General features: G+C 33.7%; 122 protein-coding genes and 1 pseudogene (2 of these 123 running past the window's edge). 61 read left to right on the top strand and 62 right to left on the bottom strand.

Translation table 11 applies throughout. The annotated features are described in order from the left end of the window. From BKH41_RS00565 to yedF, 11 genes are all read left to right on the top strand, one after another. A protein-coding gene (locus BKH41_RS00565; RefSeq protein WP_257875354.1) for a PQQ-like beta-propeller repeat protein crosses the window boundary here: on the top strand, positions 1 to 154 show its 3' portion. 872 nt of this gene lie to the left of the window's left edge; only the last 154 of its 1,026 coding nucleotides appear in the window; its start codon lies beyond the left edge, outside the window; it ends in the stop codon at positions 152 to 154. Beyond that, positions 154 to 795, top strand: a complete 642-nt coding sequence (locus BKH41_RS00570) for a type III pantothenate kinase (protein WP_095296476.1) — start codon at positions 154 to 156, stop codon at positions 793 to 795. The genes BKH41_RS00565 and BKH41_RS00570 overlap by 1 nt, the downstream gene beginning before the upstream one ends. Next, positions 792 to 1,403: an ATP phosphoribosyltransferase gene (gene hisG / locus BKH41_RS00575; RefSeq protein WP_095296477.1), complete on the top strand. Its 612-nt coding sequence runs from the start codon at positions 792 to 794 to the stop codon at positions 1,401 to 1,403. The genes BKH41_RS00570 and hisG overlap by 4 nt, the downstream gene beginning before the upstream one ends. Before the next feature lie 2 nt (positions 1,404 to 1,405). After that, entirely contained in the window at positions 1,406 to 1,705 is a 300-nt protein-coding gene (locus BKH41_RS00580; protein WP_095296478.1) for a hypothetical protein, read from the top strand. Continuing rightward, on the top strand, positions 1,705 to 2,493 hold the full coding sequence (locus BKH41_RS00585; protein WP_095296479.1) for a sulfite exporter TauE/SafE family protein: 789 nt from the start codon (positions 1,705 to 1,707) through the stop codon (positions 2,491 to 2,493). The genes BKH41_RS00580 and BKH41_RS00585 overlap by 1 nt, the downstream gene beginning before the upstream one ends. Then, the gene (locus tag BKH41_RS00590; protein ID WP_095296480.1) at positions 2,490 to 3,038 is read left to right on the top strand and encodes an HAD family hydrolase; all 549 of its coding nucleotides are present in this window, start codon (positions 2,490 to 2,492) and stop codon (positions 3,036 to 3,038) included. The genes BKH41_RS00585 and BKH41_RS00590 overlap by 4 nt, the downstream gene beginning before the upstream one ends. Continuing rightward, positions 3,025 to 4,023: an ADP-glyceromanno-heptose 6-epimerase gene (gene rfaD, locus BKH41_RS00595; RefSeq protein WP_095296481.1), complete on the top strand. Its 999-nt coding sequence runs from the start codon at positions 3,025 to 3,027 to the stop codon at positions 4,021 to 4,023. The genes BKH41_RS00590 and rfaD overlap by 14 nt, the downstream gene beginning before the upstream one ends. After that, on the top strand, positions 4,024 to 5,448 hold the full coding sequence (gene rfaE1, locus BKH41_RS00600; protein ID WP_095296482.1) for a D-glycero-beta-D-manno-heptose-7-phosphate kinase: 1,425 nt from the start codon (positions 4,024 to 4,026) through the stop codon (positions 5,446 to 5,448). A gap of 10 nt (positions 5,449 to 5,458) precedes the next feature. Further along, positions 5,459 to 6,025, top strand: coding sequence for a D-sedoheptulose 7-phosphate isomerase (gene gmhA, locus BKH41_RS00605; protein WP_095296483.1), 567 nt, complete (start codon positions 5,459 to 5,461; stop codon positions 6,023 to 6,025). 145 nt (positions 6,026 to 6,170) lie between these two features. Next, positions 6,171 to 7,394 carry a selenium metabolism membrane protein YedE/FdhT gene (gene yedE / locus BKH41_RS00610; RefSeq protein ID WP_095296484.1) on the top strand — a complete coding sequence of 408 codons (1,224 nt, stop codon included), beginning with the start codon at positions 6,171 to 6,173 and terminating at the stop codon, positions 7,392 to 7,394. A 15-nt stretch (positions 7,395 to 7,409) separates the two neighbouring features. After that, positions 7,410 to 7,634 carry a sulfurtransferase-like selenium metabolism protein YedF gene (gene yedF, locus BKH41_RS00615; protein ID WP_343286803.1) on the top strand — a complete coding sequence of 75 codons (225 nt, stop codon included), beginning with the start codon at positions 7,410 to 7,412 and terminating at the stop codon, positions 7,632 to 7,634. A gap of 7 nt (positions 7,635 to 7,641) precedes the next feature. On the opposite strand, the gene BKH41_RS00620 is transcribed toward yedF, so the two are convergent. From BKH41_RS00620 to purL, 6 genes are all read right to left on the bottom strand, one after another. Beyond that, the gene (locus tag BKH41_RS00620) at positions 7,642 to 7,851 is read right to left on the bottom strand and encodes a 4-oxalocrotonate tautomerase family protein (protein ID WP_095296486.1); all 210 of its coding nucleotides are present in this window, start codon (positions 7,849 to 7,851) and stop codon (positions 7,642 to 7,644) included. Between the two features lie 22 nt (positions 7,852 to 7,873). Further along, a complete protein-coding gene (locus tag BKH41_RS00625) occupies positions 7,874 to 8,836 on the bottom strand; it encodes an ABC transporter substrate-binding protein (protein WP_180762681.1) in 963 nt (320 codons plus the stop codon). Next, positions 8,811 to 10,976, bottom strand: a complete 2,166-nt coding sequence (locus BKH41_RS00630) for a TonB-dependent receptor (RefSeq protein ID WP_143428675.1) — start codon at positions 10,974 to 10,976, stop codon at positions 8,811 to 8,813. Before BKH41_RS00630 ends, BKH41_RS00625 begins: the two co-directional genes overlap by 26 nt. A gap of 95 nt (positions 10,977 to 11,071) precedes the next feature. Next, positions 11,072 to 11,572 (bottom strand): hypothetical protein, encoded by a 501-nt coding sequence (locus BKH41_RS00635; protein WP_180762682.1) that lies wholly within the window; start codon positions 11,570 to 11,572, stop codon positions 11,072 to 11,074. Beyond that, positions 11,550 to 12,560, bottom strand: coding sequence for a lipid A deacylase LpxR family protein (locus tag BKH41_RS00640; RefSeq protein ID WP_095296490.1), 1,011 nt, complete (start codon positions 12,558 to 12,560; stop codon positions 11,550 to 11,552). Before BKH41_RS00640 ends, BKH41_RS00635 begins: the two co-directional genes overlap by 23 nt. 9 nt (positions 12,561 to 12,569) lie before the next feature. Then, a complete protein-coding gene (purL, locus tag BKH41_RS00645) occupies positions 12,570 to 14,807 on the bottom strand; it encodes a phosphoribosylformylglycinamidine synthase subunit PurL (RefSeq protein WP_095296491.1) in 2,238 nt (745 codons plus the stop codon). A gap of 194 nt (positions 14,808 to 15,001) precedes the next feature. Here purL and ppsA point away from each other — a divergent pair, with 194 nt between their 5' ends. Genes ppsA through BKH41_RS00660 form a run of 3 tightly spaced genes read left to right on the top strand, consistent with a single transcriptional unit; the run spans position 15,002 to position 18,502 of the window. After that, on the top strand, positions 15,002 to 17,428 hold the full coding sequence (ppsA, locus tag BKH41_RS00650) for a pyruvate, water dikinase (RefSeq protein WP_095296492.1): 2,427 nt from the start codon (positions 15,002 to 15,004) through the stop codon (positions 17,426 to 17,428). Continuing rightward, entirely contained in the window at positions 17,425 to 17,961 is a 537-nt protein-coding gene (locus tag BKH41_RS00655) for a GNAT family N-acetyltransferase (protein WP_095296493.1), read from the top strand. Before ppsA ends, BKH41_RS00655 begins: the two co-directional genes overlap by 4 nt. Before the next feature lie 4 nt (positions 17,962 to 17,965). Beyond that, positions 17,966 to 18,502, top strand: coding sequence for a DUF308 domain-containing protein (locus BKH41_RS00660; protein WP_095296494.1), 537 nt, complete (start codon positions 17,966 to 17,968; stop codon positions 18,500 to 18,502). On the opposite strand, the gene BKH41_RS00665 is transcribed toward BKH41_RS00660, so the two are convergent. Further along, positions 18,499 to 19,569 carry a tyrosine-type recombinase/integrase gene (locus BKH41_RS00665; protein ID WP_095296495.1) on the bottom strand — a complete coding sequence of 357 codons (1,071 nt, stop codon included), beginning with the start codon at positions 19,567 to 19,569 and terminating at the stop codon, positions 18,499 to 18,501. The two genes, BKH41_RS00660 and BKH41_RS00665, sit on opposite strands and share 4 nt — an antisense overlap. 191 nt (positions 19,570 to 19,760) lie before the next feature. Between BKH41_RS00665 and BKH41_RS00670 the strand changes: the two genes are divergently transcribed. The 17 genes from BKH41_RS00670 to BKH41_RS00750 all read left to right on the top strand — a co-directional run bounded on the left by BKH41_RS00670 (position 19,761) and on the right by BKH41_RS00750 (position 30,114). Further along, positions 19,761 to 20,498, top strand: a complete 738-nt coding sequence (locus tag BKH41_RS00670) for a hypothetical protein (RefSeq protein ID WP_095296496.1) — start codon at positions 19,761 to 19,763, stop codon at positions 20,496 to 20,498. Between the two features lie 49 nt (positions 20,499 to 20,547). Continuing rightward, positions 20,548 to 20,826 carry a hypothetical protein gene (locus BKH41_RS00675; RefSeq protein WP_095296497.1) on the top strand — a complete coding sequence of 93 codons (279 nt, stop codon included), beginning with the start codon at positions 20,548 to 20,550 and terminating at the stop codon, positions 20,824 to 20,826. Continuing rightward, positions 20,810 to 21,289, top strand: coding sequence for a hypothetical protein (locus tag BKH41_RS00680; protein ID WP_095296498.1), 480 nt, complete (start codon positions 20,810 to 20,812; stop codon positions 21,287 to 21,289). The genes BKH41_RS00675 and BKH41_RS00680 overlap by 17 nt, the downstream gene beginning before the upstream one ends. 321 nt (positions 21,290 to 21,610) lie before the next feature. Beyond that, entirely contained in the window at positions 21,611 to 21,904 is a 294-nt protein-coding gene (locus tag BKH41_RS00685) for a hypothetical protein (RefSeq protein WP_095296499.1), read from the top strand. A gap of 1 nt (position 21,905) precedes the next feature. Further along, entirely contained in the window at positions 21,906 to 22,490 is a 585-nt protein-coding gene (locus BKH41_RS00690; protein ID WP_095296500.1) for a hypothetical protein, read from the top strand. Then, complete coding sequence (locus tag BKH41_RS00695; RefSeq protein WP_095296501.1) at positions 22,480 to 23,175, top strand: hypothetical protein; 696 nt, start codon at positions 22,480 to 22,482, stop codon at positions 23,173 to 23,175. The genes BKH41_RS00690 and BKH41_RS00695 overlap by 11 nt, the downstream gene beginning before the upstream one ends. Before the next feature lie 208 nt (positions 23,176 to 23,383). Continuing rightward, a complete protein-coding gene (locus BKH41_RS00700) occupies positions 23,384 to 24,358 on the top strand; it encodes a hypothetical protein (protein WP_095296502.1) in 975 nt (324 codons plus the stop codon). Position 24,359: 1 nt separating this feature from the next. Continuing rightward, a complete protein-coding gene (locus BKH41_RS00705) occupies positions 24,360 to 24,620 on the top strand; it encodes an LPXTG cell wall anchor domain-containing protein (RefSeq protein WP_095296503.1) in 261 nt (86 codons plus the stop codon). Between the two features lie 3 nt (positions 24,621 to 24,623). Beyond that, a complete protein-coding gene (locus BKH41_RS00710) occupies positions 24,624 to 25,067 on the top strand; it encodes a hypothetical protein (RefSeq protein WP_095296504.1) in 444 nt (147 codons plus the stop codon). A 4-nt stretch (positions 25,068 to 25,071) separates the two neighbouring features. After that, positions 25,072 to 25,398, top strand: a complete 327-nt coding sequence (locus tag BKH41_RS00715; RefSeq protein WP_095296505.1) for a hypothetical protein — start codon at positions 25,072 to 25,074, stop codon at positions 25,396 to 25,398. Beyond that, positions 25,398 to 26,489 (top strand): hypothetical protein, encoded by a 1,092-nt coding sequence (locus BKH41_RS00720; protein WP_095296506.1) that lies wholly within the window; start codon positions 25,398 to 25,400, stop codon positions 26,487 to 26,489. The genes BKH41_RS00715 and BKH41_RS00720 overlap by 1 nt, the downstream gene beginning before the upstream one ends. Further along, positions 26,486 to 27,022, top strand: a complete 537-nt coding sequence (locus tag BKH41_RS00725; RefSeq protein WP_095296507.1) for a hypothetical protein — start codon at positions 26,486 to 26,488, stop codon at positions 27,020 to 27,022. The genes BKH41_RS00720 and BKH41_RS00725 overlap by 4 nt, the downstream gene beginning before the upstream one ends. After that, positions 27,015 to 27,260 carry a hypothetical protein gene (locus tag BKH41_RS00730; protein WP_095296508.1) on the top strand — a complete coding sequence of 82 codons (246 nt, stop codon included), beginning with the start codon at positions 27,015 to 27,017 and terminating at the stop codon, positions 27,258 to 27,260. The genes BKH41_RS00725 and BKH41_RS00730 overlap by 8 nt, the downstream gene beginning before the upstream one ends. After that, positions 27,257 to 27,649 carry a hypothetical protein gene (locus BKH41_RS00735; protein ID WP_095296509.1) on the top strand — a complete coding sequence of 131 codons (393 nt, stop codon included), beginning with the start codon at positions 27,257 to 27,259 and terminating at the stop codon, positions 27,647 to 27,649. Before BKH41_RS00730 ends, BKH41_RS00735 begins: the two co-directional genes overlap by 4 nt. 112 nt (positions 27,650 to 27,761) lie before the next feature. Next, positions 27,762 to 28,142 carry a hypothetical protein gene (locus tag BKH41_RS00740; protein WP_095296510.1) on the top strand — a complete coding sequence of 127 codons (381 nt, stop codon included), beginning with the start codon at positions 27,762 to 27,764 and terminating at the stop codon, positions 28,140 to 28,142. Between the two features lie 1,012 nt (positions 28,143 to 29,154). After that, on the top strand, positions 29,155 to 29,349 hold the full coding sequence (locus BKH41_RS00745; RefSeq protein ID WP_095296511.1) for a hypothetical protein: 195 nt from the start codon (positions 29,155 to 29,157) through the stop codon (positions 29,347 to 29,349). Between the two features lie 474 nt (positions 29,350 to 29,823). Then, positions 29,824 to 30,114, top strand: coding sequence for a hypothetical protein (locus BKH41_RS00750; protein ID WP_095296512.1), 291 nt, complete (start codon positions 29,824 to 29,826; stop codon positions 30,112 to 30,114). 543 nt (positions 30,115 to 30,657) lie between these two features. Here BKH41_RS00750 and BKH41_RS00755 read toward each other — a convergent pair. The 8 genes from BKH41_RS00755 to BKH41_RS00790 all read right to left on the bottom strand — a co-directional run bounded on the left by BKH41_RS00755 (position 30,658) and on the right by BKH41_RS00790 (position 37,380). Next, positions 30,658 to 31,830 carry a pyridoxal phosphate-dependent aminotransferase gene (locus BKH41_RS00755; protein ID WP_095296661.1) on the bottom strand — a complete coding sequence of 391 codons (1,173 nt, stop codon included), beginning with the start codon at positions 31,828 to 31,830 and terminating at the stop codon, positions 30,658 to 30,660. Between the two features lie 102 nt (positions 31,831 to 31,932). After that, positions 31,933 to 32,931 carry a hypothetical protein gene (locus BKH41_RS00760; protein WP_095296513.1) on the bottom strand — a complete coding sequence of 333 codons (999 nt, stop codon included), beginning with the start codon at positions 32,929 to 32,931 and terminating at the stop codon, positions 31,933 to 31,935. Next, a complete protein-coding gene (folP, locus tag BKH41_RS00765; protein ID WP_095296514.1) occupies positions 32,931 to 34,079 on the bottom strand; it encodes a dihydropteroate synthase in 1,149 nt (382 codons plus the stop codon). Before folP ends, BKH41_RS00760 begins: the two co-directional genes overlap by 1 nt. A gap of 17 nt (positions 34,080 to 34,096) precedes the next feature. Then, a complete protein-coding gene (locus BKH41_RS00770; RefSeq protein ID WP_095296515.1) occupies positions 34,097 to 34,735 on the bottom strand; it encodes a DNA polymerase III subunit delta' in 639 nt (212 codons plus the stop codon). Continuing rightward, complete coding sequence (locus tag BKH41_RS00775; RefSeq protein WP_095296516.1) at positions 34,735 to 35,292, bottom strand: HobA family DNA replication regulator; 558 nt, start codon at positions 35,290 to 35,292, stop codon at positions 34,735 to 34,737. The genes BKH41_RS00770 and BKH41_RS00775 overlap by 1 nt, the downstream gene beginning before the upstream one ends. Then, entirely contained in the window at positions 35,289 to 36,494 is a 1,206-nt protein-coding gene (locus BKH41_RS00780) for an aspartate kinase (RefSeq protein WP_095296517.1), read from the bottom strand. Before BKH41_RS00780 ends, BKH41_RS00775 begins: the two co-directional genes overlap by 4 nt. Then, positions 36,494 to 36,964 carry an RNA pyrophosphohydrolase gene (locus tag BKH41_RS00785; protein WP_095296518.1) on the bottom strand — a complete coding sequence of 157 codons (471 nt, stop codon included), beginning with the start codon at positions 36,962 to 36,964 and terminating at the stop codon, positions 36,494 to 36,496. Before BKH41_RS00785 ends, BKH41_RS00780 begins: the two co-directional genes overlap by 1 nt. Positions 36,965 to 37,071: 107 nt before the next feature. Beyond that, positions 37,072 to 37,380, bottom strand: a complete 309-nt coding sequence (locus BKH41_RS00790; RefSeq protein WP_095296519.1) for a c-type cytochrome — start codon at positions 37,378 to 37,380, stop codon at positions 37,072 to 37,074. A 90-nt stretch (positions 37,381 to 37,470) separates the two neighbouring features. Between BKH41_RS00790 and hemW the strand changes: the two genes are divergently transcribed. Continuing rightward, positions 37,471 to 38,514, top strand: coding sequence for a radical SAM family heme chaperone HemW (hemW, locus tag BKH41_RS00795; protein ID WP_095296520.1), 1,044 nt, complete (start codon positions 37,471 to 37,473; stop codon positions 38,512 to 38,514). A gap of 2 nt (positions 38,515 to 38,516) precedes the next feature. Here hemW and tsf read toward each other — a convergent pair whose 3' ends face one another. From tsf to mnmG, 6 genes and pseudogenes are all read right to left on the bottom strand, one after another. Then, complete coding sequence (gene tsf, locus BKH41_RS00800; RefSeq protein ID WP_095296521.1) at positions 38,517 to 39,584, bottom strand: translation elongation factor Ts; 1,068 nt, start codon at positions 39,582 to 39,584, stop codon at positions 38,517 to 38,519. Then, complete coding sequence (gene rpsB / locus BKH41_RS00805) at positions 39,585 to 40,385, bottom strand: 30S ribosomal protein S2 (protein ID WP_095296522.1); 801 nt, start codon at positions 40,383 to 40,385, stop codon at positions 39,585 to 39,587. Positions 40,386 to 40,609: 224 nt separating this feature from the next. After that, positions 40,610 to 41,578, bottom strand: a pseudogene (gene selD / locus BKH41_RS00810) (selenide, water dikinase SelD); the annotation flags it as partial. A 69-nt stretch (positions 41,579 to 41,647) separates the two neighbouring features. After that, positions 41,648 to 42,001 (bottom strand): DsrE family protein, encoded by a 354-nt coding sequence (locus BKH41_RS00815; protein WP_095296524.1) that lies wholly within the window; start codon positions 41,999 to 42,001, stop codon positions 41,648 to 41,650. After that, positions 41,991 to 43,136, bottom strand: coding sequence for a succinyl-diaminopimelate desuccinylase (dapE, locus tag BKH41_RS00820; RefSeq protein WP_095296662.1), 1,146 nt, complete (start codon positions 43,134 to 43,136; stop codon positions 41,991 to 41,993). Before dapE ends, BKH41_RS00815 begins: the two co-directional genes overlap by 11 nt. An 11-nt stretch (positions 43,137 to 43,147) precedes the next feature. Continuing rightward, positions 43,148 to 45,040 (bottom strand): tRNA uridine-5-carboxymethylaminomethyl(34) synthesis enzyme MnmG, encoded by a 1,893-nt coding sequence (gene mnmG / locus BKH41_RS00825; protein ID WP_095296525.1) that lies wholly within the window; start codon positions 45,038 to 45,040, stop codon positions 43,148 to 43,150. 97 nt (positions 45,041 to 45,137) lie between these two features. Here mnmG and BKH41_RS00830 point away from each other — a divergent pair, with 97 nt between their 5' ends. Together BKH41_RS00830 and dxr are read left to right on the top strand one after the other, a co-directional pair. Then, the gene (locus tag BKH41_RS00830; RefSeq protein ID WP_095296526.1) at positions 45,138 to 45,941 is read left to right on the top strand and encodes a phosphatidate cytidylyltransferase; all 804 of its coding nucleotides are present in this window, start codon (positions 45,138 to 45,140) and stop codon (positions 45,939 to 45,941) included. A 10-nt stretch (positions 45,942 to 45,951) separates the two neighbouring features. Next, positions 45,952 to 47,043, top strand: a complete 1,092-nt coding sequence (dxr, locus tag BKH41_RS00835) for a 1-deoxy-D-xylulose-5-phosphate reductoisomerase (RefSeq protein WP_095296527.1) — start codon at positions 45,952 to 45,954, stop codon at positions 47,041 to 47,043. Between the two features lie 3 nt (positions 47,044 to 47,046). Here dxr and dnaJ read toward each other — a convergent pair whose 3' ends face one another. Then, positions 47,047 to 48,210, bottom strand: coding sequence for a molecular chaperone DnaJ (gene dnaJ, locus BKH41_RS00840; RefSeq protein WP_095296528.1), 1,164 nt, complete (start codon positions 48,208 to 48,210; stop codon positions 47,047 to 47,049). 96 nt (positions 48,211 to 48,306) lie between these two features. Between dnaJ and recR the strand changes: the two genes are divergently transcribed. The 6 genes from recR (at position 48,307) to folE (ending at position 52,990) form a co-directional block, all read left to right on the top strand. After that, positions 48,307 to 48,888 carry a recombination mediator RecR gene (gene recR, locus BKH41_RS00845; protein WP_095296663.1) on the top strand — a complete coding sequence of 194 codons (582 nt, stop codon included), beginning with the start codon at positions 48,307 to 48,309 and terminating at the stop codon, positions 48,886 to 48,888. A 103-nt stretch (positions 48,889 to 48,991) separates the two neighbouring features. Further along, positions 48,992 to 49,306 (top strand): c-type cytochrome, encoded by a 315-nt coding sequence (locus tag BKH41_RS00850; protein ID WP_095296529.1) that lies wholly within the window; start codon positions 48,992 to 48,994, stop codon positions 49,304 to 49,306. A gap of 27 nt (positions 49,307 to 49,333) precedes the next feature. Further along, positions 49,334 to 50,362 carry an alanine racemase gene (locus BKH41_RS00855; protein ID WP_095296530.1) on the top strand — a complete coding sequence of 343 codons (1,029 nt, stop codon included), beginning with the start codon at positions 49,334 to 49,336 and terminating at the stop codon, positions 50,360 to 50,362. Further along, the gene (truD, locus tag BKH41_RS00860; protein ID WP_095296531.1) at positions 50,362 to 51,468 is read left to right on the top strand and encodes a tRNA pseudouridine(13) synthase TruD; all 1,107 of its coding nucleotides are present in this window, start codon (positions 50,362 to 50,364) and stop codon (positions 51,466 to 51,468) included. Before BKH41_RS00855 ends, truD begins: the two co-directional genes overlap by 1 nt. 45 nt (positions 51,469 to 51,513) lie before the next feature. After that, positions 51,514 to 52,440: a zinc metalloprotease HtpX gene (htpX, locus tag BKH41_RS00865; protein WP_095296532.1), complete on the top strand. Its 927-nt coding sequence runs from the start codon at positions 51,514 to 51,516 to the stop codon at positions 52,438 to 52,440. A gap of 1 nt (position 52,441) precedes the next feature. Then, entirely contained in the window at positions 52,442 to 52,990 is a 549-nt protein-coding gene (gene folE / locus BKH41_RS00870; protein ID WP_095296533.1) for a GTP cyclohydrolase I FolE, read from the top strand. Between the two features lie 2 nt (positions 52,991 to 52,992). On the opposite strand, the gene ppa is transcribed toward folE, so the two are convergent. The 4 genes from ppa to BKH41_RS00890 are packed head-to-tail and all read right to left on the bottom strand — an operon-like array spanning position 52,993 to position 56,838. Then, the gene (gene ppa / locus BKH41_RS00875; protein WP_095296534.1) at positions 52,993 to 53,511 is read right to left on the bottom strand and encodes an inorganic diphosphatase; all 519 of its coding nucleotides are present in this window, start codon (positions 53,509 to 53,511) and stop codon (positions 52,993 to 52,995) included. Between the two features lie 2 nt (positions 53,512 to 53,513). Continuing rightward, a complete protein-coding gene (locus tag BKH41_RS00880) occupies positions 53,514 to 54,092 on the bottom strand; it encodes an adenylate kinase (RefSeq protein WP_095296535.1) in 579 nt (192 codons plus the stop codon). Then, positions 54,089 to 55,861: an aspartate--tRNA ligase gene (gene aspS / locus BKH41_RS00885; RefSeq protein WP_095296536.1), complete on the bottom strand. Its 1,773-nt coding sequence runs from the start codon at positions 55,859 to 55,861 to the stop codon at positions 54,089 to 54,091. The genes BKH41_RS00880 and aspS overlap by 4 nt, the downstream gene beginning before the upstream one ends. A 35-nt stretch (positions 55,862 to 55,896) precedes the next feature. Continuing rightward, a complete protein-coding gene (locus BKH41_RS00890; protein ID WP_095296537.1) occupies positions 55,897 to 56,838 on the bottom strand; it encodes a chemotaxis protein CheW in 942 nt (313 codons plus the stop codon). 113 nt (positions 56,839 to 56,951) lie between these two features. On the opposite strand from BKH41_RS00890, the gene ligA reads away from it, so the two are divergent. Further along, positions 56,952 to 58,925: an NAD-dependent DNA ligase LigA gene (gene ligA / locus BKH41_RS00895; RefSeq protein WP_095296538.1), complete on the top strand. Its 1,974-nt coding sequence runs from the start codon at positions 56,952 to 56,954 to the stop codon at positions 58,923 to 58,925. Positions 58,926 to 58,973: 48 nt separating this feature from the next. Here the strand turns inward: ligA and BKH41_RS00900 are convergent, their stop codons facing one another. The 23 genes from BKH41_RS00900 to BKH41_RS01010 form a co-directional block, all read right to left on the bottom strand. Then, positions 58,974 to 59,534: a peptidylprolyl isomerase gene (locus BKH41_RS00900; RefSeq protein WP_095296539.1), complete on the bottom strand. Its 561-nt coding sequence runs from the start codon at positions 59,532 to 59,534 to the stop codon at positions 58,974 to 58,976. Further along, positions 59,531 to 60,484 carry a hypothetical protein gene (locus BKH41_RS00905; RefSeq protein ID WP_257875355.1) on the bottom strand — a complete coding sequence of 318 codons (954 nt, stop codon included), beginning with the start codon at positions 60,482 to 60,484 and terminating at the stop codon, positions 59,531 to 59,533. Before BKH41_RS00905 ends, BKH41_RS00900 begins: the two co-directional genes overlap by 4 nt. An 8-nt stretch (positions 60,485 to 60,492) precedes the next feature. Further along, on the bottom strand, positions 60,493 to 61,011 hold the full coding sequence (locus BKH41_RS00910; protein ID WP_095296540.1) for an OmpA family protein: 519 nt from the start codon (positions 61,009 to 61,011) through the stop codon (positions 60,493 to 60,495). A 60-nt stretch (positions 61,012 to 61,071) separates the two neighbouring features. Next, a complete protein-coding gene (tolB, locus tag BKH41_RS00915) occupies positions 61,072 to 62,325 on the bottom strand; it encodes a Tol-Pal system protein TolB (protein WP_095296541.1) in 1,254 nt (417 codons plus the stop codon). Continuing rightward, positions 62,325 to 63,041 (bottom strand): energy transducer TonB, encoded by a 717-nt coding sequence (locus BKH41_RS00920; protein WP_095296542.1) that lies wholly within the window; start codon positions 63,039 to 63,041, stop codon positions 62,325 to 62,327. The genes tolB and BKH41_RS00920 overlap by 1 nt, the downstream gene beginning before the upstream one ends. Continuing rightward, positions 63,041 to 63,439 (bottom strand): ExbD/TolR family protein, encoded by a 399-nt coding sequence (locus BKH41_RS00925; RefSeq protein WP_095296543.1) that lies wholly within the window; start codon positions 63,437 to 63,439, stop codon positions 63,041 to 63,043. Before BKH41_RS00925 ends, BKH41_RS00920 begins: the two co-directional genes overlap by 1 nt. A 6-nt stretch (positions 63,440 to 63,445) precedes the next feature. Continuing rightward, positions 63,446 to 64,018 carry a MotA/TolQ/ExbB proton channel family protein gene (locus BKH41_RS00930; RefSeq protein ID WP_095296544.1) on the bottom strand — a complete coding sequence of 191 codons (573 nt, stop codon included), beginning with the start codon at positions 64,016 to 64,018 and terminating at the stop codon, positions 63,446 to 63,448. 2 nt (positions 64,019 to 64,020) lie between these two features. After that, positions 64,021 to 64,413, bottom strand: a complete 393-nt coding sequence (gene atpC, locus BKH41_RS00935; RefSeq protein ID WP_095296545.1) for an ATP synthase F1 subunit epsilon — start codon at positions 64,411 to 64,413, stop codon at positions 64,021 to 64,023. A gap of 11 nt (positions 64,414 to 64,424) precedes the next feature. Then, positions 64,425 to 65,825, bottom strand: a complete 1,401-nt coding sequence (atpD, locus tag BKH41_RS00940) for a F0F1 ATP synthase subunit beta (RefSeq protein ID WP_095296546.1) — start codon at positions 65,823 to 65,825, stop codon at positions 64,425 to 64,427. 15 nt (positions 65,826 to 65,840) lie between these two features. Continuing rightward, positions 65,841 to 66,737, bottom strand: coding sequence for an ATP synthase F1 subunit gamma (gene atpG, locus BKH41_RS00945; RefSeq protein WP_095296547.1), 897 nt, complete (start codon positions 66,735 to 66,737; stop codon positions 65,841 to 65,843). Between the two features lie 15 nt (positions 66,738 to 66,752). Next, positions 66,753 to 68,267 (bottom strand): F0F1 ATP synthase subunit alpha, encoded by a 1,515-nt coding sequence (gene atpA, locus BKH41_RS00950; RefSeq protein ID WP_095296548.1) that lies wholly within the window; start codon positions 68,265 to 68,267, stop codon positions 66,753 to 66,755. Positions 68,268 to 68,290: 23 nt separating this feature from the next. Then, positions 68,291 to 68,821: a F0F1 ATP synthase subunit delta gene (locus BKH41_RS00955; RefSeq protein WP_095296549.1), complete on the bottom strand. Its 531-nt coding sequence runs from the start codon at positions 68,819 to 68,821 to the stop codon at positions 68,291 to 68,293. Beyond that, positions 68,821 to 69,330, bottom strand: coding sequence for a F0F1 ATP synthase subunit B (locus tag BKH41_RS00960; protein WP_095296550.1), 510 nt, complete (start codon positions 69,328 to 69,330; stop codon positions 68,821 to 68,823). Before BKH41_RS00960 ends, BKH41_RS00955 begins: the two co-directional genes overlap by 1 nt. A gap of 10 nt (positions 69,331 to 69,340) precedes the next feature. After that, positions 69,341 to 69,766: a FoF1 ATP synthase subunit B' gene (locus tag BKH41_RS00965; protein WP_095296551.1), complete on the bottom strand. Its 426-nt coding sequence runs from the start codon at positions 69,764 to 69,766 to the stop codon at positions 69,341 to 69,343. Between the two features lie 86 nt (positions 69,767 to 69,852). Further along, positions 69,853 to 70,728, bottom strand: coding sequence for a ParB/RepB/Spo0J family partition protein (locus tag BKH41_RS00970; RefSeq protein WP_095296552.1), 876 nt, complete (start codon positions 70,726 to 70,728; stop codon positions 69,853 to 69,855). Position 70,729: 1 nt separating this feature from the next. Next, positions 70,730 to 71,518: an AAA family ATPase gene (locus tag BKH41_RS00975; protein WP_095296553.1), complete on the bottom strand. Its 789-nt coding sequence runs from the start codon at positions 71,516 to 71,518 to the stop codon at positions 70,730 to 70,732. A gap of 12 nt (positions 71,519 to 71,530) precedes the next feature. After that, entirely contained in the window at positions 71,531 to 72,163 is a 633-nt protein-coding gene (locus tag BKH41_RS00980) for a biotin--[acetyl-CoA-carboxylase] ligase (RefSeq protein WP_180762683.1), read from the bottom strand. Next, on the bottom strand, positions 72,160 to 73,071 hold the full coding sequence (gene fmt / locus BKH41_RS00985; protein ID WP_095296554.1) for a methionyl-tRNA formyltransferase: 912 nt from the start codon (positions 73,069 to 73,071) through the stop codon (positions 72,160 to 72,162). The genes BKH41_RS00980 and fmt overlap by 4 nt, the downstream gene beginning before the upstream one ends. Positions 73,072 to 73,121: 50 nt before the next feature. Then, the gene (gene obgE, locus BKH41_RS00990; protein ID WP_095296555.1) at positions 73,122 to 74,228 is read right to left on the bottom strand and encodes a GTPase ObgE; all 1,107 of its coding nucleotides are present in this window, start codon (positions 74,226 to 74,228) and stop codon (positions 73,122 to 73,124) included. Between the two features lie 20 nt (positions 74,229 to 74,248). Continuing rightward, on the bottom strand, positions 74,249 to 75,127 hold the full coding sequence (locus BKH41_RS00995) for a DUF535 family protein (protein WP_095296556.1): 879 nt from the start codon (positions 75,125 to 75,127) through the stop codon (positions 74,249 to 74,251). A 195-nt stretch (positions 75,128 to 75,322) separates the two neighbouring features. Continuing rightward, a complete protein-coding gene (gene rpmA / locus BKH41_RS01000) occupies positions 75,323 to 75,577 on the bottom strand; it encodes a 50S ribosomal protein L27 (RefSeq protein WP_095296557.1) in 255 nt (84 codons plus the stop codon). A gap of 10 nt (positions 75,578 to 75,587) precedes the next feature. Continuing rightward, entirely contained in the window at positions 75,588 to 75,899 is a 312-nt protein-coding gene (gene rplU / locus BKH41_RS01005; protein WP_095296558.1) for a 50S ribosomal protein L21, read from the bottom strand. A gap of 99 nt (positions 75,900 to 75,998) precedes the next feature. Continuing rightward, entirely contained in the window at positions 75,999 to 76,370 is a 372-nt protein-coding gene (locus BKH41_RS01010) for a RidA family protein (RefSeq protein ID WP_095296559.1), read from the bottom strand. Positions 76,371 to 76,452: 82 nt separating this feature from the next. Here BKH41_RS01010 and BKH41_RS01015 point away from each other — a divergent pair, with 82 nt between their 5' ends. The 3 genes from BKH41_RS01015 to hsrA all read left to right on the top strand — a co-directional run bounded on the left by BKH41_RS01015 (position 76,453) and on the right by hsrA (position 80,507). Then, a complete protein-coding gene (locus BKH41_RS01015) occupies positions 76,453 to 76,815 on the top strand; it encodes a hypothetical protein (protein ID WP_095296560.1) in 363 nt (120 codons plus the stop codon). 109 nt (positions 76,816 to 76,924) lie between these two features. Further along, on the top strand, positions 76,925 to 79,471 hold the full coding sequence (flgL, locus tag BKH41_RS01020; RefSeq protein ID WP_095296561.1) for a flagellar hook-associated protein FlgL: 2,547 nt from the start codon (positions 76,925 to 76,927) through the stop codon (positions 79,469 to 79,471). Between the two features lie 358 nt (positions 79,472 to 79,829). Continuing rightward, positions 79,830 to 80,507 carry a homeostatic response regulator transcription factor HsrA gene (gene hsrA, locus BKH41_RS01025; protein WP_095296562.1) on the top strand — a complete coding sequence of 226 codons (678 nt, stop codon included), beginning with the start codon at positions 79,830 to 79,832 and terminating at the stop codon, positions 80,505 to 80,507. Between the two features lies 1 nt (position 80,508). Here the strand turns inward: hsrA and BKH41_RS01030 are convergent, their stop codons facing one another. Both BKH41_RS01030 and BKH41_RS01035 read right to left on the bottom strand, forming a co-directional pair. Further along, on the bottom strand, positions 80,509 to 81,519 hold the full coding sequence (locus tag BKH41_RS01030; protein WP_095296563.1) for an SAM-dependent methyltransferase: 1,011 nt from the start codon (positions 81,517 to 81,519) through the stop codon (positions 80,509 to 80,511). After that, on the bottom strand, positions 81,516 to 82,721 hold the full coding sequence (locus BKH41_RS01035) for an aspartate aminotransferase family protein (RefSeq protein ID WP_257875356.1): 1,206 nt from the start codon (positions 82,719 to 82,721) through the stop codon (positions 81,516 to 81,518). Before BKH41_RS01035 ends, BKH41_RS01030 begins: the two co-directional genes overlap by 4 nt. A 146-nt stretch (positions 82,722 to 82,867) precedes the next feature. Between BKH41_RS01035 and BKH41_RS01040 the strand changes: the two genes are divergently transcribed. The 5 genes from BKH41_RS01040 (at position 82,868) to motB (ending at position 86,310) form a co-directional block, all read left to right on the top strand. Continuing rightward, on the top strand, positions 82,868 to 83,485 hold the full coding sequence (locus tag BKH41_RS01040; protein WP_095296564.1) for an MBL fold metallo-hydrolase: 618 nt from the start codon (positions 82,868 to 82,870) through the stop codon (positions 83,483 to 83,485). 10 nt (positions 83,486 to 83,495) lie between these two features. Continuing rightward, a complete protein-coding gene (locus BKH41_RS01045; protein ID WP_095296565.1) occupies positions 83,496 to 84,275 on the top strand; it encodes a HesA/MoeB/ThiF family protein in 780 nt (259 codons plus the stop codon). Next, positions 84,272 to 84,682 (top strand): M67 family metallopeptidase, encoded by a 411-nt coding sequence (locus tag BKH41_RS01050; protein ID WP_180762684.1) that lies wholly within the window; start codon positions 84,272 to 84,274, stop codon positions 84,680 to 84,682. Before BKH41_RS01045 ends, BKH41_RS01050 begins: the two co-directional genes overlap by 4 nt. 66 nt (positions 84,683 to 84,748) lie before the next feature. Next, complete coding sequence (gene motA, locus BKH41_RS01055) at positions 84,749 to 85,519, top strand: flagellar motor stator protein MotA (RefSeq protein ID WP_095296567.1); 771 nt, start codon at positions 84,749 to 84,751, stop codon at positions 85,517 to 85,519. An 8-nt stretch (positions 85,520 to 85,527) separates the two neighbouring features. Then, entirely contained in the window at positions 85,528 to 86,310 is a 783-nt protein-coding gene (gene motB / locus BKH41_RS01060; protein WP_095296568.1) for a flagellar motor protein MotB, read from the top strand. Between the two features lie 14 nt (positions 86,311 to 86,324). Here the strand turns inward: motB and BKH41_RS01065 are convergent, their stop codons facing one another. The 6 genes from BKH41_RS01065 to BKH41_RS01090 form a co-directional block, all read right to left on the bottom strand. Beyond that, positions 86,325 to 87,032, bottom strand: a complete 708-nt coding sequence (locus BKH41_RS01065; protein ID WP_180762685.1) for an MnmC family methyltransferase — start codon at positions 87,030 to 87,032, stop codon at positions 86,325 to 86,327. A 1-nt stretch (position 87,033) separates the two neighbouring features. Then, complete coding sequence (gene guaB, locus BKH41_RS01070) at positions 87,034 to 88,479, bottom strand: IMP dehydrogenase (RefSeq protein WP_095296570.1); 1,446 nt, start codon at positions 88,477 to 88,479, stop codon at positions 87,034 to 87,036. 9 nt (positions 88,480 to 88,488) lie between these two features. Then, entirely contained in the window at positions 88,489 to 89,847 is a 1,359-nt protein-coding gene (gatA, locus tag BKH41_RS01075) for an Asp-tRNA(Asn)/Glu-tRNA(Gln) amidotransferase subunit GatA (protein WP_095296571.1), read from the bottom strand. Between the two features lie 73 nt (positions 89,848 to 89,920). Further along, positions 89,921 to 90,514: a dephospho-CoA kinase gene (coaE, locus tag BKH41_RS01080; RefSeq protein WP_095296572.1), complete on the bottom strand. Its 594-nt coding sequence runs from the start codon at positions 90,512 to 90,514 to the stop codon at positions 89,921 to 89,923. A gap of 1 nt (position 90,515) precedes the next feature. Beyond that, entirely contained in the window at positions 90,516 to 91,310 is a 795-nt protein-coding gene (locus tag BKH41_RS01085; RefSeq protein WP_095296573.1) for a spermidine synthase, read from the bottom strand. Positions 91,311 to 91,388: 78 nt separating this feature from the next. Beyond that, positions 91,389 to 93,965 (bottom strand): DNA translocase FtsK, encoded by a 2,577-nt coding sequence (locus tag BKH41_RS01090; RefSeq protein WP_095296574.1) that lies wholly within the window; start codon positions 93,963 to 93,965, stop codon positions 91,389 to 91,391. A gap of 55 nt (positions 93,966 to 94,020) precedes the next feature. Between BKH41_RS01090 and BKH41_RS01095 the strand changes: the two genes are divergently transcribed. Further along, positions 94,021 to 95,484, top strand: coding sequence for a hypothetical protein (locus BKH41_RS01095; RefSeq protein ID WP_095296575.1), 1,464 nt, complete (start codon positions 94,021 to 94,023; stop codon positions 95,482 to 95,484). Here BKH41_RS01095 and BKH41_RS01100 read toward each other — a convergent pair. The 5 genes from BKH41_RS01100 to BKH41_RS01120 form a co-directional block, all read right to left on the bottom strand. Continuing rightward, on the bottom strand, positions 95,481 to 97,784 hold the full coding sequence (locus BKH41_RS01100; protein ID WP_095296576.1) for a PD-(D/E)XK nuclease family protein: 2,304 nt from the start codon (positions 97,782 to 97,784) through the stop codon (positions 95,481 to 95,483). The genes BKH41_RS01095 and BKH41_RS01100 overlap by 4 nt on opposite strands. A gap of 26 nt (positions 97,785 to 97,810) precedes the next feature. Further along, a complete protein-coding gene (gene tkt, locus BKH41_RS01105; protein WP_095296577.1) occupies positions 97,811 to 99,763 on the bottom strand; it encodes a transketolase in 1,953 nt (650 codons plus the stop codon). Between the two features lie 593 nt (positions 99,764 to 100,356). Beyond that, complete coding sequence (locus BKH41_RS01110; protein ID WP_095296578.1) at positions 100,357 to 101,199, bottom strand: bifunctional riboflavin kinase/FAD synthetase; 843 nt, start codon at positions 101,197 to 101,199, stop codon at positions 100,357 to 100,359. After that, positions 101,165 to 101,878: a TlyA family RNA methyltransferase gene (locus BKH41_RS01115; RefSeq protein WP_095296579.1), complete on the bottom strand. Its 714-nt coding sequence runs from the start codon at positions 101,876 to 101,878 to the stop codon at positions 101,165 to 101,167. Before BKH41_RS01115 ends, BKH41_RS01110 begins: the two co-directional genes overlap by 35 nt. 5 nt (positions 101,879 to 101,883) lie before the next feature. Further along, the gene (locus tag BKH41_RS01120; protein WP_095296580.1) at positions 101,884 to 102,375 is read right to left on the bottom strand and encodes a hypothetical protein; all 492 of its coding nucleotides are present in this window, start codon (positions 102,373 to 102,375) and stop codon (positions 101,884 to 101,886) included. 99 nt (positions 102,376 to 102,474) lie between these two features. Between BKH41_RS01120 and BKH41_RS01125 the strand changes: the two genes are divergently transcribed. The 11 genes from BKH41_RS01125 to BKH41_RS01175 form a co-directional block, all read left to right on the top strand. Next, entirely contained in the window at positions 102,475 to 103,347 is an 873-nt protein-coding gene (locus tag BKH41_RS01125) for an aspartate carbamoyltransferase catalytic subunit (RefSeq protein WP_095296581.1), read from the top strand. Positions 103,348 to 103,492: 145 nt separating this feature from the next. Further along, positions 103,493 to 104,860: an outer membrane family protein gene (locus tag BKH41_RS01130; protein ID WP_095296582.1), complete on the top strand. Its 1,368-nt coding sequence runs from the start codon at positions 103,493 to 103,495 to the stop codon at positions 104,858 to 104,860. Between the two features lie 201 nt (positions 104,861 to 105,061). Continuing rightward, on the top strand, positions 105,062 to 106,477 hold the full coding sequence (locus BKH41_RS01135; RefSeq protein ID WP_257875358.1) for an outer membrane family protein: 1,416 nt from the start codon (positions 105,062 to 105,064) through the stop codon (positions 106,475 to 106,477). A gap of 140 nt (positions 106,478 to 106,617) precedes the next feature. Next, positions 106,618 to 107,979 (top strand): outer membrane family protein, encoded by a 1,362-nt coding sequence (locus BKH41_RS01140; protein ID WP_095296583.1) that lies wholly within the window; start codon positions 106,618 to 106,620, stop codon positions 107,977 to 107,979. A 63-nt stretch (positions 107,980 to 108,042) separates the two neighbouring features. Beyond that, positions 108,043 to 109,407, top strand: a complete 1,365-nt coding sequence (locus tag BKH41_RS01145) for an outer membrane family protein (protein ID WP_095296584.1) — start codon at positions 108,043 to 108,045, stop codon at positions 109,405 to 109,407. Positions 109,408 to 109,450: 43 nt separating this feature from the next. Further along, entirely contained in the window at positions 109,451 to 110,728 is a 1,278-nt protein-coding gene (locus BKH41_RS01150) for an outer membrane family protein (protein ID WP_257875359.1), read from the top strand. 97 nt (positions 110,729 to 110,825) lie between these two features. Next, complete coding sequence (locus tag BKH41_RS01155) at positions 110,826 to 112,019, top strand: NAD(P)/FAD-dependent oxidoreductase (RefSeq protein WP_095296585.1); 1,194 nt, start codon at positions 110,826 to 110,828, stop codon at positions 112,017 to 112,019. Positions 112,020 to 112,209: 190 nt separating this feature from the next. Further along, on the top strand, positions 112,210 to 113,394 hold the full coding sequence (locus BKH41_RS01160; protein WP_095296586.1) for an acetyl-CoA C-acetyltransferase: 1,185 nt from the start codon (positions 112,210 to 112,212) through the stop codon (positions 113,392 to 113,394). A 27-nt stretch (positions 113,395 to 113,421) separates the two neighbouring features. Further along, positions 113,422 to 114,117 (top strand): CoA transferase subunit A, encoded by a 696-nt coding sequence (locus tag BKH41_RS01165; RefSeq protein ID WP_095296587.1) that lies wholly within the window; start codon positions 113,422 to 113,424, stop codon positions 114,115 to 114,117. Further along, entirely contained in the window at positions 114,118 to 114,753 is a 636-nt protein-coding gene (locus BKH41_RS01170) for a 3-oxoacid CoA-transferase subunit B (RefSeq protein ID WP_095296588.1), read from the top strand. A gap of 45 nt (positions 114,754 to 114,798) precedes the next feature. Next, positions 114,799 to 115,343, top strand: partial view of a TIGR00366 family protein gene (locus BKH41_RS01175; protein WP_095296589.1) — the beginning only. It continues 778 nt past the right edge of the window; 545 of the gene's 1,323 nt are visible here — the first part of the coding sequence; the start codon lies at positions 114,799 to 114,801; the stop codon falls past the right edge of the window.

Here is a 115,343-nt window from a genome sequence, read left to right on the forward strand (position 1 = left end):
CTATTTGATTGAGGTTGATACAGTGAATTTTAACTATAAAGTGTTTGAAGTTAAAAGTTCTCTAGGGAGAATGAAACTCAATAAAATGAATTTTTATGATAAACACAGAATTTATTATGACAAATATTATCTTGACTTTGACAAAGAGCACTGATGATACTTTGCGATATCGGGAATACTTATATTCACTTTTGTGATAAATATCGTATTTGGAAAAATCAACCTGAACGCATTGATAAAGAAAAGCTTTATGCAGATATTTATTATATCAGTGTAAATGCCGAAAATGAAAAAAAGCTTCTCAAAGCATATAAAAATTCTTACAATATTGCTAAAATAATTGAATTTGACACTTCTTATGAAGGTCTTGGAATTGATCGTAAAGCTGCGTGTTTAGGTGTTAATGATGGTGTTGTGATCGATGCGGGGAGTGCTATTACTGTAGATGTTATGCACGAAGGAAAACATCAGGGTGGATATATTTTGCCCGGATTGGTAACTTATACTAAAGCATACAAACAGATATCTTCTGCTTTAGATAAACAAATAAATTTTGGAATTTCTTTAGAAGAAATGCCCTTAGATACTCGTTCTGCAATTAGTTTTGGAATGTTAAAGAGCATTGTGTCTTGTATTGGAGACACAATTAGGGATAAAAAAGCTTATTTTACCGGAGGAGATGGAAAATTTTTGGCAAAATTTTTTAAAGAATCTATTTATAATGAAATGCTTGTTTTTAATGGTATGCAGATTTCTATTGATAGGGCATTGAACAAACATAAGGAGAAAGAATGATCACAGTCGCTCTGCCCAAAGGAAGAATCGCAGATGAAACGTTGGAATTATTCAATAAAGTATTTAAACAAGATTTTGTTTTTAAAGATAGAAAATTAGTTCTTGAACATATGGGGTTTAAATTTTTACTTGTGCGTAATCAAGATGTACCTACTTATGTCCATTATCAGGCTGCTGATATTGGAGTAGTGGGTCTTGATGTTTTGGAAGAACATGAATCAGATTTGATCCGATTGCTTGATCTTGGCATAGGAAAATGCAAGGTTGTCTTGGGTTCTGCAATTGGCAAAGATATAGATTATCGCAAGCCTCGTGTAAAAATCGCTACAAAAATGCCTCATATTACAATGAAATATTTTTCAAAAAAAGCAATTGCCATAGATGTGATAAAATTATATGGTTCTATTGAATTAGCGCCATTAGTTGATTTATCTGATGGAATCGTCGATATTGTAGAAACAGGAGCTACAATGAAGCAAAATAATCTTAAGATAGATGAAATCATTATGGATTCAAGTGCTTATCTAATCGCCAATAAAAATAGTTTTTATAATAAAAAACAAGCTATTCTTGATTTGCAGTCTGAATTTCAATCTCTTGTAGGATAAAAATGAAAAAAATATTTTGTTGTATTTTTTGTTTTACTACCTTTCTTTTTGCCCAATGGCAAATGTTTAGCGATAAAACTGACACATATATTTATAATACGACCACTGGAGAAATTTATATTCGATACAAAAAAAATGGAAAAAACTATGAAGATTTGTTTGTAAAAATGCCCAAAGGCATTATCCCAGAAAAACAAAACAATCTTCCATCTTCTTTGGAACCCAAAAAAGATGATGTAGCCTTGGAAGCGATTAAGAAAGCTAATGAGTTGATGAATCACTCCATAGATGGAGGATTGTAATGGAAAAATTAGATTTACTCTCTATTTTTATCATTGCATTAAATATGTCTTTGTCCCATTGCATTTGGATGTGTGGGGGCATTGTTATTGCTTATTCAAACGGAAAAATTCATCAAAATTCAAATGGTTTTTATCAGATCTTTTGCCACACCCTTTATAACTTAGGCAGAATCACTTCCTATATGATCATCGGAGGAATCAGCGCTTCAATAGGGTATGGTATTGCAGTATCAACGGGTACAAAAGGTTTTTTATTTATCGCCATTGGGATTCTTTTGATTTTGTTTGCTTTTTTATATATGTTTTTTCCAAAAGCAATTGCTTATATTGAACCTTCACTTTCAAGAAATTCAAAGAATAAGCTCTCTGAATGGTTTCAGATATCCTTTAAATGGCTGATGACTTCGAAAAATTTATGGAGCTTTTATGGATTGGGGATTTTAAACGGGTTTCTTCCTTGCGGAATGGTGTATTTTTTTGCTCTTAGCGCCGCACTTGCCCCAAATGTTTTGATGGGAATGGCTACGATGGGAGCATTTGGAATTGCAACTTTTTTACCGATGTTTATACTTGGATTTGTGTCGGGTAAATTTATAACCTCTTCTTGCAGAAGTTTTTTTATGAAGCTATCTTTTATCTTAATGTTGTGTTTTGGAGGATATAGTATCTATAAGGGTATTTTAATGTTTGAGGGAAAATCAATGCATTCTATGCAACACCATCAGAAAAAATCTTCTGAAGAAATCATTATTATGAATCATCCTAAACATTCTGAGGATATGCAATGAAAGCTGTATTTTTTGATAGAGATGGGATTGTAAATGAGGATTTTGCCTATGTTTATGAACCTGAAGAATTTATTTTTATGGAAGGTATTTTTGATTTACTTAAATTTTGCAAAGAAAAAGGGTTTTTGTTACTTTTGACTACGAATCAGTCGGGTATAGGCAGGGGATATTACACTCTTGAAGACTTTAAAGAAGTGACACGCTATATGCAAGATGAATTAAAAAAAAGATTGGGTTTTGGATTTGATAGCATTTATTTTTGTCCTCATGATCCCAAAGAAGATTGTTTGTGTCGCAAACCCAAACCCGGAATGATAGAAAAAGCAAAAAAAGATTATGATCTTGAACTTGATAAATGTTTTATTATTGGGGATAAGATAACAGATATGCAAGCAGGTGAAGCCGGAGGGGTTAAAAATAAAATCCTCTTAAAAAAAGGCAATGAAAAAGCTTCTGGAATAGAAAATGTTCATATCGTATTTTCTCTCAAGCAGGCTTTAGATGTTATGAATAATTTATTGGGAGAAGAAAATGAGTTACATTGAAAACACTTTAAAAGGAAAGACGGTATTAATAACCGGTGGAGCAGGTTTTATAGGCAGCAATCTTGCCTTTTATTTCCAAAAAAATCACCCTGAAACAAAAGTTATTGTGTTTGATAAATTTCGAGATTCCCATACTTTTCCAAGTGGAAATCCGACCTCATTGGGGCATTTTAAAAATCTTATCGGCTTCAAAGGAGAGGTTATTATAGGTGATATCAACAATTTTGGGGATTTAGAGACAATAGAAAGTCTGAATTTTGATTATATTTTTCATCAAGCTGCCATCTCAGATACCACGGTTTTAGATCAAGAATTAGTAATGAGAACTAATTATGAGGCATTTTTAAATTTGCTTGACATTGCTTCAGATAAAAAAGCTGTTATGATTTATGCCTCATCAGCTGGAACCTACGGCAATTCTCCAGCTCCAAATGGTGTTGGAAATGGTGAAGAACCTGAAAATATTTATGGATTTTCCAAACTCTGTATGGATCAAAATGTTAGAAAAATTCTTCAAAACAATCCAAAAGCTCCTATTATTGGACTAAGGTATTTCAATGTTTATGGGCAAAAAGAATTTTACAAAGGCAGGACAGCTTCAATGATTCTCCAACTTGGATTGCAAGCTCTTGAAAATAAAAAAGTTAAAATTTTTGAATTTGGCGAACAAAAACGTGATTTTGTCTATATTGAAGATGTTATTCAAGCCAATATAAAGGCTATGGAAGCTAAAAAAGGCGGTATCTATAATGTCGGTTATGGAAAAGCAAAGAGTTATAACGATATTATAAAATGTCTTAAAAATGAGCTTGGGGAATTTGAAGTCCAATATATCAAAAATCCTTATAAGTTTTTTCAAACGCACACTGAAGCCGATATACAAGAAACAATAACAGATTTAAAATATGAACCTAAGTTTGATTTAGAATCAGGAATTAAAAGCTATATAAGGCAAATCAAAGAAATTTATGAAGGGATAAAGTAAATGTTTGGACTTGATAACAAAACACCTCGTATTCTTGTAATAGGGGATTTGATGATAGACCATTATGTTTGGGGAAAATGTGAGCGCATATCTCCTGAAGCACCAGTTCAGATTGCTGAAGTCAAAGATGAAAGCAATCGATTAGGTGGGGCTTGTAATGTTGCTAATAATCTTTTCTCTTTGGGCGCAGCGGTTAGTTTGTGTGGGGTTATAGGAGATGATGATACTGGCAGATGGTTGGTTAAAAATCTTGATTTAAGAGGAATTGATATCAGTAATATTTTTATTCTCCCTAATCGTCCCACCACAAAAAAAACACGTGTTATTGTTTCAAATCAACAAGTTTTAAGGGTTGATAGAGAAGATAAAACTGAAATTCCTGAAAATATTTCATCTGAAATAATAGAAATGATTGAAAACAAAATCTCAAATTTTGAATGCATTATTTTATCTGATTATAATAAAGGTGTTTTGAACGAAGCGCTAACACAACGCTTGATCAAGTTGGCAAGAAGTGAAAATAAACTCATTTTATGCGACCCAAAAGGAAAAGATTATCAAAAATATGCAGGAGCCACCCTTTTAACTCCAAATAAAAATGAAGCTCAAATAGCTACAAAAATTGATATCGTTGATGATAAAAGCCTCACTGTAGCCTTAAAGTTTCTAAAGGATAAATATAAACTTAAGATTTCTCTGATTACCCTAAGCGAAGATGGTATAGCACTGCTTGATAAAAACGACAAATTGATTAAAATCCCTACCATTGCTAAAGAAGTTTATGACGTTACGGGGGCTGGGGATACCGTCATAGCAGCCTTAGGATTTGCCCTTTCTGGAGAGCTTGATATTTATAAGGCTTGTGAATTTGCCAATGCCGCTGCAGCTGTAGTGGTTGGTAAAGTAGGGAGTGCGACAGTATCATATGCTGAAATTGTTCAGTATATGCATTCCAGAAATCAGTCAGATTGCAATGATAAAATTCTTTCAAAATCTTCTCTTTTGACCATATTGCAATCATTGAAAAACAAAAAAATTATTTTTACCAATGGTTGTTTTGATATTCTTCATAAGGGGCATATTTTTTATCTACAAAAAGCAAAAAATTTAGGGGATATTCTGATTGTTGGTTTAAACAGCGATGCTTCAGTAAAAAAGCTCAAAGGAGAAAAAAGACCCATCAATTCCCAAGATGATAGAGCATTTGTACTTGCTGGTCTTGAAAGTGTGGATTTTGTTGTGATTTTTGATGAAGATACTCCTGAAGAGCTCATTGCTTCTATTCGGCCTGATGTCTTGGTTAAAGGGAAAGATTATGAAGGAAAAGAAGTAGCCGGAACAAAATATGCCAAAGAACTTAAGCTCGTAGATTTTGTCGATGGAAGATCGACCACAAGTATTTTAAAGAAAGTCAAATCGCTATAAGGAATTTATAATGAGACAATTTATAGAAAACGAATTTTTAGCCCATTTGGAAACAATTAAAAAGAGTTTAGAAATTTTAGGAAGCGATATTCAAAAAACAGCCGAAATTTTAAATGCATCCCTTTCTGAAGGAGGAAAAATTCTAATTTGTGGGAATGGGGGAAGTGCAGCTGATGCTCAACATTTTGCCGCTGAACTTAGTGGCAGATACAAAAGAGAACGCAAGGCACTCGCTGGAGTTGCTATCACCACAGATACATCTGCACTTACTGCTATTGGAAATGATTATGGATTTGATTATGTATTTTCAAGACAAGTAGAAGCTTTGGCGAATCCAAAAGATATTGTTTTTGGAATTTCTACAAGTGGAAACTCAAAAAATATTTTGAATGCATTTGAAATAGGAAGAAAAATAGGGTGTAAAAATATTGGATTAAGCGGGAGAGGCGGAGGAAGAATGTCTGAAATCTGTGATTTAAATCTTGTTGTTCCAAGTTCAGACACACCGCGTATTCAAGAAACACATATCTTGATTATTCATACGTTGTGCGATATGATTGAGAGTGCATTCGCTTAAAAAATCTTTCAGAGATTTTATTTTTTCTTAAATAAAACTAAGAAATAATATGAAACTTTTTAGCGCTAAGTTTTAGCGATACTATTTTTAGACTTTCATATCAATTCAAATCTAAAAATAAACTTTATCATTATTTGGAGTTGTTATGTGGCAAGATTTTAAGCAAAAATATCTTGTTGGATTTTGGAATCCGTTACCTGCAGTCATTGCATTGGGAATTTTATCCACCTATTATTTTGGATTGAGCGGAAGTTTATGGGCGGTAACCGGAGAATTTACACGTTGGGGAGGGCATATACTCCAACTTTTAGGGGTTGATATTGATAAATTTAGTTATTATCAAATACAAAATATGAGCGGCACTCCTCTTAGTAGAAATGATGGTATTATGGTAATTGGAATGTTTTTAGGGTGTTTGATTGCAAGTCTTTGGGCAAATAACTTTAAAATCAGATTTCCAAAAAATAAAATCAGAATTGCTCAAGGTTTCATAGGCGGTATTATTTCGGGATTTGGGGCAAGACTTGCAATGGGATGTAATCTAGCAAATTTCTTTACAGGAATTCCTTATTTTTCGGTACATACGTGGGTTTTTACCATATTTATGATTATAGGGGTGTATATCGGCACAAAATTTATCAGTTTGCCTTGTTTTCTCCCAAAACTTAAGATTGAAAAAGTAACTTCTCAAAAACCACTTGTTGCAACAAAAGGAAGGGCAAAATTTTTATTTTTGCTTGGTTGTGTTATTTTCTTGATTTCTATATTTTGGATGGTATGGCTCACTTATTCTTCTCCTATTCCTCAAAATAAAACATTTCCTATTCTTGGGATGGCTCTTGGTTTTGGTATTTCTTTTGGTTTTATCATTGCGAGGGCTCAGATTTGTTTTACTTCAGCCTTCAGAGATTTATTTATGACGGGGCGCTCACAAATGGCAAAAGCCGTATTTATTGGAATGATGGTCTCTTCGATTGGTGTTTTTAGTTATTTGATGCTCGGCAATGCTCCAAAGCTTTCTTGGATGGGTCCAAATATCGTTTTAGGTGGATTGTTGTTTGGTTTTGGAATCGTTTTAGCAGGAGGATGTGAGTGTGGTTGGATGTATCGCGCAATTGAAGGACAGGTTCATTATTGGATAGTCGGGATTGGTAATGTTATAGGAACAATGATTCTTGCTTTGAGTTGGGATTATTATGGAGAGACTTTGGCAACTTCGTGGCCTAAGATAAATCTTTTGGAAATTTTTGGTAATTATGGAGGATTGATTGTAAATTATATACTCTTGTTTCTGGCTTTTTTTCTTATATTATGGACTCAGAAAAGATTTTTTAACAAAAAAATATCTCAAAATATAAAAGGTATTTAAATGCATAACAAAGAAATTATCCCCGATTATCGTTTAGATCTCCAAGGAGAACCCTGCCCATACCCTGCAATAATAACCCTTCAAGAACTTCCAAAACTTTATGATGGAGAAATATTGGAAGTTTTAAGTGATTGTCCCCAAAGTATCAATAATATACCTATTGATGCTAAAAATCACGGTTACAAAGTATTAAAAGTGGAACAACAAGGCACTACGATTCGATACTTGATTCAAAAATAAGTTTTGATTATGTATTTTCTTTTCTCACTTGGGTAATACTTTTTCCTCCAAGTCCATAATTATCAGTATCAATTTCATCAATGATTACAACCATAGAGGCTTTATTTTTCTTTAGTACAGAATGAAGCAAATCCGTAACACCGCTTATAAGCTCTTCTTTTTGTTTGGCAGTAGGCTCTCCATTTTCTTTGGTAATTCTAATATTAACAAAAGGCATTTAATTTCCTTTAGCAGATGGATCAAAAACGATAGTCTTTTGGGTAAAAACCAAAAACATTGAGATAAAAATTCTGTAGAATATGATCGATATCGGTATTTTTAAAATAATCCGAATATGCTGTTTTTGCTACAAATAGAGACATTAATGCAACTCTAGGACCTGTTCCATCAAAACTCGGCATTTTATATACTTGTTTATTTTTGATGGCATTTACTGATTTGAGGGCCGGAATATGCAATATATCATCGACGCTATAAGGACTAAGCCACCAAATAAAAATTATATCGGGATTTTCATTTACAATGGTTTCAATAGAGACTTCTGCTCGATCATACTCAATATATTTTTCTCCAATATTTTCTGTAGCAGCATATCTGAGCATATCGCCCACAATACTTTCTTTTCCGCTGATAACATTGGGTTTATGAAACATAAAAATAACTCGTTTTTTCTTTTGAATATTTTTGGTTTGTTGGGCAATGATTTTAAATATCTTATCCATTTCTCCAATAGTAATTTTTATTTTCTGAGTTTTTCCAAATAAAGACGCCATAATACTTAACTGTTCTTTTACTTCAGTAATGCGATAAGTTTGAAAAGATAAATATTTTAAACCAAATTTTTTACCAAAATTTATATTTTGAACACTTCGAGTGCTTGAAATGATAATATCAGGAGATAACTGAAGAATTTTTTCAATATTTCCTAAAGTTGCAGAATTGATTTTATAGATATTTTCAAGATAAGGATTATTGATTTGATTCACATCAATCCTAAAGGCATATTCATCAAGACCTACAACCTTATCCCATATTCCCAATACCGCAGGCAATTCTAAATAAGTTCCTGAGATGATCACTTTTTTAACAGGTGTATCAAAAGATTGCGTACCAAAAAAATCTTTTATCTCAATTGTAACTCCAAAAAGATTTGAAAATAAAAAAACAATATATAGACTAAAAAGTTTGAGAAATTTGTGCATAAAAAGATGCTCCCGGAGCTTCATAATTATTAAAATACAGGCTATTAGTAAAATTCAGAAAGCTGATATTGACATCAAATCCTTTAACAAAATGATAACCAATTTTTGCATCAAAATAAAGTTGTTCATCGTAACTGCCAAAAGTATGCCTGCTTCCCCAAATATTAAAATCTTTATATGCTCGAGATTGATAAGTTCCTTGCAAGGAGCCATAAAATCCTGTCGGTAATCCGTATAAAATCATCAAATGTGCCATATGTTCAGGAATCATAGGTAATTGCTTACCCTCTAAAGAAGGATTTGCATCGTTTTTAATCATTTTTGGATTTGTCCAAGTATAATTTGCCAAAATATTAATACCAAAGCCTATGGGTTGGTTATATTCAATCTCTATTCCGTTTATTCGAATATGGCCAGCATTTTTATTTTGTTTGATCAGTTTGTTTGTTGCTGTATCTGTGCCTAATGTTTGAGCATAGATGGCATCTAAAATATCACTCTGATAATAATAAATTTTAAATAAGCCATTTTTGAATGTATTTTGTTCGATCCCCAAATCAAATGCTACGCCATATTCTGGTTTAAGATCAGGACTAAAAATCCATTTATATTTGGCTTGAGTGTTAAACATCTCTCTTGTTGTTGGAGCTCTAAATGCTGAACCTACCTCAGCTTTTAATAAGGTAGTTGCAAATAGTTTATAGTTAATGGAAGCTTTTGGAGAAAAAGCACCTTTGCCATTGACGGAAATATCTTTCCTTGTTTGGGCATCTAAATCATTGAACACATTTGTCATTTTCCAAAAATCATACCTTGCTCCAATCGTTGTGCTGAGTTTGTCATTCCAATTGCTGTTTAATTGGAGGAGGGGAGAAATATACCACGTATTGCCTCCAAGTCCTTTTTGATAACTCCCTTCCTTGAAGGTTTTGTAATTCTCTGAAGAATAGCTTTTGTTACTAAGATTCAAAAATCTCCCTTGAAGGCCTAGTGTTAAGTAATGTTTATCAAATTCCATATTATACATCACATCCAAATAATTGCTTGAAGTTCTTAAATCCTGTATGCCTCCATAACCCTTTTCAATAGTAGGGTATTGTTTGTCTGGAGAAGTTGTGGCACCATTATATAATCCAATCATATCTACACTAGAAAGTGTAACGCTCAAAGTAGATTTATCAAAATAATGCTTATGTGATATTGAACCCAAATAATTCATATAATTACCTATGCCTCCATAAGGATTTTCTACAAATATATTTGGCAAAGTTCCTCCACCATAAAAAATCTGATTGTCCTTTATGAGATTTGAATGAATATCAATATATTTATATACATAATTAGCCACCATAAATGTGATACTTGTCGTGTCTTTATCATTCCAGTCATACTCAAGCTTTATCCTACCATTTTGTGAAACATAAGCTTGTCTGCCAATATCTCCGCCAATATATTGGTTTTTATCATAAGGACTAAAACCACTGACACCATTATCGCTTAAAGTTTTATATTGAGAAGCACTAAAAAGGGCGGGCGTAAGGGGATAACCCTGAGTAGCGTTGAATCCGTAATTTGCTTTAATGCGTAATCTTTTATCTAAAAAAGTATCGCCGAGACTAAAATATCCTCTGAAAAGGTTTTTATCTGCACGGCGTTTTTCAAATTCATTCCCATATCCCAAAGAAGCTTTTGCTTCAAAATGTGTGGGCATCGAAGTCATAAAATTTACCACACCTCCAATGGCTCCAGTTCCATAAAGACTTGAAAAAGGTCCTCGAACAATTTCGACTCGATCAATATCTTGATAAACGATTTGAGAAAGTAATCTTGCTTCCCCGTCCATATCGCTCAATATAACACCATCCATCAAGACTAAAGCGCCATTTGTGATCCCGCGCATCATAATAGCTGGGCGTATATTTAATCCTGCATCATTTGGGATATAAATACCTGCACTGTTTTTGACGATATCTGTAATTTTTTGAGGACTTCTTTTTTGCATTTGTTCTTTATCAATGACATCAACATTTCCAGGTACTCTATCCACCTGAGTTTCAAATCTTGTAGCAGTTGTGACTTGTCTTTGAAGCTCATAGATATCTTCTTTTGACTCTAAAAAATTGATTAATAATAATGCCAATCCAATGTATCTCCATTTCAAATTCAATCCTTGCAATAATATTTTATTACTATATTAAAAAAAATATTATTAAGTATTACTGAAATTGAAAGTAATTATTTCCAATCTTCTCCGATACCAAGCAAAATGCAATGGTTAAAATCAGGCAGTACGCAATAGGCGTAAAGTTCGCTTCCTATCCCTAAAAATTCGAGATCACTCAAATATCTTCCATCGAATTTAAGGTAAAATATTTTAGCTTTTTTGTTTTCTACCTCCGAAGCCAAGATACCACCAATTCCAACTCCTCCAAGATGGCTATATTTAATAAACTCTTTAAGTATAAAATGACTTAAAACAAGTTCGCCTGCGAAATACTTTTTTTGCATATTTTCAAGTGTTGCATAAACAGAATGCTCAATAATTTTTCTTCCTCTAAAAACAGGATATTGCCCACGTTGAGATTGTATTTTTACCTGTTGGTAATATGAGTCGAGTATTTGATGTTCTTCTTTAAGATAATCAGACGCATTTTTGGCACCTGAAAGGAAAAATTGGCAACATAAGCATATAACTGCCAAAATTATTTTTATTTTAGAAAGCAATGTTAAGTTCAAAGCTCCCGAAATTATGAGGTTCAGCCTGATTTCTGAAAGTTTTGCTCCTATGGGTATAGGTATAGGCAAGTCGCATTCCTCGATATAAAACTGCTGCACCTATTTCCCCATCATAAACAAAATATTTCATATCTAATCCTGTAGGAGTACCAAAACTATTGCCTTGTATAAAAATATTTCTGGCTTGATAACGACCTGAAATTCCTCCGAAAATATAAAATGAAAATCTATCATTATAAGCTTCTCCACCACTAAAACTCGAATTTACCTTATTGACTCCAAAGTCAGAATCTAGGTTGTAGCCTATGCGAAGTCGAGTGCCAATCTGGACATGTGTGTCCGCATTTCCCAATGCAACATCAAGACCTGGAAGAATATCAGAGGTAATAAATCTTGAATCCCATAAATAAATTTTTTTAATCAACTGATAGTTGAGATTAACAATAAATTCATTTCTCAATTGATGGCTCCAGCCATAGAAAACAGGATTATTAGTTAGATAATGGATAAGTTTTTGGGTTTCATAAGCAAGTGCAGAAGGACCTACCATTCCTAGTGATAAAAAAACACTTTCCAAAATACTTTCACTCCGGTGATAAACCCCAAAATTCAAACGCAGATAACCTGAATAAGGATGGTCAGGAGAGTTTGGAATCAAAACTCTAGAATGGGGAGTATAAATATCTTGTATTACAGAAATATTAAAACGTGTCATTTTGATTTTATTCCATCCGACACTTAAATATCGACTCCAAGCCATCAATGAATCACGATCCTCGCACTCAAAATTATATTCTTCGCTAGTATAGCCAAGACTTGTTCCAGCGGTATAGTATTGGTCAATGTACTGATTGGCATAGGCATCATTTTCGCTAAGCAGATTAACAAATTGTTTTTTATAAGGAGTTAATTCTGTGTCACACACATCATTAGCCAAACCTACAGTAACCCCAAAAAATAATATAAATACCGATGTAAATTTTTTCATATTTTTGCCTTAATCTAAATTAAGCTTTGTTCGAAAGCTTTCAAAAAATATTTCCTTTGCTTTTGACATATCAATAGTAATAGAATCGATTTGAATTGAGTGATCTGAATCCAAAATCTCTCCAAGCAAGCAAACAGGAATTCGAAATTTTTGCCCTAATTCCGAAAGAATTGGGAAATTTATAGGAGAAATTTCAGCAATCACGCAACTTTGAGATTCACTAAAAATCATTTCTTTTTCGAGTTTTTGAATGGAATTGAATGATGTTTTTACCCTAATGCCTTTATTGCCAAATAATGCCATTTTTGCCAATGTTATTGCAAGACCACCTTTCCCGATATCTTTAGCCGAAACAATCAAATCATTATTAAAAGCTTCTAATAAAAATTTCCATAATGAAGCTTCTTTTTCCAAATCAATCAAAGGGATTTTTCCATTACACTCTTGATTGATGATTTTTTGAATTAAGCTTCCTCCAAAATCTCTATCTAAACCACCTAAAAGCACCAAATGATTCCCTGTTTTTTTTAAGCTCGAATCAATAACTTTACCTTTTATGGTTCCAACTGCCACGATTGTTGGAGTAGGGTAAATGTCTTTGTCTTCGGTTTGATTATACAAAGATACATTCCCGCTAATCACGGGAGTCTTGAGAATTTCACAAGCCTCTTTGATGCCTTCACAAGCCTCTTTGAATTGCCACATTACCTCAGGATTTTCCGGGTTTCCAAAATTGAGGCAATCACTAATTGCTAAGACTTTTGCTCCTCTTAAAACACAATTCCTACCAGCTGTTGCAACAGCAATCTTTGAGCCACCCTTAGGGTCAAGATAACAATAACGGGGATTGCAATAAACATTCATTGCCAAAAAAGAATTATTTTCTTTTACGCGAATGACGCTTGCATCGCCTTTTCCACTTCCTATGATCGAATTTGTTCCTACACTCCCATCATATTGAGAATAAATCCAAGATTTATCGCAAATTTCAAGACTTCCAAGCAAAGTTTCAAAAATTTCTTGTTGAGAAAGAGAAGTGCCTGCATAATCTTTTTTAACCAAATCGACAAGATAGTGCGGTTTGCTTAAAGGTCTATCTAAAACAGGTGCATTTTCACTCAAATCTCTCACCGGAATTTCAGCGCATTTTTCTCCTTGCCAAAATAATTCCATATTGCCACTATCTGTCACTTCTCCTATGATCTCTGCATCCAATTCCCATTTTTTAAATATCTCTATAACTTCTTGTTCGCAATCTTTTTTAGCACAGATTAACATTCTCTCTTGTGATTCGCTAAGCATTAGCTCATAAGGTCCTAACCCTGCTTCTCGCATTGGAACCTTATCAAGATGCATTATCATACCACTCCCGCTACGTCCTGCCATTTCAAAACTCGAACTGGTTAAACCTGCAGCTCCCATATCTTGAATCCCAACAATCAAATCTTTTTGAAAAAGTTCCAAACACGCTTCTAATAGTAGTTTTTCACTAAATGGATCTCCGATTTGCACCGTAGGTCGAAGAGATTTGGAATCTTGTGTGAAGCTATCACTACTCATCACAGCCCCTCCAAGTCCATCAGCACCGGTTTTACTACCGACATAAATAACAGGATTTCCAATTCCTTCAGCCTTACCATAAAATATTTCACTACTTTTTGCCACACCCAAAGTAAAAGCATTTACAAGAATATTTCCATTATAGCAAGCCTCAAAACTTGTTTCTCCTCCGATTGTAGGAACACCCATACAATTCCCATAATCTCCAATTCCAGAAACAACCCCTTGAAGTAAATAGCGGTGTTTTTTTCCTATTCCATCATCTCTATCAACCTCTCCAAAACGAATCGAATTCAGGCTTGCCACAGGTCTAGCGCCCATTGTAAAAATATCCCTCATAATTCCCCCTACACCTGTTGCTGCTCCTGCGTGGGGTTCTATGAAACTTGGATGATTATGGGATTCTATTTTAAAGACGGCAGCATAACCCTCTCCGATGTCAATCACACCCGCATTTTCTCCTGGTCCTTGTATCACCCAAGGAGCAGCAATAGGAAAACCCTTCAAGTATTTTTTGCTGGATTTATAACTACAATGCTCGCTCCACATTGCCGAAAATATAGCAATTTCAAGCAAATTTGGTTCGCGAGATAAGACTTTTTTGATTTGCTCATAATCATCTTGGGTTAGCTTATGATTTTTAAGCACTTCGGAAATATTTTTTATTTGTTGCGGGGCTTTTTCCATAGTTTTCCTCAAATATTTTGTATTTTTGATAAATGTTATGTTTGGAGTTGTTTTACCAATAAGAATTTTATCTAAAATCCTCAAGAAACAAAGAAAATTAGAAAAAATCTGAAATTTTATAAATTCCTAAGTATCAAATAAAGATTTATCTACTAAAATGTTAAGTACAACAGATGATTAGGAGAATGCAGATTATGAAATACATCAAGTTTTTTAAAGAACTGAATAACAGGGATGTCCCTCTAGTTGGAGGTAAAAATGCAAGTATTGGAGAAATGTTTCAAGAACTTGTTCCTGTTGGGATTAAGGTGCCAAATGGATTTGCCATTACAAGTCAAGCTTACTGGTATCTGCTTGACAGCGGTGGGATCAAACAAAAGATAATTGATTTGCTTGATGGCGTTGATGTGACCGAAATTGATGTTTTGAAAACGCGTTCAAAAAAAATTCGTGAGCTTATTTTTGGAACCCCTTTTCCAACCGATCTTAGAGATGAGATTTTTCAAGCCTATCAAATTTTAAGCGATGAATACGGTATGAAAGAGGCCGATGTAGCAGTTCGAAGTTCTGCAACTGCTGAAGATCTTCCGGATGCTTCATTTGCAGGGCAACAAGACACTTATTTGAGTGTTAAGGGGCAAACTGAACTTATCCATTATATTAAATCTTGTTTAGCTTCATTATTTACAGATAGGGCAGTAAGTTATAGGGCTTCTAGGGGATTTGATCATTTTAAGGTTGCCTTAAGCGTGGGAATTCAAAAAATGGTTCGCGCCGATAAGGGGAGTGCAGGGGTGATGTTTTCGATTGATACTGAAACAGGATTTAAGGATACCGTTTTCATCACATCAAGTTGGGGATTAGGAGAAAATGTTGTTGGGGGAACTGTGAATCCTGACGAATTTTATGTTTTTAAACCCACATTAGAGCAGGGCAAGCGTCCCATTATCAAACGACAACTTGGCACCAAACACCAAAAAATGGTCTATGCTCCCAAGGGCAGTGATCACCCTACTAAAAATATTAAAACAACCCAAAAAGAACTGGATACTTTTTCCATTACCGATGAAGACATTTTAACTCTTGCACGTTATGCAATTATTATCGAGAAACACTATACAAAAGAAGCCGGTGAATACAGACCAATGGATATGGAATGGGCAAAAGACGGAGAAAGTGGTGAAATTTTTATCGTTCAAGCACGTCCTGAGACCGTTCAAAGTCAAAATATCAAAAAAACTAATGGACAAAAACTTGAAAAATTTAAATTTAAAAATAATGATGAAAGAAAAGAAATAATTATTATCGGAAGAGCCATTGGAGGTAAAATTGGCACTGGAAAAGTCAGAATTATCAATGATATTGAACATATGAATACCTTTAAAGAAGGGGAAATTTTAGTTACAGATAATACCGATCCCGATTGGGAGCCGGCGATGAAAAAGGCTTCAGCAGTAATTACCAACCGCGGAGGCAGAACTTGCCACGCAGCTATTGTTGCTAGAGAGATAGGAGTTCCAGCTATTGTAGGTGCAATGGGAGCTACAGATCGACTTTATACAGGTATGGAAGTCACAGTTTCTTGTGCTGAGGGAGAAGAAGGCTATGTATATGCAGGCATTCATCCTTATGAAGTTGAAAGCATTGAGCTTTCCAATATGGGACAGACCAAAACAAAAATTTATATGAATGTGGGTAATCCTGAAAAAGCTTTCAGTTTCTCACAACTTCCAAATCACGGGGTAGGGTTGGCTAGAATGGAATTGATTGTTCTTAATCAGATAAAAGCTCATCCATTGGCACTTTTGGATCTTCAAAATGGTAAAAAAGATATCCAAGGTAAAGAAGAAATTGTAAAACTAATTGCAGGTTATGAAAATCCAAAAGATTTTTTCGTTAAAAAAATCGCCGAAGGTATGGGAATGATAGCTTCAGCTTTTTATCCGCGTCCTGTGATTGTTCGTACTAGTGATTTTAAATCCAACGAATATCGCGGAATGATAGGAGGAACAGCCTATGAACCTCAAGAAGAAAATCCAATGTTGGGATTTCGTGGGGCAAGTAGATATTATTCCGATTTATATCGAGGGGCTTTTGAATGGGAATGTCAAGCATTGGCTATGGTCAGAGATGAAATGGGTCTAACAAATATGAAAATTATGATTCCATTTTTAAGAACTCCTGAGGAAGGGAAAAAAGTTTTGGAAATTCTTAGGAGAAATGGGCTTGAATCAGGTAAGAATGGACTTGAAATTTATGTAATGTGTGAACTTCCAGTAAATGTAATTTTAGCTGATGACTTTTTATCAATGTTTGATGGATTTTCTATCGGCTCAAATGATCTTACGCAACTCACTTTAGGAGTGGATAGAGATGGAGAGCTTGTGAGTAATATTTTTGATGAAAGAAATCCTGCTATGCTTGAAATGTTTAAACGCGCTATTGCAGCTTGTAAAAAACATAATAAGTATTGTGGGATTTGTGGTCAAGCACCGAGTGATTATCCCGAAATAGCAGAATTTTTGGTTCGCGAGGGAATTGACTCAATATCCTTAAATCCCGACTCTGTGATTTCAACTTGGAATTGTGTTTCTAAATTGGAAAAAGAATTAAAACGATGAAATCATTAAGTTTTAAGCAAGCTGAAAATCAAACTGATTTTGAAAATATCCATTTGCTTGCCAAAGAGATTTGGCAAGAACATTACGCCAACATTCTCTCACAATCTCAAATTCAATATATGATACAAAATTTTCAAAGCGTCCAAGCAATAGCTAAACAAACCCAAGAAAATTATGAATATTTTAAAATTATTAGGAATGAAGAATTGGCGGGTTATTTTGCAATCATACAAAAAAATGATCCTTATATATCTAAAAATGTAAAAGGTATTTTTTTGAGCAAACTCTATATTCAAAAGAATCATCGCAATCAAGGTATTGCTAAAGCTGTAATGCATCATCTCAAAGAGCTTGTAAAAACCTTACAAATTGACTATATCTGGCTGAGTGTAAATAAGCAAAATATAAACTCTCTAAAAGCCTATGAAAAGCTTGGTTTTAAAGTCTATAGGGAAGATAAGATTCCTATTGGAGAAGGCTATATAATGGATGATTATTATATGAAATTAGATATAAATTTTATAAAGGATTGATAATATGGACCGTATATTGAGTGTTATTTGGTTTTTATTTGGCTTGGCCATTCTTGCTTGTGGAATCATATCTGTTTTTACCCCCACAGAGACATTTTTAGCTCTGATGGTTCTGATCCCAATTATTTTAATTGCAAGTGGCATAGTAGGAATTTTTTATTACTTTAGAATTCGAGAATTTTCCAGTTCCCAATGGGTATTGGGAGATGGTTTGTTATCTTTGTTTTTTGGACTTATATTTACATTTGGTGGGGTTGAATTCACTTCTATTACAATGATTTATTTTGTGGCATTTTTGGCAATATTTAAAGGTATTTTGGGAATATCTTCTTCTTTTGTGTTAAAAAAATCAGGATTTTCTCAATGGTTTTGGTTATTTATTGTTTCAACAATTAATATTTTCATCGGGATAATTTTTGCCATCAATCCAAGTATTGCATCTGTAACTATAGGTATCTTAGCCGGTATTTATTTCATATTTTTTGGTCTAATCTCCTTAATGGGATGGTGGGGATTGAAAAAATTCAAATCAATCCTTTAGTGGTTGATATTATCCATAATACTGGCCGCTTCTAAAAGATGCTTCTTGTCAAAATGCGTATAAATTCTACTTGTGTTTAAATCTGCGTGTCCTAAAGCTTCTTGGACCAATACTAAATCGTGTCTTTTTTGGTAGAGCAGGGTGGCAAAAGAATGTCTTAACATATGTGCTCCATTTTTTTCTTTTCGAATGCCGATACTGGCTAGTATTTGCTCAACTTGACGGTAAATATAAGCTTGTGTCAAAGGTCTTCCTCTTTGATTGCAAAATAATAACTCGTCTTCAACCTCGATCTGAGATCTTATCATCAGCCATTCTTCAAGCAAATTTCGAATATGGAGTGCTTTTATCATTACTACTCGATATTTATTTCCTTTTCCTTTGATATTCAAAAGATATAAATTTTCTTCTAGGTTTATATCCTTTGCTTTAAGATGGATAGCCTCACTAACTCTTATGCCGGTGTAAATAATCATTTTTATGATCAAGCGGTTTCTTGCACGAATTTTTTCTGACATTTCAAATTTTTCAATCCCAGATAAAAATTTTTCCAATTCATCCTGATTTAGATAGGTAGGGAGTTTTTGTCCTGATTTTCCCTTGACCCCGCTAATATTTTTGAGTTCTATATTATAAATATATGAATTTCCGTTTGCATCTTGATTTTGTTTATCAATATAATTAAAAAAGCCTAGCAAAGCAATACGATAATTTTTTTTGCTCGCCAAGCTCAATCCCCCTGTCTGCATTGCCAAAAACTCACTCAAGACCTCTTCATCAATTTCTTTCATTGAATTAAAATCTCTCAAATACTCATAAAGCTTGATAATAGGTTGGGCATAAGTATTAATGCCAATGAGTCCTGCATTTCTAGCAATTTTACAAATCATCTCAAGTTCTTGAATATTTTTAGGTTTTTTTTGAAGTCTTTGGAGGCATTCTTGAATACATTTTTTATCCTTTACTTGGGTATTTGAAAGCGTTGTAAGTTTATAACGAATAAAACGAGATGACCAAAATAGTAAATCTTGTAAAAAACCTTCATCGGATTCTAAAACATAACGCATCTATATCCTTTTATTTATTATAATAGTAAATTTAGTTATGAAAACCATAATTTTCAAACTTTTTATTTTATCTTGAAATTCCATAATATCGATGGTTTGAAAAATTATAGCACGAAAACTAGAGTTTTCATAACTAAAAAAAGCTTAAATTTAAAAAGTTTAATTTCTATTCTTAAGATTAAGTTCGATAGATGTTCTTAGAAAATTTAGATTTTTTGAGTTTAAAAATTCCTAAAGAAGCTTACACCCTCTTAAAAACTAACTTTGGAAGAAATTGCCTTATTTTGTATGGTCTTATAAGGAATAGATGTGAATTTAATGGCTCCTATAAATTTACTACGTCTGAATTTTCTGAATTTTTTGAAATAGAACAAAGACAAATTAATCGATGGCTAAATTTTTTAAAACAATCTAACCTAATCGACTTTAAAATCACTTCAAAGCACTATATATGCAGGATTGAAGGCATTACAGGCAAATACCCGCCCTACTCTAACCCTGTAAATGAAGCCTCAAACTCTGAAGCCTCTGAATCCTTACCCCCTGTTAAAAAATCCAAAAAGAAAAAAGAAAAAAGCATTTATTCAGAGCTTTCAGATGAAGAGCTAGATTTAATGGATGAAATTGAAACTTATCTCAGAGGGCAGAAGTTAAGATATCAAGATTTTGATATGGATTTTTTAAATGTAATTTATGAAGAAGAGAGTAACGAATTTCAAATTAGATTTTTACGAGAAGATGGCGGGATGGTATATTTTACAAGGCATAGAACGCATTTAAAGAAAAATAACAGTGCTTCTCTTTTTCAGGCTTTTGACAATATGGCAATGAATTATCACCATTATCACGACACCATAGCACCAAAAAGAAGCGTGGGCGAGCTTGTCAATAATGCCTACAAGCCCCTTAAAAAGGAGGTTAAAATGTAGGAAAGGACTGAAAAAATTATTGACACAAATTATATCAAAAGGATAAAAAATGATTTTAAATGTTGATGTTAATGTAACTCTATATGATGTTTTGGAAGATGAATACTGCTTTTCAACAGGGTTTCAAAAGGCGATAAATGATGTTTGTGAGTATTTTGATAAACCAAACCCTTTTATAAAAGATGATAACAGCTTAGAAGCGGTTATAAAACAACTAAACGAGGTTATCAATGAAGTTTATTGCCTTCCATTACATTCTAAAAAAATGGTTTTAAAAAACCTGGATTCAAAAAAATTACAGGAGCTTTATAATGCACTCAATGATTAAAGGCGATTTTCCTAAAATGCTTGAAATACTGATGAAAGAAGGAATTTTTAGCAACTACCTTAATGAAGCGATAACAAGTGACTCAAAGACTTCTTATAAGCTTCTTTTTATAGGTTTTACTGGGGGCTTTGATTTTCCAAAAGAGAGTATTTGCAATGATGATTTATACAAACACGGATTAGTAGCTTTGTTTGCTTATAAAACCATCCATATAGTTTGCATCGGTTGCACAAATATGACTTTTGAAAAGTTTAGAGAAATCATTTTACAACCAACTAAAAAAAGAGAAGCCACGATTAAAAGATATTTCAATGCATTCCATCAAAAACACGATGACAAAGTTTTAAGAACTCAAGAGATACAAGCCTTAATTAAGCACCATAGCAAAATCTACCCTCAATTTTTAGAGCTTTTTGAAACCTTGATACAATCGGATAAGCTAGATAAGTTAAATAATAATTGACTTTTAAAGGAGTAATTAAGGAAAGTAGTGTATAATTTTATCGCCCCTCGTTCGTAGCGGGGGGCAAGACCAAATTAAAGGACCTGCGATGTGCACCAAACATCGGAAAGCCTTTAAGAAATTATACATCAAATTTAAAATATTTGGTATAAAAATTATCTTAAAGGCTAAGAGGGGTTAATCCCCTCCATCCTTTAATATATGGTTTTTCTTCCCCTCCCCTTTTCAAACCTTTATTTAATCATCTTCAGTATTATTTTTATATTTATTTGTAATACTATGGTATTATTTTAATCATAAAAAATAATACTAGGATTTTGAATGTCTGAAATTTATAACAATAAAGAAACTCAAAGCGATATCCAAAAAAACTCAATTGAATATCCTGAGATGAAAATAGACAGCAAGCTAAAAAAGGCACTCGAGATTAAAAAAGAGCTTGAAAAAGAAGAGGACCCCACTCAAAATCAAGATTCAGAAGTGCAAACCCCCGCTTTTGAAGATAGTAAAGCCCCTTTTTTTATTTTAGGAGCTACATTTTTAGCCGTGGTAGCTTTTATTTTAAGTCCAAAAATTATTAAATTGTTTGAAAAAGGCAGAAGTAATGAGGAATGAAATGGAAAACGGGGCGATAAATGAAGAAAAAATCCCCGATTTTGTAAATTTCGATAAAAATACAAGCGAATCAGCTAAAAAAGAGGATTCTAAGGGTTTTGAAGCATCAGGCTTTAAACTGTTTCAAATGAAGTTAGATGATTTAGCTACCTTAGCAAAGCCTTACGCCCCCTCAAAATCCCACGATACGCTTGTAAAAATGGGTAAAAAGAAACTCATTGCCATCATTCAAGCTAAATCAGATAATACACAAGAGGTTAATAATGTCTCAAATAATATTAATAATCTTGAAAACCTTGTTAAATCCTTCCTACAAGCCTGTGATGAATTTAAAAAAGAACGCGATAAAGAACCCAATAACACCGCCCTTAAAGCAACGATTGAAAATAATGTGCATCCTGCTTTTGGGAATGGGGCTATTGCTTCCGTTGATTCTACTTTTGTGGCTAGGATTATTGTTATATGCGGGCTTCTATACATTGCTACAGATTCCTTTTTTGGTATTAAAAACGTTGTTAATGCCTATAAAAATTATTTGTCAAAAAAGAAAGCTAGCAAAGCTAAAGAGAGTGCAAATGCAAGCTAAATTTAATACTTTTCATACAATTATGGGTAAAAAGGGCTATGGCAAAAGTTCGCTATGTGATATTTTGCTAATTTTGAATAACCGCCCTGCCTTGATTTTAGATACTACAAACGGCTTTCCACCCTTAGGAAAAAACCGCCTTTTTTTCGATGATATGGAAGAGCTAAATCTTTATCTACAGCTACATTACAAAGAATTCATCAGCAAAAAACAGCAATTAATCCTCCAAACCAGAGACCCCGAGCAGTTTGAAGAGCTTTGCATTACAGCTTATAAGTGTTCTAAAATTAGTTTGTTTATTGATGAAGTTGATTTTTATTGCGGGGCGAGTTTATCTAAAAAAAGTGCGTTCTACGATATTATCCATACAGGACGCCACCAAGAAATTGACCTTTATACAGCCAGCAGGCGACCAGCTAATATTAGCAGGGATTTGACCAGCCAGACCGATATTTTTTATCTCACAATGACCACAGAAAACAGAGATTTTGACTACATTAAGCAAGCTTTTGGCGAAGATGTCAGCGATAAAATCAAGACTATCAAGCCATTTCATTTTTTAGTTATCGACAAAACAAAAACGAATGCAGATGGCAGTAATCCCATCAACTTGCTTATTACTAAAAAAGAACAATTGGAATCAATTTATCGCTTAAATCTAAAAAAGGAGAGCAAAAATGATTGATAAAAAACTTGTGTTATCTACCATAGCAGGGCTTATTATCGGGCGTTTGATTGGGAAATATATCCCATCTTTGAAAGTTTAAAAAAAAAGGAAAAAATATGAAGACTTATATTATCAATGGATTCGTTGTTGCAGTCGTTGCAATATTGTTTAACAAGCTATTGGCGCCTTTAATGGCTAAATTTGGATTTTAATAAAAGGATAAGTTATGCCAACCAAAAAACCATTATTCATTCCTCAACCAGCTACAAACCTAGTTTTGGGAGGTTCGAGCAATACTATCAGTCTCAATCGCGGTTATACCGTGGATATGCTTCAAGGCGAAATTTATTTTGATTATACCTGTGAAAGCGGAGCAAGCTTTACCCCCGAGCATTTTTGGAATTCCATTAGCAATTTTGTTATCTTAGGAGATTCTAGCACCTACTACAAAAATCAAAGCTTTAGAAGCCTCAAAGCACAAGGCTATCGTATTGCAGGTACAGAAATCAATACAGACCCTGAAAGTACAGCAGGAAATCACACTTACACCTTAAGATTTTTTATCCCATTAGGACTTTTTGGATTTAGCAATATTTCAGATGCAGGGATAGAGAGTTCAATGTTTCAAAGCTTGCAAATAACATTCAATTCAGCAAGTGATAAAGATGTAGGCAGTGGTATTAAAATCAATTCAGGGCAAATCAGGCTTTGGGAGTTTTCAGAACAACGTGTAGCAGGAACTTACACCGATAGCAGTGGCAAGCAGGTAAGCGGGCTTAGAAACCCTTTAAATTATTACCAAGAAACCAAAATAGAGACCATTAAAAGCAGTGGCACCGGCTACACAATCCAGCTACCCCCTTATCAATGGTATATAGGATTCCAGCTTGACACTAGGTTAAAAGATGGCAGTTTGGATAATTCTGTGATTAAAAATGTGAAATTCAAACAAAACCAGGATTTATTATTGAATCTACCTGTAGAAGTTATCAAAACTGAAAATCAAAGAAGATTTAGACTTGATAGGAGTTATCTCAATGGAAGTTTTTATGTTGATTTTAGTCAAATGGGACGTGTGAAGCATTCTGAAATTTTAAAAACCTTTAATAACCCTACCTTAGAGTTAGATACCGATTTAGGAAGCAACTCAGAGGCTTATTTAGAAATCACTATGGGAATGTTAAAAGATTGGGGCGTGTAAGATGGCACTAGATAGCGGATTTTTTGAAAATATCAGTAGTTCGCTTGGAAAAATCAGCGATATCACAGGTAAGGTAACTGAAGCCATTAGCAATAAAAATCCTAAACAAGCAGAGCAGGCAAGAGCGGAGGCGATGGCACAAAAAACAGGGGTTAAGACCCCTTTTATGATGGGTTCAACGAATAAAATGCTTTTAATTGCAGGCGGGGCGGGTTTATTGTTATTTGCTTTTTTGTTTTTAGGTAAAAAACGCAGGAGGTAGTTAATGGGAAGCGGAGGACGCGGGGGCGATAATACAAATAGCACCACAAATAATAATTATAATTTTTCACAAGCTTTAACAGGTAATAATCTAAGTAATTTTTTAAACTTAGGTACCTTTACTTATGGAAATCACAACGTATCCACCCCGTCGTTATCTAATTCAAACTATTCCTCTTTAGGTACTTCGAACAAAAGCGATAATGATAACACTCAAAAATCTGATACAGGTTCAGGAGGAGCAGGCGGGGGCTTTAGTGCCGCACTTGATTTTGCAGCTAGTGCCGCAATTACAGGCGAAGGCGATGCTAAAAGTGGCGATGCGACCAAAGAAGGCGGAGGAGCTACCTATACACCCCCACCAAAGAATAATCAACAGCTTTTAATCTTTGGAGGCTTAGCAGTTGGTAGCCTTGTTCTTTTTAATTTATTGAATAAAAAAAGGTAGTTCAATGAATGAGAAACCAAATATCACATTAGCACAAGGCGCAGCCGCCAGTGATAACTCTGTAAGTCTTGGAAACATCGGACAAATAGGAAACTCTGTGAGTGGCTTCAGTGGGGAGGATGTCCAAGGGATTTTAAACCAGGCAGGGAGTGCTTTGATGGGTTCGCTTTCTCTTGTAATGGGAGAGAACGCACAAAACACAGCTAGAATCTTGCAATCTACCAAAACCCCTACCCCAAATAATCCCAGTCCATTCGATTTAAAAACCATTTTTATCGGAGTAGGAATTATCGCAGGAGCATACTTTTTAAGCAAAAAAAGGATTTTTTAATGAACAAGTTTGAAGTCAATCAAGTACTAAAACTACCTACAGATATTGAATACAACGCTTATCCCATTGAAGGAGTCAGACAATTAGCTTTAGACAATAAACCTGCAGGCGTGAAAGTCTTCATATCTCAAAACACAATGAAACAAAACGCTAGAGAGCTACGTAATCGAGATGATGGCTATTCAGAACTCCCTTATTTGGTCGATAAACTTTATCTTTTTACAGAAGGCATTAACGAGGGTAATTTTCTTCAAATCAATTACACAGGTAACAGCGGGAGCTACTATAAATACGGAAATGACACAATCGCACAAGTTGATAATATTGTCAATATCGAGCGTGTAAGACGGATTGAGAGTATTGGAAACATCGAAAAAATTGGCGGGATAGATATCTTAGAATTTTTACCGATGATTAGCAAGGGCGATAAGTTAGCTATTAACGTTACTATTAAAACCAAACTTGGCAATCTTTATAATTACCCCAGCAGTTCAATGAAAATGAACGGGTTTAATTTTATAGGATTATCTATCAGTGACCCCTTTGATTCTAATTATTCAATCTATGCGCACGAATCTGGTTTTGGTGGCATCTTTCTCAATAAAAGCTATTTGAGTGAAAAAATCCGATTCAGCATTAAACAAATCAGAGATATTACTATTTCAAATAATAGTTGGGTTTATCAAACCAAAACAGATAATACAGCAGACAGTGCGACTATTAGTATCAAAATTCACAATAGCTACCTCTCTAAAACTCTTTACTACTACTCACCATTTAATGATGGACGATACGAATATAGCCTTTATGATTACAATGGCACTCCTGCTAATACAGGAGAGCAAAACAATCTTAATATTATTAGCTACACAATCAAAAATGACAACGATCTTTTCAATATGGAAAATTACAATAAAACAGCAAATTATGAAGGGTATATGGCTAATTTTGATGTGAATCTTTTTTATCAAATGTTATTCCCTGACACAGATAACCGCATTGAAATTAACATCAATCCGAGCAATAAAAAATTTCTAGACAAAGACCAAACTATAGAAATTACCCTTAATGGAGAATTGAAATTTTTATGAGATTTTTAGGTTTTTTAATAATTTTAATGGCAGGAGGTTTAACCTTGATAGAATTTAGCAGGCTTAAAATGTATGGAATATTAAGCGATTCAGAAGTAGATATGAATATTGATAAAGTCGTGGAGCTTTTGGATTTAGGAGCGAATAAAGAAGATTTAAGGGCTTTATTAAGAGAAACAGCTAAAACAGAGAGTAATTATGGCAAAACCCCTGATTTTACCCCTGATAGTGGTAAAGGGATTTTTCAAATTGACAAAATCGGCTTTGATGAAGCGATAAACCAACCTAGCAGAATCAAGAATCAAGTGCTAAAAATCGGCTATGACCTTGATAGATTGGATTATTCAGATAAAAGAGTAACGCAAGATGCACTCTTAAACACGATTCTAGCCCGCCTTTATTATTACAAAAAACCAAAAATCCCATCAACTAGAGAGGGGCGTGCAGCCTTTTGGAAAAAATACTACAACTCAATCTTAGGAGCAGGAACGGAACAAGCTTATTTAGAGCGTACGGAGGCTTTATATGGCTAATTTTTTTGATAATATCACTTCAAAAGCTACTTCGTTTTTAGGAGATTATGCCTCAAAAGCAGGCAATTCTATCGGCGATAAAGTAGTAGGACAGATTCAAACACAGGCTTCTGAATTAGCTAAAAATCCTTATGTAAAAACCACCTCTATTATCCTAAGCGTTGCTTTTGGGATATTTGGATTTTATTTTTTAATTCGTTTGATTAATGAACTTTTCACATTAAGGAAAAATCTGTGAATAACGATTATTTTGAAGAAGTATCAAGCTATCAAAGCGGTTATGATGCTTCTTGGTTTGATGATTATGAAGGGTTCAAACCTAAGGTAGAAAAGGATAAAGATATTTCCTCAAACCCTGAAAACCTCGAGATTGATACAGGTATTTTAAAAGGTAGGAAGCCCAAAAATAATAAAACCTTATGGGATAAATTTTCTAACAAGCTTGAAGACGTATCAGTATGGCATCGTGAAATGATGTTTAAACCCTTAGGAAATGCCTTTGAAAGTCTGGGAGCGTGGGGTAAGAAGCTTTATTATCTGGCTTGGTTACTTGGGATTATTGCAGTTTTTTATTATCTAGACAAAACATTAAAAATTTTTAAATTCACAAAAGGAGCAAAAAAATGAAGATTAAAGGCAATCTAATGACCCGTGTAAGAGGATACACAGCAAAATCTAGAACTGTAGGCACCTATCTAAGAAGAAAACCTAAGAAAAAATCTAAAAAGAGAAGATAACAATGGGTTGGTTAAGTGATATTTTTAAGCCTGTCACTGATGTAGCAAATAAGGCGATTGATTTAATCCCTACTGAAGAGGGGCGATTAAAGGCTAGAGCAGAGTTTTTAAAGACTATCGCAGAGGCACAAAGCAAACTAGATTCTGAGATAACAAAGCGTCAAGCCTCTGATATGGCTTCAGATAGCTTTTTAGCTAAGAATATTCGCCCTGCCGTGTGTATTGTTTTCACAATTTATATTTTTATCCTGCCTTTTTTGCACGATATCCCTACCCCGATAATGGATTTATATACAAACATTGCTATCTCAGTGTATGGATTTTATTTTGGAAGTATGAGTTTAGAAAAAATCGCACCTTTATTTTTTAAAAAGAAGGATTGAAATGTTTTGTTTGATTTTATTCAGTGTATTGACCGCGTCAATGGTTATTACTTGCGTGGGTTGTTGTTGTGAATGTTATTATAAAAAATGTGTTAAAAAACCCCATAAAAGGGGTTAAATATCATTCATAAGGAAGGAGGGGCTAACCCCTCTTCATCCTAAAAATAATTTCTACGCCAAATATTTTAAATTTGATGTATAATTCTTTTAGGATTTTATGATGCTTTTCCATCATCAATCCTTTCAATGATATTGCCCCCCGCTACAATCGAGGGGCGATAAAATTATACACTACTTTCCTTAAATATTCCTTTAAAAGTCAATTATTATTTAACTTATCTAGCTTATCTTTCAGATATAGAACTTATAAATCCCTATTTTAAGTACTTTCAAACCGCCTGCCCCTAAAACAATCAAAAATGCCCTTTAAATCTATTTTATAATAAAACCTTAGTCTTTGTATTAAATTTAAAATAAAATGGATTTTTGATGGGTTTATGTGATTAAAAATGATGATTTTGGATTCTTGAATACTCTAAAGTTTTCAAAATTCTAAAAATTTGAATTCATATCGTTTAAAAGCTCTCTTTCCTACCCCTCTGAAGCTTCAAACAACGCATACAAAGGCACACCAACAATCATTTAATCAGTCTTGAACCCGATTTAAGGGCTTTAGCCCTGAATTTAATCGATGGAGGCGATTTTTTAAATCGCATCCGATTTCAGAGCGTTAATTTTTCAAAAAAATAAGATTAAAAATCTCGCGCGCGCATCTCTTCTAAATACTCTTCTTAATATATAATAGGAAGAAAAATGTAAGTTCGCGTCTTTTAAGTCTTAAATTTTGCTGAAATGGCGTCTTTTAAGTCTTAATCATTTCTTAAACGGCGACTTTTAAGACGCGAACTTTAATATTATTTTAAGTTTAAAAATTTAAAATTTCAGTTTATTTTAATATTAAAAAATTATAATTTTATTATTTTAAATAAACTTTTTAAAAGGTTTAAATTTGATGAAAAAAATTGAAGATAAAGAGATTGCAGAGTTTGTTAAAATGACGCAACAAGGAATTAATAAAATGAAAAATAAAAAACCCGAAAAATATCAAGCAGTTCGCACCGGTTGTGAAATAATTTTAAATAATGTAGATATGGATTTGGTTAAAAAATATTACGAGCATTTAAAAATTGTAAAATTTGATAAATGAAGTTTAATTAAGGGCGGTGCTTTCGAACTCTTCGCCCTTAATTTAAGTTATAACACTATTTTTGGTTGCAAAAAAACAATCAAAACCAAATTAAGGTTACAAATGAAATTATATCACTTTAATGAAACTTTTACAAGTTTTTGCATTAAAAAAATCGAAAAAAAACACTCTTTTCTTAAAAATAAAAGCCCACAAACATCGTTAAATACTTACGAAAACCATAATTTTCAAACTTTTTATTTTATCTTGAAAAAAAATTATTGACACAAATTATATCAAAGATGTTTGTGAGTATTTTGATAAACCAAACCCTTTTATAAAAGATGATAACAGCTTAGAAGCGGTTATAAAACAACTAAACGAGGTTATCAATGAAGTTTATTGCCTTCCATTACATTCTAAATTACTGGGGGCTTTGATTTTCCAAAAGAGAGTATTTGCAATGATGATTTATACAAACACGGATTAGTAGCTTTGTTTGCTTATAAAACCATCCATATAGTTTGCATCGGTTGCACAAATATGACTTTTGAAAAGTTTAGAGAAATCATTTTACAACCAACTAAAAAAAGAGAAGCCACGATTAAAAGATATTTCAATGCATTCCATCAAAAACACGATGACAAAGTTTTAAGAACTCAAGAGATACAAGCCTTAATTAAGCACCATAGCAAAATCTACCCTCAATTTTTAGAGCTTTTTGAAACCTTGATACAATCGGATAAGCTAGATAAGTTAAATAATACTAGGATTTTGAATGTCTGAAATTTATAACAATAAAGAAACTCAAACAGCAAGCTAAAAAAGGCACTCGAGATTAAAAAAGAGCTTGAAAAAGAAGAGGACCCCACTCAAAATCAAGATTCAGAAGTGCAAACCCCCGCTTTTGAAGATAGTAAAGCCCCTTTTTTTATTTTAGGAGCTACATTTTATGGGAATGGTCAGAGTTTGCGTGGGTTGTTGTTGTGAATGTTATTATAAAAAATGTGTTAAAAAACCCCATAAAAGGGGTTAAATATCATTCATAAGGAAGGAGGGGCTAACCCCTCTTCATCCTAAAAATAATTTCTACGCCAAATATTTTAAATTTGATGTATAATTCTTTTAGGATTTTATGATGCTTTTCCATCATCAATCCTTTCAATGATATTGCCCCCCGCTACAATCGAGGGGCGATAAAATTATACACTACTTTCCTTAAAAAAATTAATTTAAAAGTAAATAATTATTTAACTTATATTTCAGATATTGAATTTTTAAAGCACTATTTTACAGACTTTTTAATTCCTTAAAATAATTTGCCTTATTTTACAATTTTACAAACCTAGAAATTCGATTTAAACCTTCAATAATTTGATCATTTGAACACGCAAATGAAAATCGCACATAGCCATCCATTCCGAATGCTTTTCCTGGAACTAATGCAACTCCTTCTTTTTCTAAAAGCTCTTGAGAAAACTTCATAGAATCTCCGTTATATTTGGAAATATCTTTTATGTTGATAAATAAATAAAAAGCACCCTGTGGTTTTAAAACTTTTAATCCTCCAATATCCCCAATCAATTCACACGCCAAATCACGTCTTTTTTGAAATGCTTCCCTCATCAACTCAATATCAGCATCAGCTTCCCCATTTAAAGCTACAATGGAGGCTCTTTGCGTAATTGAATTGATATTAGAAGTACATTGACTCTGAAGATTATTCATTAATTTCAATAACTTTAAATCTTTAGTTGCAAGGTACCCCATTCTCCATCCTGTCATCGCAACTGATTTACTCAAACCATTCACAGTAATTGTCCTTGACATCATATCTTCACTGATGGCAGCGCACGAAGTAAATTCCACATCATAAATAAGCTTTTCATACATTTCATCGCTTACTACCCAAATTTTACTTCCTTGGAGAATTTCTGCTATTTGTATGAGTTCATTTTTTAAATAAACCATTCCTGTGGGATTGGAAGGAGTTGTAAGGACAAGCATTTTCGTTTTTGATGTGATGGCTTCTTTAAGTTGTTTAGGAGTGATTTTGAAATCCGTACTTTCATTTGTTGGTATAAAAACAGGCTTTCCTCCACTATAAGTGACCAATTCCGGATATGTAACCCAGTAAGGAGAGGGAATAATAACTTCATCACCCTCCTCTATTAAGGCTTGAAATATATTAAATAAAGATTGTTTCGCACCATTACTAACCAAAATTTCCTTAGGGCTGTATGTAAGACCATTTTCCCTTTCAAGTTTATCGGCTATAGCCTTAAGGAGCTCTGGAATACCTGCAACGGGAGTATATTTTGTATATCCTGAATTTAGCGCCCTAATTGCTTCATCTTTAATAACTTGAGGAGTATCAAAATCAGGTTCCCCTGCAGAAAAGCTTAAAATATCTCTTCCTTTTGCCTTTAATTCTGAAGCAAGTGTGCTGATAGCTATTGTTGCGGACTCTGAAAGATTTTTAATTTTTTGAGAATACATAATATTAATCCTTAGGAGTTTAAATCTTGACATATTTTATCTTAAAAAAATATTGGAAATCATTTAACATTCTTAAAATACTACTTTGAATAGCAAAAATGTCTTTTATTGAACTATTTTTGTTTTTGCAATACTCTGATAACTTTTAACTGTTGTGTTAAATTTATTTAGGAAAAATTTATTTTTGCTTGCTAAAAAACTTACAACTCTCTGAAGTTGGTCGCTATTGAGTTCAGCTATCGCATCCAGACAGACTTTTGAAAACTCATTATCATCCATAGAATTCATACTCTCAGAAAGAGCTTTGGTATATTTTTGAAATAATTTCTTATCCTGAGCCTCTCGTTTGTTTTGTTCAATAATATCATTTTTCAAAAATTTGAGTTTTGAAATTGTCAAGTCTTTTAGATATTTTTTTGAATAAGAATTTGTAAGTTCCAAGATATGATCTATGAGCTCTAATTTTTCAGGGGTTTCATCATAATAAGCTTTATAATTTTCTTCCATCAAGGAGGGCATAAAAATCTTGATGATATTGAGCTTGATTTCAGAAATTTTTTTTATTTTTTCCAAATGAGAAGGATCTTTTGAGTCTTGGTATGCACGTTTTAATTTTGCTATATCGTCTTGATTCTTCTCATAGTATTTTACCAAAGGTATTCTCTCTTCAACGGGCAAAATTTTGAATTTTTCTTCTAGTTTTTCTAACCACACTTGTTGGAGTTGGCGATATTTAACTTTCAAAATTTTTTCGAGTTTGCTTGGAGGGATCGTGTCTAACTGCATACATAGAATTTCTAAAAAATCTTCATAAGAATAACGATCGATATATTCATCAATCAAATCATAAATTTTTGAAAAATTTTTTCCAATCTTAAGAAGTTTCGACTTGAGTTGATTTTCCAAATCATAGTTTTTAATGTGTCCTACAGAAAAGCTATTATTTTGATGCAATGAAGTTTGAAATTCGTAAATCACCTTGAGGCTATGTTCCTTATAGAGATTAAAAAGTTTTTCATTATCCATAGCATTAAGTTCGATAATATTATAGCCGTGATTTTTTAAATAAAGCTTTATCATTTCAAAATCATAAGGTACATCCATTATAACACTTCTTTTAAAGCTTGATAAATTTTAAGAATATCAAGATGTTCATCTACGTCATGCACACGCAAGATGTTCGCACCATTTTGGAGTGCAATCAAATGGAGTGCAAGCGTTCCAGCAAGCCTATCTTGAACCTCTCTTTGAGTTAAAATACCAATTGTATTTTTTCTACTAGCTCCAACTAAAATCGGATATCCAAAATGAGAGAAATGTTTTAAATGCTTGATAAGAGATAGATTTTGATCTTGATTTTTGGCAAAACCAAATCCGATATCCAAAATAATATCTTCAATGCCAAAAGATTTAAGCCATTTGATTTTTTGTTCAAAAAAAGTTTCAAGCTCTTCAAATAAGTCGGAATAATCTGTGAGTTGCTGCATAGTTTTAGGCGTTCCTTTTGAATGCATCAGAACTGCTATTGCATGATATTGTGCCGTAATCTTTGCCATATCAGGATGATGATACCCGCTAATATCATTGATAATCTTAAATCCATTGGCAAGCGCAAAATCAGCTGTTTGAGGGTTATAAGTATCAATACTAAAAGTTGCTTTTTTGAAAAGATTTTGAGCATAAATTTCTTTAACTACCGCTTCAAGCCTTCTTTTTTCTTCTGCAAAATCAATCAAATCACTTCCAGGTTTTGAACTTGCTGCTCCAACATCAATAATTTCCACTCCTTTTTCAATGAGGTTATAAATTCTCTCAATTGCACTTTTTGGCGTATGCCTACTGCCCATAAAAAAACTATCGGGAGTGATGTTGAGGATCGCCATTATTTTAGGAAAATCCCAAGATAAATGTTCATTTTTTAAATGTATAGAAATTGTATTTGCCAACTCTTTCAAACCAAAAGGTTGCATTTTACACTTTAAGATGATTTTTTCCAATTGCGTTCTAGTGGCGATGAGTATGCCATCATAATAAGGTTTTTTTGCTAATATACATTCTCTTGGGGTAGCAAAATCCCCACCGGCACTTAATGCTTCTTGTTTGAGTATCATTGCCCCGCTCAAAGATAAATGTTTCACTTCAAAAAGAATTATTTCCCCTTTTTTATCCATAATCTTTTGACCCTGCAAATCACTCCCGATGTTTTTTATTGCTTGTTTTAAGGAGTCAGGATGGATTCTTTTTAAAAACATTTCTTATTGCCTTGTATTCAACTGTATAAAATTTTTGACGTTTTTATCTTTTGTAAAACCATCAATAAAAGGGGTAAAAAGATATAGATATCTTTCTGGTAATTCTGATTAGCATTTAAGGCTTCATCAAAACTTTTAAGCTCTTCTTCATTAAGAAAAATCCGATTTTTTCTAATCAAAAATAAAAGTGATTGAATCTTTTCTTTCGTGATTTCTTTTGAAATATCAGATTCTTTTTCTAAGGTTTTTAAAAAATCATAAACACTTTTTAAAGATAAATTTCTTAAATCAAGTTCAAAAGGCCTCAAGTTGGTTCTTTTTCTCTTATCTTCCAAAGGAAGCCTAGATCTTATGGTTGGCAAAAAAGATGTTTTATTTTTTGCAATCAAAATAAATCGTGTGTTGTTTGGAGGCTCTTCAAGAATTTTTAAAAGTGCATTTTGAGCAAAATGATTATAGGAATTTGCTGCCATAATGATTGTCTTGACTTCTGTTGATGTAATATATGCTTGTGTAATAACCTGATGAGAATCTTCTATTTTAAACTCATCTCGTTCAAAAACACGCAAAAATTCTTCTCTGATATGCATACTTTGATATTCAATTTCCTTATTTAGGTCGTTGCTAAGTATAATGAGTCCGCTGTATTTTTCCATTATTCTAAAATTATTTTCCCAAATAAAGCTCCAAATAATGCCTCTTCAAATATACGAAAAAGTTGAATTAACTTATAATCAATCATTGCATCAAGAGAACTCAGCATTATCCCATCTTGAACTGATTCATCAAAAATCCATAAAAATCCATTTTCCTTACTCAAGGCTAGATTTGCCAATGGAATACTCGTTTTCCCAATATACCAAAAAATGTAATCTTTATAAGAAATACTCAACATATCATTCACTAAAGAAGTTTCTTTTAATGCAGATTTTTTGGGAAAAGCACCGCTAAAATCAAAAATAGGCATCATAGGTCTTGATTGACCTCCAAACCGATTGATAGAAGAAACAATGTATCTACCAAACCATTCTCTTTCTTCATCTGTACAAACTAAAATTACCCCACCATTTAAGATATGGCTGATCGTTCGTGAAACCAAAGAAATCCATTGGTAACGATCCATTTCAAGCCACCCGCTCATCAAGGCTACTTTATCGCCCTCTTCGCGGATTACCTTAAGCATCCAATCTGATATTTCAATACCATTTTTCATCTATCTAACTCATATACGGAATGAAGAGTTCTAACAGCAAGTTCAGCATATTTTAAGTCAATAATCATCGAAACTTTGATTTCACTTGTGCTGATCATCATAATATTGATATTTTCTTTTGCCAAAGCCTTAAAAGCTGCGCTGGCAACTCCTGAATGAGATTTCATCCCTACCCCTACTATTGAAACTTTGGCGATATTACAATCATAATCAATTGATTCTACGCTATCCAAAAATCTTTCCAAGACTTGTTTGGCTCCATCAACTTCTGTTTGAGGAATTGTAAAGTCAATATCTGTTCTGCCATCTCTCCCTATAGTTTGCACAATCATATCGACATTGATATTGGCATCTGCAAGGACTCCAAATATTTCTGCAGCAATTCCTGGTCGATCGCGCACATCAGCAATACTAACTCTAGCTTGATTTTTATCCAAAGCAATCCCACTAACAATGGGTTTTTCCATAATATTTTCCTCCGTCGTAATTAATGTACCTTCATCTTGACTAAAAGAATTGCGTGTTACAAGTGGAACATTCCACTTTTTTGCTAGCTCCACAGAGCGATTCAATAAAACTTTTGCTCCCATAGAAGCCAACTCAAGCATTTCATCATAACTGATTTTATGAATTTTTTTAGCATTCTTATCGATCCTAGGATCGGTTGTATAGACTCCATCTACATCTGTATAAATTTCACACAAATCAGCCTTTAATGCTCCTGCGATTGCAACAGCAGATAAATCACTCCCCCCTCTTCCCAAAGTCGTCACTTCGCCATTCTGCCCTACCCCCTGAAACCCTGAAACGACAACAATATAATCTTGAGCCAACAGCTGAGTAATCTTATTCGTGTCAATGTATTCTATTCTAGCCTTAGTATGGATATTGTCAGTTACTATGCCTGCCCCCCTGCCACTTAAAGAAAAAGCTTTTTGTCCCATTGCTTCAAGCGCAATAGCCAAAAGCGCACTTGTCACTCTTTCACCACTGCTTAAGACCATATCTACTTCCCGTTCATTAGGAAATTTAGAAAAATGTTTCGTATAACCGATGAGTTTATCTGTTTGACCACTCATCGCAGAGACCACCACCACCACTGAATGACCAGTTTTTTTTGCCTGTATGACACGATTGGCAACATTCTGAATTTTTTCACAATCCCCCATACTTGTTCCGCCATATTTTTGCACGATTAGCATTATAAGTACCCCTCTCTCTTAAAATAATCAATCACTTGTTTATAGACTTGCCTTTTAAAATGTGTTACTTTTTCAAATAATGTCTCATAAATTACAAATTCATATTTGTTAAATTCAGGAACTGCAGTTTTAATATTAATGAGTGTATTATTTTTCAATCTTACAAGAAAATACTTTTGTTTTTGTCCATCAAACGGATAAAATTTTTTACTTACACTGGGGGGAAAATCATACTTAATCCAATCGGGATATTCAGCAATAATTTCTACATCATTTGTTCCTATTTCCTCCATAAGCTCACGATAAAGGGCAACTAAAGGAGTTTCTCCCTCATCAATTCCTCCTTGTGGAAACTGCCAAGCACCTTTAATATCAGTTCGTTGTGCGATAAAGAATTCACACTTATTGGGATAACTTGATGATAAAATCACCGCAGCTACATTTGGTCTGTAGCTTTTGTTATTTTCCATAACATGCTCCGATTTAAAATATTTTTTTGAATTATAATGAATAAATGCTTTAAGGTTTGTTTGTTAAGGAATAAAAATTGAGAAGTTTTTGGGGAAATCCCCCAAAATTATTTTTTAAGAGTTGGGATATATTTAGCTAAAGCATCGATATCTTCATCAGATAAAGGCTTAATTTGTCCCCACATTGTAGCTCCTAAACCATATTGGTTAAGTGTCCCAGCTTTATAGCCCATCAAATCCGCTTTGATTTTTTTACTATCAAGAGTGTTGACAATTTTGCTTTTTCCTAAGGCTGATTTTTCCATATTTGCTCCATGACAAGCTTGGCACTTTGTTTTGATAATCGTAGCAGGATCTGCATTTACTCCAGTTATTCCAAGCGTTGCTAAAGCAATCATTAGTAATGTCTTTTTCATCTGTCTTCCTTTTGCATTAAAATGAAGCTATAATAATATTGTTAATATCGTTAATACTTTCTTAACAAAATCCCAAAAAAAATAGAAATGATGATTCTTTATATCCATATACCTTTTTGTAAGAGCAAATGTGGCTATTGTGCTTTTAATTCTTATGAAAATCAAGATAATCTCAAAGAGCCTTATATGAATGCGCTCTATAGCGATTTAGAACACTCTTTAAGTCAAAATTCTCAAATTATTGATTCCATATTCTTTGGAGGTGGCACTCCTAATAGTATTTCCTCTAAAGATTATGGGAAAATTTTTGAAATCATTTACAATCATTCCAATCTTAATCAAAACTGCGAAATTACTGCTGAAGTCAATCCAGATTTAGTCACTACGCAATGGTGTGCAGATATGAAAAGTTTTGGACTTAACCGAATCAGCGTGGGTGTGCAAAGCTTTTTTAAAAATAAACTTCTTTTTTTGCAACGCGAACATAATCAAAAAGAAATTGTTCATTCCATAGACACGATCCATAAAAATGGTTTTGAAAACATCAGCATTGATCTCATCTATGACACGCCCCAAGATACTAAAAAACATATTTACAAAGAAATAGAAAATGCTTCTAAACTTCCTATTAATCATCTTTCTGCTTACAGTTTGAGTATTGAAAAAGAATCTAAATTAGGAAAAATTTATGATAAAAATCCGCAAAATCACTCATTTTTTCAAGAAATCAGAGATGCTTTAAAACAATACGGCTTTATACAATATGAAGTCTCAAACTATGCAAAAAATTATAAAGTCAAACATAATTTGGCCTATTGGAATGCCCAAGAGTACATTGGTTGTGGTGCTGGAGCAGTTGGGAGAATAAAAAATCATCGTATTTATTCGCATTCAAATATTGATCATTACATCAAAGCACCTTTAGAGAAAAGACTAGAATTTTTAAATGAAAAAGATTTGAGATTTGAAAGTATTTTTTTAGGTTTGCGATGCGAGATTGGAGCGGAAATAAATTTATTAGATAAAAAAAAGATAGATATTCTCATCAAAGAAAATAAATGCTATCTCAAAGGAAATAAACTCGTGGCTAACGATTATTTCCTAGCTGATGAGATCGCACTATGGTTGATTTGAAATCATTTCATTTGGGCTGCGACTTCTTGGGCAAAATCCTCAACCTTTTTTTCAATCCCTTCACCGAGTTCAAATCTGATATAATCTAAAACACGAATATTATCTTTAAGTTCTTTCGATTTTTGCTCCAAAACCTGTTCAATGGTCTTTTTATCATCCATTACAAAAAATTGTCCCAAAAGTGTTAATCTTTGATCAATCAAAGTATTATCTGCAATGAATCTTTCCATTTGTCCGGGGATAATTTTATCCCAAATTGTTTCAGGTTTGCCTTGTTTTTTCAATTCTTCCCTAAGAAGATTTTCTTGTTGTTTTAAAACTGCATCACTCAGTTCAACCCTACTGATATATTCAGGAATGATTTTCAAAGGCTTACCAAGTCTTTTAAGTTCTTCATTTTCTTTTTGTAATTCAGCAATCAAGGCCATTTTTTCTTTTCGAATAAAATCAGAATCAAAAGATTTAAAATCCAATACTTGAGGTTTCATTGCTGCAGCGTGCATACAAATATTTCTAAGAAGCTCACTACAAGATTTAGCATTCTGAGGGTTATCACAAACAATCGAGATCAATACCCCTACCCTTCCGTTAGAATGGACATAGCCATTAACAATACCATTACTTGGAGGAACGATACTAGCAATTCTTCTAACAACAATATTTTCACCAATCTTGGCAATTTGTGTCTTCAGATACTCTTCATAAAGCATTCCATCTATTGTGCTTTGATATAGATTTTCCACACTTGAGATTGTATGGCTTTCAATAAGATCTGTAGTCTTTTTAACGAGTTCTTTAAAACCATCATTCTTGGCGACAAAATCAGTTTCACTATTAATTTCAAGCATAACTGCTTTATCAAAATTAGGAGAAATTTTTAAAGAAATAATACCCTCGCTAGCAATTCTATCTGCTTTTTTTGCAGCCTTGCTCAAACCTTTTTCTCTAAGATATTCGACAGCCTTATCAATATCTCCATTTGTTTCTACTAATGCCTTTTTGCAATCCATCATTCCTGCATCCGTCATTTCTCGGAGCTGTTTTACAAGTTGTGCACTGATTTCTGCCATTTATTCCCCTTTTGCCATTTCTTTTTCAAGTTCAGCATTCACTTCATCCATCAGCTCTTTTTTCTCTTCATCAGTAGCCACCTCTCTCTCTTCATCCATTATGGCTGCTTCACCATCTTTGCCAGAAATTTCTCTTCCTTCAATAATGGCTTCACTAATTTCTTTGCAAAACAATTGAATCGATCGGATTGCATCATCATTACCTGGAATCGGATAATCTACAACATCAGGATCGCAATTTGTATCCAAAGGCGCTACGACAGGAATTCCCAATCTTCTAGCTTCAGCAACTGCAATTTTTTCCTTGACAACATCTATGACAAAAATCATATCTGGAGCTTTTTTCATATGCCTAACTCCACCTAAATACTTGTCAAGTTTTTCTTTTTTTCTCAAAATCATTAATTTTTCTTTTTTGGTTAATAAGTCAATTTGACCGCTTACTTCCATTTCTTCAATGATTTCAAGCTTTCTGACAGACTTTTTAATCGTACTGAAATTTGTAAGCATTCCACCCAACCAACGATAATTGACATAAGGAACCTGAATTTTTTGAGCATATTCTTTGAGTGTTTCATTTGCTTGTTTTTTTGTGCCAACAAACATAATGGTTTTACCCTCTGCAGCTGCGTCTCTAACAATATTGTAGGTATAACGAAAATACCTTAGGGTCTTTTGTAAATCAATAATATGAATATTTTTTCTGACTCCAAAAATAAAACGCTTCATTTTTGGATTCCATCTTCTTGTCTGATGCCCGAAATGCACACCGCATTCCAATAAATCTTTCATGGTTACCATGATATTCTCCTTAATTGTATTTAATCAGTTTTGCCTCCACGCTCTTTAACGACAATGTCGCAACCTTTGAAGAACTAGCGTGTGTGAGCTTCATTTCATTAAAATTGAAAATGAGGCAATATTATATCTTAATTTTTCTAATTCTTGCCTTATTTATGGCATTTTAAACCGAAAATATTATTTCATATAACAACAATTCAATGATTGTAAATTTAGTGAAATTCTTATTTTAAATAAATTTTATATGTATCTTTTGGAATGCATTCAGCAATAATCTTGCCTTCAATTCCCTGCGAATGGAGTAAAGAAAGCAAATTTGGAGCTTCCTTTTGGTTTAGTGCAATCAAGAGTCCGCCTGATGTTTGGGCATCATAACAGACGATATCGTTTAAGCCAGTCGTATTTTTAACTGCAAATTCTAATGATTTCTTATTTTGATAACTACCTCCAGATACAATCCCCAGATCTGCAAATTCCAAAACTCTTTGAAAAAATGGGATTTGATTGAAATAAACACAAATGGAAATCCTATCATTAATCATCTCACTCAAATGACCAATGAGACCATAACCTGTAACATCTGTGCAAGCACTGATAGCAAATTCCTTAGCGCACAAAGATGCCTTAAAGTTGAGTTGGCTCATTGACATTACTACATCAAGATCTTTTTTAAATTCGAATTGATCATTTTTGAATGCTGTAGATAAAATACCACTCCCTATGGGCTTGGTTAGAATGATTACATCACCAAGTTTAGCAGTATTATTCTGCCAAAAAATTCCATCTTTGATGATTCCAGTTACGCTTAATCCATATTTTTGCTCGCTATCATTGATGCTATGCCCTCCAACAAGAGCACAACCTGCTTCAATAAGTTTGGAAAGCGAACCTTGAAGAATTTCATTGGTATCTGCGACATCTAAATGTTCCCTATCCCACATTAAAATACTCAATGCCGTATAAGCTTTTGCTCCTTTTGCAAATACATCACTCAGTGCATTCGCTGCAGCTATTTGCCCGTAAATATAAGGATCATCAACAATTGGCGTGATAAAATCCACGCTTTGAACCAATAAAGTGTTTTTATCAAGACGAAAAATACCGCAATCATCATTGTTTTTAAAATCTATAAGCAACCCTTCGTAATCAGGCTGATTGAGATTTGCCGTAATTTGTTTCAGGTCTTCCAGACCTACTTTGGCAGCTCAACCAGCACAACGAACAAATTTTGTCAATTTTTTATTCATCTCAAACCTTAAATCTTATAGTGAAATCACACCTTCATTACCCAATAAATTTTCCATCACATCTACAGCATTGCTTATTTTACCCACTAAAACTTTATCCTTGAGTCCAAAATATTCCAAACAAGTTTGACAAGAAAGAATTTCTACACCTAAATTTTCAAGCATTTTTAAATTTTCTACAATATCTTTGTTCGATACTTGATCATTTTGTGTGCTCAACAACACACCGCGATTTAAAAATACAATTTTTTCAGGCAAAATCTCTTTAGGAACTTTCAACATCGCTCCTATAAATCCTGCACTCACAACTTTTCCTAAATCACCTTCGCCTATTTTATCGGACTTAAAAAGCAAGGTTTTATTCTTCATTTTTTTCCTTTTCATTTAAAAGATGTAATAAATTTAAAAAAGTCTCATATAAAAGATTCAAATCCTTTATATTTACTCTTTCATCAATAGAATGAATTCTGTCATTAAGAGTGCCAAATTCAACAACTTCAACCCCAAAAGCACTCAAAAGGCGCGCATCACTTGTTCCTCCGCTTGTACTAAAAGTTGGCTCACAAAAACAAGTTTTTGAAACTGCTTTTTGAACAGAGCGTGCCAAAAAAGAAGAGGAAGAAGTCAAAAAAGGATGGGAACTTTGGGTTAATTCCAAATCATATTCTAGACCATCTAAAACCTCACAGATATAATTTCTCACATCTTCTAATTTTGTTTTTGTCGAATTCCTGACATTGAACATTAATTTTAAGTTTGCAGGCGTTACATTCACAACCTCCATTCCACCACGAATGTCAGTGATCACAAGCTTACTGGGTGCAAAATCTTGATCTCCTTGATCCAAATTTACTCCCGCGAGCTTACCAAGCCTTGCGCCCAATAACTCGATAGGATTACGACACTTTTCAGGATAGGCCACATGTCCTTGAATCCCTTTAATATTCAATACACCATTGATAGATCCGCGTCTACCTATTTTAATCGTATCTCCCATTTTTTTCTCACAAGTAGGTTCAGCAACAAGTGCCATATCAGGCAACAGACCTCTTTGTTTCAAATCTTGCAAAACAATTTGAGTCCCATAAGTACCCTTACCCTCTTCATCGCTTGTAAGCAGAATCGAAAGAATAAGAGGTTTTTGTAGAATTTTTGAATCCAAAAAATCTCTCAAAGCACACAAAAAAGCGCTTACTCCACCTTTCATATCCTGCGTTCCTCTGCCATAAAGATAATCACCCTTAAGTTCGGGAATAAACGGGTCACTTTGCCAACCATTTCCCGGAGGTACCACATCAATATGACCGGCAAAACAAAAATGCAAAGGTTTTTTTTCACTTTCTCCCAAATGCTTAAATAAAAATAAATTTTTTACTCCACCTTCATTGATGGCAAACGATTTAAAATCAGGCACTAAGGATTGGATAAATTCGTATATCCCGCATTCTTGAGGTGTGATTGTGGGATAAGCAACAAGCTTACTCAAGACTTCTGTAGGATTCATTACATTTGTTCTCATCTAGCTTTTCTCAAATGGATATACAAATGCAATACATCAATGCTTGCAGGCGTAATTCCACTAATTTCAGAGGCGTTAAATAGGGTTTTAGGACGAAATTTATTGAGTTTTTCAATCACTTCCAAACTCAATCCTGGAATGCCATCAAAAACAAAATCTTGCGGGATTTGGACTTGAAGCATTTGATGCATTTTGGCAATATTTTCGCGTTGTTTTTGAATATAGCTGTAATACTTGCATTGAATGCGAATTTGTTCTAACGCCCTATTGCTAAGATTTTTAAAATCAGAATGAAATTTTCTTAATTTTTCATTATCAAAACTATCCCTTCCTACTATCAAAACCCCCATACATTTGTCATTGATAGGGGGTTCTCCAAGCTGTTCAAGCAAGGTTAAGTTTTGTTTTGAAGGGGTAAAAGTGGTATTTTCCAAATATTTCATCGCATTGATAATATCTTGTTTATCTTTAGCAAGACAAAGATAAGCATTTTCATCAATAGTGCCAAGTTGATGTGCATAATCACCAAGCCTGAAAATAGCGTTATCTTCTCGTAACAAAAGTCGATACTCCGCCCTTGAAGTAAAAACTCTATAAGGCTCTTTAGTCCCCTTGCTTACTAAATCATCTATCATTACCCCAATATAAGCCTCATCTCTGCGCAAAACAAATTCGCTAAGCCCACCAAAATCAAACCTTTTATCTTCTTTTTGCAAGCTCAAAACCGCATTGATCCCTGCCATAATTCCCTGTGCTGCTGCTTCTTCATAACCCGTAGTACCATTGATCTGACCTGCCAAATAAAGATTTTGAATCTTTTTGGTCTCAAGCGTATGAAAAAGCTCGGTGGGATGGATATAATCGTATTCAATCGCATAACCATAACGTGTAATTTTGGCGTTTTCAAGACCGGCAATGGAAGCAATGACTTTTTCTTGTACATCAAAAGGCAAGGAAGTGCTTAAACCATTTACATAATATTCTACCGCTTCAGAAGTTTGGGGTTCTAAAAAAAGTTGGTGGCGTTCTTTATCTGCAAAACGATTGATTTTATCTTCAATACTAGGGCAATATCTAGGACCCACACCCTCTATTTGACCTGTAAATAAAGGGGCTCGATAAAAATTATCTCGAATCAATTTATGTGTGGCTTCGTTCGTATAAGTTACATAACAAGGAAGTTGCAAAGGATCGAAAGAAGAAGAATCGGTTTTATAGCTAAAGCAAGGAGCTGGAAAATCCCCGTTATGAATTTCAAGCCTTTCAAAATCAATACTTCTTCCATCAATTCTGGGGCAAGTTCCCGTTTTAAGCCTACCCATTTCAAATCCAAGCATCTCTAAATTTTTTGAAAGCCCTATAGAAGCGCTTTCTCCAAATCGTCCATTTTGGCTTTGACTTTCACCAATATGTACCAATCCTCTCAAAAAAGTTCCTGTTGTAACAATAATTTTTTTAGCAAAATAAGTTTTACCTACACTTGTTTTTAAGCCGATTGCTTGAGAATTTTGTACAATCAGTTCTTCAACGATTTCTTGAGAGACACTTAAATTCGGGGTATTTAAAACAAGATTTTTTGCAAATACTCGATATTTATCCATATCAATTTGCGCTCTTGTGCCTCTGACAGCAGGACCTTTAGAAGCATTTAGAATTCGATATTGAATGCCACAATGATCGGTAATTATCCCCATCACGCCCCCCAAAGCATCTACTTCTTTTGTTAAATGTCCCTTACCTAGCCCTCCTATGGCGGGATTGCAACTTGCTAATCCGATGTTTTCTATCAAAATTGTTAAAAGATGGGTCTTTGCACCCATTTTGGCACTGATGACTCCGGCTTCTATACCGGCGTGTCCCCCGCCAATTACAATCACATCATATTCCATCTGTAGCCTTGAAAACTTTTGGCTTGATTATAACGAAGCTTTAATAAGTTTTACATTATAATTCCACGCATACACCAATCGCAAGAATGAGGAAAAAATGAGTTTTAAAGAAAATTTTTCAAACAATAAGCAACGCTATATCACAGGAATTATCCTTATTTTATGTCTGGCTTTGATTTTATATATAGACAATACCATTTTGGTTTGGGCAATACTTGGAATTACTTATATTCTTGGATTTAATGAAGCCATCAAACTGTTTGGATGCAAAAGACATCCGATGATGTATCTGCTTGCTGTGGTAGTTTGGATACTTGCAGGTTTGAATGGCAGACCGATTGAATCTGCTATTTTTATCGCAATGATAATGGCAGGATTTTTAGCCTATAAAAAATCTTTCAATCCCAAACAAATTCTTCCCTTTATCTATCCAAGCATTCCATTTCTAACAATTTTTGCTGTTTATAAGGATTTTGGAGTCAATGCAATTATTTGGCTCATTGTTGTAGTTGCACTAACTGATATCGGTGCATATTTTGGAGGAAAAGCTTTTGGAAAAACACCTTTTTCCCAAACTTCTCCAAACAAAACCTTAGAAGGAGCAATTATTGGTTTAGCAATTGCTGTAGCCATTGGGAGTTTTATCGGTATGGGTGGACTAAGTGGGAATTTCATCATTTCTCTTTTGATCAGTTTTGCCATTTCTCTCAGCGCAATCTTTGGAGATCTTTATGAAAGTTATCTCAAAAGAAATGCAGATCTGAAAGATAGTGGTAATATTCTTCCTGGACACGGAGGAATGCTTGATAGAATGGATGCCATATTATTTGGTGCGGTTACAATACATTTTTTGTTATATTTTTTAAAAATATGGAAAGAAACTTCCATTATTCTTTTGTAGAAGAATTTCAATGATACTTTTAGGAAGTACAGGAACAATCGGCGTGAATGCGCTTAAGGTTGCTCAAAAATTTGAAATTGCTATTGAGGGTATAAGCGCAGGTCGTAATATTGATTTATTTAATGATCAAATAAAGCTTTATTCACCAAAAAAAGTTGCTATTATGGATTCACAAGATCTTCCTAAGCTAAACTCTAGAGGGGCAAAAGTTTACGTCGGAGAAGAAGGGATTTCTCAAATGATAGAAGAATCCGAATCTTCTTTGGTACTCAATGCATTAGTTGGATTTGCGGGATTAAAACCCACTTTCTGTAGCCTTAAATATGGGAAAAAACTTGCTTTAGCAAATAAAGAATCTCTAGTAAGTGCAGGCTGGCTCATTGATACAAGCAAAATCGTTCCCATCGATAGCGAACATTTTGGGTTATGGTATCTTCAAAATAACAAACCTTTTAAAAAACTTGTCATTACTGCAAGTGGTGGAGCATTCCGAGATACACCCTATCAAGACATTCCTTCTAAAAATGCTCAAGAAGCCCTCAATCATCCTAATTGGAAGATGGGAAAAAAAATTACAATCGACTCAGCAAGTATGGTCAATAAGCTTTTTGAAGTCCTTGAAGCCAAATGGCTTTTTAAGACTGATGCAATTGAAGGTTATATTGAAAGAACCTCAAATATTCACGCCTTGATTGAGTTTGTCGATGGCAGTACCACGGCTCATTTTGCCATTCCAGATATGAAACTTCCTATAGCTTATGCTCTTGATTTGCACAAAGCTTCAACAATAAACATTATTCCAAATATTGAGCTTGAAAAATTACAGAATATAAAGTTTGAACCCATTGATACAAAAAAATTCCCTTTATGGAATCTTAAAGACACGTTGGTCAAAAATCCTCGTTTAGGTGTGATATTGAATGCTAGCAATGAGGTTGCGGTTAAAAAATTTTTAGAGTCCAAAATTCCGTTTGGAGGTATTCGGATTCTTATTGAAAAAAGTCTTAAAAAATTTGATTCCGATCTCCTCTATTTAAAAACGCAAGAAGATATTTTAATGCTTGATAAAGAAGTGAGAATATTCGCAAATTCAATTTTATAAGATTTATTTTTTCTTCTTTGATTTAGTTTTCACTTCCGTTTTGAACCAATTTTTAATCCTGTCAAAACATTCTTCAAAAAGATTTTTATGCGGCTCACTCTCATAACCAAAGCTGTTATGAAGCTTTAATAAAAGATTTTTTTGTTCATCGTTAAGTTGTTTAGGATAAACAATTCTAATGACAGCAATCAAATTACCATAGCTTCTTCCATTAACCTCTTTAATTCCCTCTTTGTTAAATACAAATCTAGAACCATCTTGAGAATTTGGTGGTATTTGGAGTTCAAGCTCTCCTCGCAACGATGGAATTTTAATTTTCGCTCCCAAAGGAATAGATGTGAAAAACACAGGAACTTCTATATAAACATCATTCCCATCTCGAACAAAATAATCATCGTGTTCTACAAATGTCACGATATAAAGATCACCCCTTGAACCATTTTTCTGGCGATTTCCTCTCCCTACTACTCGCATTCTGTTTTCATCATCCATTCCTTCAGGTATGGCGACCTCAAAACTTTCTTCTACAAAATTAAAACCTTCACCTTTGCACTTAGGACATTTTTCCTTGATAATTCGACCTTCTCCAGAACATTTTGAGCAAGTTTGAGCAAAAGTCATAAATCCTTGCCTCATAAATACCTGCCCTTTACCCCCGCACTCTGTACATACTTCAAGATTTCCGTCTTTAGCACCACTACCATTACAATCTTCACAATAGGACTTGTATTTGGTTTTGATTGTTTTTTTGCAGCCAAAAACGGCTTCTTTAAAACTTAAATCTAATTTATAGAGATAATCAGGATTAAATTTAGCTCTAGGTTCTCTCCTAGATGATTGAGAAAAACCAAATCCACTCCCAAAAGCAGACTCAAAAATAGAGCCTAAATCCCCAAAAATATCGCTGAAATCTTTCCCACTAAATCCACTAAATCCATTATTTTCAAGCCCTTGTTTGCCATATCTATCATAGATTTGACGTTTTGAATCATCACTTAAAACCTCATATGCCTCATTGATTCTTTTAAACATTTCTTCAGCGCTCTCATCATCAGGATTTCTATCGGGATGATACTTTAGAGCCATTTTTCTATAGGCTTTCTTAATGGTTTCTTTATCGCTAGTTTTACTGATTTCTAAAATTTCATAATAATCAAAATGTTCCAAACTCCAATATCTCCCATATCAAAAATTTTTAAGACAAAATTTTATCTTAAAAAAGTTTTATCCATTGTTAAAATTCCTTCAGTTATGATTGCATTTATGAAAACATATAAAAATACTTTGCATTACTTTTTTTCTCTTACTGAAGCTCTTGAGCAACTTCCTGGCATTGGCAAAAAATCTGCTCAAAAAATGGCTTATAGCTTAAGCGTCGAAGACAAATATATGGCACTCAAAATTGCACATTCAATAGAAAATGCAATTGACAATGTAAGAAAATGCAAGATATGTGGAGGATTGAGTGAAAGCGAGATTTGTGAGATTTGTCTGGATGAAAATCGTCAAAATAGCCAACTTTGTGTAGTTTTGCATCCAAAAGATATTTTTACGATTGAAGAAATCGGAGATTTTGAAGGCAAATATAAAGTGATTGATGAACTTGAAAAAATTGATTTTGTTTTTTTTAGAAAATATATCCAAGAAAATAAGATTAAAGAAATTATCTTTGCTTTTTCACCAACTCTTGCAAATGATGCCATTATGCTCTTTATTGAAGACAAACTTCAGGATTTGGATTTAGTTTTTAGCAAAATTGCACAAGGAGTCCCTACAGGAATTGGTCTTGAAAATATTGATCAACTTTCACTCTTAAGAGCATTTACTTCAAGAGTAAAGCTTTAAACTTAGGTTTATCTAAGGTTGAAATTTGTAGAATACGATCGTTAAAGAATTGTTTGAAATGCGCAAACAATTCTTTGAAAACAAACAAACAAGGAAAGATACAATGAAAAAGCTTCTTATCATAGCTTTATTTGGTGCCGCAAGCTTGGCCATAGCTGCTGAAGCTCCTGCAGCTTTTAAAAAATGTGTTGCTTGTCACGGCGCAAACGGACAAAAAGTTGCTCCCGGAGCTAAAGGAGGGATAACTATTGCAGGTCTTCCAAAAAATAAACTTTTGGCAGATCTTAAAGGTTATAAAGCCGGAACAGCAGATAATGGAGGTGCAAAAGCAATTATGTATGCACAAATGAAGAATGTCTCTGATTCAGATATTGAAGCTCTTGCTGATTATATCTCTAAACTTCCTCCTAAAAAATAATCAATCGGGGATTTCCCCGACCTGACAATGTCTGAAATACTTATTGATTCAAAATCATTCAAAAATAATCTTGATATCATTGCATCTCATATAAAAGATAAAAATAAACTCGCCCTTGTTCTTAAAGATAATGCCTATGGACACGGTATTGAGCAAATTGCCTCACTTGCTTGCGAGTATGGTATCAAGAGTGTTTTTGTCAAGAATGAGTTTGAAGCACTTAAAATTGCTCATTTTTTTGATCATATCACAGTGTTTTATGGAAATATATCCCCAAAGGTTCCCAAAAATATTCATTTATCCATTAATTCATTAAATACATTAGAACATTTGGAAGAAAAACGATCTATTGAACTTGAAATCAATACCGGAATGAATAGAAACGGTATCCCAAGACAAAATCTCTCTTTTTTTATCGAAAAAATTTTAAGCAAAAAACTCAATCTTTTTGGAGTTTTTATGCACAATGGCTATGGAGATGAAAAAAATAATGATTTTGAGGAAGCTCAAAAAAGTTTTTTGCAAGTAAAAGAAGAGATTGTCTATCTGTCCAAAAAACTTGGTTTTGCTCTTCCAAGATTCCATTCTTTAGCCTCTTGTGGAACTCTTAGAAGTGGAAAAATCGAGGATGATTTAGTCCGCATAGGCATTGCAGCTTACGGTTATCTTGGCAATAATTTTCCCATACCGATTGCTGAATCTTTAAAACCCATTGCTTCACTTTGGGCAGATAAAATATGTGAGCAAAGACTTCCAAAAGGTTCTAAAATCGGCTATGGAGGAAAAAGCGTTTTAAAAAAAGATACTATTGTTAGTACTTATGATATAGGCTATGGTGATGGTTTTTTTCGACACGATGGCAGTAAAGGCGAGCTTACAACAGCTGAAGGGTATCTTATATTACCCATTACTTCTATGGATTGCTTTTCTTGCATTTCCCAAGAAGAAAGAGTTTGTGTGTTTAATGATGTTTCTTCTATTGCCAAAATGTTTCATACCATCCCTTATGAAGTCCTTACGAGCCTATCCCCTTTCATTAAGCGAACACTTATTTAATGGATAAGCTCTACGCACTCAATCACTCTCCCATAGACTTTCATTTTTCACAAAACCCCAGAGACTTTATGGTTCGGGAAATTCCTTTATATCCTTTTAGTGAAAATGGGGAGCATTTGATTTTAAATATTCGCAAAAAAGGTTTAAATACTCTTGAAATGATAAAAATCTTATCAGGCATAATCGGGTGCAAAACCGGCGATATTGGCTATGCAGGTTTAAAAGATAAATCAGCAACAACTTCCCAATATATTTCTATCCATAAAAATTTCGCCCAATCTTTGGAAAATAAACTTTCTTTGCTTGAAGAAAAAAATATCAAGATACTCTCATCTTGCCTCCATTCCAACAAACTAAAAATAGGTCATCTTAAGGGGAATAATTTTTTTATTCGTCTCAAAAAAATTACCCCTTCAGTTTTTGTAAAAATTGAATCTGTTTTGCAGACAATCTTAAAAAATGGCTTGCCCAATTATTTTGGATATCAAAGATTTGGAAAAGATGGTAATAATCATATAGAAGGAAAAAAAATTGCTCATCAAGAATTTAAGTTAAGAAATAAAAAAATAAATAATTTTCTTATTTCTAGCTATCAAAGTTATTTATTTAATCAATGGCTGGAATCAAGGATCAAAATCAGTAAAATTTTTGAAAGCTTTGAACCTTCAGAAATCAAACACGCACTTTCAGAGCAGCAAATTTCTTTATCTTTGGAAACTATTAAAGCCATTCGTTCCCAACCACATTTTTTCAAATTATTCGAAGGGGATTTGATGCATCACTACCCTTATGGAAAGCTTTTTACCTCAGATATTCAAAATGATTCTGAGCGTTTCTTTAGCAAAGATATTGTTCCAACAGGACTTTTAGCAGGAGTGAAAACGCCCCGATCAACTTCCTTTTCAAGAAAATTTGAAGAAACTTTTGATGATCAAAAACTCAAGGCTGATGGTTCAAGACGTTTTGCTTGGGTATGGATTGAAGACCTAAAATATCGTTATATTCAAGAACAAGCTTGGGTAGAGCTTGAATTTTCGCTTCCAAAAGGAAGTTATGCAACAACTTTAATCGAAGAACTTGCACATAAAAACATTAGAATTGATTAAAATTTCTTTGCGATAATAAACATTCAATCAAACAAGGAATGATCGATGGATTTTAAATCAATAATTTCTCAAAATCGTGCTAAAACAAATGCGGTTCTGATTACTTATATAATGATTTTTATTCTGATTGGACTGCTTGTGGATATTATCAGGATCAATGCACCATCTTTAAGCACGGGTATGGTAGAGCTTATCACATTTCAAATTTTTCCTACAATCACTATATGTATGCTATTTGCAGCTTTAGTAATCATTTATATTTCCATTCAAAATTTTACGGGAATTATGCTGAATGGAAATGAATACAAATTAATTGATCCTACAAAAGTTTTAAGTAAGACTGAAAGACAAATTTATGAAATTCTTGAAGAACTCATCAAAGAATCTAAAACTGCATTTATCCCAAAACTCTATGTAATGGATGCTCCTTATATGAATGCATTTGCAAGCGGTTGGAATGGAAAAAATTCTTTGATAGCCCTCACGACAGCTTTGATAAGAAATCTTGAAAGAGATGAACTCAAAGCTGTTATGGCTCACGAACTCAGTCACATCAGGCACGGAGATATTCGATTGACGATGTGCGTAGGGATATTAAGTAATGTTATGCTTTTGGTTGCTAATTCTGCAGTTTGGATGTTTATGGGTAATAATCGTGAAAAAGGGGCTAATGCAGCAAAAACAATTTTATTAATCTTGCAATTCGTTCTTCCTATTTTTACACTATTTTTACAAATGTATCTAAGTAGGAGTAGAGAATATATGGCAGATAGTGGGGCGGCTTATATTATGGAAGATTCTAGACCAATGATTAGAGCTTTGCAAAAAATCAGTGGGGATTACAGCACGAACGATTATTCAGAAATTGACACTAACCCGACTCGAAAAGCAGCTTATATTTTTGACACTTCAGAAGTTTTTAGTACGCATCCAAGCATACAAAATAGAATCAAATCTCTTTTAGGAAGATAATATGGATCATAAAGATTATTTTAACTATTTTTTAAAAAAAATTGGTGAGAACCCAAATCGTGAAGGACTCAAAGATACCCCTTCTAGAGTCGAAACACTATGGGATTTCTTATATAGCGGTTACACTCAAAATGCCAAAGAAGCTCTTGGAAGTGTATTTGAACAAGGAGCTTGCGATGAAATGGTGATGATTAAGAATGTCGAATTTTATTCAATGTGCGAACATCATATACTTCCTTTTTTTGGACACATCAGCATTGGATACATTCCAGATAAAAAAGTCGCAGGCATTAGCGGCTTAGTGAAACTTATAGAAATTTATTCAAGAAGACTGCAAATCCAAGAAAAACTCACTACCCAAATCGCAGAAACCATAATGGAAGTGTTAGTTCCAAAAGGAGTTATGGTCGTTTGTGAAGCACAGCATTTATGTATGAGTATGCGAGGAGTTCAAAAACAAAATGCACGAATCAATACAAGTGCAATCAGAGGTCTTTTTAAATCAGACTCCCGAACTCGTGCAGAATTTATGCAACTTTTAAAATCTTAAAATTATTTATAAGATTTAATAGCCTTATCTAAAATAGCGCAAGCTTCTTCTTTTCCCTCAAAGCCTTTTACTTTTACCCATTTTCCAGGCTCTAACATTTTGTAGGTTTCAAAAAAATTTTTAATTTTATCCAAAGTTATTTTTGGTAAATCTTGTAAAGTTTTAATGCCATCATAGCGAGGATCTATTTTGCTTAATGGAACAGCTAAAAGTTTTTCATCTAACCCACTTTCATCTTCCATAACCAACACACCAATCAAGCGGCATTTAATCACACTTCCAGCTTGAAGAGGGTATTCATTCAGAACTAAAATATCTGCAGGATCTCCATCTTCACTCAAAGTATTTGGAATAAAACCATAATTAGCCGGATAAAACATAGCACTATACATAATTCTATCTACTACAACAGCACCACTTTCTTTGTCAATTTCGTATTTAATGTTTGATCCATAGGGAATCTCTATGACTGCATTGACCTTGTCAGGATTTTCTCCAACGGGTATTTTTGAAATATTCATTTTTACTCCTTAAATTTTGATTCGATGAAAACTTCCATCTCTTTTACAATTTCTTCGATACTTCTTTCGCCGTTAATTCGCTTTAAAATCCCCATTTTTGAATAAAAATCTTGAATTTCTTTAAGAGGGGTCTGATAAACTTTCATTCTATTGTTAAAAACTTCAGTATTGTCATCAGCGCCTCTAGCTCTGCCAAGAACTCTCTCTCTAGCTACTATTTCACTCACATCCACCTCAATTACGCTTAGCAATTGCACATCATTTTGAAGTTTTAAAACCTTATCTAGAGATTCCATTTGCTCAACACTTCTAGGATAGCCATCAATGATAATAACATCTTTAGGAGCATTTTTAATGGCCGTTACAATTGTTTCTACCACAATGTCCAATGGAACTAAATTGCCCTTGCTGGTAAAGTTTTCTATCAATCTCCCTCTCTCGCTCCCACTAGCAACTTCTGCCCTCAATAAATCTCCGGTAGAGTAATGCACGATTCTATCGTTGTGATGTTGAGCAATCAATTGAGCGTCGGTAGTTTTTCCACTTCCGGGAGCCCCGATTATTAAAAATAATTTTTTCATTTCATCTCCTTTTTAAATGATTCTTGGCTATGAGGCTGATTTCTTAAGCGAATATGCAATTCTCTCAATTGCTCTTCATCTGCGCTGCTAGGAGCATCTGTTAGCAAACAAGTTGCTTTTTGAGTTTTGGGAAATGCTATAACATCTCGAATGCTGTTTGATTTTGTAAGCAACATAACCAAACGATCAAATCCTATAGCAAATCCTCCATGAGGTGGAGCTCCATAACTTAAAGCTTCAAGCAAAAACCCAAACTTCTCTTTTGCTTCATTTGTTCCAATCCCTAAAATTTTAAAGATTTCTTCCTGAATATTTTCTTTATGAATTCTAATGCTTCCTCCGCCAAGTTCCACTCCATTTAGAACTACATCATAGGCAACAGATTCAATATCTTCAATCTCATCTTTATTTAAATCTTTAGGCATTGTGAAAGGATGGTGCAAAGCCGAAACCTTTCCATCTGCCTTTTCAAACATAGGAAAATCAACCACCCATAAAAATTTCATCATATTGTCGGGAATAATTTTCATATCTTGGGCAATCTTAACTCGAAGTCTGCCCATATAATCCCAAACAACTTTTTTCTCCCCTGCTCCAAAGAAAACAATATCTCCAATCTTAGCCCCAATTCTTTGCAATAATGCTTTCAGGTTATTTTCAGAAATAAACTTTACTAAAGGCCCCTTAGGTCCATCTTCCTTGCACTGAATATAAGCCAACCCTTTAGCGCCGAATTTTCTGACAAATTCTTCAATTTCTCCCAAAGTTTTACGAGTAAAAAATTCATCACCCCCCTCTACTTTCAGTGCTTTAAAACGATTTTTTTTGTTATCTTTGGCAATCGCGCTAAAAATTTCATTATTTGAATCAACAAACAAATCCCCTACTTCCACAAAAGGCATATCAAAACGTAAATCAGGCTTATCTGAACCATATTTTTCCATTGCATCAATATATTTAATTCTCATAAAAGGCACAGATATATCCACAGATGCAGTTGCAAAAATATCTTTAAGCAATCTTTCAGCCGTTTCCATTACATCTTCTTGAGTGCAAAAACTCATTTCCACATCAATTTGAGTAAATTCAGGCTGTCTATCAGCTCGCAAATCTTCATCTCTAAAACATCTAGCTATTTGAAAATATCTATCAAACCCACCTATCATTAATATTTGTTTAAAAAGTTGAGGACTTTGAGGCAACGCAAAAAATTCTCCATCATGCACCCTACTTGGAACTAAATAGTCTCTTGCTCCTTCTGGGGTTGTTTTAGACAAAATTGGAGTTTCAACCTCTATAAAACCCATTTTTGCAAGAGAATTTCTAGCAGCAATAGCAATGTCACTACGCATTTTAAAAATATCGAAAGATTTTTTTGAACGCAAATCCAAATACCGATATTTTAATCTTAAATCTTCATTAACGTTTTCATCTCCAATCATTATGGGAGGAGTCAAACTTTTGTTTTCAATGGTAATTGCATCAAGTACAACTTCAATCTTACCTGTTTTTAATTTGGGATTTTCCAAACCCTCGCCTCTTGATCTGACCTTGCCTTTTATGATTAAAACATATTCATCCCGCACACTTGAAGCTATAGAATAAGCAGGAGAAGTCGGGTCGCAAACTAATTGAATCAGTCCGCTTTTATCCCTTAGATCAATAAAAATAACTCCTCCGTGATCTCTATAAGTATTGCACCATCCGCACAAAACTACATTTTCTCCTATGTTTTTTTCATCTAAATCCGCACATAAATGAGTTCGCATTGTCACCTTTCTTTACAAAATAATTCTTAATTCCATCACGCCAAAAATTTCTTTAATAACTCCTCAATCTCTGCTGCATTCGATTTTGTAATAAATCCGTCAGCATGCAAAGTTTGCGCCATCTGTTTATTAGAATCACTACTCATAGAGGAATTGACAATGACTGGTATATGTTTAGTCTCAGGGCTTTCTTTTATGCGTTTCAAAACTTCAAACCCCGATATCATAGGCATTTCCAAATCCGTAATAACAGCGCCAATATGCTCAATAACTCCACTTGAAAACAAATAATCCAAAAGAACTTTTCCATTTGGAAAAGTAAAATATTTCAATTCAAGCTTCTCAATAATTTTTTGCAATGATCTTGCGGCAAACTGAGAATCTTCAGCAAGAAGAATAATTTTGTTACTATTGATTGCTTCAATAGGCTGCAATTCCAATCCGGAAAAATTATCAAGCATTGGAAATGCATCCGCAACCATTTTTTCAACATCTAAGATCTGAATCACAGAACCATCATCATACTTTGTTGTGGCTGTCACTTTACTGTTGCCATCAAATCCATATTCGCTACCCACGCTCACTTCTGACCAATTTTTTTGAATAATCCTTTTAACTCCAAGTATCTTTAAACCTACCGTATAATTTGAGAAATTACAAATCACAACCAAACTTTTTTCAGCTTGAATCGAATAAGGCTTTAAATCTCTTTCAGGATCATCAGGGCTATAATAAAGCCATCTTCTCATATCAATCAAAGGAATAGATTCACCTCTGACAGTTAAAAAACCAAGCATAATTCCATTATTTTCTCCAGCTGTCTCGGTAAATTCGCCATCATAATAAATAATTTCCCTAATTTTAAAAACATTCATTGCATACAACTGAGAATTCGATTCTTCATCAAGAGTAAAACATAAAAACTGCACCTCATTATTCAGATGCAACGAAGTGGTTTTATCAATATCACTTATCAAAACAACTCCTTATTAATCGCATTATTCAAACGCATTATTCAAAACAATGCTTCCAAATCAATGCTATAATATTACCAAAAATGCAGAGATTTTCATATCAAAACGAGGTATCAATGTTGAAAAATTTTGAAGACTATCAAAACTCCATTGCTTTACTCAAAAAAATGGCCTATCATTACTATGTCCTAGATGATCCCATTGCAACTGATGAGGAATATGATAAGCTTTATCATCAAATCAAATCATATGAAGAAATAAATCCAAACGAAATCATTCCATCTTCTCCCACCCAAAGAGTTGGAGATACCGTATTAACTTCATTTCAAAAACACAAACATTTGGAGAGGATGTGGAGTTTAGATGATATTTTTGATCCTCAAAAACTTCAGGAATGGATCAAACGCATTTATAAAAATTATCCAGGTATGGCTTTTACTTGTTCGCCAAAATTTGATGGAGTATCTTTGAACTTATATTATGAAAATGGTATCTTGCAAAGTGCAGCAACAAGAGGTGATGGCATTGAAGGGGAACTTGTAACTCAAAATGCCAAAACTATTCAATCCATTCCACTTGAAATTCCCTATAAGGAAGGTATTGAAATTAGAGGAGAAATTGTCATTGCAAGAGATGATTTTGAGAAAATCAATCAAGAAAGGATTAAAACCGGAGAAAATTTATTTGCCAATCCTAGAAACGCTGCAGCCGGTAGTCTAAGACAATTAGATCCAAAAATTACAGCAAAAAGAAGATTAAAATTTATTCCCTGGGGCATTGGCAAACACAATATTGAAAATGGAAGCTTTTTAGAGCTTATCAATAAAATCCCGCAATATGGTTTTCATCCTACCCCCTTTATTACATACTGCAAAAATGCTGAAGAAATCGGGGCTATTTATGAGCATTTAGTAAGCATACGTCATACTTATCCAATTATGCTTGATGGAATGGTAATCATCATAGATTCTATAGAAGTTCAAAAAAAACTTGGTTATACAATCAAATCTCCACGTTTTGCCTGTGCATATAAATTTCCGGCTATAGAAAAAAGTTCAAAAATTCTTTCTGTCACTACCCAAGTGGGGAGAACAGGTGTAATAACGCCTGTCGCAGAATTAGAGCCTGTTGAAATTGAAGGGGCAATTATCTCTCGAGCAACTCTACACAATTATTCTGAAATAGAAAAAAAAGATATCAAAATCAAAGACACAGTTATCATTATCCGCAGTGGGGATGTCATTCCAAAGATTATTAAACCTATCACAGCCTTGCGAGATGGAACTCAAATTAATATCATAAAACCTACCCATTGTCCGGTATGTGGTAGTGAGCTATTAATAGAAGATATTTTCATTCGATGTCAAAATCTCTCTTGTAAAGCTAGGGTTAAAGAGTCAATTTTTTATTTTGCTTCAAAAAAAGCTTTAAATATAGAAGGTCTAGGGGAAAAAATAGTAGATCAATTATTTGAAAACCAAATCATTTCAAATATTCTCGATCTTTATTCGATACGAATAGAAGAATTGCTCAAGCTTGAGGGCTGGCAAGAAAAAAAAGCTCAAAATCTGATTAAGTCTATCAAAAATACAAAAAACATTCCATTATGGAGACTTTTAAATGCTCTTGGAATAGAGCATATTGGTGAAGGAGCCAGTAAAAAATTAGCTTCTAGTTTTGGATTAGAAGTCTTCAAAAAAAAATATAATGATTTGATTTCTATTGATGGATTTGGCAATGAAATGGCATTTTCTATTATTGATTTTGGTATCGTCAATAAAGATTTAATAGAAAAGTTATTTGAAATCATCGAACCCCAAGCTCCAGAAATCAAAAATACTCAAGATTCTTTTTTTAATGCAAAGACGATTGTCTTGACAGGAACCCTCTCAAAACCAAGAGAAAAAATCATCGAACTACTTGAATCATTGGGTGCAAAGATGACTTCAAGCGTAAGTAAAAATACTAATATTATTATTTATGGAGAAAATGCTGGGAGCAAGTTGCAAAAAGCAGAAGAGCTTGGTATAGAATCAATTAATGAAGAACAATTCCAAAAAATACTTGAAAGCGAAAAAATCAATTTTTAGTCCATTTATTTAAATCAACAATGCAAAAATTCTCAAAGAGGATTTTAGTTAGTGCGAACAACCGCACTCACCATTTCCTCCACAACATCCACCTTCGTCTTTATGTCCGTGATGATGTCCTTCTGTATTGCAACCGCAACCTCCAACAACACCTCCACTCATAATTTCCTGCTCTGTCGGTTCTCTTGAATCTAGTACGGTAATGTTAAATAAAAGAGTTTTTCCAGCCAAAGGATGATTATAATCAATCATTACCATCTCATCGCCAAAATCTCTAACCACAACCTGAACAGTTTGTCCATTTTCTCCCTGTCCAAAAAGTGTCATTCCTTTTTCTAATTCAATGCCTTCAAATTGCTCTTTTGGCACTTCTTGTAAAAAATCATTTTTATAAATCCCATAAGCTTCCTCAGGCTTAACCTGTACTTCAAATTTTTTTCCAATCTCTGCACCAATAATTGCTTTTTCTAAACCAGTAATAACCTGACCGGCTCCAACCAAAAATTCTAAAGGCTTAGCACCAATATTTGAATCTACAATCTCTTTGGTATCAAAATCCATAACTTCATATTCAATGGCTACAACTTTATTTGTTTCAATATTGCTCATTTTTTACCTTTTGTTCGTTTTATTATTTCTTTAGCTTTTTGTCCTTGCTCACTATTAGGATATAAGTATATCAAAGATTCTAAAAATTTATTATAATTTGTCAAATCTTTTGAATATCTAAACGCCCAAGCAGTATGCCACAATAAAATAGGCATATAATTAGCCTTATCATTCAATAACGCACTTTTTTTATAAAGTGCAATGGCATCTTGGTATTTTTTTTCCTTATATGCAATCTCTCCAAGCAAATACAAACTATTTGCAGGTCTGTAATTTGTCTCCACCATCCAATTAAATCTTGCTTTTGATTCCTCCAATTTATTTTGGGAAAATAATTTTAGGGCATCTTCAAAAATTTGCTTCTGTTTCGTGATATCTTTTTGAAAAGAGATTTTATCGGAAGGTTTATTTTCTGATTGTTTTGAATTTTTATTTAGTTTTGGATTGGAAGTTTGAATTTCTAGATTTTTTTTAATCAAATCTAATTGTGCAATCATTGTTGTATTAATATTGCTCAACAATTCCCCCATATCCGTTATTTTTTTATCCAATTCTTTAATGGATTTTTTATTCGCTTCAACTTGTCCTTTTAAAAATTCAAGCAAATCAGATTGTTGCTTAAGTGTTCCAGAATGAAGCTCCTGAAGGGATTGGAGAGAAGCGATTGAATGCTCGTGAATAGCAACAGTATCCAATAGATTTTTTATTTTTAAAGTTTGTCCTTCAAACAAGCTTTTTAAACCATCTTGCATTTGCTCAATAGAAGTTACCCTATTGTGCAAATCTGTCATAATTGATTCAAGATTTTTACTACTAGATTTAAGAGTTTTAAGTTCTTTCTTTGTAGCACCACTTTGAAGTTCAAAGGCAGAAGGTTCAGCGTTCAAAGTCAGACAAACCAAAAAAACCAATAAAAACTTATTGGAATAAAAAAATTTGGTTTGTCTCATATTAGTCGTTATTTTACAAGCTTAATATCAGCTCTTCTATTTTTTTGATAGCAAGATTTAGTTTTTTCTTGACAAACCGGTTTGCTTTCACCAAAACTGATGACTTTAATCTTATTTTTGGCGATTCCTTTGATAACCAAAGCACTTTTAACACTCAAGGCTCGTTTGGTTCCTAGAGCATAATTATACTCATCACTACCAAATTCATCCGTATTTCCTTCAATTAAAACATTCATATCGGCATCTTTGATTTTTTGAGAACTCTCATCAATTACATTTTCCATATCAGGCTTGATATTAAACTTATCGAAATCAAAATAGACACTACCAACAACAGTCCCACTAGAAACTTTCTGAACCTCTTGATCTGGCTGAGGTGCTTCCTCTTTAGCGGGAACATCAGCAACATTATTCTGAATACTTTCTTGCTCTGCAGTTCCTGAATCAGAAACCGTAACATCCTTTTGAGCACAACCAGCAATAAGTAAAACCGCGAAAATAAAACTTGCTGTTAAAATTTTATTCATAGAAAACTCCTCTGCGTTTTGATTTATTTAGCTTTTGATTATATCCAAATTTTATCCAATTCACCAATCAAAGGCTTGTATTTTGATATTATTTAATGGAAATAGATAACTTCTGTTATAGTCTAATCGAATAATTCCCAAAGCACTTTGATTCTGGGTATGTTTTAAAAACATAATACTCCCCCCATCGCTGGAAAATCTTGGCATTTGATTCGTACCATTAGCCGTAAGTCTTCGAATATAATCACTTTTTGTTGAAATTAAATATAAATTAAAAGTATTCAAACCAAATTCATTAGCTGTTTCACGACTAGTATAAACAACATAATCTCCATAAGCAGAGGCTGAGCTATTATTTCGTCCGTGATAAACAACCTGTTCAACAGGAGCATAAATATCGAGCTTTTTTGCAAAAACATTTGGATATCCAACTCGATCAGAAATAAAGATCATAGCCGTATCGTTATCAATGAAATTGCCCGAAACATCAATACCTGGATATTTTGTAAGTTGCGTGGTTTTCTTTGTATTTAAATTATATAAAAAAATATCCGATTGAGTTTCTGGAGCAAGCGATAAAAGAAGTTTGCTGCCATCTTTGCTTACATCAGAAACAATCGCCATACCATCGCTTTGAATAATATTTTGGCTTAAGCCAGTATAAATATTATATTTCACAATCGTAGGTTTTTCAAAATACTTTGTATAATAGATTTCAGTTTGATTAGCATCTGCCCATTTGGGAAAAATATTCAATCCACCCTTAACAATCACTTTTTGATAGGTTAATGTATAATCAGAAACAATAATATCAGCCAAACCAGAGCCGACATACTTGGATAAAACGATAAATCGATTCATCCAAGCAATAGAAGGTGCCTTGATATAATCATTAATATTAATGGCCATTTTATGAGCTGCAAAAGGATATAAGGCTTCATTGGAAATAGTATATATTTTACTGATTTTAAATTCTGAAGAATTGATGTCATATAAATACATAATGGCTTTCATTCCATTTGCGTCATTCCTGACTTCTATTCGGATAAGAAGATCAATTTTTTTATTTTTATAGGGAACATAATCAATTGAATCTCCCTTAAATTTATCCCCATCAAAAACCTCAAAATGACCACTGATTTTTAAATCCGTCATCAATATCTTATAAATTTTTTGAGCTTGCTCTGAATTTTTAGAATCAGAATAACTCACTTCCGCATTTGGAATTTTTTGAACCGTTTTTACAACATCTAATGTTGCATCTATGGCAAATAAACTCCCACAATAGATAAAAATCAACAATAAAATTCTCATTATTTTTCCTCAGTTCTAAAATTAACCTCAATATTAACAAATTTTCCTTTAGGATAAGGAGGAAATTTTTGATTATTTAAAGATTCTAATAATTTTTCTACACTCTTATTATAATCATCATAATGGGAATATTTTAATATTTTATAACTAAAATCTCCTGTTTCTGTAATCGTAAGTAAAACAGTTACGGAAGCATTTTGATAAAAAGATACCTTCCATTTTGAATATAAAATTTTATAAACTTTTGCAAACCATTCATCATAAAGACCATCTGAAGTATCGGGTTTTGGTGTTTGGGATTGAACATCAATAGTTTTGTTTTTAATTGTCTCAAGTTTGGAATTAAAATCTTTCATATTACTTTGTAGCTGTTTGAGAATTTCTTGTCTTTGTTTATTTAATTCTAAATTTTTAGCGACCTGTTCGCGATTATCCGAAACTTTTTGATTCAAATCAGGTTCGCTATTGATTGAAGAAAATACATCTTTAACTCCTGTTCCCTCCAAAGGATTTCCCCCTTTATCCATATTGTCATTTTCAAAAGAATTATCCAAAATTGCATCAATAGCAATTGATTGCTCTATTTGTGTATCCGTTTTAAAAATGTATTTTGCAGGATTAGAAAAATCAAAAAAAAAAATCAAAAATAATAAAATGATTAAATATGAAAAAACAGCAAAAAATCCTGAGCAAATAAACAAAAATTGAGTATTCATTAGCCATTAGTAACCAGAGAAACTTTTGAAAATCCAGCTTCTTTTACACTTTTAAGCAAATAAACAATATTCTCATAAGTTAAATTTTTATCGGCTCGAATATAAACACTAGTATTTTTATTATACTCTTTTGCCAAAAGATTGAAAGTGTCTGGAAACGAATTATAGTCATAAACATTGCTATTGATATAAATTTTCTTTTTTGCATCCATTCTTATTTCAAGAATTTTATCCTGAGAAGCTTTTAGTGTCTTCGATCCCTTTGGAAGAGTGATGTTTTCTTGATAAGTAATTGTGGGTGTAGTAACCATCAAAATAGCCAACAATACAAGCATAATATCAACCAAGGGGGTAATATTTAACTCAGGTTTCTCATCCCAATCAAAATCATTTTCCATCTGGTTTTATTTTCCAATATTTTTTGAAAGAATCACATCAATCTGCATTTGAATATATACAGATAAATCATAAACTTTTCGCTTCAAAATAAGAAAAAAAGAATATGCCGGTATGGCAGTCAATATTCCTGCTGCGGTAGCTACCAAAGCCTTAGAAATAATGGGGGCTATCACATCAAATGAAATTTGACCCGCTATTCCAAGTTTTCCAAAAGCATCTAAAATTTCAACAACAGTTCCAAATAAACCTATAAAAGGAGCTGTAGAAGAAACAATACTCAAAACAACTAAACCTGTCGTACCCTGTTTTAAAGCCTGATTTTTCCAAATATGAAACATTTCTTTTGAAATATTTGTCCCAGCATCTCCATCAAAATAAAATATCGGATAATCCGGTAGTTTTTGTTCATTTTTAATAATTTTATCCAAAGATTTTTTTTCTTTACCTATTGAATATCTGATGGTAAAAAACTTATAAATAAAAATCCATAGAGTTAAAATGAAATATAGAGATAGCCAAAAGAGAACAAATAGCGTAATAGGACCACTTTCATAGAAAAAGTTTTGTATCATTGTCATTCCTATAATTTACCTTTTGCAGAGATTTCTATTTTTGAGACAACACTTGAAATTGCAACTTTATCTGAAGTAGCATCTTCTAGCAGTTTTTTTGCATTAGAGATTGCATTAGAAATTTCATTTTCATTTTTACCTCCAATTGCCACTGCTCCATCTGCTAAAATATCAACTTGAGAAAATCTAACTTCAGCATAACCCCAATTGATTGCAACAAGATCTTTTTCGTTATTGATTCTTTCGATTTCAATAACCCCGGTTTTAAGTAAAGAAAGCATATCACTATGCCCCTTCAAAACCCCAAATTCACCCTCTACACCAGGCAAAGTAACACTTTTTACTTCGCCTGAAAATATCTCTCCATAAGGCGTCACTATATTAACAATCAATTCTTCCATAGCTTGTCCCTTTAAGCATTTTTCATTTTTTCTGCTTTTTCTATAGCTTCTTGTATATTTCCAACCATATAAAATGCATTTTCAGGAATATGATCATATTTGCCATCCAAAATACCCTTGAAACCTTCAAGTGTCTCTTCTAGGGTAACATATTTACCTGGACTCCCAGTAAATACTTCGGCAACGAAAAAAGGTTGAGATAAAAATTTCTCAATCTTTCTAGCTCTTTCAACTATTTTTTTATCTTCTTCAGATAATTCATCCATCCCTAAAATAGCAATAATATCTTGTAAATCTTTATATTTTTGTAAAATTTGCTGGATACCTGTAGCAATTTTATAATGATCTTCCCCAACAATTTGAGGATCTAAAATTCTAGAAGTAGAATCCAACGGATCCACAGCAGGATAAATACCTTTTTCAGCAATTTTTCTATTCAAAACCGTTGTCGCATCAAGATGAGAAAAAACTGAAGCAGGAGCAGGGTCTGTCAAGTCGTCTGCAGGAACATAAACTGCCTGAACAGAAGTAATGGATCCTTTTTTAGTGGAAGCAATTCTTTCTTGGAGTTTTCCCATTTCACTTGCTAATGTAGGTTGATAGCCAACGGCAGAAGGTATTCTTCCTAATAAAGCCGACATTTCAGCCCCAGATTGCGCATATCTAAAAATATTATCAATAAACATCAATACATCAAGACCTTTTTCATCTCTAAAATATTCAGCCATCGTAAGCCCTGTAAAAGCGATTCTATTTCTTGCTCCTGGAGGCTCATTCATTTGCCCATAACATAAAGCAACTTTATCCAAGACACCCCCTTCTTTCATTTCGTGATAGAGATCATTTCCTTCTCGAGTTCTTTCTCCAACTCCAGCAAATACTGAATATCCACTATGTTTATAAGCAACGTTATGGATAAGCTCCATAATAACAACAGTTTTACCAACACCAGCACCACCAAACAAACCTACTTTTCCCCCCTTAGAATAAGGTGCCAATAAATCAACTACTTTGATTCCTGTTTCAAACATCTCAGTCTTTGTGCTTTGATTTTCAAATGTTGGAGCAGTTCTGTGAATTGGCCAAGTTAAAGAATTTTTCACCGGCTCTCCACCATCTATTACTTCCCCCACGACATTAAAAATCCTACCTAGTACCTCTTCGCCAACAGGAACCTCAATCATTTTACCTCTAGCGATAACAGCTTGACCTCTAGTAAGACCTTCTGTCATATCCATTGCTATTGTCCTAACGCGACTATCTCCTAAATGTGCTGCAACTTCTAAAACCAGATTTTTCTCAATCCCATCAAAATTGTATTTGACATCTAGTGCTTCATTGATTGCGGGCAGATATGATTCAAAATCAACATCCACAACCGGCCCCATAACTTGAATGATTTTACCTTCCATTATTCTCTCCTAAATTTATTTCATAGCCTCGACACCGGCATTAATTTCTACCAACTCAGTAGTGATGGATTCTTGTCTTGCTTTATTATATGAAACCGTTAGACTTTTCACCAATTCTCCAGCATTATTTGTTGCAGTGTCCATAGCTTGCATTCTAGAGCTATGTTCTGCAGCCAAAGAATCGATCAATGCATAATACATATTATATTCAATATATTTTTTAGCCAATTCATCCAAAACGAGATCTTCCTCATCATCAGGTTCAATTGTAACAGCACTTGAATTTGAATTTGCTGTTTCAATATCAACACCCAAAGGCAAAAGAGCTTTTGTTTTGAGTTCTTGAGAAATCATATTTTTAAAACCATTGTGGATAATCAATATTTCATCTGTCAATCCATCAAGATAATCCTGAACAACTTTCATCGCAAAACTAGCTGCTCGATCATAATCAGGAAATGAGCTTAAATCTGTAATCTTATCTAAAACTTCAATCTCATTAAAAACAAAATAAGCAATTCCTTTTTTTCCTATTCCTCTGAGTCTGACTTTAATCCCTTGACTTTTATATTCATTCATAACTCTAATGACTTCCTTAATAGTCATCGAATTAAAGCCGCCACATAAGCCCTTGTCTGCAGTTACAAAAATAATATCAACTTTTTTAACATCTCTATCTTTCAAATTCAAAAAATATTTGCTGTTAATATTCTCTAAACCTCTATTTTTTATCTTTGATAATATATCATTAAAAACTTCATTTAATTTATTTGCAAAAATCTTAGAGCGTTTAGCCATTTCTTCAGCTTTTTTTAATTTAGAAGTAGAAACCAATTTCATAGCACGAGTTGTTTTTTGAGTATTTTTAACACTGCCGATTTGTTTTCTGATCTCTTTTAAATTATTTCCCATTAACTTATCCTGTTATCAAGCTGCAAAACTTATCTTAAACTCTTCTAAAGCTTTCACAAGAATACTTTCCAAATCTTTATCCAAAGCTTTTTTCATTCTAATATCTTCAAAAATTTTTGGATATTTTGCTTCCAAGAATGGATAAAGTTCATTTTCAAATTTTACAACCTTATTCGCAGGCACATCATCTAAAAAGCCTTTGGTTCCAGCATAAATGATTACAACTTGCTTCTCAATAGACAAGGGTGAATAAGGAGGTTGTTTCAGAACTTCTACCATTCTCTGCCCTCTGTCCAATTGTTTTCTGCTCAACTCATCTAAATCTGAAGCAAATTGAGCAAATGCTTGCAACTCACGATACTGAGCCAAATCCAACCTGAGCGTTCCAGAAACTTGTTTTGTCGCTTTAATTTGAGCAGCTCCTCCAACCCTTGAAACCGAAAGTCCCACATTAATCGCTGGTCTTATACCAGAGAAAAATAAATCAGTCTCTAAAAAGATTTGTCCATCAGTAATAGAAATAACATTTGTCGGAATATATGCAGAAACATCTCCTGCTTGGGTTTCTATGATTGGTAGGGCAGTCAAAGAACCTGCTCCTTTTTCATCACTGACTTTTGCAGCTCTTTCCAATAATCGCGAATGAATATAAAATACATCTCCAGGAAATGCCTCTCTGCCCGGAGGTCTTCTTAAAATCAAAGACATTTCTCTATAAGCCACTGCGTGTTTGCTTAAATCATCATATACAATCAAAGCATGTCTTGCATTATCTCTGAAATATTCCCCAATGGTGACTCCGGTATAAGGAGCTAAAAATTGCATAGCTGCAGAATCTGAAGCAGAGGCATTTACAATTATTGTATATTCCATTGCTCCATATTCTTCCAACTTCCTGACAACCTGCGCAACCGTAGATTCTTTTTGACCGATCGCGACATAAATACAAATAACATCCTGACCTTTTTGATTAATAATGGTATCAATCGCAACCGTTGTTTTTCCTGTCTGTCTATCGCCAATGATAAGTTCCCTTTGACCCCGACCGATAGGAACTAGGGCATCAATCGCTTTAATACCTGTTTGAAGAGGTTCATGAACTGATTTTCTATCCATAATTCCAGGAGCCTTTTGTTCAACAAAACGATGTTCAACAGCCTCTATTGCTCCTTTTCCATCAATAGGTTCGCCTAAAGTATTTATAACTCTTCCAACAACGGCATCTCCAACTGGAACTTTCATTAATTTGCCGAGTCTTTTGACAGATGTCCCCTCTTTAATATCCTTTCCATTTCCAAGAACAACAACCCCAACACTACCCTCTTCAAGGTTTGAAGCAAGACCCCTATCTCCAGTATCAAATTCAACCATTTCATAAGACATAACATTTTTTAAGCCATAGACTTTAGCAACGCCATCAGCATAAGCAATGACCCTCCCAGTTTCGGCTATATTAATATCAATATCAAAACTTTCTATTCTTTCTTTAATGATTGAGCTGATTTCTTCCGGTTTTAACTTTGCTACCACACTTTTCTCCTTTTCTTTAGAAATTAAATTACTTTCAATATATATGATTTTAGTTCATTCAAAAAATTCTCTCTAGAAAAAGAAATTTCGATACCCAAATCATCAATAACGAGCTTAATACCTTCTATCTGAACCTCTACTTGAAAAATCTCAAGGCCAACATTAAAACGCCCTGAAAGAACTTTTGCAATTTGCTCCACAACATTCGATTCAATCTTTTTATTCAAATACAATAAACCAATATAAGATTTATTTTTCCTCCTAATATAAGCTTCTAATTCTCTATATACAAAAGGAAGAATATCAAACCTATCTTTTTCTCCCAAAAGCTTTATAAAATTTATGATTTTTCCATTATCTGATCCCATTAATTCTAGCAATAAATTCTGTTTGCGAGATTTTGACACACAAGGAGAATAGATAATATCTAAAAATTTCTCAATGGAAAAAACATTCACAATCTCTCCTAAATCTTTTAAAAAAACTTTTAAATCATTATCATTAAGACTTGTGATAAGTGCTTTTGTATATTTTTTGGCAACAATTTCTACCATTATGCTACCTTTTTATTAAGTATATTGATATAATCGGAAGTTTCAAAAGAAGCAATTTTAGTTTTAAAAAGTTCTGAAAGCACTTCTTCAACAACTTCTCTCTCCATCTTTTTTTGTTCAAAATCCATCAAAATATCATTATTTTTAATTATATTTTCTATGTCAATCTTAAATTGTCCATCAATCTTCTGCATAACCAAATAAGCTTCTTTTTTAGCAGTAATTACCATATCAGAAGCCTTTTCTTTTGCTTCCTCAAGTCTTCTTAAAGCTTGCTCTTTTGCTTTCTTGGCAGTTTTAAGCTTATCTTGAACTTCATCAAGCTTTTTAGAAATTTTTTCTTTTCGATTAGCAAATAACTCTCTTAGTTTATCTGCTGTCAAATACCATAAAATTGCGACAAATATTACAAAATTTATAACCCTCTCAACAATATCTGTATCTGAGATATTCACATCTGCTCCAAACAAAAAAGAGACAGAAAATAACAAAAAAAGAATATACTTCATAGATACCCCCCTATATTTGAGATATTTTTAATTTCAAAGACTTTTCAAAATCCGGCATTTTTTCCAAAAGTTGATTTTTTAAATCAATTTTTTCGATTTGCAGATTGCTTAAAAACTCTTCAAGTTTGGCAAGAGACTCTGTCTTTTTTTTCATTATTTTTGCTTCATAAGCAGTCTTTGCTTCGTTTGTAGCCTGTTCTATGATCTGAAGTGATTCTAAACGAGCATTTTCAAGAATCTGCTTGATTTCTCTATCAATTTCTATTGTTTCTTGCATATTATTTTGTATAGATTGCATATCTTGAGCAATTGAAGCATTTCGATTGTCCATAAAAGAAAAAATAGGCTTATAAAGCCAAATATTAAGACAATAAAGAGTGGCTATAAATACAATAAAAACTAAGATCATCAGATAAGGATTTACGGTTATAGTCATTCATACTCCTACTTATATCAAGATTACAATCCACTCACTTAAGTGAATTGAAAATATTCTATCAGAAATTATCTTAAATTAAACCCCTAATGTGATGATAATTTTTTGATCAGCATATCAATTTTTGATTCATCAGATATATAAAGAACCAATTGATCATCTTTAAAGGAACTTGAAATTAAATAATTCTTCAATATATCTTTTAATTCTACTATCCTTTGATTAAAGACAGGTGTTTTTCCCGACTTTAAAAAATTTTTTTTCTCAATTTGAGCAGGTCTTTTGAGTTTTTTGACTAGAAATTCAGTATCTCTGACAGAAAGCTTTTGTCCCAAAATCGAATCTAGCACAATCTCTTGTTCAGAGTTGTTTAAAGTGATAAGAATTTTGGCGTGTCCCTGAGTGATTTTCTCTTCCGTAAGTGATTCTTGAACCTTTGGAGAAAGATTTAGCAATCTCAAAGTATTTGTAATTTGTGTTCTTGATTTCTTTATTTTCTTTGCTAATTCATCGTGAGTGATTTTATAATCTTCAATCAATTCCTTGTAGGAATTTGCTAAATCAATCGGATTTAAGTCCTCTCTTTGAATATTTTCAATCAAAGCAATTTCTCTTAATTTGGCTGTATCAACATTCACAACAATGGCTCTGATTGTCTTTAACCCTGCAAGCTTAGATGCGCGAAGTCTTCTTTCGCCGGCTATAAGCACATAATCATTATCATCGCCCTCATAAACAAGAACAGGTTGCAATAAACCGTGCTCGACTATAGATTGAGAAAGTTCGCTTACCGAATCTTTTACAAAATGTTTTCGAGGTTGATAAGGATTTGGTTTGATAATATCAACATCAAGTTCAACTACCAACTCAGAGTTATCAGATAAATTGTTTTCATAGGCTTGAGTGACTTCACTCAATATTGCCCCCAAACCTCTCCCTAAAGCCAAATTTTTTTTTGCCAAATCATACTCCTTGCAATATTGTTTGGGCTAACGTTTGGTATGCAACGCTGCCGTTTGACTTCACATCATAAAGCAAAACGGGTTTTCCAAAACTTGGTGATTCAGCAAGCTTAACGCTACGAGGAACAATAATATAAGAATTATTGTTTTTATCTTTAAAAAGCTTCGTATCAAAATGTTGAGACAAATCTGCAAAAACTTGCTTAGAAAGATTATTCTGGGAAGAATACATTGTAGGCAAAAATCCCCTGATTTCTAATTTGGGATTAATAGAATCCCGAAGAATTTTTATGGTACTTAAAAGTTGTGCCAATCCTTCCAATGCAAAAAATTCACATTGAATCGGAATAATCACAGAATCAGCAGCAGATAATGCATTAATTGTCAAAGGTCCCAAAGCAGGCGGAGAATCAATAATGATAAAATCATACAGATCAAGAACTTCTTGAATTTTCTTCTTAAGAATCAATTCTCTGCCTGCACCTTTTTTATTATAAAACTCTTTTTCAATACCCACTAAACCGATGTTAGAAGGAACTAAATGCATAAAAGGCATTTCGGTTTTTTGAATGATTTGGGAAAGTTTTTTACTGCCCATTAAAACATGATAAATATCAAACTCAATATCATTTCTTCTAAAACCCAAGCTTGTCGTAGCATTTGACTGAGGATCAAAATCTATCAGCAACACATTTTTTTCTGCAAGTGCTAAAGAAGCTGCCAAATTCACTGCTGTAGTTGTTTTCCCAACTCCGCCTTTTTGATTTGCAACCGCTATAATTTCACACATATTCCGCCTCTGTCATCTAAAATTATAAATTTTTTTGCCATTTAAACAAATTCCTCCATCCAAAAGCAATTGAGCTCCATTTAAACTTAAAACATTTTCATTATAATGAAATGAAAAATTAAAATTTTTATAAAATTCTAGCTCATATTTACTAAAAATTTGCTTCCATTCAGGAGTATTTTTGATTTTTTCAAAAAAATTCTCTAAAATCTCTTTTTTAGAAACCTTACCCCCCAAAGATCCGAATTTTTCCCCATAGATATTCAAGCCAATCCCGCAAACAATGTCATTTTTATAGACATTTGCCATAATGCCTCCCACCTTTGACTCTCCAATATAAAGATCATTAGGCCATTTCAACCACACATTGAATTTCATTTCAACAAGGACTTCTTTAAAAATAAATCCAAAAAATATACAAGAACTTTGAATAGGGAGATCTTTTGGCAAATCAAAAAGCTTAAAAGAAAAAGAAAAACTCAATGTTTCTTCAACTTGCTCCCAGCGATTTCCCCTACTCCCAATTCCTGCACTCTGCTTGTTTGCCACAATGCATATGGGAGACTCAAGCTCGGCAGTTTTAATTTTTTCTAAAAGATAGGTTTGCGTTGAAGCCAATTCTTCAAAATATTCAATACGCATCATACCAATATATCTCCGATTTTGAGTCTTTTTCCTTGAATATAAGTTTTAGCATCCATTTTTTGCTTGCCCGGATATTGAAGCATCTCAATTCGAAGCACTCCTTGCAAACATCCGATTACAGCCGCATTTCCATCAATAGATAATATTTCCCCTTTTTGATATTTTCCCATTTCAGAAACAAGCTCAACTTCAAACAACTTTAACCCGTTTTCTAAAAAAACATTGGGCCAAACAGAATATGCCAAAGATTTTAAATAAATACTTCTAGCATCCTCAAAATCTACAAGTCCTTGATTTTTAAAAATTTTTTTACAATAGGTCGCATCAGCTTGATGTTGTTTTAGAGGTTCCAATACTTCTAGGTTTTTTAAAACCTTTATAGCCAATTTGCTTCCCATTTCTGCCAATTTTAACATCAAACTTTCAAGATTGAATGATTTTTCAGATTTAAAAGCACTTATCCCCAAAATATCACCGCTATCAAGCTTTTCTTGTAGCTGTATAACACTCACTCCATAGATCTTATCATCATTTAAAATCATTTCGTGCATAGGTGATGCTCCCCGATATTTTGGAAGCACTGATCCGTGAATATTCAGACATTTGGTAAAAGAAAGTATCTTCTTAGGCAATATTTTTCCATAAGCGACAACTAAGATTACATCAGGTTTGAGTTTAGAAATAGTCTGAAAACTTTCTTCATCTAAAACTTCAGGCTGAAAAATCTGAAGCAATATTTTATTTTTAACAATAAACTCTTTTGTTTCAGGGTATTTTAATTCTTGTTTGCGACCAAAAGGTTTATCAGGTTGAGCAAATAACCCCACAACTTCAAAAAAAGGATCATTTAAGATTTTTTCCAAAACTACACGCGCAAAATAAGGTGTCCCCATAAACAAAACCCTCATTTAAAATCCCTTGAACCTTTCATTTAAAATAACTACCTCTATCAAATTTTTCACAAAACATCTTCCATTTGATTCTTTAAGGCCTTCAAAAGAATAAATGTCAAAGGCTTTGTATTAATTTGAGCAAGCGAAGAAATCGGGATCACAAACAAAGGCGCATTTGCATTTCTTTTCATATTGTCCTCAAATAAATTTTTATCAATAAAATACTCCAATTTTTGATCCAATCCAAAACAATCTGATTTTAGACTTTTAATCCCTAAAGAAACATAAAATTCATCAATGGCTTTGGAAGAAAAATCTAACACATCAATTTTATTTAGAACGATTCCAAAAGGTCTTGAATAAAGCTCTAATGAGAAATTTCTAAGTTCAGATCTTAATTTTTCATATTGTTGCCATACACTTTGATAAGAACTCACATCAATGACAAAAAGCAAAAGTTTAGTGCGCTCTATATGACGCAAGAACTCTATGCCAAGACCCCTTCCCTCACTAGCTCCATCAATAATCCCTGGTATATCAGCCATCACAAAAGAGTTCATTTCATCAGGTTGCACAACCCCAAGATTTGGGATCAAGGTCGTGAATTCATAATTGGCTATTTCAGGTTTGGCATTAGAAATTACAGAAATCAAGGTTGATTTTCCTGTGTTGGGAAAACCAACCAATCCAACATCTGCAATCAATTTCAACTCCAAACGAATATGCCTCTCTTCTCCGGCAAGTCCGCTTTGAGAATACGTAGGACGCTGATTGACGGAATTTTTAAATCGCGCATTTCCAAACCCCCCCTTACCACCTTTTAAGACTTTGACATTGAAATCTTGGTCTGTAAAATCATATAGCAGTTCATTTGTTTCAAAATCAAAAATCTGCGTTCCTGGAGGAATTTTTATAACAATATCTTCTCCTCTTTTGCCACTGCATTTCTTGCTCCCACCAGGTTGTCCGTTTTTAGCTTTATAGTGTTTGGTTCCTCGAAAACAAGAAAGAGTATCTGTATTTTTATCCACTTGAAAATAAACATCTCCACCATCTCCACCATCTCCACCATCAGGTCCTCCATTCAGGACAAATTTTTCCCGTCTGAAGCTAACTGCACCCGCTCCCCCCTTTCCTGAAGCAATAAAAATATCTACATTATCTACAAACATAAAATTCCCAAGTCTTAAATTTATTTCGCACGAAATATTCTATCTATTTTGTCCTGTATTTCTTCAAGCATTGCAAAACGATTTTTATACATAGAACGTTTCTTGCTCGGAACGTCTTCAAGTTTTTTGTGCGTGTGATTTAACAAGTAATAATAATGCCTGTGAATTTTCACAATTTCCCCGCAAGATTCCTGCCAAATTTTATCATAATCAACATAATAACCTTTATAAAACCCTTTATTAGATCGAATTTGAAATTTTGAAGGAATGCCCAAAGTTGCGTTACAATTCAAAACTCTTGTGAAGATTTTTAAAACTTCAATCAATAACGAAGCTGGACGCAAACCAAAACATTTTTTTGTCAAAAACTTGATTTCATCATCTTCATTTTGACAGGATTTGCTTCCTTGAATAGAAGCAATAAGCAAATCATTATCAGGAGTAAAAGAAAAAGTGGCTTGATAGATGCGCTCTTGTAAAGAATTTCTCAAGACCAACGCCCAAAAACCCTCTTCATTCGCAATCGTATTTTTTTCCAAAAATAACCCATATGATTTTTCTCCATCAATATTAAATAATAAGATTTTCTCTCGCCACAAAGGCAAAATTTTTGAAGACAAATGAAGCTTTGCCATAAATTTCAAATCTGAAACAATATGATTAAAACGTTCTGCAGAATTGAAGCTTCTATTGCAAAAATATCTGATAAGAACGTAAGCACAAATAGGAGAGTGTTCAAAAAAATCCTGTAGCAGAGGATTGCTATTGACAAACTCCTCAAATTGAATCACGTATTGATAAAAAATAATTTTTCTCAAATAATAACGAGAGTATCGACGTAGTGTAACTTGCAAATTATTACATTTTAATAAACTAGGTTTAAAAAATTTATATTCCATTAATTATCCTTAATAAAATAAATTATTATTTTATTATAATAAAACTTAAATTTTAAATCTATTACATAATTATTTTATTGGAAAATAACAAAAAACTAGGGTAATCAAAAAAATATTAAATACTAAATATTAAAAAAATAATGGAGAAAATAATCCTTAAAGATTCTTGGAATCCTTAAGTGATTGATTGAAGTTTTATGCGGAGATGACAGAAACTTTCTTTCGATTTTTATCTTTTTGTTGGAATTTTACGATCCCATCAACTAAAGCAAAAATAGTATGATCCTTTCCTATGCCGACATTACTGCCAGGATGAATCTTTGTACCTCTTTGTCTGATGATGATATTCCCTGCTCTTACAAACTGTGATCCAAATTTTTTTATTCCCAGTCTTCGACCGGCAGAGTCTCGATTATTCTGAGTGCTTCCCTGACCTTTCTTGTGTGCCATTTATACTCCTTTATCCTGCTATCTTTAAAATTCTTACTCGAGTGAAGTCGCGTCTAAAACCTCTTTTGGTTTTGCTGTCTTTTCTTCTTCTCTTTTTAAATGTAACGACTTTTTTTGCCCTACCCTCATTGATAACTTCTGCTTCAATTTTGGCTCCCTCTATAAAAGGAGTTCCCAATTTCAGATTATCATTATCGGAAATAGCTAAAACTTCGTTCAATTCTAATTTTGATTTTGGCTCAAGGCTCATTTTATCAAGCAAGACAATATCGCCTTCTTGGACCTTGTATTGTTTGCCTCCATTCTTGAAAACTGCATACATTCTTTAATCCTTGCGAAGTTTATTGTTTTAAAACGCTTGCTACAAAGCGATATAAAAAACCTCAAATTATATTAAAAAAAACCTAATTTTTGCTTAAAACTATGCTTGGGCAATGCATTCAATTTCAACCAACGCATTTTTAGGAAGCATTTTAACTGCAATGGTACTACGAGCAGGTTTGTGTTTATCAAAATATTGACCATAAACTTCATTGAGTTCATTAAAATGATCCATATCTGATAAAAAAACCGTTGTTTTAATCACCTTTGAAAGTGAGCTTCCTCCTGCTTCCAAAATAGATTTTAGGTTTTCCAAAACCTGCCTTGCTTGAGATTTAATATCGCCCTCAAGAAAATTTCCATCTGCACAAAGAGCAATTTGTCCCGAAGTATAAATCAAACCATTGCTAATAACTGCTTGAGAATAAGGTCCGATAGCTTTTGGCGCGTTTAAACTTGATACGATTGTCATTTGATGTTCCTCACATTTTTTTGTTTTCTATTATATAATATGTTCTATTTGCAAAACATAAATTCCAAAGGGCGTTGAAAAAATGAAATTTGTCTCAATATTTCTTCTGATCGCATTAAAAACACTCTGGAGCGACACCATTATAAACTCGATAAACTCAAGTGATTTAGTAGAACAAGATATTCCCCTAAAATCCAATCAAATTCTCTTGATGGACAACCGCACTCAAAAACCCGTCGGTATTATTGAAATTACAAACGAAGGCAAATTAATCAGGCTGCCTTTGCCCAAAACAAATAAATCCAAACAAATTCACCAAACCACTCCAAACCAACCCGAAAAATTTCTAAATGAACCTGTTAAGCCCCTTATCCAAAAAAAGAGAGAATGGAATAAAAAACAAATTCCTTTTTTGATCCAAGAAGAAACAATCCAATCAGATTAAATATTTAAACAAAATTCCGATCTTAGAATCACTATGCTTACAGGCAAAATGGAATTTTTTTTGCTTGATTAAAATAGCGGTTCTAGATTCAATGTTAAAGGTGTCGTAAATGCGCATTACTTTCGGGACAAAATATAACCAAATGAATTATTATCAAAATGTTCTTCAAAATAAACTGAATGAAATGAACACTAAAATCGCTTCAGGTCTAAAAATTCAATACGGTTATCAAGATAGTAGCATTAACAATCAAAATCTTAAGCTCGAATTTGAAAAAAATACACTTAGTCAAGGGATAGACGTCGCACAAGACGCCCACACTTCTACACTCAATACAGATAAAGCATTAAGCGAACTTTCTGAAACGATGGTACAGTTTAAAACAAAACTTATTCAAGCCGCTAACGACATCCATTCTTCAAACTCTAGAGAAGCCATAGCAAGTGACTTAGAAAAACTCAAAGATCATATCATCAACATTGCCAACACTTCCATAGGAGGGGATTTTCTCTTTGGAGGTAGCAAGGTTGATAGAGCACCTTTTGACTCTGAGGGTAAATATTATGGAAATAATGAAAAATTAAACGCTCTCATCAGTTCGAATAATCTTGTACCTTATAATATAACCGGTCACGAATTATTCTTTGGAAGGGATTCAGATAAACAAAAAATCATTACTTCAAATATAAAAATGCTCAATCAAAGTAAATTGCATCCTGATGTGATGGATGCTATCAATAAAACCAATCCGCCTCAAGAAGTTTATATCAAGCCTGAAGATACTCTAAGGGATCTCATAGGAGACAATGACAATGACACTTCCAATGACGCCAAAGAATATTTTTATCTACGAGGGGTAAGACCTGACGGATCAAATTTCAAGGCAAAATTTAGTTTTGATAAAGCTTATAAAAATAAAGAAAATGCTACCACAGTGAATGACTTACTCGATCAAATCGGAAAAGAATTTGGCAATACGCCGCAAAATAAAGTTGTAGATATCTCTTTAAATACGTGGGGACAGATTGAAATCAGGGATATGAAACCGGGAAATTCTACCATTGATTTTCATCTTATTTCCAGCGATATGGATGTGGATAATGTAGAAGAACTCAAAACTAATGGAGCTAGAATTACTTCATTTAATAAAAGCCCTTTCCTTACCGACAGAAGCCTTTCAAGCATTCAGGGGGTTAGCGATAATTATGATTTTAGATTTGTCAGAATACCCACAGCTTTTATAGCGCAAGACAATACTGCAGCGGTTAAAAATACAAAACTTTCAGATATTTTTGATCCTAAGGCTTCCATTCTCCAGATTGATGGCACACGACCTAACAATCAAGATGGAACCCTCAACACAGAACCAATAGATCCACTATATATTGATATCAAAAATACTACTATGCAAGATCTGATGGACGCAATTAAATCTCATTTTGGCGGAAACTTGGATATAGAGCTTTCTAATGGCAGACTCAATATCATTGACAATAACATAAAAAATAAAGAACACGACAGCAAAACTCCTCCATTTAATGGTGAACACGGTTTTAGCATTTCTCTTAAAACACTTGATGAAAATGGTTTGGAAACTCAAGGCATTCCCACAGATTATGAAAATGAATATGAAAAAACATATTTTACAAATAGAGGTTCCAAACTTATGGGGAATATCTCTCAAGTTTTATCAGATGGAAGTGGCTTTGCAAATCCGCAAACAAAACTTTTTGAAGTTGCAGGTGGAAGCATTCAAGGACAATCATATACCCTCAAACTTGAAGACCATAATGGCATCCCTGTTGAAGCTCAAATACTTTTTGATAACAAAGGCTCCTATTTAAAACTTCCAAGCAAAACTCCTAATAAATCGGAGTATATCATACCTCTTTATAACCCGCACGATGAACCTCCTGCGATTACAATTACCAAACCAAATGACATCACTTACCAACAACTTATGGATGCAATGAGTATAGCACTTAATTACAGCAATCAAAATCAAGAAGCTTATTTGAAAGCTGAAAATAGAAATAATGCACCCACTCAAGAAAACAAAAGCACTTATGAAATGTTGTTGGATCAGGCTAAAAGAACTTTGTCAATCAGTATGAACAGGAATGGAAAAATTGAGATTCAAGACAATATGCGTTCTTTGAGCAAAATGAAATTTATGATTTACAATAATGCAACGAATGATTTTTCAACCCAAGCAATAAAAAACGATATTTCTGGTATTCGTCTAAATGCTAATAATGCCCTTACGATTGATCAACCTGATATTGATTTTTTCAAGCAAATTGACGACATTATCGATTCTGTTAAAAAAGGTATTTACAGACCTGATAATTTTGGAAAAGTTTATACAACCGATATGAGAAAAATTGGGATACAAAATGGTTTAAGTGCCTTTGAGCATCTCAGTGATCATATTGAAAAAATGGTTGCTTTAAATGGGGCTCACGGCAAAACTTTTGAAAACATTATCAGAAGAAATGAAATTTTAAAAGTTCAAGTAGATTCCATCAAAGGAGAAGTTATAGGAACAGATCTAGCAGAAACTTATAATAAATTCTCAAATCTTACAACAAACTATAACGCAGTCTTGTCATCTACTAGTAAAATCAATCAAATGTCTTTGGTAAATTACCTATAAATTAACAATATATTTCCAAATATTTCCAAGATTATTACAAAGTTAAGTTATCCCCAAAATTCACTTCAGGGATAACCATAATAATAAATTATATTTCAATAACTTAACAAAACAAAAAGGAGATCGATGCACATAAATTTTAAGTAGAGAAAGGAGGGGGAGGTGACTCTACTCTTGTGTGCATCTGGCCAAACCAGAATAAACTGAAATTTGGTTGCGAGTATTTTATAAACAAAAAGTATACATTTAGTCAATGGATTTGAGATTGATAAAATTCTTTCATTATCTGTTTAAATTAATCTAAAACTATGTTATAATCCCAAGGATTTAATATTATCTTTAGCTTAAGGATTAATGGATGCGTATTTTAATAATAGAAGATGAGTCTCCGCTAGGCAAGACTGTCAGCGATTTTTTAAACCAACATAGTTATCAAACTGATATTGCCGAAAATCTCAAAGACGGTGAATATTTTATAAGCATTAGAAACTACGATCTCATCTTAATCAATTCAAAACTTCCTGATGGCGATGGTATCAGTATCGTCTCTCAAGTAAAATCAAAATACCCCTGCGTCCCTATCATTATGCTTGCTCATAAGCCTAAGCCCGATCAAGAAATTGAAGCATTCAAAACGGGAGTTGATGATTTTATTGCCAAACCCTTTGACTTAAATGTGTTGATTGCAAGAATTGAAGCAAGACTCAGATTCTGGGGTTCAAGTATCATTGAAATTGAAGATTTAGTCATCAATCCTGATGAAGAGAAGATTACATATAAAGGCAAAGAAATCGAAGTCAAAGGTAAGCCATTTGAAGTTCTCACTCATCTGGCTAGACACAGGGATCAAATTGTATCCAAAGAACAATTACTTGATGCAATTTGGGAAGAACCCGAACTTGTAACTCCAAATGTTATTGAAGTAGCCATCAATCAAATCAGACAAAAAATGGACAAACCTCTCAATATTTCCACTGTGGAAACTGTTCGTCGAAGAGGCTATCGTTTTTGCTATCCAAAACAAGCCGAAGAGTAATTTAGAAATTTACCCCATTCCCAAATTCTATGGCTTGAAATCTCTCTCCAAGTCCGCCTGGACTAATTAAAGGCTTGATTTTTGAAATTTCTCTTAAATAGTTTTGATAACTTGTATTTTGAGAAAATTTTTCCAATAAATCACCTAATCCCAAATCTAATAATGCCTTTGCCTGCGATTCAAATAATAGTTTTTTAGCACCAAAAGATTCAAAAAAATAACAAATCAAAGAAAAATCAACATCATAAGTTATATCAGAATTTTGATAAAAATTTTCTAATTTTTTTTCAATGTCTAAAAAATGATAAACCTGATGATTCTGATAAACTCTTAAATTAATATCGTTCCTAGCCCCCCATTGTCCATAATCAAAAGTTAAAAATCTCCAAATTTTAACGTGCTTTAGTTTTTCAGTAAGTTTGAAAATAAAATTTTCCAAATCAACAGGTATTTGTCCCTGAAATACCCCACATTTATCTGCCAAAGAAAGTATTTCATCAGAGGGCTTTTTCCAAAATATACGATGGTTATCTGCATAAGCCATCTTGCCATTATCGAAAATTTCACAAGGAAATGCATCAAAAAGTTCGTTGCAATAGAGAAATGCACAATCAGAGATATCAAGATTTAAATCTTGTAAATCTTTGTAGATTTTTAATTTTAAGCCTGTGTGCATTAAAAAATTATTTTCTTGAATCAAGGCCAATCCAGGCAATGGCTCAATGCTGATAAATTCACAATCTTGGATCGCACCCACTGAAAGAGCAGATAAAAATTGCGCAATATCGCTCAATAAATGACCTTTATCCGCTCCTATTTCAATGATCTTTAAGGGCAATGTCAGCTTTTTAGTTTCTAAAAGGTCCAGTAAATGATGAGCGATTGTTCCCCCAAAAAATCTACTTGATGAAACTGAAGTGTAAAAATCCCCTTTTTGCCCTATTGAAGCTTTATGGTAATACCCGTCTTTTCCATAAAGCCACTCACGCATATAGGAACTAAAAGGTATCATAATTTACAACAAGCCTTCCTCAATCTTTCAAAACCCTCACTTATCTCATCTTCCTTGATCGTTAAAGGAGGCAAAAACCTAACTACATTTTTCCCTGACTTTAATACTAAAAGTCCCTCTTCAAAGGCATTTTCAATAATATTTTTTTGAATATTGTCATCTTTTGCAACCAAACCGCACATCAAACCAATCCCAACTTTTTTTTCAAACAAAAAAGAAAAATCACTGATAATTTTTTCTAAATGTTGATTGAATGAATCAATCGTTGCAACAAGTTTGCCTGAATTGTATTCCTTTTCCAAAATTTCAAGTACGCAAAGCCCAGCTCTTGTGGATAAAAAATTCCCTCCAAATGTACTGCCGTGATCACTTGGCACAAATATATTTTTCAAATTCGTCAAAGTTGCCCCAATTGGAATGCCGCCACCCAAACCTTTTGCAGTGCTGATAATATCAGGAGTAATGCCATAAACCTTTGAAGCAAAAATCTCTCCAGTCCTATAAATTCCGCTTTGGACTTCATCAACCATTAAAAGAATATTTTTTTCTTTGAGAAATTTTGCTAATTTTTGAATTTTTTCCTTATCCATAGGAGAAATCCCACCTTCACCTTGAATAAGCTCAAGCAATACCCCACAAGTTTTAGAATCGACAACATTATAAATATCATCAATATCTTTAGCACGCAAAAACCCATCAGGAAATGGCGCAAAGTGCAAATGCATTTTATCTTGACCTGTCGCTTTAAGCGTACTAATAGTTCTTCCATGAAAACTCGACTCCAAAGTTATGATTTTATACCTATCGATTTTTTCATCTTTTTCTCCAAACTTTCTAGCAATCTTAATAGCACATTCATTGGCTTCAGCACCGCTATTACTAAAAAATACCCTCATATCATAACCACAAAGCTCCACCAGTTTTTTTGCTAAAAGGGCTTGAGGTTCGATGAGATAAAGATTAGATAAATGGATCAAATCTTTGGCTTGTTTAGCAATAGCATCGGCCAATTCCTGATTTCCATGACCCACACTACAAACTCCTATGCCGCTTCCAAAATCTATAAACTCCCTAGAGCAAGGCGTATAAAGTCTGGCATTTTGACCATAAGAAAAACGAATTTTTTTGCGCGCATAAGTATGCAACACATATTTTTCATCAAAATCCATCAAATCATCTATTTTGTAATTTTTATCAAACATTGCCTCATCCTTTTGTCCTAAATTTCGCATAACTATCAAAATTTTACTATTTTTACAGCAATATTTATAAAATTCCATTAAAACATTTAGATAGAATTATTAAAATGCTTCGCAAATCAAAATATAAAATTTAAGGAAAGATTCTTATGGAGTTGCTTGTAAAAGCATTTGGTTCTCCACAAACCAATTGTTATATATTAAAAACTACCAAAGGAGAGTTTATCATTGATCCAGGTATCGGAGCAACTCAATGGGTAGTTCAAAATGCAAAAAATCCCTTAGCATTACTAGTAACTCACGGGCATTACGACCATATTTGGAGCTTGGCAGATTTAAAAGGTATTTTCCCAAATGTCCCGTTATATGCTCCAAAAGAAGATGCTTTTATGCTAGATTCAGACTGCTTTAATCTAGGCTTATCCCCCTGCACTCCCGATCATTTGGTTGAAGGACAAAAATCAAGTGTTGCTTTCAAAATTTCTGATTTTGATATAAAATATTGGCATTTTCCTGGTCATACTCCCGGATGTTCGATGATTGAAATCAATGATATGTTTTTCAGCGGCGATTTCATTTTTTATCGCTCTATCGGGAGATATGATTTTCCTTATTCAAATTCTAACGATATGAAAGAATCCTTATTGAGATTTCAAAAATTAGATGCTGCGATAAATAAAACAATTTATCCTGGACACGGAGAAAAAACTTTTTTATTTGATGAACAAGCTAATGCAAGCCTATGGATTCAAAGAATTTATACCTAAAGGAATTATTATGACACTGACCCAAAATCAAAAAGAACGCTATTTGAGGCATATTATGCTTGAAGATGTAGATGAAAAGGGGCAAATCAAATTGCTGAATTCGAGCGTCCTCATCATTGGTGCAGGAGGATTAGGCTCCCCCAATGCAATGTATCTAGCAGCTGCAGGGATAGGGAAAATCGGTATATTAGATTTTGATATTGTAGAAATCAGCAATCTCCAGAGACAAATCATTCATACAACAGAAGAAATTGGCTTTCCAAAAACTCGTTCGGCAAAAATCACTATGAATGCCATCAATCCGGATATAAAAATTGAAACTTATTTTGAAAAATTCACTTCTGCAAATGCCTTAAAAATCATTAATGACTATGATTTTATCATTGATGCTACAGACAATTTTGCCGGTAAATTTTTGATAAATGATGCTTGCGTGCTTGCAAATAAACCCTATTCTCACGCCGGCGTACTTAAATACAGAGGGCAAACAATGACCGTATTGCCTCACCAAAGTGCTTGTTTTGCGTGTGCTTTTGACACTCCTCCACCTGTGGAACTCAATCCAATTTTTAGAGCTGGCTTATTTGGAGTATTGCCTGGATTAATCGGATGTATTCAAGCTGCTGAGGCGATTAAATATCTTTTAGGCATTGGAGATTTACTTACAAATAAACTCTTAAGTGTCGATACAAAAACAATGGATTTTAGAAAAATAGACGTATCTAAAAATCCACAATGTCGAATTTGTGGAGAAAATGGCATCAAAGAACTCAGAGATTACCCACAATGATTAGCCTGACAAAAGAGCTTTATAACGACTTGATTGCCTATGCACAATCAAATTACCCCAATGAATGTTGCGGGTATTTTTTGGGAAAACAAGATAAAATAACACTTCAAAACCAAGTGGAAGAGCTTTTTAAAATCAAAAACATCCATCAAAATCCTCAACATTTTTTTATGCTCTCCCCCCAAGATCAACTAAATGCACTCCAAAGGGCAAAAAAACAAAATCTTGAAATTATAGGGATCTTTCACTCCCATCCTTTTAATAAGGCCTACCCATCAAAAGAAGATCTAAAATACATTTATGATCCCCGACAAAGCTATTGTATTATATCCCTCCAAAATGAGCCGAATATTGCTTCATTTCGGATTACAAAAGAGAAAATCTGTGAGGAAACTATAAAATTTTAAATTTTCCGGCCGATTTTTTAAGTATAATTTTAAAAAATAAATCAAATTCAAAATGATGGAAAGAATATGGATCTCTCAACACTATTAGGTATGTTTTTGGCTCTTGGCGCTATCTCTTTGGGCGACATCCTAGAGGGTGGAAATCCATTGCACATCATCCATTTGAGCTCCGTAATCATCATCGTGCCTACAACACTATTTTCTGCAATGACAGGAACTCACGCTCGTTTTGTAAAAGCGGGATACAAAGAGCTTAAGGTTGTATTTTTAAATTCAAAAGTCAATCTTAATGCAACAATCAGACAACTGATAGAGTTTGCTACTCTTGCAAGAAGAGATGGTGTTTTATCTCTTGAAGCAAAAGCTGCGCAAGTTGAGGACGATTTTACGCGTGAAGCGCTTTCAATGATTATTGATGGAAAAGATGCTAAATCTGTAAAAGAAGATATGGAAGTCCAAATTGAAGAGCTTGAAGAATATTACCACGGGGCTGCACACTATTGGATAATAGCCGGCGAATCAGCCCCTACCTTTGGTCTTGTAGGAGCGGTTATGGGTCTGATGCTTGCACTCCAAAAATTAGATAATCCTGCAGAAATGGCTGCAGGAATTGCAGGGGCTTTTACAGCTACGGTAACGGGAATTATGTGCAGTTATGCAATTTTTGGTCCTTGGGGAAATAAACTCAAAGCAAAATCAAAAGACATTGTCAAAGAAAAAATGGTTGTACTTGAGGGAATCATTGGGATAGCCAATGGAGACAATCCCCGAAGTCTAGAAGCAAAACTTTTAAGTTTTTTAGGTCCTGATGAACCAAAAATTTCGCAATTTGAGTAGAACAATAAATGTCAAAAAAAAATAAAAAAGTCGAATGCCCAGCCGGAGAAAAATGGGCAGTTCCCTATGCTGACTTTCTTTCTTTGCTTTTAGCTCTTTTTATTGCTCTTTATGCAATTTCTGCAACCAACAAAGCTAAAGTTGAAGCTTTAAAAACTGAATTTATCAAAATTTTCAACTCCACTTCCAAGCCTGAAACATTGCAGCCTGTAATCCCTATCCCTCCTAATCCCGGTGAGGAATCTGAAGAAACAGAAGGAAGCAGAATTTATCAATCCCAACAGTCTTCTTCCTCTGTAGCCATCGAAAATATTACCGAACTTAAAAATATGATTGAAGAAGGTGGTATTTTAGAGCAGATTGAACAAGGCGTGGTATTAAAATTACCTGCTAATCTCATTTTTAAACAAGGAAGTGCAGATATTTCTAACAGCGATATGATGATGTATATCAAACGTGTTGCTCAAATCATTAAAAAATTTCCTCCCCAAGTCAATATAGACATCAGAGGATATACAGATAATTCTCCTTTACCAAAAGATTCAGCTTTTAAAAATCATTACGATCTTGCTGCTAGCAGAGCTTTAAGCGTTATGAAAGCATTGATTCAAGATGGGGTTTCTCCTGAACAATTATCTTATTCTTCATATGGAAAATACAAACCTTTAGCACCCAACAATTCTGTTGAGAACAAACTAAAAAACAACCGAGTTGAGATCTTTTTCTCAACCGATCCAAACAATATCCAAGAAATCAAATCGATTTTAGATAAAAACGCTAAACCAAAATAAAATACTATCTCACCCTATTCCCATAATATAAGCTTTTCGCTCTCCAAAATCTTTTCCTTAACAAAAAAAGCACTTTTTCTAGTGTGGCTGCTATTGTATTTATAAACAAAAAAACCCGCATTCTTGGCATTCAAAAGAATTTCGCGATTAACACAATAAGTGGTGATAATGCAATCAATATGAGTAACTCTAAAAAGTTCTAAAAAATACTCCAAACTCCACAGATCGAAATTGACCTTAGGACTAAACGCATCTTGATAGACAATATCAATATCTCCATTGCTAAATTGACTCAAATAATAATGGGCATCTCCAAAAAATAGTTCTAAACTTATGTCAGGGGTAATCAAAATTTTATTTTTTAATTGCAAAGTTTCAATGATTTTTGGAATATTAATTTTAGATAGTTCTTCAGGATACTGCAAAGCCAAAATTTTTTCAAATACTCCCCTGTCTTTCTCGGGAGAGAAAATTTCAATCTTTCCTTTATAGCCCATTTTTAAATACTGCATCATAGTGGCAAATGAATTATAACCTAGTCCAAAACAAATATCTAAAATCTTTAACGATGGTTTTTGAAGCGATTTTGCAAATAAAATAGGAGGTAAAATATGTTTATGTAGGGTTTCAGTATAAGCTCCATCTTTCAGACTATGATAACACTCTCCATATTCTTGATTAAAAATGGTCGAGCTACCATCGCGACTTTTTAAAATCTGCATTTTATCCGTGATAATTTGGGGCTTCTTTAGTAATATCAACATCGTGAACGTGAGATTCCCTAAGACCTGCAGAAGTAATCTCGATAAACTCGGCATTTTCCCATAAATGCGGAATATTTTTACTGCCTAAATACCCCATTGAAGAACGCAGGCCCCCAACAAGTTGATGGATCACATCTGAAATTTTACCGCGATAAGGTACTCTCCCTTCAATCCCCTCTGGAACAAGTTTTTCTTGAGCTGTTCCTTCTTGAAAATATCTATCCGAACTTCCCTTTGTCATCGCTCCAATGCTTCCCATACCACGATAACTTTTATACTGTCTTCCTTGATAAATCATCAAATCCCCCGGAGACTCTTCTGTCCCCGCCAACAAACTCCCAACCATTACCGAAGATGCCCCTACTGCAAGGGCTTTAGCAACATCTCCAGAATATTTTATACCTCCATCAGCAATAATTGGAACACCGTGCTTGATCGCAACATTGGAACAACCATCAATAGCCGACACTTGAGGCATTCCAACTCCTGCAACAATTCTTGTCGTACAAATACTTCCTGGACCAATTCCGACTTTAACTCCATCTGCTCCTGCGCTGATAAGATCTTGAGTGGCTTTTGGCGTTACTACATTACCTACAATGATATCAACTGAAAACTTATTCTTGACATTTTCCAAAGTTCGGATTACATTAATAGAATGCCCATGTGCACTATCAAGAACAAGCACATCTACACCTGCTTGAATCAAAGCTTCTGCCCTATCAAGTTGCCCTACTCCAATAGCTGCACCAACTCTAAGTCTTCCAAATTCATCTTTATTGGCATTAGGATACTCAATGCGTTTTTGAATATCTTTAATGGTAATCAGACCTTTTAAAATATTTTTATCATTCACAATCGGAAGTTTTTCGATTCTGTGTCTGTGCATAATTTCGCGAGCTTCTTCGAGACTAATCCCAACTGAAGCTGTTATTAAAGGAGCCTTTGTCATTACATCGCCGACTTTCTTGCTCAAATCTGTTTCAAAACGCACATCCCTATTTGTCAAAATACCTATTAGCAATCCATTCTCATCTACAACCGGCACACCTGAAATTTTGTAATTATCAGTAATTACTTTCGCATCTGCCAAACTACGATTTGCTTGAATATAAATGGGATCAGTGATGACCCCACTCTCACTTTTTTTAACTTTTTTAATTTCTGCAACCTGAGAGGCAATATCCATATTTTTATGGATAATTCCGATTCCCCCCAATCGAGCCATTGCTATTGCTGTCCTGTATTCGGTTACTGTATCCATAGCCGCACTGACAAAAGGAATATTTAATCCTATATTTTTAGTGAGTTTAGAAACCGTTGAAACTTCCTTTGGCAATACTTCTGAATACCCCGGAACCAACAAAATGTCTTCAAATGTCAAAGCTTTTTGTATTAATTTCATTCTTCTCTCCTAATCAAATTTTATTTCCAAAATCTGCTCCAACCCATAAGCAGCGTCCAAAATACTCTGCTCATCAAAACTTTCCCCGATTAATTGCATTGCTATGGGCAAACCTTCTTTTGATTTTGCCACAGGCAAAGAAATTGAAGGCAATCCTGCAAGATTGACCCCGATAGTATAAATATCACTTAAATACATTTCCAATGGAGAATTCATACTTCCAAATTTCGGAGCAATACTTGGAGCAACAGGAGAGAGAATCATATCTGTATCGCGAAACACTTCTTCGTATTGTTTTTTGATCAATTGTCTTATCTTTTGAGCTTTTAGATAATAAGCGTCATAATAGCCACTACTTAAAACAAAATTTCCCAGCATAATGCGTCTTTTTACCTCTTCTCCAAAACCTTCGCTCCTTGTTTTGATGTATAAATCTTTTAAATTCTCTGGCATTTTTGCGCGATTACCATATCTTACGCCATCAAATCTTGCAAGATTCGAACTCGCTTCAGCAGTGCAAATAACATAATAAGCAGAAATATGATAATGAGTGTCTAACATCGTTTTAGGAACAATCTGATGGCCCATAGATTCCATCGTTTTAATGATTCCCTGATATGCCTTTTGGATCTCAGGATCTGCATCTTTAAGATAGTCCTCTAAAATTGCTATCTTAAATCGTCTATCCCCATCCAACTTTGAAAATGTCTGAGCAGGAGGTATTTGAGCACTTGTAGAGTCCTTTTTGTCACAACCACTGATCGCATCAAATAATATTGCACAATCTTCTACATTTTGTGTGATTGGACCAATCTGATCAAGACTAGAACTATAAGCAACAAGCCCATACCTGCTTACTCTGCCATAAGTCGGCTTGAGCCCTACACAACCGCAAAATCCTGCAGGTTGTCTGATAGATCCACCAGTATCACTCCCCAATGCAGCTATAGCTAGACCTCCAGCAACTGCTGCTGCACTCCCACCAGAACTTCCGCCTGGAACTCTTGAAATATCGCGTGGATTTTTCGTCCTCCCATAGCAACTTGATTCAGTCGTACTCCCCATAGCAAATTCATCCATATTTGCACGTCCAAATCCACACATTCCATTTTGATGTAATTTTTCTATCACGCTGGCATTATAAGGAGAGATATATCCCTTTAAAATTTTACTTGCACAAGTAATCTCCCAATCTTTAACATTTATATTGTCTTTAATCAAAATCGGAACACCATTTTCAATGCTCTCTAGAGGTTGATCGATGTAAGCATTGAGTTCTATATTTTTCTTTACTTCTTCTCTAATTTGAGATTTAATTTCTTTGAGTTCTTCTTGAGGAAGCGAAAGAGCTTTTTTCAGGGTTATCATTAATTATCCTTCAACAAAATGGAATCGATTCTTTTTTAGGAAATTATAAAACTTTATTGCTTATAAAAAAATGCTAAGAGAGACGATGGAGAAAATTTTCAACTTCTTTTTGCAATGCTTTTAAATCTTTGGTATTGTCAATCACATCATCGCTTTGAAGCTTTTTATGCTCAATATCTATTTGGGCTTGAATTCTTTTAAGAGCTTCTTCTCTGCTTAAAAAATCTCGATCCATAACCCTTGTGATTTGTATCTCCAAAGGAGCATAAACAAGCAATACCTTATTGACTTCATAAGTTTTCCTACCTCCTACCTCAAAAAATAAAGGGATATCCAAAAAATATAATTTATGATGAGTTTCAAGCTCTTTTGCATATTTAAGCACTTTCTCACGAATTTGGGGATGCAATAAATCTTCTAGAAGTTTGCGAGCTTTTTGATCGGAAAAAATTATTTTTCCTAATTTCTTTCTATCTATCTTGCCATATTCATTCAAAATCTTTTTAGAAAAAATATTTTGAATGGCTTCCTGATTCTCTTCCAATATCTGATGTGCTATTTTATCAGTATCAACGACACTATAGCCATATAGAGAAAAAAGGCTTGCAACCGTGCTTTTACCCGATCCTATTCCACCTGTGAGTGCGATAGCATATTTTAAGCCCATATCAATTTTTCAAAATGCCTTTGAGTTTATGCATCAAAGTATTGGACAAAGCAAAAGCACTTTGATGGATATCGGCATTATAATATTTAAGATTTTCAAGCATATCAACTTTTTGCAACAACATATCTGCCAAAGGATGATATTTTTTTGAAGCAAAAACAAAGCCTCTATCCGTTAGAACAGACAAAGGAGCAAAAAATGGCATTACAATATCAAAAAACTGCCCTGCCTCTAAAATACTTTCTTTAAATCCATCAAACTCAAGCAAAGGATGCTTGGTAAAAAAAATCAATATTCCCTCTTTAGAAAGTATTCTTTGTATCCCATCAATTTCATGTTTATCAGGCTGATGCAAACAAATAACCAAATCATATTTTTTCACATCTAGATCAATTGCCCTTGAGAATCTTTTAAATCGGGGATTTACACCCAATGAAGAAAAATTCGGTAAAAAACTAATCAAGGAATCTAAAATCTTTTCATCACTTTGAACAAAATCAACATACAATTCCTGATGTTTTAAAAGTTCAAAAGCAATTTCTAAGTTAAATCCCCCCAATATTAGCGCATTTTTTGGATTGGGATGAGAACACGCCGGCAAATGAGCATAAAGTTCGCTCTCAATATAAAGATATTTTCTTAACATAATGTAATATTCATCAATAATAGCTATTTGATCAAAATCAATACTTTTAAAAATTTCTAGTATATGTTCAGAACTTCTAGCATCAAGTATTTTAGTGTCAATGGTATATTCTTGACGAAAATTTGGGCTTATCTGTCGTGTAATCCACATAGTTATCCTTAATCTTAAAATTTTATTGTATAGAAATATTTAAAATATACATTAAAAATATATAAAATAAATAAAGTTTTATCTGCCTATGATTTCCCTTACTCCTTTTGTATTGGGTTCAGAAAGAAAGCCTTGATTTTGCAATTCTTCAATAATTGAAGCAGCTTTGTTATAACCAACCCCAAGCCTTCTTTGCAAATAACTGATAGAGGTTTTTTTATCTTGCAAAATAATGCGTTTTGCTTCATCGATAATTTCTCCGCCCTCAGAAGGTGAAGCAGGCAGAGGAACTTCAGCTTCATCAAGCAAAAAATCCTTGTCATATACAACTTCTCTTTGGGATTTAATAAATTCTACAATTTCCTCTATCTCTTCCTCAGAAGCCCACGGAGCGTGTAATCTTACCACCCCTCCTATTCCTGGAGGAGTAAAAAGCATATCCCCTCTTCCAAGCAAACTTTGCGCACCTTCGACATCCAAAACAACCCTTGAGTCTATCTTAGAACCAACTTTAAAACTAATTCTTGAGGGAAGATTGGTTTTAATCAAACCAGTCACAACATCTACGCTTGGACGTTGTGTAGCTACAATCAAATGCAAACCTGCTGCCCTTCCCATTTGGGCAATTCTGGCTATAGGAAATTCAGCTTCTTTTCCTCCTGTCATCATTAAATCAGCTAACTCATCAATAATAATCACTAAAAATGGAAAAACTTCAAGCCCCTCAAGCTTAGCTTTTGGATTGTATTTATCGATATTTTTCGTTTTGCATTCACTCATAATCTTATAACGCCTCTCCATTTCTTTAACCGCACTCGCTAAGGCTGAAATTGCCTTTTTTGGACTGGTAATGATAGGAGTGAGAAGATGAGGAATATCTGCATACATACTAAATTCCACCATCTTAGGATCAATCATAATAAGCTTAAGGTTATCTGGAGAATTCCTAAAAAGCAAAGACAAAATCATCGCATTCACACCCACACTTTTCCCACTTCCTGTCGTTCCTGCAATTAATAGATGAGGTAATTTTTTAAGATCGGTAATAAAAGAATTCCCAACAATATCTTTTCCAAGTGCCAAAGTTAATGGGGAAGTGGAATTTTTAAACAGATCGCTTTCTAAAATTTCGCGAAGATAAATTGTCTCTGTTTTGGCATTGGGAATTTCAATGCCCACCACATCTTTTCCTGGTATGGGGGCTTGAATGCGAATCGATTGGGCGCACAATGCCATAGCCAAATCATCTCCCAAAGTCAAAATTCTACTTACTTTTACATTGGGTGCAGGACGAAATTCAAAAGTCGTTACAATCGGTCCTGAATAAGTTCTGGCAATGTCTCCATCTATTTTAAACATTTTTAGCTTAGAGAGAAGATCTTGAATTTTCTTATCGATCTCATTCTCATCTATATGCAAAGATTGGGCTTTGGGCATTTGAAGTAATTGTGTGCTTGGAAGTCGGTAATCTTTTGGTTTTTCCACCTCTCCAAAATCAAGCTCTTCAAGAAGTTGCTTATTCTCTGCCAATTCTTTTACGATTAAAGGTTTTTGTTTGGGCAAAACTGACTGGAATGTTTTTTCAGAAACCAGAATCTCCAATTTCTCATTCTCTGTAGAAAAATTTAAATTTTCTTCTTGTTCTTTTTGATCAGAAAAATTATCATCTTGTTGCATATTATCAAGCATTGATTCTAGGAGAATAGTTTCAGATTCTTTTTCATCAATACTTGTTTTTATATCAGATATATTTTCTTTTAGGGGTTTTTTTAGATGAGAAAGAATCTGATTTTCATCAGATTGCAAAACGAAGTCTTTGGAAATGTTGTCTAGAATAGCTTCAGGCTTTAAATTCGAAGTCGAATCATTAAAATGGTTGGCACGCAACTCCTCAAAAAATTTCTTATTACGATTCAAAACCCTTTCCACATTGACTTCCCTAACCTCTCCTTTTTCATTTTCTCCCACAAGCCTCACCATACTTGCATATTTCTTTTCCTCATTGTCTTTATCAGATACTACGTTATAGCTAATTTTGATCTTATTTTCATTAAAAATGATTTGTGTATCTTTGTTTTCAGGATTCTTTGGCAAATCTTCCCGAATAATCGGCTTGAAAGGTTCTGTAATCTGATCTTTCAGAAAAAATCTTTTTATATTTGAGAAAGATGAAGAATCTTTGAATAAATTTTTAACATAAGAAAACAATTTCACACGATATTTTTTAAAATTACCCAATAAATAAATAAAGTTTTTTGGAAAAAAAATCATATAAGACAAAAAAAACATAATAAAAATTAACACACAAATTCCAAAAAGACCGATAAAAGGATACAAAAAATCTAAAATCGCTTTCCCAATTACTCCTTTTTTCAAAATTACAGCCTGTAAAATCAATAGAGTTACAAATCCCAAAACACCTGCCAAAATCAACTCAATCCGTCTCTGATCAAAATCAATATTTTTGTACAAAAGATAAGCAGGATAAATCAAGAACAATAAGTAAAAATAAGCTGTATAGCCAAAAAATTCTATATTTGCATTTGCAAAAATAACTCCAAAATTACCTACAAGACCACTATCTCCGAATATTGTAGCGATAGATAAAAAGATGAGTATTGCAGAAAAAATTACAAATAGGTATAATTTTTTAATAGCTTGTCCTTATATAGATTTTAATTCAAATTATAGCATAGTATAGGATTTTAAAATGCATGGAAAAATTCTAAGGTATTCGATTTCTACGGGTTCTGGGGTCGTAACCAACGCATCAAAAAAAATTTTTGAACTCCGCAAAGAAAGTTGGCACGATACAAGATTTTTACCTGTTGTAGGGATGTTTGTAGAATTCAGATGCGATACAAACGGATATTCCATCACCGATGCAAAAGCTTCTTACTATCAAGAATTTCCACTCAATGGCATTATTAAAGAAAATGATTTTTGGAAAACCAATACCGATGAAGAACTCAAGCAAAAAGAGCAGGATACTCGAAACCAAATGGTTCAAAAAATATTCAAAGAAACCAATTACTTTGCTCTAAAAACAATTGAAACCACTTCCTCAATTCAGGATTGCTTAAAAGAATACTTTGCCCAAGAATTTAATGCAATTAAGTTCATTTTGGATGAAAACGACTCTAGCGGAACTTCAAAAATTAATTATTTACTCACTAAACGCTTTTTACTTAAAGCTATGGATTATTTGGTTTTTACCGATAGAAATATCACAATGGACACTTTTGCAAATGATCTGCAAAGACTCAATCAGCTTGAATATTCCTATAAAAATTTCACAAAAAATATCAATCTCAATATTGAAAAAATCTATGAAGATTGTTTTTTAGAAAGCCAATATAACTATCGGGGTACCATCAAGGCCATTCTTGGTACTAAAGAAAAAATCCTCCAACTCAACAATAAAATAAAAAATAGTATTTATGAAATCAAACAAATCAAAGCTAAACTCGAAAATAAAAAAAATGATGAAAAATCTTTAAATATAAAACTTGAAAATATCAGATTCATCATTGCAAAATCAGAAGAAGAAATTAAAATTCTAAATAAAACCCTTGAAAATCTCACTGCACTTACAGATGGATTCAAAAACCAACATCTCAAGATATTTGAAGTTGTTTTCAAAAAGTTTTATGAAATTCTTGTAAATAAGACAAAAGAAGCTATGGATATTTGTGCTACAAGTCTTGATGACAAAATCTGGAAACTCGGGATGAGTTCCACAGCTATAAAAAATATGTTTTTTAAACACGATATTAACGATTCTTACTGCACGATGACTTTTTTGGGGCAATATTTACGCCGACTTGACAAAAATAAACTGAGTGAGAATGAAAGAGTGGTCTATAACTATTATTTTAAATACAAGCAGTCCCATGAAAAAAAATTTCTGATCTTCACGACTAATCAAAAACTTGAAATGTCCCTAAAAATTCAAATTATGTCAATCTCAAAAAATTACAGTGTTGTCATTGTTAAAAAAGATGGAGAGTTCTATTCCAACATCAATCGTCAAAAATTTGAACTCGGTTACATTGATCCTTATATAGATATTGATACCAAACAGCTTATCGAAGAAGCAAGAAATTCAAAATACAATCACGACACAAAATTTAGCATCGTAACCAAAGAACAAATCGCTGCGATTAAAGACTAAATATCAATCCCGCAAATATCTACAAAACAACAATATTTGCAATTCTTTTTTTCTTGGGTCATTTCAAAATCAATTTCATCATCAAAAATTTTTAATTTTCTTTCCAAAATCTTCGCTTTCTGCTCCAATACTTCCTCTTTTCTAAACTCACCCTTTTTAAGATCGTAAAAATACCCCTCAATCTCTCCATCATATCCTAACGCTTTTGCCCCATATAAATAAACAGGCAGTTGAAAATCACAACTTTCTTCTAGGTCTTCTTCCGTATCAACTTTAAGTTCAGATTTAAATTTATAATCAATCAAAAAAATCTTATTTGAAAAAGTATCGATTCTATCAATACGACCACTGAAAACAAACTTCCCTATCTTAGTTTCAAAATCTTTCTCACAACCCAAAACTGCAATGCCGGTTTCTACACGCTCGATTTCGTTTTTCCAAAATGCATCAAGCTCTTTAATAGCAAGTTGCAATTTTATTCGATCCATCGCAGAAATGCCTGCCATACATTCTATTTGATCTGTAACTTCTTGTTTGATGAGCTCTATTTGAGGAATTTTACCCTCAAATTTTGTATAGCTTTGTTTGAGTAAATTATGGATTATCTCTCCGATATTCGCGTTTGTATTCTCAGGTGATTGAAGCTTTTTTAAATAGGCGTAATAAAATTTCCGCTTACAGGATAAAAATGTATTGATTTTTGTAGCAGAAAATTTAAAGTCTTGCGGGAGACAATCTACAAATTTCTCTTGTTTATGGATTTTTTCTTGATTAAATGGAAAAATCCTGTATTTTTCATCGCCATTGCAAATCTTCCCCGCTAAATCTAACTCATCAATCATTTTGGAATAAGAGAGGTTCTCTGTATCTACAAAAGCAATATCTACCTTTTGTGTATTGTTTAAAATCTGCAGATAATAATGCTTTTGCAAATCCTGCCTATCCTTTAATGTAGGGATTTGAAGAGATTTTCTGATTTTGGTGTTTAAAAACATATCACTATCTTTGAGACTAGGAACGAAATCATCATTAAAATCCACAATAACTACCCTCTCAAAGCTTAGTCCCCTTGACTCCAAAACCCCCATTACTCTAACCTTTCCTCCATTTACATCATCAATTCTAAAATCACTCAAGTCCAAAAGATACAATTCCAAAATCTCTTCAGGTAAAAATTTATCAAGACTTTGAGTAATTTTTTCATAAGACATCAAAATTTCAGAACGAAATCTTTCTAAAATCTCTCGTTCGGAAGCATTTTTAAGCAATATTTCACTTTCTTGACGTAGCCATTCCAAAGGGTGCAAATCACTGCTAAAATGATTTTCTTTGCAAAACTTAAGCTTCTCCTTAAGGTTTTGAACATAAGCAAGGTTTTGAATCTCTTTCCCCATTGCAAAGTTAAGATTATGGTATTTGTCTAAAAGCTTGAGGTATTTTGAAAAAGCTTCATCAGGCGTGATAATTGCGATTTTTTGAGGATCAATTCCCTCTTCTAACCATTCATTAACGCGTTCAAAAACCAAAGCACACTGATTAATTCTAGAACTAAAACCAAAAATCTCAACATTCAAAACAGTATTCAAAGGGACTTGCGAGAGGATTTCAGAGGTTTTCCAATCGATTTTATAATCAAAACCTTCTTCCAAAGAAACTTTCAAAAAATCAAAATGTTCTTTATTATACATATCGCATTCAATATGCACAAATACAGGCAGTAATTTAGCGATTTTATGCAAAATATTTCGCTCTTGAGTACTCAAAAATCCGTCCAAATAAAACTCTATGCAAGAAAATTTATCAAAAAAATCTTCTAAAATCTCATAATCCTGTTCAAACGGAATATCAAAAAATCCAAATGCAGTAAGTTTTTCTTGATATTTTCGATAAATCTCAAAAAGAATTTCCAAATGTTCTTCATAATCCCCATAAGTATCTTTCAAGGGAATCTCTTTAAAATCTACCAAAAACTTACGCAACTCATCAAAAAAATTAAATAAAAACGAACTACTTTCCAAATATCCTAAAAAACTTTTTTCAAATACAAGCTTACGCTCAAAATCCTGTCCAGAATGGAGCATTTCAGAAATAATGCATAGTAAAAAAACTTTGCGAATATTTTTTGGAATTTCTTTTAACCCTTGCACAAAAACAACACTTTTAAAAAATTCACTTGCACTCATTGCATAAGGCAAAAATCCATCCCCGCGAGCCAAATAAAACGCATTGATTTTTCGCCTAGTTGCAAACACATATAAAGGTGTCTTTTGGGTAAAAAAATTTAAAACATCATTTTGCATTTCTATCTCCTGAAAATCTTTAAAACTCAAGCTTCAATCAAAATTTTGGCTCTTTTGACAATATTTTCAGGTTCAAAACCATAATATTTAAAAAGCACAGATCCATTTCCTGAACTTCCAAAATCCTCCATACAAACTACATCATCGGCAAATCGATACCATTCAATCCCCCTTGCAGCTTCTATAGCAAGCACTTTGCCATCTTTAAACAAAGATTTTAAATACGCCGACTCCTGTCTGATGAGCAAATCAAAACACGGCACGCTAATAACTTTTGTGCCAATTCCCTCAAGTTCTAGAATTTGGGCGCTCTGCAATGCCAAAGTTACTTCACTTCCACTTGCAACAAGCGTAATTTCAGTTTTTAAGCCCGCTTTAGTATCTTTGAGCAAATAGCCTCCTTTATTGACATCTTCGACACAAGCGGATTTTAAAATGGGAAGATTTTGACGCGATAACACAAACATAGATGGAGATTGGATATTTAAGGCCACTTTCCAGCAAGCAATATTTTCATTGGCATCTGCAGGTCTGAACACACAAAGATTTGGCATCGCTCTAAAGTGACTCAGCTGTTCAATGGGCTGATGAGTAGCTCCATCTTCTCCTACACCTATGCTGTCGTGAGTAAAAATATAAAATACTTTTGCTTTCATAATCGCACTTACCCGAATGCTCCCGCTCATATAATCGCTGAAAACAAAAAAAGTGGCACAAAACGGCAAAAATAAACCATAGTTGGCAATTCCGTTGCTAATGGCCCCCATAGAATGCTCTCTGATTCCAAAATGCAAATTTTTCCCGTTAGGAAAATCACCTTCGCCTTCTAAATGTGTATTGTTTGAAGGGGCTAAATCTGCACTCCCACCGATAAATTCAGCAAAGCTCTTAGAAATGGCATTTAAAATCTTCCCATTACTTACCCGAGTAGCCATCATTTCCCCCTCTTTAAAAACAGGATAAGAAATGCTGTTAAAATTAGGGTTTTGCATATTAAAAATCTTTCCTTTAATTTCAGGTCTTTGATCGAGCTTATCCTGCCAAAGCTTCTCAAAAAGCTCGCCACTTTCTTTGATGTTTTTGAATCTCAAAGCAACATCTTCAGGGATAAAAAAGCTTTGATTTTCATCGAAGCCCAGCGCCTTTTTAGAGTCTGCAATAATACTTGCACCCAAGGGTGCTCCGTGGCTTTTATGGCTTCCCTCAAGCCCGATTGCACGCTTACCTATGGTTGTTTTAGCGATGATAAGAGTGGGCATAGATGAAATATTTGCTTCAGAAAGAGCATTGTTTATAGATATAAAATCGTGCCCATCACATTTCAAAACACGCCAATGTTGCGCTTCAAACCTTGAAGTGATGTCTTCACTCATCGATAAAGACGTATCCCCTTCAATAGTAATGGCATTGCTATCATAAATCACGATCAAATTATTCAAACTATGATGTCCGGCTAAAGAAGCGCTTTCATAGCTAATCCCTTCCTGCAAATCTCCATCCCCACATAGACAATAGACTTTATGATCAATAACCTCTGTACTCAAAATATTTTGAGCATATTTAGCTGCCATCGCAAATCCCACCGCATTCCCCAAGCCTTGACCCAATGGACCAGTTGTAATCTCTACGCCATCTGTATGTCCAAATTCAGGATGACCGGGGGTTTTTGAACCCAATTTTCTGAAGTTTTTCAAATCATCTAAACTCACATCAAAACCCCATAAATGTAGCAAAGCATAAACTAAGGCACTCGCATGCCCACCACTAAATACCAAACGATCCCGATTGAGCCATTTAGGATTTGCAGGATTAATATGCAAATAAAACCCCAGTATAACAGCAATATCAGCCAACCCCATAGGGGCACCTGGATGCCCACTATTGGCACTTTGAACCATATCTGCACAAAGAAATCGGAGCGTATTGGCCATTTTTTCAAGCATAGGAAAATCATTCGGTTGTATTTGTATGGAGCGCATAAATCACCTTTTGAAAATTAAAGTTTAACATTGTAATTTTGCCTTGTCAATTTTTAGCAACACATTAAATTCTATATTTTTTAAAAATTATTCACAATTTATAAAATCTTTCGCATTTTTTCAAAATAAAAATTTTGGAGTCAATGATGAAAATAAAATTTTTAATTAAGAATTAATTATCTCACATAAAACAATTCGACTCATTGTCTTTGCCTGAAGAATCGATATTGTTTTGTTTTGTCCAAGATATCAATAAAAACAGCCGATCAAAAACCTTGAAACGAATGAAATTATAGTATTCTTTATTTTAAGAGAAATATCTAAACTTACACCCTCATTTGAGCTATGATTTTAGAATTTATCCATAACAACGCGCTTCCTATCAAAGCAGACTTTGCAATCAAAATGCTTAGCAAAAAATATGCACAATGTGGAATATTTAGAATGAGCGTGTATTTAGTCAATCGCACGATCATTTCAATATTTTTAGGCAACTTATAAATAATTAATTTATGCTTGAATTCTACATATTGAAAATAAGTTTCAAGACCTTATTAAAATATTGAAAAATCTATACTGAAGTTCAAAATCAACTATAAACACCTTAAGATTTGTTTGGCATTTTGAATATCTGCACCAATTTGAGTTTTAAGCTCAGGAAGAGATTGAAAATGTTTATTGTCTCTGATCTTTTGAACAAACTCAATACGAATGCTTTTTTGATCCAAAACAATTTCTTTATCGAGCAAATGACTCTCAATCGAAAAATTTCTATCAGTACTCAAGCGATTCCCTACAAAAGATACAGAAGGAAAAACCTTCGATTGAATACGCGTTAAACTTGCATATACACCATTTCCAGGCAATACAAATAAGCGCGTTTTTATATTAATAGTCGGGTAAAGCTCCTTAGAACCTAAATTCTGTCCGGATACGACCTTACCAAAAAGTTCATAATTGCGCCCCAAAAGTTTATTTGCCAAAAAAATGTCTCCAAATCCGATCAATTCCCTAATGATGCTTGAATGTAAAGGAATGCCCTCAATTTTAATTTCAGGAACAATCACAACTTCACCCTTAAAAAGGCTTTTCAGATCATCAGCACCATAATTTTTATTTTTACCAAATCGAAAATCATAGCCCACGACAATTCTTTTTAAATGTGGTAATTTTTGGCACAAAAAATGGATAAATTCCTTACCATCCCAAGAATGAATTTCTTTGAATGGGAGGAGATAAGCAGGACAAGGAATCAGTTTTTGACGAATTTCCAAGGGCGTGATACACTCACTCCCAGCTTTATCAATCACAAGAGTACAACCATTTGTATCCAAAAGGTCAAAAAGCTTCCGATGGGCTAAATGCACCCCATCAAATTTCCCTATTGCCACACTAGTGATTTTAAGATTTTCTGATATGGAAAAAAAACTCTTCATTCCCTTCCTTTCCTCTCAATGATGATTTTTGAATATCGTAAATCTTGAGCCCCTTAGTATTAAGCTCGAGCGAAAATTCTTGCATTCTAGACGCAACGGCTTCTTTATCTAAAATGACACCTTTTTTATTCCTCTTTATTTTTTTACCCACTTCAAATTGAGGCTTAAACAGCAAAATATATTGATCGCTCAAAGAAATCAAAGAATCTAAAATTTTGCTCAAAGAAATAAAACTCACATCACATACAATCAAATCAAATTTTTTTAAGCTAGAAAAATTTCTAATATCACATCGTTCAAAAAGCTTTATTCTAGGATCTTTTCTTAATTCCATATCGAGCTGATCGCTTCCAACATCTACACAAGTCACTTCCGCAGCTCCTTTGCTCAAGAGAACTTGTGCAAACCCACCCGTACTTGATCCAACATCCAAAACATACCTACCTTCGCATACAATACCAATTTTTTCGATATAGTTCAAAAGTTTTTCTCCGGCTCTGCCAACAAAAAGCCTTTCGGTATTTAAGACAATCAACTCATTTGACTTTAAATCAATCTCAAAAGATGGTTTTAAAATGTAGCGATTATTGACACTCACCTTACCCTCAAGAATCAACGATTTAGCTTTTTCTCTGCTTTTGCAATATCCATTTTTTGCTAAATAATTATCTAGTCTCATTATTTCTAAAACTGCATTGGGATAGCCTGATAAGTAAAATCAAACGTTATTTTTCCAAAATTATAAACATCCATCACCAATTTTGCTTTCCTTGAAGCTAAAGAATCAAGCTTATTAAATGCAATTAAAAAACTTCTGCTCCATTTATTGGAGGAACTTAATATTGTATCATATTCATCTTTTTTGATTTCTCGCACCCAAATCGGAGGCTTTTTGAAAAGTGTAAAGCTAATGACACCATCATAAAAAATATCTTGTCTTTCACTGAAAACTTCGACAAAAAAATATTCTCTATTTCCATATATGACATTATCTACTTCGTTTAAATGAGTAGCTACAGCAACTACTACAGGCTTTTGATCCTTAATAATTTCACCTTTTCGACTTGCCTGTATTTTTTTCTCTACAATCACATCGGGCTTGTAACTATCTGTATAATAACTAGTGCAGCCCAAAAAAAACAGAATTCCCAAAAAGAAGACAAATATTTTATACATTGTTTAAAAAGCCTAATTTAATTTTGCGTGCAGAGTCTTTTATCAATTTACTTACGTTAAAATCATATCCAAATTTTATCATAAAAAACTGGAGTAAAAATGCGGCATCTGATACAAACAACTGATCTGGACACTGATGAAATTAATGAAATTTTAAAAAAAGCCAACGCTTATTTAAAAGAAGAAGCAACCCATACACTCAAAGGAAAAATGGCTGTCACGATATTTTTTGAAAATTCAACGCGAACCTTAAGCAGTTTTGAAATTGCTCTAAAAAAACTTGGTGCAAGCGTTGTAAGACTCGATGTAAGCAAAAGTTCCACCGCCAAAGGAGAATCCATATCAGACACAGCCGCAAATCTCAATGCTATGAAACCCAATGCAATCATCATTCGACATAAGAACGCTGGAGCAGGCGAACATTTAGCAAAATACGTTTCTTGCCCCATCATTAACGGAGGAGATGGCGCACACGCCCATCCTACACAAGCTTTGCTTGATTTGCTAACATTAAAAAATCATTTTAAAAACAATCTTAAGGGTAAAAAAATAGCCATTATAGGGGATATAAAAAATTCAAGAGTTGCCAATAGTAATATTGAGCTTTTGAAACGCTATGGGATGGAAATTATCTTAGTAGCCCCACCGCACTTCTTACCTCAAACCCGTTTAAAAACAACTTCCAATCTGCGCTCTATCATCAATGAAGTCAATGCTATTATGAGCCTTAGAACCCAAACCGAAAGACACGATACTCAAACATACGGCTCACTCAAAGATTACGCTTATGATTTTTGCATTACAAAAGAACTCATAAAAGACAAAGATATCATTATCCTACACCCCGGACCCGTCCATAGAAACGTCGATATTGAAGATGAAATACTCAAAGATCCAAGATGTAAAGTATTAGAACAGGTTACAAACGGTGTTGCCGTAAGGATGGCTGTAATGGAGCATTTTTTGTTATAAATATAAAAACACAATATGTGTAAAAAATTCACACAACGAAAACTTGCCTGCCTGCTTCAATAAAAACAAAAATAATTTGTGTTAGAATGGATACAATAAAGATAATTTTTATCTTATATATAATATTTTCTGAGGAGGATAGCATATGAAAAAATTATATTTTCATTTTGTTCTATTTGCTTTTATTGGGGTTTCTTCGCTTTACGCTTTTGATTACACAGTGAGTGGTAAAGCCGAATCTTTTTCGAAAATTGGTTTTAATAATACACCCATAAACTCAACAGAAGGCAAATATCCTACAGATAGTTTTGTAACCGTTGTGGGAGCACTGCAAGTTGATATGAATCTGCTCCCAAAATCAACAACATCTCATCGACTTACCGGAGGAATCGGGGGAATGATTGGAGGATTAGCTTATGATTCAACAAGAAATCTTATAGATACAGCAACGGGGCAACGCTTTGGATCGGTTATTTTTAACTATATTGGATATTGGGCGCAATACAATGGAACAGCACCTTGGCAAAGCCCTGATTATAATGTCGGAATGACTCAAAATACAAGAACTTATGTGATTTACAACGCCTATTTAGATTATGATTATGAAGGAGTTTTTGGAATCAAAGGCGGGCGCTATGAATCAGGTGCTGATTTTATGAGTGGTTTTACTGAGGGTTTTGAGCTTTATGCCAAGTTTTCAAAATTTAAACTTTGGTGGTTTAGTTCCTATGGAAGAGCTTTTGCCTATGATGAATGGCTTTATGATTTTTATGCCCCAAAAACCTATACTACCCCCGAAGGAAAAACAATTAACCTAGGGATTCACGCCTTTAAGGGAACCTATAGACACAACGGATTCAGCGTATCTCCGTTTATCTATTTTTCTCCAAAAACCTATACTGCCCCAAGCATTCAATTTGATTATGACACCAATCCAAATTTTGAAGGAATCGGATTTCGTTCTCAGACAACTGTAATTGGTCTTTTTGCCATTTTTGATCCAAGGGTTTATGATGTCAATCGATATGGCAATCCTACCGGAAAAAATGGTCAAACTCTTCTTATCAAACAAAGATTTGATATCGATAATTACAATATTGGAGGAGGTATTTATAAAAACTTCGGTAATGCCAACGCCCAAGTCGGAACCTATGGAAACCCTGTCGGGATTGACTTTTGGACTGCAAGTGCTTATGACATCGGTGCTTCTATCAGTGATATGATGGGTGAAGATGCTCTTACGGGATTTATCTATGGTGGCGGAGTGCACGGAGATTTTAGATGGGGGATCTTAGGGAGACTCACAACAAGCAAAAGAAGTAATGAACAAAGCATAGCTGCTAATATTGCTTATGATTTTACTCGATATGTCTCAGCAGGACTCAAATTAGAATATTTCAACGATCTTACAAAAGCTGGATATAAAGTTGGTGATACAGGTAGAGTTCCAGGTCAGCCTCAAAATATTTCAGACAGAAGCCATATGATGACTTTTATCCGAACAAAATTTTAATACTTCCAAAATAAATTGACACACTCATCCTGTGTTAATTTTTCAAATCATTATTTTTAGTCAAATAAAGAATATTTTATTACCAAAAATATTTTATTCACAATTATCAAGATTTTGTGAATAAAATATCAATATTTATCATTATTCGGATATAATCGGGATCTACAAAAAACATTATGCAAAAATCCAAAAGGAGAAAGAATGCTAAGAAAGAATATAAAACATCTGGTTGCTTCAATGCTGATGATGACCAGCGTGTATGGTTTTGATTACAAGGTCAGCGGGAGTGCAATCAATTTTTCAAAATTTGGCTTCAATAACAGCAGGATTGACGCAATGAAAGGACAATACCCCACAGAAAGTTTTGTAAATATCACCGGAACACTTCAAGTAGATGCACAACTTGCAGATGGCTTAAGTGCAGGAATTGGTGGAGCAGTCGGCGGGCAAGTATATGACTCAACCAAATTCGCAAAAAATGTCAATGGGGGTCTTGCAAGTCCTTATGGTTTGGGATATGAATATATGGGGGAATGGAACGGATGGTTCCCCGACTATTACACAAATGCCACAGCCCGCAATGCAAAAAACTACATTATTTATAATGCCTATTTAGACTACAAATACAACGATATGTTTCATATTATCGTAGGACGATATAAATCAGATATGGATTGGTTTTACCAATATACAGAAGGTGCCAAAGCAACGCTCAAATTATCTGACTTTACATTCTATGCTTTCACTTCTTGGGGAAGAGGAATAGCAGATGGCCAGTGGCTCTATAATTTTTATCGAGAAAAATACTACGGAGTCCATGCTTTAGGAGTTACTTACAATCATAAAGGTCTCACTGCCGAACCTTTTGTATGGTTCTCTCCTGAAACCTTTACAGCTCCAGGTGTTAAATTTATTTATGATACAGATCCAAACTTTGAAGGAAAGGGTTTCCGATCAAAAACTACAGTTATTGGAATGTATGTCTATCAGGCCAATAATGATAAATACGGCAGATACGCTCCCGCAAGATACAATACTTGGGATCCCTACCTTGATGGTGGAAAATGGAAGGGATTACAAGGACCTGGCGGAGGAACCATTCTTATCAAACAACGTTTTGACCTCAATAACTACAATTTTGGCGGGGGTCTATACATCAATATAGGGAATCCTAACCCCAACATAGGAACTTATGGAAACCCAATCGGTATTGAACAATGGACAGATAGTATTTACAATATCGGTTATGCTGGTATAAACAACATTACCGCCGCTGATGCTTTTACCGCATTTTTAAGAGGTGGGGCAAGCTATGGACAATTCAGCTGGGATATTGTCGGGAGAGTAACAACTGCTCCTAGAGCCAATGAACAAAGTTTAGCGCTTTATTTAGATTACCAATTCACCAATCATATCCAAGCAGGCATAAAACTAGAGTGGTTTGATTCAACTACAAAAGCAGGATACAATCCTGGAGCAGGCTATCTTGATAGAGATGGAAGCGTTATCAATCCCGCTACTGGTGTCGCTGATAAAGCAGCGGGAAGTTTTGGAATCGCAAAAAATATCACACAAGACAGAAGCCATATTATGACCCATATCAGCTATAGTTTCTGATAAAAAATATTTTTGTAACATTTAATTATGTTACAAAAATAAATCTTTCTTTCTTAAAATAATCCTACTTTACCTTTTTAATCTGTTTTTAATCTGTTCTAACATTAAATTAAAATTGTTTAATATTTGGAGGAGTGACAATGAAAATTTTGACAAAGAACTTACTAATAACAGGAATACTTATCTCTTTTGGCTATGCATTTGATTATAAAGTTAGCGGACAATTCCAAAATTCATCAAAATTTGGCTTCAATAACGATAAAATCAATCAAGATACAGGAAAATACCCAACGGATTCTTTTTCTGTTGTAACTGCCATCTTGGGAGTAGATATGAATCTTGGATACGGTTTTTATGCAGGATTGGCAGGTGCAGTGGGAGGTATGGTCTTTGACAATACTAAATTTCAAAGAACAGTAAATGGGGAAGTATTAAACCCTCAAGGATTGGCTTGGAATTATTTTGGTTTTTGGCCAGGACCTGATTACAGATCAGAAATATCAGCTCGAACTGCAAGGGATTATTTGGTTCAAAATGCCTTTATTGCCTATAAATACGAACAATATATTGAGATTAAAGCCGGAAGATTTAACATTCCTGGAGACTGGCTCAGCGGATATATTCAAGGGGTATCGCTTCAATCCTATGCAATTCCCCATACTCGAATTTGGGCTTTTACCACCAATCGCCGAGCAACCTTAGGGGGGAAATGGCTTAAAGATTTTAAATATATGAATCAAAACATACCCGTAGATAATGGCAGAGGCTTCTACGTATATGCACTAGGAGCAGATTTTAAATATAAAAACTTTAATATTCACCCCTATATTTATGCTCAAGATTCCCGTTTTATTGCACCAGGATTTCATTTCACCTATGATACAAATCCAAATTTTAAACTTGAGGGCTTTCGATCAAAAACTGAAATTATATTTTTAGATATGCGCCACATCGGTCCGGCGCTAAGCAAATCTAGTGCTTATAATAATTACGATATATTTTTATATCCAGGTCGCCAAGTTGCTGGAAAAGGCGGACAAAGCTTACTTATCAAGCAAACTTTTGAAATCAATAATTACAATGTTGGTGCAATGCTTTATAAAAATTTCGGGAATCCAAATGAATTTTTGACTCCCTATGGAGATCCGACCGGATTTGACAATTACGATAATAGTGTTTATGATAGCGCAGCTTGGAATGATGTATTTCGCCGAGATGCTATCAATGGATTTTTATTTTTGGGGGCGAAATATAATCGCTTAGGCTGGCAATTTTTAGCTCGCTATACCGATAGCCCCAGAGCAAGAGAGGAAGCAGTTTCGATAGGTGTCGATTATAAATTTCCGCTCAATTTTACTGCCGGCTTCAAAGTAGAATACTATAGCAACACAACATTTAAAGGTTATACCCTTGGTTATAGCAATAATAAACCAAAGCCTCTAGAGCAAAATGTCACTCAAGATCGAAGCTTTATATCCACTTATATTCAACATAATTTCTAATGCCGGCAAAAAATCAATTATGTTATAATAAAATATTAAGTAATAGTAAAGGGTACGAGACAGATGTTTATAAAAAAACGAATTTTTCTATTTTTTTTATTTGCAAAAATCGTATTTGGTCTTGATTATAATTTTTCTGGGAATATAGCAAATTATTCCAAATTTGGACTCAACCATTCCGTAATCAATGAAACAACAGGACAATATCCCACCGATAGTTTCTCTGTTTTATATGCTTTAGCCAATCTTGATATAGTAACCAAAAACCATTTCAATATGGGAGTTGGTTTTGCATTCGGAGGCATTATTTATGATTCCACAAAATATGATCGCGATGTAGAAGGAAAGCTTGTTAATCCAAACGGATTGGCATATAAATATCTTGGTTATTATCAAGGTTTTTATGCTCAACGAAAAGCCACCGCACTCAATACCAAAAACTATTATTTTTCAAACTTATATGCCGGATATGAAAATAGTTTTTTTAGTTTTAAAATCGGACGATTTTTGTTTAGAAATACCGACTGGCTTACAGGAAATCAAGAGGGAGCAGAAATTCATTTTAAAACTGATCATATCGATATATGGGGAGTAATGACGCATAAAAAAGCTTCTTTAGGAGGAAAATGGCTCAAAGATTTCAAATATATCAATTCTTCCAAAATGCCTACATTTGTTACAGGGGTTAAGATGAAATTTCAAAAATTTATCTTCAATCCATATGTCCAATCCCAACCCAACCTTTATCTTATGTCGGGGTTTAATCTAAGCTATGCAACAAGTTTTAATCTTTGGGGAACTCCCATCAATTCTGAAACAAGTTTGTTGAGTTTTTACATTCACCATACACCTATGGCTCAAAATCGAATTTCTGTTTATGACAACGGAGAAATACCTGTATTTGGACAAATTACCGTTCCCACGCTTCACGGCTACAAAGGGAGACGCGTGGGCAAAGGTGGAGAAAATTTTTTAATCAAACAAGTTTTTAAAATTTCTCAAAACGATCTTAAGCATCATTTTGGTTTTCAAATCTATAAAAACTTTGGGAATTCAAACGAATTTGTAGGTGGCTATGGAAACCCATTAGGGATAGATTTGAATGACAGCACCATTTATGATAGAGGAACGGCCAATAATGCCATCTTTGCCGATAATGCATTTAACAATATCGTGTTTTATGGAATTAAATACCAAAAATTTGATATGAATGTTGTTAATCGCTATACTACAAGTTCAAGAAGCAATGAAGAAAGTTTTTCTTTGAATATGGACTATCTTTTTGCAAATAAATTAAGTTTAGGGATTAACTTCACCTATTTCGATGACATTACCAAAAAAGGCTATCAGGTTTATCAAACGTATTTAGAGCATAATATTAAAGAAGACAGAAGTTATATTTCGACCTATATCAAACATACATTTTAAGGGATATTAACTATGGTAGGTACAATGAATTACGAGAGTCAAAATGAATAAAATTTTTAATAAAATCTTATTTTTTATGTGCGTAAATCTGCTTCCTCTTTTTGGTTTTGATATGAAAGTGACAGGACAAGCAAGCACTTTTTCAAAAATAGGCTTTGATGCCAAAAAATATGATCCAAATAAGGGTATTTATCCTACTGAAACTTATGCAACAATGATGGGTGAGCTTGATTTAGAAATGAATCTTGCCAAAGGTTTAAACATAATGGTTGGCGGAATGGTCAATGGCATTGTTTATGATTCTACAATTTGGCAGGGAGATGGTCCCCTTGCTACCGAATACATAGGTTATTGGGCAGGACATAGTGGTCAAACACTCCAATCCCCGAGATTTGCTATGATTCATAATGCCTATATCAGCTATGATTATGAAGGCATTTTTGGTATCAAAGCCGGAAGATATGAAACTCAAGGTTATGACTGGTTTAGTGCATTCAACCAAGGCGTGGAAGCGTATGCAAAATATTATGACACAAAAGTCTGGATACTCTATTCTGATGCTCGCGCTTCTGCTTATAATGACTGGTTCTGGCCTTATGGCAGATATTACACAAGTGGCGCTCCATTAATGGCAGGAGGCATTCAATACTCAAAAAATGGATTGAGTATTTCCCCCTATATTTATTATATTCCTGAAAATATGAGTGCTCCAGGTTTTAATATTACTTATGATACAAACCCTCATTTTAAGCAAGAAGGTTTCCGTTCAAAAACTACTATTGTCGCCCTTTTCCCAATGTATGAAAGAATAAATCCAACATCAAGAGATACTATAGTGTTTGGACAGCTACTCGGAAAAAATGCACAAACTTTATTCATCAGACAACAATTTGATATCAATAATTATAGTTTTGGAGCAATTCTTTATAAAAATTTTGGAAATGCCAACGGAAAAATAGGAATTTATGGAGATCCAATTACTTACAATGTTTGGACAGGCAGCGTTTATGATTCCGGACCCTCTCTTTCAAATATGATAGGCAAAGATGCCTTGAGTGGATTTTTGTATTTTGGCTCTCAAATTTTAAATTTTAAATGGCAGCTGCTTGGAAGACTTACTTCTAGTCCAAGAGCAAATGAACAAAGTCTTGCGCTTTATCTGAACTATACTTTCAGTGAGCATATAGATACTGGAATAAAAATCGAATATTTTAGGGATGTTACGCATAAAGGTTACTACATCGGAAATGGACCGATTCTTCAAAATGATAATATTTCAGATAGAAGCCACGCAATGGTGCATATTACCTATAGCTTTTAATCATATTTCTATAAATATTTTTACGTAAGAATTAATCTATTGTTTTAATTGGTATAAAATACTTTGCAAAATTAACAATACCTTTACAAGGAAAATAATGAAACAGGCAAAGATTCTTCTTTTGGGCGCAGGTTACGGCTGTTTGAGTGTTTTAAAAAATCTTCAAGAAAATACTTTGAAGCAAGCTAAATTCACTTTAATCAATAATAATGCCTATCATTATCATACAATATTATTGCACGAAGTCAGTTCAGGGGCAAAAAATCAAAGCACCTGCTATGATCTTAAAGAAATTCTTCCCAAAGAAGTGGGACTGATTGTCGATGAAGTCTTATCCATAGAAGAGACTAAAGTAATTACAAAAAATGGAACTTATGATTATGACTATCTGATTATAGGTTTGGGATTTCAATCTGATTCTTTCGGGATCAAGGGCATAGAAGAATACTCTTTAAGCATCACTTCTTTTTCAAGTGCATTGCATATCAAAAATCATATTCAAAAAAGACTTGAAACCTATCTTCAAAAAAAAGATAAAAATGACCTTAAATTCATTGTTTGCGGAGGAGGCTTTACAGGGATCGAATTCAGTGCTTCTTTAGCTCAAGAACTACATAAAAAAGCAAAAATTTTAGGTATCAATCCGAGTGATATAGAAATTTTTTGTGTTGAAGCAATGCCTCACATTCTTCCTATGTTTGACCAAAATATGAGCAAAATCGCATGCCAAAGACTTGAAAACTTAGGCATCAAAGTATTGGAAAATTCTAAAATTTTAGAATGTTTTCAAGATGGAATTTTGATACAAAATCAAGATGAAAATAAAAAAATCATTGCAAATACAATTATTTGGAGCGCAGGAGTAAAAGGTTCTAGCGTAATCCAAAATTCACCTTATTTTCAAAGCGAACGTAGCAAAATAAAAATCGATCATTTTTTACATCCCCTCCAAGAATTGCCTAATAAAAATAAAATATTTGTAGTCGGAGATTGCGGAGCACTTCAAGATCCCGTTACAAATCGATTTTATCCCCCAACTGCCCAAATTGCAACTAGAGAAGGAAAATATCTCAGCGAAGCCATTGAAGCAATACTTTCTGACAAAGATTTTGACAAACCTTTTACTTTTGCCTCTGGAAATAGTGTTTGTTCTTTGGGAAAAAATTATGCTTTAGGCACACTAGAAAATAAAAATATTTTTGGTTTTAAAGCATATATCCTCAAAAGAATCATCGAAAATATATGGAATCTCAAAATAAAGGGATTTTCAAGCCTATTTAAAAAAGACTGATCCATCTGTTTCTGTCTTTTTTCCCTGTCAAAATTTATCTGATCTCATTAATTATCTAAAAATGATAAAAACATTAAAAAATATTCATATTTGTTTCAAAAAGAAAAAATATATAAAATCAAAAATATTATTTTATTGACCCATTATTTTAAATAATGCTAGTATCTAAAAAAATTAAAGGAATCTTTATATGAAAGAAATTGTGATTGTGGCAGCCAAAAGGTCAGCTATCGGAAGTTTTGGTGGAAGCTTAAAGGATATTTCGGCTACAGATTTAGCAACGCAGGTTTTAAAAGCGACACTTAAAGACATAAATCTAGCTGCACAAGAAATAGACGAAGTCATTTTAGGTCAAGTATTACAAGCTGGAAGTGGTCAAAACACTGCCAGACAAGTTGCCATCAAAGCAGGATTGAATCAAAGTGTTTCAGCTTTCACAATCAATAAAGTTTGTGGTTCGGGATTAAAATCCGTTGCCCTAGCCTATCAATCCATTTTAATTGGTGATAATGACTTGGTTGTAGCTGGAGGGGTTGAAAATATGAGCCAATCCCCATATTTGCTTAAAAAAGCCCGCTTTGGCTATAAAATGGGTAATTCAGAACTCATAGATTCTATGATCTCAGATGGTTTGTGGTGTGCAATCAATGATTATCATATGGGACAAACAGCTGAAAATCTATGCAAATGCTATGACATTACTCGCCAAGAACAAGACGAATTTGCACTTAAATCCCAACAAAAAGCTCTCAAAGCTAGTCAATCAGGAAGATTTAAAGATGAAATTATCCCCATTGAAATTCCAGATAAAAAAGGCGTAAAGATTTTTGAAAATGATGAATTTATTCGAAAAGATGCCTCAATAGAATCTTTAGAAAAACTCAAACCTGCTTTTGCAAAAGATGGTAGTGTAACAGCAGGAAATTCTTCAGGAATCAACGATGGAGCAGCCATTGTTATTTTATGCAGCAAAGAAAAAGCTCAAAAACTAGGACTCAAACCTTTAGTTAGCATTCAAGGATTTGCAACTGCAGGAGTTGATCCTAGCATTATGGGCATAGGTCCTATAGAAGCAAGTAAGAAAGTTTTACATAAAACAGGATTAAATTTAGATCAGATCGATCTCATTGAGGCAAATGAAGCGTTTGGGGCTCAGAGTCTTGCTGTTGCAAAAGATTTGAATTTTAATCCCGATAAACTCAACGTCAATGGAGGTGCAATTGCGTTAGGACATCCTATAGGTGCAAGTGGCGCAAGAATCCTTGTAACCCTGATTCACGAAATGCTTAAACGAAAGTCTGTCTATGGACTTGCAACGCTCTGTATTGGTGGCGGACAAGGAATTGCAAGTATTGTAAAATCTTGTCAATCGTAAAAAATAAATCTATCAAAAGGAAAAATAATGAGTAAAGTTATTCACTCTCTCTCAGAAGCTTTCAAAACTCTAAAAGATGGGGATACACTATTGGTCGGAGGTTTTGGATTATGTGGAATACCCGAAAAATGTATTCAAGAAATTAAAAATAGAGGGACTAAAAATCTCACCATCGTAAGCAATAATTGCGGTATCGATGATTTTGGTCTTGGTATTTTGCTCGCAAACAGACAAATTAAAAAAATCATTGCTTCTTATGTTGGAGAAAATAAAACCTTTGAGGCTCAATTTATCAATGGCGAAATTGAAGTTGTCCTAACACCTCAAGGCACACTGGCAGAACAACTCAGAGCAGGAGGAGCAGGAATCCCTGCGTTTTACACTCCTGCAGGCGTAGGCACTTTGGTCGCACAAGGCAAAGAAACAAGAGAATTCAATGGTAAAAAATATCTTTTAGAACACGCAATTACTGGAGATTTTGGAATTATTAAAGCTCAAAAAGCTGACACTTATGGGAACTTGATTTTTAACAAAACTGCTAGAAATTTCAATCCCTTATGTGCAACTGCAGGAAAAATTACCATAGCCGAAGTTGAAGAAATTGTCGAACTTGGAGAGCTTAAACCTGATGAAATTCATTTGAGCGGAATTTATGTGCAACATATTTATCAAGGTCAAAATTACGAAAAACGAATCGAAAAAATTACTACAAGGGAGGCTTAAATGTCTGCTAGAGAACTTATTATTAAACGTGCTGCTAAAGAAGTCAAAAGCAATATGAATATCAATCTGGGAATCGGGATGCCCACTTTGGTGGCAAATAATTTGCCTCAAGGGGTTAAAAATGTGATGTTTCAATCAGAAAACGGTATGCTTGGTATCGGACCCTACCCGCTTGCAAACGAAGTAGATCCTGATCTAATCAATGCAGGGAAAGAAACTGTAACCTCTATAAAAGGTGCAAGTTATTTTAACAGTGCTGAATCTTTTGGAATGATTCGAGGCGGACATATTGACTTAGCAATCTTAGGGGGTATGGAGGTTTCTGAAAATGGGGATTTAGCTAATTGGATGATTCCTAAAAAACTTGTTAAAGGAATGGGTGGCGCAATGGATCTAGTTCATGGAGCTAAAAAAGTTGTCGTCATTATGGAACACACCAATAAAAATGGAGAAAGCAAAGTTAAGCCTAAATGTGATTTGCCTCTTACAGGTTGTGGTGTCGTCAATTTATTGATTACCGATCTTGGAGTTTTTGAATTTATAGATTATGAAATGAGGCTCATCGAACTCCAAGAAGGCGTAAATCTTGAAGAGCTTAAAAGCAAAACTTTGGCAAATTTTAAGATTTGTCTTTAAAAACTAGCATTTTGAAAGATTGGAATATTAAATGAAGGGTTTAAGATGATTTCAAAAATTGCAGACAGTATGACAAAAATCGTAGTTAGATATTTGCCTCATCCGTTGATATTTGCGATTTTACTTACTTTCATTATGCTCATCATCAGTATTTTTTTACAACATTCTGTCATAAAAGTCATTCATATATGGGGAGATGGTTTTTTTAACCTTCTAACTTTTTCAATGCAAATGTCTTTGATTATCGTGAGTGGCTATGCTTTAGCAAGTTCAAGTTTAGTTTCTAATCTTTTAAAAAAAACAGCTTCTTTAGTAAAAACTCCACGAATGGCAGCATTTTTTGTCACACTCTTTGGACTCATCGCCTGCAGCATTAATTGGGGTTTTGGCTTGATTGTCGGAGCAATTTTTGCCAAAGAAATGGCAAGACAAGTTAAGGGCTGTGACTACGGCCTCTTGATTGCTTGTGCATATATAGGATTTTTAAGCTGGGGAGCGGGTTTTTCAGGTTCAATGCCATTGCTTGCAGCAACACCTGGTAACCCTGTAGAAAGCATCAGTAATGGCATAATTCCCTTAAGTCAAACTAT

This window comes from Helicobacter sp. 12S02232-10, assembly GCF_002272895.1.
In the GTDB taxonomy this organism is placed as follows: domain Bacteria; phylum Campylobacterota; class Campylobacteria; order Campylobacterales; family Helicobacteraceae; genus Helicobacter_J.

What these genes read in the sequence shown, in the direction of transcription:
- BKH41_RS00570 (WP_095296476.1), top strand. Translation starts at nt 154, where the DNA reads ATGATACTTTGCGATATCGGGAATACTTATATTCACTTTTGTGATAAA.
- hisG (WP_095296477.1), top strand. Translation starts at nt 792, where the DNA reads ATGATCACAGTCGCTCTGCCCAAAGGAAGAATCGCAGATGAAACGTTG.
- BKH41_RS00580 (WP_095296478.1), top strand. Translation starts at nt 1,406, where the DNA reads ATGAAAAAAATATTTTGTTGTATTTTTTGTTTTACTACCTTTCTTTTT.
- BKH41_RS00585 (WP_095296479.1), top strand. Translation starts at nt 1,705, where the DNA reads ATGGAAAAATTAGATTTACTCTCTATTTTTATCATTGCATTAAATATG.
- BKH41_RS00590 (WP_095296480.1), top strand. Translation starts at nt 2,490, where the DNA reads ATGAAAGCTGTATTTTTTGATAGAGATGGGATTGTAAATGAGGATTTT.
- rfaD (WP_095296481.1), top strand. Translation starts at nt 3,025, where the DNA reads ATGAGTTACATTGAAAACACTTTAAAAGGAAAGACGGTATTAATAACC.
- rfaE1 (WP_095296482.1), top strand. Translation starts at nt 4,024, where the DNA reads ATGTTTGGACTTGATAACAAAACACCTCGTATTCTTGTAATAGGGGAT.
- gmhA (WP_095296483.1), top strand. Translation starts at nt 5,459, where the DNA reads ATGAGACAATTTATAGAAAACGAATTTTTAGCCCATTTGGAAACAATT.
- yedE (WP_095296484.1), top strand. Translation starts at nt 6,171, where the DNA reads ATGTGGCAAGATTTTAAGCAAAAATATCTTGTTGGATTTTGGAATCCG.
- BKH41_RS00620 (WP_095296486.1), bottom strand. Translation starts at nt 7,851, where the DNA reads ATGCCTTTTGTTAATATTAGAATTACCAAAGAAAATGGAGAGCCTACT.
- BKH41_RS00625 (WP_180762681.1), bottom strand. Translation starts at nt 8,836, where the DNA reads ATGCACAAATTTCTCAAACTTTTTAGTCTATATATTGTTTTTTTATTT.
- BKH41_RS00640 (WP_095296490.1), bottom strand. Translation starts at nt 12,560, where the DNA reads ATGAAAAAATTTACATCGGTATTTATATTATTTTTTGGGGTTACTGTA.
- purL (WP_095296491.1), bottom strand. Translation starts at nt 14,807, where the DNA reads ATGGAAAAAGCCCCGCAACAAATAAAAAATATTTCCGAAGTGCTTAAA.
- ppsA (WP_095296492.1), top strand. Translation starts at nt 15,002, where the DNA reads ATGAAATACATCAAGTTTTTTAAAGAACTGAATAACAGGGATGTCCCT.
- BKH41_RS00655 (WP_095296493.1), top strand. Translation starts at nt 17,425, where the DNA reads ATGAAATCATTAAGTTTTAAGCAAGCTGAAAATCAAACTGATTTTGAA.
- BKH41_RS00660 (WP_095296494.1), top strand. Translation starts at nt 17,966, where the DNA reads ATGGACCGTATATTGAGTGTTATTTGGTTTTTATTTGGCTTGGCCATT.
- BKH41_RS00665 (WP_095296495.1), bottom strand. Translation starts at nt 19,569, where the DNA reads ATGCGTTATGTTTTAGAATCCGATGAAGGTTTTTTACAAGATTTACTA.
- BKH41_RS00670 (WP_095296496.1), top strand. Translation starts at nt 19,761, where the DNA reads ATGTTCTTAGAAAATTTAGATTTTTTGAGTTTAAAAATTCCTAAAGAA.
- BKH41_RS00675 (WP_095296497.1), top strand. Translation starts at nt 20,548, where the DNA reads ATGATTTTAAATGTTGATGTTAATGTAACTCTATATGATGTTTTGGAA.
- BKH41_RS00680 (WP_095296498.1), top strand. Translation starts at nt 20,810, where the DNA reads ATGCACTCAATGATTAAAGGCGATTTTCCTAAAATGCTTGAAATACTG.
- BKH41_RS00685 (WP_095296499.1), top strand. Translation starts at nt 21,611, where the DNA reads ATGTCTGAAATTTATAACAATAAAGAAACTCAAAGCGATATCCAAAAA.
- BKH41_RS00690 (WP_095296500.1), top strand. Translation starts at nt 21,906, where the DNA reads ATGGAAAACGGGGCGATAAATGAAGAAAAAATCCCCGATTTTGTAAAT.
- BKH41_RS00695 (WP_095296501.1), top strand. Translation starts at nt 22,480, where the DNA reads ATGCAAGCTAAATTTAATACTTTTCATACAATTATGGGTAAAAAGGGC.
- BKH41_RS00700 (WP_095296502.1), top strand. Translation starts at nt 23,384, where the DNA reads ATGCCAACCAAAAAACCATTATTCATTCCTCAACCAGCTACAAACCTA.
- BKH41_RS00705 (WP_095296503.1), top strand. Translation starts at nt 24,360, where the DNA reads ATGGCACTAGATAGCGGATTTTTTGAAAATATCAGTAGTTCGCTTGGA.
- BKH41_RS00710 (WP_095296504.1), top strand. Translation starts at nt 24,624, where the DNA reads ATGGGAAGCGGAGGACGCGGGGGCGATAATACAAATAGCACCACAAAT.
- BKH41_RS00715 (WP_095296505.1), top strand. Translation starts at nt 25,072, where the DNA reads ATGAATGAGAAACCAAATATCACATTAGCACAAGGCGCAGCCGCCAGT.
- BKH41_RS00720 (WP_095296506.1), top strand. Translation starts at nt 25,398, where the DNA reads ATGAACAAGTTTGAAGTCAATCAAGTACTAAAACTACCTACAGATATT.
- BKH41_RS00725 (WP_095296507.1), top strand. Translation starts at nt 26,486, where the DNA reads ATGAGATTTTTAGGTTTTTTAATAATTTTAATGGCAGGAGGTTTAACC.
- BKH41_RS00730 (WP_095296508.1), top strand. Translation starts at nt 27,015, where the DNA reads ATGGCTAATTTTTTTGATAATATCACTTCAAAAGCTACTTCGTTTTTA.
- BKH41_RS00740 (WP_095296510.1), top strand. Translation starts at nt 27,762, where the DNA reads ATGGGTTGGTTAAGTGATATTTTTAAGCCTGTCACTGATGTAGCAAAT.
- BKH41_RS00745 (WP_095296511.1), top strand. Translation starts at nt 29,155, where the DNA reads ATGAAAAAAATTGAAGATAAAGAGATTGCAGAGTTTGTTAAAATGACG.
- BKH41_RS00760 (WP_095296513.1), bottom strand. Translation starts at nt 32,931, where the DNA reads ATGGATGTACCTTATGATTTTGAAATGATAAAGCTTTATTTAAAAAAT.
- folP (WP_095296514.1), bottom strand. Translation starts at nt 34,079, where the DNA reads ATGTTTTTAAAAAGAATCCATCCTGACTCCTTAAAACAAGCAATAAAA.
- BKH41_RS00770 (WP_095296515.1), bottom strand. Translation starts at nt 34,735, where the DNA reads ATGGAAAAATACAGCGGACTCATTATACTTAGCAACGACCTAAATAAG.
- BKH41_RS00775 (WP_095296516.1), bottom strand. Translation starts at nt 35,292, where the DNA reads ATGAAAAATGGTATTGAAATATCAGATTGGATGCTTAAGGTAATCCGC.
- BKH41_RS00780 (WP_095296517.1), bottom strand. Translation starts at nt 36,494, where the DNA reads ATGCTAATCGTGCAAAAATATGGCGGAACAAGTATGGGGGATTGTGAA.
- BKH41_RS00785 (WP_095296518.1), bottom strand. Translation starts at nt 36,964, where the DNA reads ATGGAAAATAACAAAAGCTACAGACCAAATGTAGCTGCGGTGATTTTA.
- BKH41_RS00790 (WP_095296519.1), bottom strand. Translation starts at nt 37,380, where the DNA reads ATGAAAAAGACATTACTAATGATTGCTTTAGCAACGCTTGGAATAACT.
- hemW (WP_095296520.1), top strand. Translation starts at nt 37,471, where the DNA reads ATGATTCTTTATATCCATATACCTTTTTGTAAGAGCAAATGTGGCTAT.
- tsf (WP_095296521.1), bottom strand. Translation starts at nt 39,584, where the DNA reads ATGGCAGAAATCAGTGCACAACTTGTAAAACAGCTCCGAGAAATGACG.
- rpsB (WP_095296522.1), bottom strand. Translation starts at nt 40,385, where the DNA reads ATGGTAACCATGAAAGATTTATTGGAATGCGGTGTGCATTTCGGGCAT.
- BKH41_RS00815 (WP_095296524.1), bottom strand. Translation starts at nt 42,001, where the DNA reads ATGAAGAATAAAACCTTGCTTTTTAAGTCCGATAAAATAGGCGAAGGT.
- dapE (WP_095296662.1), bottom strand. Translation starts at nt 43,136, where the DNA reads ATGAATCCTACAGAAGTCTTGAGTAAGCTTGTTGCTTATCCCACAATC.
- mnmG (WP_095296525.1), bottom strand. Translation starts at nt 45,040, where the DNA reads ATGGAATATGATGTGATTGTAATTGGCGGGGGACACGCCGGTATAGAA.
- BKH41_RS00830 (WP_095296526.1), top strand. Translation starts at nt 45,138, where the DNA reads ATGAGTTTTAAAGAAAATTTTTCAAACAATAAGCAACGCTATATCACA.
- dxr (WP_095296527.1), top strand. Translation starts at nt 45,952, where the DNA reads ATGATACTTTTAGGAAGTACAGGAACAATCGGCGTGAATGCGCTTAAG.
- recR (WP_095296663.1), top strand. Translation starts at nt 48,307, where the DNA reads ATGAAAACATATAAAAATACTTTGCATTACTTTTTTTCTCTTACTGAA.
- BKH41_RS00850 (WP_095296529.1), top strand. Translation starts at nt 48,992, where the DNA reads ATGAAAAAGCTTCTTATCATAGCTTTATTTGGTGCCGCAAGCTTGGCC.
- BKH41_RS00855 (WP_095296530.1), top strand. Translation starts at nt 49,334, where the DNA reads ATGTCTGAAATACTTATTGATTCAAAATCATTCAAAAATAATCTTGAT.
- truD (WP_095296531.1), top strand. Translation starts at nt 50,362, where the DNA reads ATGGATAAGCTCTACGCACTCAATCACTCTCCCATAGACTTTCATTTT.
- htpX (WP_095296532.1), top strand. Translation starts at nt 51,514, where the DNA reads ATGGATTTTAAATCAATAATTTCTCAAAATCGTGCTAAAACAAATGCG.
- folE (WP_095296533.1), top strand. Translation starts at nt 52,442, where the DNA reads ATGGATCATAAAGATTATTTTAACTATTTTTTAAAAAAAATTGGTGAG.
- ppa (WP_095296534.1), bottom strand. Translation starts at nt 53,511, where the DNA reads ATGAATATTTCAAAAATACCCGTTGGAGAAAATCCTGACAAGGTCAAT.
- BKH41_RS00880 (WP_095296535.1), bottom strand. Translation starts at nt 54,092, where the DNA reads ATGAAAAAATTATTTTTAATAATCGGGGCTCCCGGAAGTGGAAAAACT.
- aspS (WP_095296536.1), bottom strand. Translation starts at nt 55,861, where the DNA reads ATGCGAACTCATTTATGTGCGGATTTAGATGAAAAAAACATAGGAGAA.
- ligA (WP_095296538.1), top strand. Translation starts at nt 56,952, where the DNA reads ATGTTGAAAAATTTTGAAGACTATCAAAACTCCATTGCTTTACTCAAA.
- BKH41_RS00900 (WP_095296539.1), bottom strand. Translation starts at nt 59,534, where the DNA reads ATGAGCAATATTGAAACAAATAAAGTTGTAGCCATTGAATATGAAGTT.
- BKH41_RS00905 (WP_257875355.1), bottom strand. Translation starts at nt 60,484, where the DNA reads ATGAGACAAACCAAATTTTTTTATTCCAATAAGTTTTTATTGGTTTTT.
- BKH41_RS00910 (WP_095296540.1), bottom strand. Translation starts at nt 61,011, where the DNA reads ATGAATAAAATTTTAACAGCAAGTTTTATTTTCGCGGTTTTACTTATT.
- tolB (WP_095296541.1), bottom strand. Translation starts at nt 62,325, where the DNA reads ATGAGAATTTTATTGTTGATTTTTATCTATTGTGGGAGTTTATTTGCC.
- BKH41_RS00920 (WP_095296542.1), bottom strand. Translation starts at nt 63,041, where the DNA reads ATGAATACTCAATTTTTGTTTATTTGCTCAGGATTTTTTGCTGTTTTT.
- BKH41_RS00925 (WP_095296543.1), bottom strand. Translation starts at nt 63,439, where the DNA reads ATGGAAAATGATTTTGATTGGGATGAGAAACCTGAGTTAAATATTACC.
- BKH41_RS00930 (WP_095296544.1), bottom strand. Translation starts at nt 64,018, where the DNA reads ATGACAATGATACAAAACTTTTTCTATGAAAGTGGTCCTATTACGCTA.
- atpC (WP_095296545.1), bottom strand. Translation starts at nt 64,413, where the DNA reads ATGGAAGAATTGATTGTTAATATAGTGACGCCTTATGGAGAGATATTT.
- atpD (WP_095296546.1), bottom strand. Translation starts at nt 65,825, where the DNA reads ATGGAAGGTAAAATCATTCAAGTTATGGGGCCGGTTGTGGATGTTGAT.
- atpG (WP_095296547.1), bottom strand. Translation starts at nt 66,737, where the DNA reads ATGGGAAATAATTTAAAAGAGATCAGAAAACAAATCGGCAGTGTTAAA.
- BKH41_RS00955 (WP_095296549.1), bottom strand. Translation starts at nt 68,821, where the DNA reads ATGGTAGAAATTGTTGCCAAAAAATATACAAAAGCACTTATCACAAGT.
- BKH41_RS00960 (WP_095296550.1), bottom strand. Translation starts at nt 69,330, where the DNA reads ATGAAGTATATTCTTTTTTTGTTATTTTCTGTCTCTTTTTTGTTTGGA.
- BKH41_RS00965 (WP_095296551.1), bottom strand. Translation starts at nt 69,766, where the DNA reads ATGACTATAACCGTAAATCCTTATCTGATGATCTTAGTTTTTATTGTA.
- BKH41_RS00975 (WP_095296553.1), bottom strand. Translation starts at nt 71,518, where the DNA reads ATGTGTGAAATTATAGCGGTTGCAAATCAAAAAGGCGGAGTTGGGAAA.
- BKH41_RS00980 (WP_180762683.1), bottom strand. Translation starts at nt 72,163, where the DNA reads ATGATGCGTATTGAATATTTTGAAGAATTGGCTTCAACGCAAACCTAT.
- fmt (WP_095296554.1), bottom strand. Translation starts at nt 73,071, where the DNA reads ATGAGGGTTTTGTTTATGGGGACACCTTATTTTGCGCGTGTAGTTTTG.
- obgE (WP_095296555.1), bottom strand. Translation starts at nt 74,228, where the DNA reads ATGTTTGTAGATAATGTAGATATTTTTATTGCTTCAGGAAAGGGGGGA.
- BKH41_RS00995 (WP_095296556.1), bottom strand. Translation starts at nt 75,127, where the DNA reads ATGGAATATAAATTTTTTAAACCTAGTTTATTAAAATGTAATAATTTG.
- rpmA (WP_095296557.1), bottom strand. Translation starts at nt 75,577, where the DNA reads ATGGCACACAAGAAAGGTCAGGGAAGCACTCAGAATAATCGAGACTCT.
- rplU (WP_095296558.1), bottom strand. Translation starts at nt 75,899, where the DNA reads ATGTATGCAGTTTTCAAGAATGGAGGCAAACAATACAAGGTCCAAGAA.
- BKH41_RS01010 (WP_095296559.1), bottom strand. Translation starts at nt 76,370, where the DNA reads ATGACAATCGTATCAAGTTTAAACGCGCCAAAAGCTATCGGACCTTAT.
- BKH41_RS01015 (WP_095296560.1), top strand. Translation starts at nt 76,453, where the DNA reads ATGAAATTTGTCTCAATATTTCTTCTGATCGCATTAAAAACACTCTGG.
- flgL (WP_095296561.1), top strand. Translation starts at nt 76,925, where the DNA reads ATGCGCATTACTTTCGGGACAAAATATAACCAAATGAATTATTATCAA.
- hsrA (WP_095296562.1), top strand. Translation starts at nt 79,830, where the DNA reads ATGCGTATTTTAATAATAGAAGATGAGTCTCCGCTAGGCAAGACTGTC.
- BKH41_RS01030 (WP_095296563.1), bottom strand. Translation starts at nt 81,519, where the DNA reads ATGATACCTTTTAGTTCCTATATGCGTGAGTGGCTTTATGGAAAAGAC.
- BKH41_RS01035 (WP_257875356.1), bottom strand. Translation starts at nt 82,721, where the DNA reads ATGTTTGATAAAAATTACAAAATAGATGATTTGATGGATTTTGATGAA.
- BKH41_RS01040 (WP_095296564.1), top strand. Translation starts at nt 82,868, where the DNA reads ATGGAGTTGCTTGTAAAAGCATTTGGTTCTCCACAAACCAATTGTTAT.
- BKH41_RS01045 (WP_095296565.1), top strand. Translation starts at nt 83,496, where the DNA reads ATGACACTGACCCAAAATCAAAAAGAACGCTATTTGAGGCATATTATG.
- BKH41_RS01050 (WP_180762684.1), top strand. Translation starts at nt 84,272, where the DNA reads ATGATTAGCCTGACAAAAGAGCTTTATAACGACTTGATTGCCTATGCA.
- motA (WP_095296567.1), top strand. Translation starts at nt 84,749, where the DNA reads ATGGATCTCTCAACACTATTAGGTATGTTTTTGGCTCTTGGCGCTATC.
- motB (WP_095296568.1), top strand. Translation starts at nt 85,528, where the DNA reads ATGTCAAAAAAAAATAAAAAAGTCGAATGCCCAGCCGGAGAAAAATGG.
- BKH41_RS01065 (WP_180762685.1), bottom strand. Translation starts at nt 87,032, where the DNA reads ATGCAGATTTTAAAAAGTCGCGATGGTAGCTCGACCATTTTTAATCAA.
- guaB (WP_095296570.1), bottom strand. Translation starts at nt 88,479, where the DNA reads ATGAAATTAATACAAAAAGCTTTGACATTTGAAGACATTTTGTTGGTT.
- gatA (WP_095296571.1), bottom strand. Translation starts at nt 89,847, where the DNA reads ATGATAACCCTGAAAAAAGCTCTTTCGCTTCCTCAAGAAGAACTCAAA.
- coaE (WP_095296572.1), bottom strand. Translation starts at nt 90,514, where the DNA reads ATGGGCTTAAAATATGCTATCGCACTCACAGGTGGAATAGGATCGGGT.
- BKH41_RS01085 (WP_095296573.1), bottom strand. Translation starts at nt 91,310, where the DNA reads ATGTGGATTACACGACAGATAAGCCCAAATTTTCGTCAAGAATATACC.
- BKH41_RS01095 (WP_095296575.1), top strand. Translation starts at nt 94,021, where the DNA reads ATGCATGGAAAAATTCTAAGGTATTCGATTTCTACGGGTTCTGGGGTC.
- BKH41_RS01100 (WP_095296576.1), bottom strand. Translation starts at nt 97,784, where the DNA reads ATGCAAAATGATGTTTTAAATTTTTTTACCCAAAAGACACCTTTATAT.
- tkt (WP_095296577.1), bottom strand. Translation starts at nt 99,763, where the DNA reads ATGCGCTCCATACAAATACAACCGAATGATTTTCCTATGCTTGAAAAA.
- BKH41_RS01110 (WP_095296578.1), bottom strand. Translation starts at nt 101,199, where the DNA reads ATGAAGAGTTTTTTTTCCATATCAGAAAATCTTAAAATCACTAGTGTG.
- BKH41_RS01115 (WP_095296579.1), bottom strand. Translation starts at nt 101,878, where the DNA reads ATGAGACTAGATAATTATTTAGCAAAAAATGGATATTGCAAAAGCAGA.
- BKH41_RS01120 (WP_095296580.1), bottom strand. Translation starts at nt 102,375, where the DNA reads ATGTATAAAATATTTGTCTTCTTTTTGGGAATTCTGTTTTTTTTGGGC.
- BKH41_RS01125 (WP_095296581.1), top strand. Translation starts at nt 102,475, where the DNA reads ATGCGGCATCTGATACAAACAACTGATCTGGACACTGATGAAATTAAT.
- BKH41_RS01130 (WP_095296582.1), top strand. Translation starts at nt 103,493, where the DNA reads ATGAAAAAATTATATTTTCATTTTGTTCTATTTGCTTTTATTGGGGTT.
- BKH41_RS01135 (WP_257875358.1), top strand. Translation starts at nt 105,062, where the DNA reads ATGCTAAGAAAGAATATAAAACATCTGGTTGCTTCAATGCTGATGATG.
- BKH41_RS01140 (WP_095296583.1), top strand. Translation starts at nt 106,618, where the DNA reads ATGAAAATTTTGACAAAGAACTTACTAATAACAGGAATACTTATCTCT.
- BKH41_RS01145 (WP_095296584.1), top strand. Translation starts at nt 108,043, where the DNA reads ATGTTTATAAAAAAACGAATTTTTCTATTTTTTTTATTTGCAAAAATC.
- BKH41_RS01150 (WP_257875359.1), top strand. Translation starts at nt 109,451, where the DNA reads ATGAATAAAATTTTTAATAAAATCTTATTTTTTATGTGCGTAAATCTG.
- BKH41_RS01155 (WP_095296585.1), top strand. Translation starts at nt 110,826, where the DNA reads ATGAAACAGGCAAAGATTCTTCTTTTGGGCGCAGGTTACGGCTGTTTG.
- BKH41_RS01160 (WP_095296586.1), top strand. Translation starts at nt 112,210, where the DNA reads ATGAAAGAAATTGTGATTGTGGCAGCCAAAAGGTCAGCTATCGGAAGT.
- BKH41_RS01165 (WP_095296587.1), top strand. Translation starts at nt 113,422, where the DNA reads ATGAGTAAAGTTATTCACTCTCTCTCAGAAGCTTTCAAAACTCTAAAA.
- BKH41_RS01170 (WP_095296588.1), top strand. Translation starts at nt 114,118, where the DNA reads ATGTCTGCTAGAGAACTTATTATTAAACGTGCTGCTAAAGAAGTCAAA.